General features: G+C 41.4%; 107 protein-coding genes (2 of these 107 running past the window's edge). 47 read left to right on the forward strand and 60 right to left on the reverse strand.

Annotation, left to right across the window (positions count from 1 at the left end; translation table 11 throughout):
• The 3 genes from N6H18_RS05845 to uvrA all read right to left on the reverse strand — a co-directional run.
• On the reverse strand, positions 1-1,068 hold the 5' portion of the coding sequence (locus N6H18_RS05845) for an exo-beta-N-acetylmuramidase NamZ family protein (RefSeq protein ID WP_262310903.1). It extends 108 nt beyond the left edge of the window; the window shows 1,068 of its 1,176 coding nt (coding positions 1-1,068); the start codon lies at positions 1,066-1,068; the stop codon falls past the left edge of the window.
• Positions 1,069-1,115: 47 nt separating this feature from the next.
• Positions 1,116-1,502, reverse strand: a complete 387-nt coding sequence (locus tag N6H18_RS05850; RefSeq protein WP_262310904.1) for an HU family DNA-binding protein — start codon at positions 1,500-1,502, stop codon at positions 1,116-1,118.
• Between the two features lie 266 nt (positions 1,503-1,768).
• Positions 1,769-4,585: an excinuclease ABC subunit UvrA gene (gene uvrA, locus N6H18_RS05855; protein WP_262310905.1), complete on the reverse strand. Its 2,817-nt coding sequence runs from the start codon at positions 4,583-4,585 to the stop codon at positions 1,769-1,771.
• Between the two features lie 144 nt (positions 4,586-4,729).
• Here uvrA and N6H18_RS05860 point away from each other — a divergent pair, with 144 nt between their 5' ends.
• Entirely contained in the window at positions 4,730-5,500 is a 771-nt protein-coding gene (locus tag N6H18_RS05860) for an acyl-CoA desaturase (RefSeq protein WP_262310906.1), read from the forward strand.
• Between the two features lie 296 nt (positions 5,501-5,796).
• A complete protein-coding gene (locus N6H18_RS05865; RefSeq protein WP_262310907.1) occupies positions 5,797-7,260 on the forward strand; it encodes an aminopeptidase P family protein in 1,464 nt (487 codons plus the stop codon).
• Here the strand turns inward: N6H18_RS05865 and N6H18_RS05870 are convergent.
• Positions 7,257-7,577: a Rieske (2Fe-2S) protein gene (locus N6H18_RS05870; protein WP_262310908.1), complete on the reverse strand. Its 321-nt coding sequence runs from the start codon at positions 7,575-7,577 to the stop codon at positions 7,257-7,259. The two genes, N6H18_RS05865 and N6H18_RS05870, sit on opposite strands and share 4 nt — an antisense overlap.
• A gap of 111 nt (positions 7,578-7,688) precedes the next feature.
• Here N6H18_RS05870 and N6H18_RS05875 point away from each other — a divergent pair, with 111 nt between their 5' ends.
• Entirely contained in the window at positions 7,689-8,849 is a 1,161-nt protein-coding gene (locus N6H18_RS05875) for an aminotransferase class V-fold PLP-dependent enzyme (protein ID WP_262310909.1), read from the forward strand.
• An 84-nt stretch (positions 8,850-8,933) separates the two neighbouring features.
• Here N6H18_RS05875 and N6H18_RS05880 read toward each other — a convergent pair whose 3' ends face one another.
• Positions 8,934-9,215, reverse strand: coding sequence for a DUF427 domain-containing protein (locus N6H18_RS05880; RefSeq protein ID WP_262310910.1), 282 nt, complete (start codon positions 9,213-9,215; stop codon positions 8,934-8,936).
• A gap of 252 nt (positions 9,216-9,467) precedes the next feature.
• On the opposite strand from N6H18_RS05880, the gene N6H18_RS05885 reads away from it, so the two are divergent.
• The 10 genes from N6H18_RS05885 to N6H18_RS05925 all read left to right on the forward strand — a co-directional run bounded on the left by N6H18_RS05885 (position 9,468) and on the right by N6H18_RS05925 (position 17,566).
• Positions 9,468-10,067: an RNA polymerase sigma factor gene (locus N6H18_RS05885; protein ID WP_262311588.1), complete on the forward strand. Its 600-nt coding sequence runs from the start codon at positions 9,468-9,470 to the stop codon at positions 10,065-10,067.
• Entirely contained in the window at positions 10,042-10,278 is a 237-nt protein-coding gene (locus N6H18_RS05890; RefSeq protein ID WP_262310911.1) for a hypothetical protein, read from the forward strand. Before N6H18_RS05885 ends, N6H18_RS05890 begins: the two co-directional genes overlap by 26 nt.
• A 153-nt stretch (positions 10,279-10,431) precedes the next feature.
• Complete coding sequence (gene nth / locus N6H18_RS05895; RefSeq protein ID WP_262310912.1) at positions 10,432-11,082, forward strand: endonuclease III; 651 nt, start codon at positions 10,432-10,434, stop codon at positions 11,080-11,082.
• Positions 11,083-11,156: 74 nt separating this feature from the next.
• Positions 11,157-11,435 (forward strand): hypothetical protein, encoded by a 279-nt coding sequence (locus N6H18_RS05900; protein WP_262310913.1) that lies wholly within the window; start codon positions 11,157-11,159, stop codon positions 11,433-11,435.
• 85 nt (positions 11,436-11,520) lie between these two features.
• On the forward strand, positions 11,521-13,059 hold the full coding sequence (locus N6H18_RS05905) for a YifB family Mg chelatase-like AAA ATPase (RefSeq protein ID WP_262310914.1): 1,539 nt from the start codon (positions 11,521-11,523) through the stop codon (positions 13,057-13,059).
• Between the two features lie 223 nt (positions 13,060-13,282).
• The gene (locus tag N6H18_RS18790; RefSeq protein WP_407692836.1) at positions 13,283-13,567 is read left to right on the forward strand and encodes an IS3 family transposase; all 285 of its coding nucleotides are present in this window, start codon (positions 13,283-13,285) and stop codon (positions 13,565-13,567) included.
• A 657-nt stretch (positions 13,568-14,224) separates the two neighbouring features.
• On the forward strand, positions 14,225-15,142 hold the full coding sequence (locus tag N6H18_RS05910; RefSeq protein ID WP_262310915.1) for a hypothetical protein: 918 nt from the start codon (positions 14,225-14,227) through the stop codon (positions 15,140-15,142).
• Positions 15,143-15,730: 588 nt separating this feature from the next.
• A complete protein-coding gene (locus N6H18_RS05915) occupies positions 15,731-16,117 on the forward strand; it encodes a TraR/DksA family transcriptional regulator (RefSeq protein ID WP_262310916.1) in 387 nt (128 codons plus the stop codon).
• A 1-nt stretch (position 16,118) separates the two neighbouring features.
• Entirely contained in the window at positions 16,119-16,679 is a 561-nt protein-coding gene (gene scpB, locus N6H18_RS05920) for an SMC-Scp complex subunit ScpB (RefSeq protein ID WP_262310917.1), read from the forward strand.
• 122 nt (positions 16,680-16,801) lie between these two features.
• Positions 16,802-17,566: a pseudouridine synthase gene (locus N6H18_RS05925; RefSeq protein ID WP_262310918.1), complete on the forward strand. Its 765-nt coding sequence runs from the start codon at positions 16,802-16,804 to the stop codon at positions 17,564-17,566.
• Between the two features lie 70 nt (positions 17,567-17,636).
• Here N6H18_RS05925 and N6H18_RS05930 read toward each other — a convergent pair whose 3' ends face one another.
• From N6H18_RS05930 to N6H18_RS05950, 5 genes are all read right to left on the reverse strand, one after another.
• On the reverse strand, positions 17,637-18,296 hold the full coding sequence (locus N6H18_RS05930; protein WP_262310919.1) for a phosphatidylserine decarboxylase family protein: 660 nt from the start codon (positions 18,294-18,296) through the stop codon (positions 17,637-17,639).
• Between the two features lie 25 nt (positions 18,297-18,321).
• Entirely contained in the window at positions 18,322-19,596 is a 1,275-nt protein-coding gene (locus N6H18_RS05935) for a Glu/Leu/Phe/Val family dehydrogenase (RefSeq protein ID WP_262310920.1), read from the reverse strand.
• 76 nt (positions 19,597-19,672) lie between these two features.
• On the reverse strand, positions 19,673-20,515 hold the full coding sequence (locus N6H18_RS05940; protein WP_262310921.1) for a phosphatidate cytidylyltransferase: 843 nt from the start codon (positions 20,513-20,515) through the stop codon (positions 19,673-19,675).
• Entirely contained in the window at positions 20,496-20,702 is a 207-nt protein-coding gene (locus N6H18_RS05945) for a putative signal transducing protein (protein WP_262310922.1), read from the reverse strand. Before N6H18_RS05945 ends, N6H18_RS05940 begins: the two co-directional genes overlap by 20 nt.
• Positions 20,695-21,612 (reverse strand): CPBP family intramembrane glutamic endopeptidase, encoded by a 918-nt coding sequence (locus N6H18_RS05950; RefSeq protein ID WP_262310923.1) that lies wholly within the window; start codon positions 21,610-21,612, stop codon positions 20,695-20,697. The genes N6H18_RS05945 and N6H18_RS05950 overlap by 8 nt, the downstream gene beginning before the upstream one ends.
• Before the next feature lie 169 nt (positions 21,613-21,781).
• Here N6H18_RS05950 and dusB point away from each other — a divergent pair, with 169 nt between their 5' ends.
• The 4 genes from dusB to N6H18_RS05970 all read left to right on the forward strand — a co-directional run bounded on the left by dusB (position 21,782) and on the right by N6H18_RS05970 (position 24,835).
• On the forward strand, positions 21,782-22,780 hold the full coding sequence (gene dusB / locus N6H18_RS05955; RefSeq protein WP_262310924.1) for a tRNA dihydrouridine synthase DusB: 999 nt from the start codon (positions 21,782-21,784) through the stop codon (positions 22,778-22,780).
• Positions 22,781-22,925: 145 nt separating this feature from the next.
• Positions 22,926-23,069 carry a hypothetical protein gene (locus tag N6H18_RS05960; protein ID WP_262310925.1) on the forward strand — a complete coding sequence of 48 codons (144 nt, stop codon included), beginning with the start codon at positions 22,926-22,928 and terminating at the stop codon, positions 23,067-23,069.
• Between the two features lie 50 nt (positions 23,070-23,119).
• Entirely contained in the window at positions 23,120-23,995 is an 876-nt protein-coding gene (locus tag N6H18_RS05965) for a DMT family transporter (protein ID WP_262310926.1), read from the forward strand.
• A 3-nt stretch (positions 23,996-23,998) separates the two neighbouring features.
• Positions 23,999-24,835 carry an alpha/beta hydrolase gene (locus tag N6H18_RS05970; protein ID WP_262310927.1) on the forward strand — a complete coding sequence of 279 codons (837 nt, stop codon included), beginning with the start codon at positions 23,999-24,001 and terminating at the stop codon, positions 24,833-24,835.
• Between the two features lie 3 nt (positions 24,836-24,838).
• On the opposite strand, the gene N6H18_RS05975 is transcribed toward N6H18_RS05970, so the two are convergent.
• From N6H18_RS05975 to N6H18_RS06010, 8 genes are all read right to left on the reverse strand, one after another.
• Positions 24,839-25,165, reverse strand: coding sequence for a nucleotide pyrophosphohydrolase (locus N6H18_RS05975; protein WP_262310928.1), 327 nt, complete (start codon positions 25,163-25,165; stop codon positions 24,839-24,841).
• Positions 25,165-25,617, reverse strand: coding sequence for a D-aminoacyl-tRNA deacylase (gene dtd, locus N6H18_RS05980; protein ID WP_262310929.1), 453 nt, complete (start codon positions 25,615-25,617; stop codon positions 25,165-25,167). The genes N6H18_RS05975 and dtd overlap by 1 nt, the downstream gene beginning before the upstream one ends.
• Positions 25,589-26,296: an NAD-dependent epimerase/dehydratase family protein gene (locus tag N6H18_RS05985; protein ID WP_262310930.1), complete on the reverse strand. Its 708-nt coding sequence runs from the start codon at positions 26,294-26,296 to the stop codon at positions 25,589-25,591. The genes dtd and N6H18_RS05985 overlap by 29 nt, the downstream gene beginning before the upstream one ends.
• Before the next feature lie 227 nt (positions 26,297-26,523).
• Positions 26,524-27,135, reverse strand: a complete 612-nt coding sequence (gene nqrE, locus N6H18_RS05990; protein WP_262310931.1) for an NADH:ubiquinone reductase (Na(+)-transporting) subunit E — start codon at positions 27,133-27,135, stop codon at positions 26,524-26,526.
• Between the two features lie 5 nt (positions 27,136-27,140).
• Positions 27,141-27,818 (reverse strand): NADH:ubiquinone reductase (Na(+)-transporting) subunit D, encoded by a 678-nt coding sequence (locus N6H18_RS05995; protein WP_262310932.1) that lies wholly within the window; start codon positions 27,816-27,818, stop codon positions 27,141-27,143.
• A gap of 42 nt (positions 27,819-27,860) precedes the next feature.
• Positions 27,861-28,655: an NADH:ubiquinone reductase (Na(+)-transporting) subunit C gene (gene nqrC, locus N6H18_RS06000; RefSeq protein WP_262310933.1), complete on the reverse strand. Its 795-nt coding sequence runs from the start codon at positions 28,653-28,655 to the stop codon at positions 27,861-27,863.
• The gene (locus N6H18_RS06005) at positions 28,642-29,832 is read right to left on the reverse strand and encodes an NADH:ubiquinone reductase (Na(+)-transporting) subunit B (protein WP_262310934.1); all 1,191 of its coding nucleotides are present in this window, start codon (positions 29,830-29,832) and stop codon (positions 28,642-28,644) included. Before N6H18_RS06005 ends, nqrC begins: the two co-directional genes overlap by 14 nt.
• A gap of 8 nt (positions 29,833-29,840) precedes the next feature.
• Entirely contained in the window at positions 29,841-31,193 is a 1,353-nt protein-coding gene (locus N6H18_RS06010; RefSeq protein WP_262310935.1) for a Na(+)-translocating NADH-quinone reductase subunit A, read from the reverse strand.
• A gap of 183 nt (positions 31,194-31,376) precedes the next feature.
• Between N6H18_RS06010 and N6H18_RS06015 the strand changes: the two genes are divergently transcribed.
• On the forward strand, positions 31,377-32,036 hold the full coding sequence (locus N6H18_RS06015) for a hypothetical protein (protein ID WP_262310936.1): 660 nt from the start codon (positions 31,377-31,379) through the stop codon (positions 32,034-32,036).
• A gap of 2 nt (positions 32,037-32,038) precedes the next feature.
• Here the strand turns inward: N6H18_RS06015 and N6H18_RS06020 are convergent, their stop codons facing one another.
• Both N6H18_RS06020 and cmk read right to left on the reverse strand, forming a co-directional pair.
• Entirely contained in the window at positions 32,039-32,932 is an 894-nt protein-coding gene (locus tag N6H18_RS06020) for a 4-hydroxy-3-methylbut-2-enyl diphosphate reductase (RefSeq protein WP_262310937.1), read from the reverse strand.
• A 146-nt stretch (positions 32,933-33,078) separates the two neighbouring features.
• On the reverse strand, positions 33,079-33,762 hold the full coding sequence (gene cmk, locus N6H18_RS06025; RefSeq protein WP_262310938.1) for a (d)CMP kinase: 684 nt from the start codon (positions 33,760-33,762) through the stop codon (positions 33,079-33,081).
• A gap of 458 nt (positions 33,763-34,220) precedes the next feature.
• On the opposite strand from cmk, the gene N6H18_RS06030 reads away from it, so the two are divergent.
• The 4 genes from N6H18_RS06030 to N6H18_RS06045 all read left to right on the forward strand — a co-directional run bounded on the left by N6H18_RS06030 (position 34,221) and on the right by N6H18_RS06045 (position 46,455).
• A complete protein-coding gene (locus tag N6H18_RS06030) occupies positions 34,221-35,312 on the forward strand; it encodes a hypothetical protein (protein ID WP_262310939.1) in 1,092 nt (363 codons plus the stop codon).
• Between the two features lie 133 nt (positions 35,313-35,445).
• On the forward strand, positions 35,446-40,962 hold the full coding sequence (locus N6H18_RS06035) for an alpha-2-macroglobulin family protein (RefSeq protein ID WP_262310940.1): 5,517 nt from the start codon (positions 35,446-35,448) through the stop codon (positions 40,960-40,962).
• Positions 40,955-43,333 carry a penicillin-binding protein 1C gene (gene pbpC, locus N6H18_RS06040; RefSeq protein WP_262310941.1) on the forward strand — a complete coding sequence of 793 codons (2,379 nt, stop codon included), beginning with the start codon at positions 40,955-40,957 and terminating at the stop codon, positions 43,331-43,333. The genes N6H18_RS06035 and pbpC overlap by 8 nt, the downstream gene beginning before the upstream one ends.
• Positions 43,334-43,371: 38 nt before the next feature.
• Positions 43,372-46,455, forward strand: coding sequence for a YdbH domain-containing protein (locus N6H18_RS06045; RefSeq protein ID WP_262310942.1), 3,084 nt, complete (start codon positions 43,372-43,374; stop codon positions 46,453-46,455).
• Between the two features lie 39 nt (positions 46,456-46,494).
• Here N6H18_RS06045 and N6H18_RS06050 read toward each other — a convergent pair whose 3' ends face one another.
• Together N6H18_RS06050 and N6H18_RS06055 are read right to left on the reverse strand one after the other, a co-directional pair.
• Positions 46,495-47,418 carry a DUF4249 domain-containing protein gene (locus tag N6H18_RS06050; RefSeq protein ID WP_262310943.1) on the reverse strand — a complete coding sequence of 308 codons (924 nt, stop codon included), beginning with the start codon at positions 47,416-47,418 and terminating at the stop codon, positions 46,495-46,497.
• A 4-nt stretch (positions 47,419-47,422) separates the two neighbouring features.
• Positions 47,423-49,795, reverse strand: a complete 2,373-nt coding sequence (locus tag N6H18_RS06055; RefSeq protein WP_262310944.1) for a TonB-dependent receptor — start codon at positions 49,793-49,795, stop codon at positions 47,423-47,425.
• Positions 49,796-50,253: 458 nt separating this feature from the next.
• On the opposite strand from N6H18_RS06055, the gene N6H18_RS06060 reads away from it, so the two are divergent.
• From N6H18_RS06060 to N6H18_RS06075, 4 genes are all read left to right on the forward strand, one after another.
• On the forward strand, positions 50,254-50,931 hold the full coding sequence (locus N6H18_RS06060) for a hypothetical protein (RefSeq protein WP_262310945.1): 678 nt from the start codon (positions 50,254-50,256) through the stop codon (positions 50,929-50,931).
• Entirely contained in the window at positions 50,931-51,176 is a 246-nt protein-coding gene (locus N6H18_RS06065) for a hypothetical protein (protein ID WP_262310946.1), read from the forward strand. Before N6H18_RS06060 ends, N6H18_RS06065 begins: the two co-directional genes overlap by 1 nt.
• Before the next feature lie 92 nt (positions 51,177-51,268).
• Entirely contained in the window at positions 51,269-51,811 is a 543-nt protein-coding gene (locus N6H18_RS06070; RefSeq protein ID WP_262310947.1) for a hypothetical protein, read from the forward strand.
• Positions 51,812-52,051: 240 nt separating this feature from the next.
• A complete protein-coding gene (locus tag N6H18_RS06075) occupies positions 52,052-53,167 on the forward strand; it encodes a DEAD/DEAH box helicase (RefSeq protein WP_262310948.1) in 1,116 nt (371 codons plus the stop codon).
• Between the two features lie 164 nt (positions 53,168-53,331).
• On the opposite strand, the gene N6H18_RS06080 is transcribed toward N6H18_RS06075, so the two are convergent.
• The gene (locus tag N6H18_RS06080; RefSeq protein ID WP_262310949.1) at positions 53,332-54,018 is read right to left on the reverse strand and encodes a DUF2461 domain-containing protein; all 687 of its coding nucleotides are present in this window, start codon (positions 54,016-54,018) and stop codon (positions 53,332-53,334) included.
• Between the two features lie 179 nt (positions 54,019-54,197).
• Between N6H18_RS06080 and N6H18_RS06085 the strand changes: the two genes are divergently transcribed.
• The 8 genes from N6H18_RS06085 (at position 54,198) to N6H18_RS06120 (ending at position 59,931) form a co-directional block, all read left to right on the forward strand.
• A complete protein-coding gene (locus tag N6H18_RS06085; RefSeq protein ID WP_262310950.1) occupies positions 54,198-54,644 on the forward strand; it encodes a MarR family winged helix-turn-helix transcriptional regulator in 447 nt (148 codons plus the stop codon).
• Positions 54,645-54,781: 137 nt separating this feature from the next.
• Positions 54,782-54,982, forward strand: coding sequence for a hypothetical protein (locus tag N6H18_RS06090; RefSeq protein ID WP_262310951.1), 201 nt, complete (start codon positions 54,782-54,784; stop codon positions 54,980-54,982).
• Entirely contained in the window at positions 54,983-55,717 is a 735-nt protein-coding gene (locus N6H18_RS06095; protein WP_262310952.1) for an MFS transporter, read from the forward strand.
• Positions 55,641-56,144, forward strand: coding sequence for an MFS transporter (locus N6H18_RS06100; protein WP_262310953.1), 504 nt, complete (start codon positions 55,641-55,643; stop codon positions 56,142-56,144). Before N6H18_RS06095 ends, N6H18_RS06100 begins: the two co-directional genes overlap by 77 nt.
• Positions 56,145-56,565: 421 nt before the next feature.
• The gene (locus tag N6H18_RS06105) at positions 56,566-57,171 is read left to right on the forward strand and encodes a response regulator transcription factor (RefSeq protein WP_262310954.1); all 606 of its coding nucleotides are present in this window, start codon (positions 56,566-56,568) and stop codon (positions 57,169-57,171) included.
• Positions 57,168-58,976, forward strand: a complete 1,809-nt coding sequence (locus tag N6H18_RS06110) for a sensor histidine kinase (protein ID WP_262310955.1) — start codon at positions 57,168-57,170, stop codon at positions 58,974-58,976. The genes N6H18_RS06105 and N6H18_RS06110 overlap by 4 nt, the downstream gene beginning before the upstream one ends.
• Before the next feature lie 102 nt (positions 58,977-59,078).
• Positions 59,079-59,216, forward strand: coding sequence for a hypothetical protein (locus tag N6H18_RS06115; protein ID WP_262310956.1), 138 nt, complete (start codon positions 59,079-59,081; stop codon positions 59,214-59,216).
• Positions 59,217-59,247: 31 nt separating this feature from the next.
• Entirely contained in the window at positions 59,248-59,931 is a 684-nt protein-coding gene (locus N6H18_RS06120) for a DUF1571 domain-containing protein (protein WP_262310957.1), read from the forward strand.
• Here the strand turns inward: N6H18_RS06120 and N6H18_RS06125 are convergent.
• The 4 genes from N6H18_RS06125 to rnr are packed head-to-tail and all read right to left on the reverse strand — an operon-like array spanning position 59,924 to position 64,012.
• Positions 59,924-60,547 (reverse strand): rhomboid family intramembrane serine protease, encoded by a 624-nt coding sequence (locus N6H18_RS06125; RefSeq protein ID WP_262310958.1) that lies wholly within the window; start codon positions 60,545-60,547, stop codon positions 59,924-59,926. The genes N6H18_RS06120 and N6H18_RS06125 overlap by 8 nt on opposite strands.
• A 10-nt stretch (positions 60,548-60,557) precedes the next feature.
• Positions 60,558-60,860, reverse strand: coding sequence for a DUF1330 domain-containing protein (locus tag N6H18_RS06130; RefSeq protein ID WP_262310959.1), 303 nt, complete (start codon positions 60,858-60,860; stop codon positions 60,558-60,560).
• Position 60,861: 1 nt separating this feature from the next.
• The gene (locus N6H18_RS06135; RefSeq protein WP_262310960.1) at positions 60,862-61,839 is read right to left on the reverse strand and encodes a polyprenyl synthetase family protein; all 978 of its coding nucleotides are present in this window, start codon (positions 61,837-61,839) and stop codon (positions 60,862-60,864) included.
• On the reverse strand, positions 61,832-64,012 hold the full coding sequence (rnr, locus tag N6H18_RS06140; RefSeq protein WP_262310961.1) for a ribonuclease R: 2,181 nt from the start codon (positions 64,010-64,012) through the stop codon (positions 61,832-61,834). The genes N6H18_RS06135 and rnr overlap by 8 nt, the downstream gene beginning before the upstream one ends.
• Before the next feature lie 125 nt (positions 64,013-64,137).
• Here rnr and N6H18_RS06145 point away from each other — a divergent pair, with 125 nt between their 5' ends.
• Positions 64,138-64,578, forward strand: a complete 441-nt coding sequence (locus N6H18_RS06145) for a hypothetical protein (RefSeq protein WP_262310962.1) — start codon at positions 64,138-64,140, stop codon at positions 64,576-64,578.
• Here N6H18_RS06145 and N6H18_RS06150 read toward each other — a convergent pair.
• Together N6H18_RS06150 and N6H18_RS06155 are read right to left on the reverse strand one after the other, a co-directional pair.
• Positions 64,575-65,300, reverse strand: a complete 726-nt coding sequence (locus N6H18_RS06150) for a 3'-5' exonuclease (protein WP_262310963.1) — start codon at positions 65,298-65,300, stop codon at positions 64,575-64,577. The two genes, N6H18_RS06145 and N6H18_RS06150, sit on opposite strands and share 4 nt — an antisense overlap.
• Position 65,301: 1 nt before the next feature.
• Positions 65,302-66,195: an MBL fold metallo-hydrolase gene (locus N6H18_RS06155; protein WP_262310964.1), complete on the reverse strand. Its 894-nt coding sequence runs from the start codon at positions 66,193-66,195 to the stop codon at positions 65,302-65,304.
• 77 nt (positions 66,196-66,272) lie between these two features.
• On the opposite strand from N6H18_RS06155, the gene N6H18_RS06160 reads away from it, so the two are divergent.
• Together N6H18_RS06160 and N6H18_RS06165 are read left to right on the forward strand one after the other, a co-directional pair.
• Positions 66,273-67,109 carry an alpha/beta hydrolase gene (locus tag N6H18_RS06160; protein WP_262310965.1) on the forward strand — a complete coding sequence of 279 codons (837 nt, stop codon included), beginning with the start codon at positions 66,273-66,275 and terminating at the stop codon, positions 67,107-67,109.
• 151 nt (positions 67,110-67,260) lie between these two features.
• Entirely contained in the window at positions 67,261-67,524 is a 264-nt protein-coding gene (locus tag N6H18_RS06165; RefSeq protein ID WP_262310966.1) for a hypothetical protein, read from the forward strand.
• Here N6H18_RS06165 and N6H18_RS06170 read toward each other — a convergent pair.
• Genes N6H18_RS06170 through dxs form a run of 4 tightly spaced genes read right to left on the reverse strand, consistent with a single transcriptional unit; the run spans position 67,507 to position 72,214 of the window.
• On the reverse strand, positions 67,507-67,950 hold the full coding sequence (locus N6H18_RS06170) for a hypothetical protein (protein ID WP_262310967.1): 444 nt from the start codon (positions 67,948-67,950) through the stop codon (positions 67,507-67,509). The genes N6H18_RS06165 and N6H18_RS06170 overlap by 18 nt on opposite strands.
• Positions 67,951-68,005: 55 nt before the next feature.
• Positions 68,006-69,478: an MltF family protein gene (locus tag N6H18_RS06175; protein WP_262310968.1), complete on the reverse strand. Its 1,473-nt coding sequence runs from the start codon at positions 69,476-69,478 to the stop codon at positions 68,006-68,008.
• Positions 69,479-69,528: 50 nt separating this feature from the next.
• The gene (locus N6H18_RS06180) at positions 69,529-70,293 is read right to left on the reverse strand and encodes an alpha/beta fold hydrolase (protein ID WP_262310969.1); all 765 of its coding nucleotides are present in this window, start codon (positions 70,291-70,293) and stop codon (positions 69,529-69,531) included.
• 4 nt (positions 70,294-70,297) lie between these two features.
• On the reverse strand, positions 70,298-72,214 hold the full coding sequence (dxs, locus tag N6H18_RS06185; protein WP_262310970.1) for a 1-deoxy-D-xylulose-5-phosphate synthase: 1,917 nt from the start codon (positions 72,212-72,214) through the stop codon (positions 70,298-70,300).
• 122 nt (positions 72,215-72,336) lie between these two features.
• Here dxs and N6H18_RS06190 point away from each other — a divergent pair, with 122 nt between their 5' ends.
• Both N6H18_RS06190 and N6H18_RS06195 read left to right on the forward strand, forming a co-directional pair.
• Positions 72,337-73,455 carry a glycoside hydrolase family 3 protein gene (locus N6H18_RS06190; RefSeq protein ID WP_262310971.1) on the forward strand — a complete coding sequence of 373 codons (1,119 nt, stop codon included), beginning with the start codon at positions 72,337-72,339 and terminating at the stop codon, positions 73,453-73,455.
• Positions 73,456-73,495: 40 nt separating this feature from the next.
• Complete coding sequence (locus tag N6H18_RS06195; protein ID WP_262310972.1) at positions 73,496-73,921, forward strand: hypothetical protein; 426 nt, start codon at positions 73,496-73,498, stop codon at positions 73,919-73,921.
• A 12-nt stretch (positions 73,922-73,933) separates the two neighbouring features.
• Here N6H18_RS06195 and pheS read toward each other — a convergent pair whose 3' ends face one another.
• Positions 73,934-74,959: a phenylalanine--tRNA ligase subunit alpha gene (gene pheS / locus N6H18_RS06200; protein WP_262310973.1), complete on the reverse strand. Its 1,026-nt coding sequence runs from the start codon at positions 74,957-74,959 to the stop codon at positions 73,934-73,936.
• Positions 74,960-75,197: 238 nt separating this feature from the next.
• On the opposite strand from pheS, the gene dinB reads away from it, so the two are divergent.
• Together dinB and N6H18_RS06210 are read left to right on the forward strand one after the other, a co-directional pair.
• Positions 75,198-76,415, forward strand: coding sequence for a DNA polymerase IV (gene dinB / locus N6H18_RS06205; RefSeq protein ID WP_262310974.1), 1,218 nt, complete (start codon positions 75,198-75,200; stop codon positions 76,413-76,415).
• A 23-nt stretch (positions 76,416-76,438) separates the two neighbouring features.
• Positions 76,439-79,420, forward strand: coding sequence for a DNA polymerase III subunit alpha (locus tag N6H18_RS06210; RefSeq protein ID WP_262310975.1), 2,982 nt, complete (start codon positions 76,439-76,441; stop codon positions 79,418-79,420).
• Positions 79,421-79,427: 7 nt separating this feature from the next.
• Here N6H18_RS06210 and N6H18_RS06215 read toward each other — a convergent pair whose 3' ends face one another.
• The 21 genes from N6H18_RS06215 to N6H18_RS06315 all read right to left on the reverse strand — a co-directional run bounded on the left by N6H18_RS06215 (position 79,428) and on the right by N6H18_RS06315 (position 104,036).
• A complete protein-coding gene (locus N6H18_RS06215; RefSeq protein ID WP_262310976.1) occupies positions 79,428-80,807 on the reverse strand; it encodes an undecaprenyl-phosphate glucose phosphotransferase in 1,380 nt (459 codons plus the stop codon).
• 44 nt (positions 80,808-80,851) lie between these two features.
• A complete protein-coding gene (locus N6H18_RS06220) occupies positions 80,852-81,982 on the reverse strand; it encodes a glycosyltransferase (protein ID WP_262310977.1) in 1,131 nt (376 codons plus the stop codon).
• Positions 81,979-83,007, reverse strand: coding sequence for an acyltransferase family protein (locus N6H18_RS06225; protein ID WP_262310978.1), 1,029 nt, complete (start codon positions 83,005-83,007; stop codon positions 81,979-81,981). Before N6H18_RS06225 ends, N6H18_RS06220 begins: the two co-directional genes overlap by 4 nt.
• On the reverse strand, positions 82,997-84,061 hold the full coding sequence (locus N6H18_RS06230) for a glycosyltransferase family 4 protein (RefSeq protein ID WP_262310979.1): 1,065 nt from the start codon (positions 84,059-84,061) through the stop codon (positions 82,997-82,999). Before N6H18_RS06230 ends, N6H18_RS06225 begins: the two co-directional genes overlap by 11 nt.
• Positions 84,058-85,341 (reverse strand): hypothetical protein, encoded by a 1,284-nt coding sequence (locus tag N6H18_RS06235; protein ID WP_262310980.1) that lies wholly within the window; start codon positions 85,339-85,341, stop codon positions 84,058-84,060. Before N6H18_RS06235 ends, N6H18_RS06230 begins: the two co-directional genes overlap by 4 nt.
• An 80-nt stretch (positions 85,342-85,421) precedes the next feature.
• On the reverse strand, positions 85,422-86,561 hold the full coding sequence (locus N6H18_RS06240) for a glycosyltransferase family 4 protein (RefSeq protein ID WP_262310981.1): 1,140 nt from the start codon (positions 86,559-86,561) through the stop codon (positions 85,422-85,424).
• Positions 86,554-87,675 carry a glycosyltransferase family 4 protein gene (locus N6H18_RS06245; RefSeq protein ID WP_262310982.1) on the reverse strand — a complete coding sequence of 374 codons (1,122 nt, stop codon included), beginning with the start codon at positions 87,673-87,675 and terminating at the stop codon, positions 86,554-86,556. Before N6H18_RS06245 ends, N6H18_RS06240 begins: the two co-directional genes overlap by 8 nt.
• A 10-nt stretch (positions 87,676-87,685) precedes the next feature.
• Complete coding sequence (locus tag N6H18_RS06250; RefSeq protein WP_262310983.1) at positions 87,686-88,534, reverse strand: glycosyltransferase family 2 protein; 849 nt, start codon at positions 88,532-88,534, stop codon at positions 87,686-87,688.
• A gap of 19 nt (positions 88,535-88,553) precedes the next feature.
• Positions 88,554-89,498 carry a glycosyltransferase family 2 protein gene (locus tag N6H18_RS06255; RefSeq protein WP_262310984.1) on the reverse strand — a complete coding sequence of 315 codons (945 nt, stop codon included), beginning with the start codon at positions 89,496-89,498 and terminating at the stop codon, positions 88,554-88,556.
• A 131-nt stretch (positions 89,499-89,629) separates the two neighbouring features.
• Complete coding sequence (locus N6H18_RS06260; protein ID WP_262310985.1) at positions 89,630-90,928, reverse strand: flippase; 1,299 nt, start codon at positions 90,926-90,928, stop codon at positions 89,630-89,632.
• A gap of 686 nt (positions 90,929-91,614) precedes the next feature.
• A complete protein-coding gene (locus N6H18_RS06265) occupies positions 91,615-92,715 on the reverse strand; it encodes a Wzz/FepE/Etk N-terminal domain-containing protein (protein WP_262310986.1) in 1,101 nt (366 codons plus the stop codon).
• A gap of 1 nt (position 92,716) precedes the next feature.
• Positions 92,717-95,248: an SLBB domain-containing protein gene (locus N6H18_RS06270; protein WP_262310987.1), complete on the reverse strand. Its 2,532-nt coding sequence runs from the start codon at positions 95,246-95,248 to the stop codon at positions 92,717-92,719.
• Between the two features lie 34 nt (positions 95,249-95,282).
• Positions 95,283-96,056, reverse strand: a complete 774-nt coding sequence (gene cysQ, locus N6H18_RS06275; RefSeq protein ID WP_262310988.1) for a 3'(2'),5'-bisphosphate nucleotidase CysQ — start codon at positions 96,054-96,056, stop codon at positions 95,283-95,285.
• 9 nt (positions 96,057-96,065) lie between these two features.
• Positions 96,066-97,361: a sulfate adenylyltransferase subunit CysN gene (gene cysN, locus N6H18_RS06280; protein WP_262310989.1), complete on the reverse strand. Its 1,296-nt coding sequence runs from the start codon at positions 97,359-97,361 to the stop codon at positions 96,066-96,068.
• 103 nt (positions 97,362-97,464) lie between these two features.
• Positions 97,465-98,370, reverse strand: a complete 906-nt coding sequence (gene cysD / locus N6H18_RS06285) for a sulfate adenylyltransferase subunit CysD (protein WP_262310990.1) — start codon at positions 98,368-98,370, stop codon at positions 97,465-97,467.
• A 159-nt stretch (positions 98,371-98,529) separates the two neighbouring features.
• Positions 98,530-99,132, reverse strand: a complete 603-nt coding sequence (gene cysC / locus N6H18_RS06290; RefSeq protein ID WP_262310991.1) for an adenylyl-sulfate kinase — start codon at positions 99,130-99,132, stop codon at positions 98,530-98,532.
• Between the two features lie 273 nt (positions 99,133-99,405).
• Positions 99,406-100,653 (reverse strand): nucleotide sugar dehydrogenase, encoded by a 1,248-nt coding sequence (locus tag N6H18_RS06295; RefSeq protein ID WP_262310992.1) that lies wholly within the window; start codon positions 100,651-100,653, stop codon positions 99,406-99,408.
• 2 nt (positions 100,654-100,655) lie between these two features.
• Entirely contained in the window at positions 100,656-101,597 is a 942-nt protein-coding gene (locus N6H18_RS06300) for a UDP-glucuronic acid decarboxylase family protein (protein ID WP_262310993.1), read from the reverse strand.
• A complete protein-coding gene (gene rfbC, locus N6H18_RS06305; protein WP_262310994.1) occupies positions 101,590-102,153 on the reverse strand; it encodes a dTDP-4-dehydrorhamnose 3,5-epimerase in 564 nt (187 codons plus the stop codon). Before rfbC ends, N6H18_RS06300 begins: the two co-directional genes overlap by 8 nt.
• A 1-nt stretch (position 102,154) precedes the next feature.
• Complete coding sequence (gene rfbA, locus N6H18_RS06310; RefSeq protein WP_262310995.1) at positions 102,155-103,018, reverse strand: glucose-1-phosphate thymidylyltransferase RfbA; 864 nt, start codon at positions 103,016-103,018, stop codon at positions 102,155-102,157.
• Positions 103,019-103,028: 10 nt separating this feature from the next.
• Positions 103,029-104,036: an NAD-dependent epimerase/dehydratase family protein gene (locus tag N6H18_RS06315; RefSeq protein WP_262310996.1), complete on the reverse strand. Its 1,008-nt coding sequence runs from the start codon at positions 104,034-104,036 to the stop codon at positions 103,029-103,031.
• A 116-nt stretch (positions 104,037-104,152) separates the two neighbouring features.
• Between N6H18_RS06315 and N6H18_RS06320 the strand changes: the two genes are divergently transcribed.
• Genes N6H18_RS06320 through ccsA form a run of 5 tightly spaced genes read left to right on the forward strand, consistent with a single transcriptional unit; the run spans position 104,153 to position 108,700 of the window.
• Complete coding sequence (locus N6H18_RS06320; RefSeq protein ID WP_262310997.1) at positions 104,153-104,818, forward strand: heme exporter protein CcmB; 666 nt, start codon at positions 104,153-104,155, stop codon at positions 104,816-104,818.
• 10 nt (positions 104,819-104,828) lie between these two features.
• The gene (locus tag N6H18_RS06325; protein ID WP_262311589.1) at positions 104,829-105,488 is read left to right on the forward strand and encodes a cytochrome c biogenesis protein; all 660 of its coding nucleotides are present in this window, start codon (positions 104,829-104,831) and stop codon (positions 105,486-105,488) included.
• A gap of 7 nt (positions 105,489-105,495) precedes the next feature.
• Positions 105,496-105,750, forward strand: a complete 255-nt coding sequence (locus tag N6H18_RS06330) for a CcmD family protein (RefSeq protein ID WP_262310998.1) — start codon at positions 105,496-105,498, stop codon at positions 105,748-105,750.
• Between the two features lies 1 nt (position 105,751).
• The gene (locus tag N6H18_RS06335; RefSeq protein ID WP_262310999.1) at positions 105,752-106,165 is read left to right on the forward strand and encodes a cytochrome c maturation protein CcmE; all 414 of its coding nucleotides are present in this window, start codon (positions 105,752-105,754) and stop codon (positions 106,163-106,165) included.
• A gap of 9 nt (positions 106,166-106,174) precedes the next feature.
• On the forward strand, positions 106,175-108,700 hold the full coding sequence (ccsA, locus tag N6H18_RS06340; protein WP_262311000.1) for a cytochrome c biogenesis protein CcsA: 2,526 nt from the start codon (positions 106,175-106,177) through the stop codon (positions 108,698-108,700).
• Between the two features lie 31 nt (positions 108,701-108,731).
• Here ccsA and sdaAA read toward each other — a convergent pair whose 3' ends face one another.
• Both sdaAA and N6H18_RS06350 read right to left on the reverse strand, forming a co-directional pair.
• A complete protein-coding gene (sdaAA, locus tag N6H18_RS06345; RefSeq protein WP_262311001.1) occupies positions 108,732-109,646 on the reverse strand; it encodes an L-serine ammonia-lyase, iron-sulfur-dependent, subunit alpha in 915 nt (304 codons plus the stop codon).
• A 239-nt stretch (positions 109,647-109,885) separates the two neighbouring features.
• Positions 109,886-110,539, reverse strand: a complete 654-nt coding sequence (locus N6H18_RS06350) for a porin family protein (protein WP_262311002.1) — start codon at positions 110,537-110,539, stop codon at positions 109,886-109,888.
• 78 nt (positions 110,540-110,617) lie between these two features.
• On the opposite strand from N6H18_RS06350, the gene gldB reads away from it, so the two are divergent.
• On the forward strand, positions 110,618-111,649 hold the full coding sequence (gene gldB, locus N6H18_RS06355; protein ID WP_262311003.1) for a gliding motility lipoprotein GldB: 1,032 nt from the start codon (positions 110,618-110,620) through the stop codon (positions 111,647-111,649).
• On the opposite strand, the gene N6H18_RS06360 is transcribed toward gldB, so the two are convergent.
• The 3 genes from N6H18_RS06360 to rho all read right to left on the reverse strand — a co-directional run.
• Entirely contained in the window at positions 111,642-112,796 is a 1,155-nt protein-coding gene (locus N6H18_RS06360) for a glycosyltransferase family 4 protein (RefSeq protein WP_262311004.1), read from the reverse strand. The genes gldB and N6H18_RS06360 overlap by 8 nt on opposite strands.
• A 272-nt stretch (positions 112,797-113,068) precedes the next feature.
• Positions 113,069-113,806, reverse strand: coding sequence for a hypothetical protein (locus N6H18_RS06365; RefSeq protein ID WP_262311005.1), 738 nt, complete (start codon positions 113,804-113,806; stop codon positions 113,069-113,071).
• A gap of 239 nt (positions 113,807-114,045) precedes the next feature.
• Positions 114,046-115,343, reverse strand: the 3' portion of a protein-coding gene (gene rho, locus N6H18_RS06370) for a transcription termination factor Rho (protein ID WP_262311006.1). The gene runs 412 nt beyond the window's last position; 1,298 of the gene's 1,710 nt are visible here — the last part of the coding sequence; the start codon falls outside the window, past its right edge; it ends in the stop codon at positions 114,046-114,048.

Genomic DNA, 115,343 nt, shown 5'->3' on the forward strand with positions numbered 1-115,343 from the left:
TAGATCAGTACCATTGAGGATGTCGATCGGCAGCAACTTGGCTTCATACTCATAGGGAGGTTGTTTCCACGCAAAGTTCTCTCCCAGATGATGATAAAACTCTCTGTTGAGCATTTGTCCTACTCGCCACGGCTTGAACTGCACATAATCGGTCACATGGATTTGATAGCCATGACAGACCTTGCCCGTATGCTTTTGAAAGGTCGGCACAAAGGAAACAGGCCTCAGCACAAATCCCGTCAAACCTGCCTTTTGGAACTCCCTGTTGAGGCGATCTAGCAATTCATAATTCTTGATCGATGGATGCCCTACTGTCTCCAAACTCTTGGTGGTCCCTCTGCCCTCAGAGATATTCGTCCCCTCAAAAATCACCGTAGCAGTGAAAGTAAAGGCGGTTTCTATCGCAGCTAGATTGGGTGAGGGCAGTACCCAAGGCAATTGGGTCTCCCAAAAGAACATGTCTCTCGTCCAACCAGTCATAGTGATCACACGCAAGGCACAATCCAGCCCCCAGTATTTTTTGCCCATCATCGCCACCTCACCCATGGTCATGCCATGGCGCATTGGGATCGGGTAGCGACCTACAAAGGATCGAAAATCCATGTCCAAAACATTGCCCTCTACAGCGACTCCCCCGATAGGGTTGGGTCGGTCGAGTACAATCACCTCGATACCTAACTCGGCGCAGGCTTCCATCATGTAAGTCAGCGTGTAGATATAGGTATAAACTCTCGTCCCCACATCCTGCAGATCCACAATCACATGATCGATGCCTTCCAGCATCTCAGGCGTTGGTTTTCGGGTTTCGGAATAAAGACTATATACGGGGAGTTGAAAATGCTCGTGAAAGAAGTGATCCGTCTCCACCATGTTGTCCTGCACGTCAGCAAAAATGCCATGCTGCGGAGAAAATAACTTCTTCAGCCGATCACCAAATAGGTTTTTGACGGTCAGGATTCCATGCTGGTAATGCTCATCGACAGAGGCCGCATGACAGAGGTAGGCAACATTGCCTTTGATGGACGAAACGTGATCTTTGAGTTGAGAGAGACCGGTTTGTGTTTTCATGGATCAAATATAATGAGCAATTAGGAGCTGATACCGATTACTATGCCTTAGCTCACCTTTTTAAATTCTGCCTTGATCAACTCATTTTTGATCTTCTTGCTTGGAAGAAAGGCCAACTTCAACTTGCTGATGTCACGAGCCGACACCTCCTCAGGAGTCTGTTTACCAACCGCAGATGCATGGACGCTAAAAATCCCCAATCCATCCAACTTGACATTGCGACCGTCCATCACCAACTCAGGAATCAAGTCAATTAGCGAATGGATCACTCCGATCACATCAGCCTCATTGAAAGTCGATCGCTTACTGATCATACGGCAGACGTCATCCAAATCCGAGACCTTTCTGTTGGTAAGTATAGGATAGTATCGAGGGTCGTTGACACCTGCGATGCCCGCAGGTCGTTTGCTTACTACTTTGTATTTGATAGACATATACTGATAATTTGATAGAAAGATAGGTGTTTTAATTCAAAATGATACGTATCCAAATACAAAATGATAGGTATTATAATAATTTTAGATGGGTATCTAAATTAGTAAAGATACGTATCATTTATACAATCGGTAACTACTATTTAAGAGACTTGTGCCTAGCGTTGATAAAACCGATAAGCAAAACCTGAGACAGAGATGCTTTCTCTGTCTTTTGATCTCCGTAATAATCGAAATTGCTGTGCTTGATGTGACTCAGGTGCTGCTTAGAGTAGCTTTTCTTTGAGGTAGTCCGCTGTATAATTACCCTCCAACTTGATCATCTCCTCTGGTGTGCCTTCGAAACAAATCGTGCCTCCACCGTCACCGCCCTCTGGCCCTAGATCTATAATCCAATCCGAGGATTTGATGATCTCCATGTTGTGCTCGATGATCACCGCCGTGCTGCCCTGATCGACAAGTGCGTTGATAGATGCCAATAACTTTTCGATGTCTTTGAAATGCAGGCCTGTGGTAGGTTCGTCAAAGATGAACAGGATCTTTTCCTTCTGCGCTGCTTGTCCCCTGCCGAGGAAAGACGCCAACTTGACACGCTGCGCCTCTCCACCACTGAGTGAGTTGGAACTTTGTCCCAGTTTGACATAACCCAAGCCTACGTCACTGAGTGGTTTCAACTTGGCGTAAATCGGTTTTTGATCCTCGAAGAACTCCAAGCTCTCCTCGATACTTAGGTCAAGGATGTCCGCTATATTTTTGTCTTTGTACTCGATCGCCAGTACCTCCTCTTTGAATCGCTTGCCTTTGCATTCGTCACAGGTTAGGTGCAGATCTGCCATGAATTGCATTTCGATCTTCACCTCGCCCTCTCCCTGACAGGTCTCACAGCGACCTCCCTCAACGTTGAATGAAAAGTGTGCAGGCTTTAAGCCTCGCTGTTTGGCCAATGGTAGCTCTGCAAACAAAGTACGGATCGCGTCATAAGCTTTGACATAGGTCACTGGATTGGATCGTGAACTTCTGCCCAAGGGGTTTTGATCGATCATCTCTAGCTTTTGGATCAGGTTGTAGTCACCATCGAGTCCTGAGAACTTACCTGTCTCTTCACCTGTCACACCAAACATTTTGCCCAAAGCGGGATACAATATTTTTCGAATCAAAGTAGACTTGCCAGACCCACTCACTCCAGTCACAACCGTCAGCACCCCTAGAGGTATCTTGACATCCAAGTTTTGAAGATTGTTTTCTCTCGCTCCGAATATATCAATGCTGTGCGTCCATGGCCTTCGCGAACTAGGCACTGGTATTTTTTCTTTGCCATTGAGGAAACGTGCTGTGATGGACTTTTCTTCTTTCATGATGTCTTCCCAGTTGCCCTGGAATACCAATTCGCCTCCATGGATACCTGCTGCTGGACCAATGTCTATGATCTGATCCGCTCTGCGCATGACTTCCTCTTCATGCTCCACTACTACAACAGTATTACCGAGATTTTTCAGTGTCGATAGGACATTGCCCAATCTCGCTGTGTCCCGTGGGTGCAACCCGATACTTGGCTCGTCCAATATGTACATAGATCCTACTAGTGCACTACCTAGAGAAGTAGCCAATTTGATCCGCTGGTATTCTCCACCAGAGAGTGTGGAGGTCAGTCGGTTCAAGGTCAGATAACCCAAACCTACCTCCATCATATACCCCAATCTATTTTTGATCTCTAGCAAAATACGTTTGGAGACTTCCGTTTCATAGGCTGACAATTCTAGGTTTTCAAAAAAGGTGTACGAACTGCCTAAAGGCATCAACACCAATTCCGAAATAGATTTTCCTCCTATCTTCACATAGTTAGCATCCTTTCTCAATCGAGTGCCCTTACAATCTGGACAGGTCGTTTTACCTCTGTATCTGGAGAGCATCACTCTGTACTGAATTTTGTGCAGTTGTGATTCTATGAACGAAAAGAACGCATTGATTCCCTCAAAATCGCCTTTTCCTTCCCATAACATCTCGTATTGCTCCTCGCTCAAATCCTTGACAGGTCTATGGATAGGAAAGTCAATCTTATGCGCCATGTCTAGCAATGGTTTCAACCATTTCTTCATAGCCTCACTTCTCCACGGTACAATGGCATTGTCAAATACTGATAGGTTCCTATCCGAGATGACCAAATCTGGATCTATCCCCAGTACTTTACCAAAACCTTCACACCTCCTACAAGCACCATAGGGATTGTTGAAACTAAACAAATTGATCGACGGCTCTTCAAAAGTGATACCGTCCAATTCAAACTTATCAGAATACTTGATGACTTCCTGATCTCTAAAATGAATGTGGCAATACCCATTGCCTTCAAAGAAAGCCGTCTGTACAGAATCCGCCAATCGAAAATTGGCATCCTCATCATCTTTTTTCACCGACAGACGATCGATGAGAATTTCGATTTCCTCCAGTTTGGTCTTTTTAGTATCTAAGTCCTCAATCGCCTCTACTTCTCCTTTGACCAGAACCCGGGTAAAACCCTTGCTCAAGAGGATATTTAGCTCGTCCTCCAGATTCCTGCCATCATGCAAAGTCAGAGGGGTGGCAATCATAAACTTGAGGTCTTCTGACTGCCCATTGATGGCATTGACCACACTTGTCACTGTGTCACGCCTCACTGGTTCTCCACTAATGGGAGAGATCGTTTGACCAATTCTGGCAAAAAGCAATTTGATATAATCGTAGATTTCGGTACTAGTACCAACTGTCGAGCGTGGATTGCGTGTGTTGACCTTTTGCTCTATCGCTACCGCAGGAGAGATTCCTTTGATATAATCTACTTCGGGTTTTTCCATCCTGCCCAGAAACTGACGCGCATAAGAGCTCAAACTCTCAACATACTTTCTTTGCCCTTCGGCAAACAAAGTGTCAAAGGCCAAAGAAGATTTGCCCGACCCGGACAAACCTGTAATCACGACGAGCTTGTTTCTCGGAATCGCCACACTCAGATTTTTGAGGTTATTGACTCGGGCACCTTTCACTAAAATGAATTGTTTGGGATCTAGTTGGTCAACATCGTACTTTGCCACTTGATTTTCTTTTTTGGCCATTTTGGGATAGGTATTTTGCAAAGCGCAAAAATAGACATACGAGTATGATTTTCATCAGAAAGCTAATAATTGAAATTTATTTTCTGCTTTTTGTCACAAAATGGTCACAGCTTTGTCTTAAGAGAAACCGAAAAAGAACAAAAAATGGAAATATTAATTTTTATGTTGGTTATGTGGTACGGAGGACTGTTCTTTCAGACTTTCTTTTTACATCGCTATTCCGCTCACCAGTCTTTTACTATGTCAAAGCTGGGAGAGAAAATCACTTACATTTTGACTTGGGTATTTCAGGGTTCAAACTACCTGAGTGCCTACGGCTATGGCGTCATGCACAGGATGCACCATGCCTATGCTGATACTGAAAAAGATCCTCACTCTCCAAAATACGATGACAATGTGTTCTCGATGATGTGGAGAACAAAGAACACTTACTCAGCGATCACTAACAAAGAAATCGAGGTAGAGTCTAGATTCACTGACAATGTACCAGAGTGGCCAGCTTTTGACAAGTTTGCTAGGTCTTGGGTATCAAGACTATTTTGGGCTACCGCTTATACGATGTTTTTCTACACATTCGCTACCGCATGGTGGCAGTGGTTGTTCTTGCCAGTTGCATTTTTGATGGCACCTATCCATGGCGCAATCATCAACTGGTTTGCACACATCTATGGCTATGTCAACTTCAAAGTCGGCGATACCTCTAAGAACCTGCTACCAGTAGACGTTTTGATGATGGGAGAAGGCTACCACAACAATCACCACAAGCATGGCAACAGAGCCAACTTTGGTGGTGTGAGATGGCACGAAGTGGACCCAACCTATGTAATCATGTGGATAATGGATAAATTGGGCATGATTCACATCAAACATTTGGAAGTCTCAGTAAAAAAGGAGAACTTCAAGAAAGCAGCTTAAGCACTGTATTATGAACTTTTTGTGAAGCCCTGATTCGTCTAGAGTCAGGGCTTTCTTTTTGTCTGCTTTAGAATTGTGCAGGGTGGTTTGAATGCCACAGACCACGGATGGTGTTTGTTACTTAGTTTATGGATATACAAAGAGTCTCCTGGGTTTGTGACGCACAAACCAAATGCACGAAACAGTTCTGCTGGGTGAGTAGTCTTTATGCAACAAATCAACCATTTTTAGGTATGCAATTCACCGTTCATATATTTATATTTGATTGAACACAGAGTACTGCTTATCTTTCTATCATGAAACAATTAGCCCTCATTCCCCTTATATTTTTTGCTTTGGTATCCCTAGCTCAGCCAAGTGACAAATCCTCAGATTACCTCCAATCAGAATTTCATGCTGCCAGACGAGAAGCTCTTCGTGCCAAACTACCAGCGAACTCTGTTGCTGTGTTTTTCTCCAACCCTGTCCGCAACCGATCCAATGATGTAAGCTATGTCTATCACCAAGACCCAGAGTTTTATTACCTGACAGGACACAAAGAACCTCATTCAGTTTTGTTGGTATTCAAGGAAGATCAAAAAGTGAAGGGCAAGAAGTTCAACGAAATCATTTTTGTCCGAGAACATGACGCACTCATGGAGCTCTACGAAGGTGCCCGAATCGGCCCAGAGGGAGCCAAGGAAAAATTAAACATAGCTATGGCTTTCGAAGGTTCAAGTTTTGGGAGTTTCAACCTTGATTTCTCTAAGTTTGATAAAGTGCTGTTCTACGATTTTCAAAACGATGTAAGAGATACAGACGAGGAAGGTGACCTTTTCGATCTGATCAGCCAATTCAAAGAAAAAATCGGATACAATCAAACTGACCTCAACATCGAGCCTCAGGCCAACAATCTGGATGTCTCGCTCCTTGATCTATACATGACCGAACTTCGTGAGATCAAGACTGAAGAAGAATTGGATTTGCTCAAAAAGGCGATCAACATATCAGCAATCGGTCAGGTGGAAGTCATGAAAGCCATGAAACCTGGAATGTCCGAAACCGAAGTGCAGGGCATGCATGAATTCATCTTCAAAAAATACAGAGCGGAGTATGAAGGCTACCCAAGTATCGTGGGAGCTGGACACAATGGATGCGTCTTGCATTACATCGACAATTACAAACCAGCCATCGAAGACGGAGAGCTGATTCTTATGGATTTGGGAGCGGAATACCATGGCTATACCGCGGATGTGACCCGCACCATTCCCGTCAACGGTAAATTCACCAAGGAGCAAAAGCTAGTTTATGACATAGTGTACGAAGCGCAACAAGCTGCTGCTGACACTTGCAAAGCAGGATTGCCCTTTTATACCTTATATGATGCCACAGCAGAAGTGGTCAATGAAGGTCTAGTCGAATTGGGTTTGTACAAGAGCACTGACAAGAAAGACATCGTCAATCCAGAAACGGGACGCAACCGATACTATCCACACGGCTGCTGCCATCACATTGGGCTGGATGTACATGACAAAGGCATCTATGACAAACTAGAAGAAAACATGGTGATCACCATTGAGCCAGGAATTTACATACCCGAAGGGAGTCCGAGTGATCAAAAATGGTGGAATATCCCTGTCAGAATCGAGGATGATTATTTGGTAACCAAAGACGGATGTGTTTTGCTATCTAATCTGGCGCCTCGTACTTCTGAGGAAATCGAAAAAACCATGGCTCAGCCTAGTGTCTTCTCAGATTATACTTTGCCTAGCCTGGACTAAATGTGGACAAACAATTGATCATTGTCCCAAGAGAGTTCATAGCGTTTCAAATCCCTGCATCTGCTTTGAGCCTCTTCTCCTGAGCGGAGATTGAATCGGTAATCGTGCCACGGACAGACGACCTCTTGGTCGGGGTTGATTCGGCCTTTGACTAGATCGTCGCTCATGTGAGGGCAGGACGATTCGAATCCGAAATAGTCTGTGCGCGTTCTGGTCAGGCAGATTTCAAGATTATCAATCCTGACCTTGATGATTTTGTTCAAACCAATCGTCTTTTCTGCTAGGTCTTTGCTATCGAAAATGAGTACTTTCGTCATCGTATTTTCTGTTTAAACTTGACTTTGTAAGTTAAGGGTGGAAAGTATGAAGTTAAAAGGCTGGATTTTACTTATCTACCGTATTTACTCCCAATTAGCATTTACCCAAAGATGAACTGTCAAAAAAACAAATTCCTCCTCAACAAGAAATATGCCTACCTCAACTGTGCATACATGGCACCTCAATTAAAAAAAGTAGAAAAAGCTGGGAGAAAAGGATTGACCAAAAAACGTCAACCTAATTTAATCACACCAGACGACTTTTTTCATGATCTGAATACAATCAAAATGTTGTTTTCGGAACTAACCAATGCTGGTGACAAAAACCGAATCACTTTGATTCCATCTGCATCCTATGGCATAGCAAATGTCGTCAACAACATTTCCTTGACCAAAGGAGACAATGTAGTAGTTGCTGGAGATCAATTTCCCAGTAACGTTTACCCTTGGATGAATGCATGTCAAGCGCAACAAGCTGAACTCAAGATCGTCACAGCACCAGAAAGCACAGAAAACAGAGGCAAAATCTGGAATGAAAAAATATTGAACAGCATTGATTCAAAGACCAAAGCCGTAGCTCTAGGACATGTCCACTGGGCAGATGGTACTTTGTTTGAGCTAATTGCTATTCGTAAAAAATGCGACGAAGTAGGAGCAGCTCTAGTGATCGATGGCACCCAATCAGTCGGTGCGCTGCCTTTTGATATCCAAGAAATAAAACCAGATGCACTGATCGTGGCAGCTTACAAATGGCTATTAGGCCCTTATAGCGTGGGCGTAGCTTATTATGGAGAGCGATTTGATCAAGGCAAACCGATTGAACAAAACTGGATCAACAGATTGAATAGTGAGAACTTTGCGGAGCTGGTCAACTACCGCAACGAATACCAGTCTGGTGCGGATAGATATGGTGTAGGCGAGCGCAGCAATTTTATCCTCAACCCCATGCTCATCGAATCCTTCAAGCAAATACTACAATGGCAGCCAGCCAACATTCAGGAATATTGCAAAAATCTCATGGCTCCCGCTATTGAGGAGATAAGATCAAAGGGCTACTATATCGAAGACGAATCACAACGAGCTTCACATCTCTTTGGCATCAAAATTCCAACGGACAAAATGGATGCTTTGGCAAAAGCGCTGAAGAACCACAAAGTCAGCGCATCCATCCGTGGATCATTTCTACGTGTGTCTCCTCATGTGTACAATGATCAACGTGATGTGAACAAACTGCTACGAGCTTTCCGATCCATTGGAAGAGCCGATAGTTAATGAAAGATGACTTTAGACTCACGTTAGTTGGCTCGTCATTCTATTTTGTCTAAAATCTAGTATCCAAGGTCTAAATACTAAGATCTAGTCCACCACTTTGACTCCCTTCCAAAAGGCAACATATCCTTCGATCGGTTTAGCAAGGTCTGATATGGACGGATAGTACCACGCTGCATCCTTATTGCTTTCTCCATTCACCTCTAAGGTGTAATAACTAGCGACACCTTTCCACGGACAGGTAGTGTGTGTATTACTTTCTTCAAAATATTCTTTGTGAATAGAGTCTGCCGGGAAGTAGTGATTATTTTCAATTACAATGGTCTCATTGCTCTCGGCGAGTATGGTGTCATTCCAAATGGCTTTCATTTCTCTTCTTGTTTTTTTACTCAACTCTACTTGAGGGACTTAAGTTCCAATATTGTCTATTGATCGAACGAACATAATCACTAATCGAATTTATTAGCAGTACTCCTAGTGAGAAGATAATTTAACCTCACGATAATTTAGGAATGAACAACTGCTATGAATAAACTAGACAAAAAAGAAGCCTGTAATCTTAATATTCTGAACCATACCAAACAATATGAATTAGAACGTTACGTTAAAAGCACAGGTAAAATGAAAAAAGTTGGTGTTAGTGATAGCTTATTGGTATCACATTACAAAAACGGAAGCGAAGCGGCTTTTGAAGAGTTGGTGTCTCGTCATAAGTCCCGCGTTTTCACCACGATATACTTGATCGTCAAAGACAAGTACGTCGCAGAGGATTTACTTCAGGATACATTTATCAAAGTCGTCCATACGGTCAAGTCTGGTAAATACAACGAAGAAGGTAAGTTCCTCCCTTGGGTATTGAGAATAGCTCACAATTTGGCTATTGACTTTTTCCGAAAGGACAAAAGGTACCCAACGATTGTAATGGAAGATGGAAGTGGTGTGTTCAACACACTTGCATTTGCCGAAGATTCTGTTGAATCTCAGCAAATCAAATGCGATACCAATGCCCTGTTGAAAAATCTGGTGCAAGAACTACCAGAAACGCAAAAAGAGGTGCTAATAATGAGACACTACATGCAAATGAGTTTTCAAGACATTGCAGATACCACCAACGTCAGTATCAATACGGCACTCGGTAGAATGCGCTATGCTTTGATTAATTTGCGCAAGAAAATGGAGAAAATGAATGTCGCTTATGACCAAACTATTTACCGAAGTTGACCTAATCAGGTACATCTACGGAGAAACAAGCCAAACCGAGGACGATGAAATTCAAAATGCAATAGTCTGTAATTTGGAGTTGGGAGAAATGCTGTCTCAACTGGAGTTAGACACACAAGTTTTAGACAGACTTTTACTCAACCCTTCACCCCTGAGTCTCAAGCATATTTTTGAGTACTCAGCCAATTATTCTTTGAATCAAAAAGTCTAATCATCCGTCACCAAAACGATGACATTTACGATTGATTCTGAAGTGTGGCATCCAAAGAAATTCATCATCAGACAACGAGTAGACGATATATTTTCATTTTCAACCCAACGCTCTGGCACTTTCCATCCATATTTGTCTTGATAACTTCGACAAATGAATAAAAAAGAGAGATACCAATTCTTCATCGAATACTTCAGTCAGCACAGTCCAGAAGCCGAGACAGAACTTCACTACGAAAATCCCTACCAGCTCATGGTAGCAGTGGCACTCAGCGCACAGTGTACAGACAAACGAGTCAATATGGTGACCCCCGCCATTTTCGAGACTTTTCCCACTGCTGCAGATCTTGCCCAATCCAATTTTGAAGAATTGTTCCCTTATATCCGATCCATTTCCTATCCCAACAACAAGACAAAGCACCTATTAGGAATGGCCAAAATGTTAGTTGAAGATTTTGATTCGGAAGTCCCAGCCGATATCAACGAACTGCAAAAGCTACCGGGTGTAGGTAGAAAAACCGCCAATGTCATCGCTTCGGTCATTTTCAATCAACCTACCATGGCTGTAGACACGCATGTGTTTAGAGTTTCTAAAAGACTGGGATTGGTCACTCAAAATGCCAAAACACCCCTCGAAGTAGAAAAACAATTGGTCAAACACATCCCAAAAGAACACATCCCCAAGGCACATCATTGGTTGATTCTGCATGGACGATATATATGTCTAGCAAGGAAACCCAAATGTGAGGACTGCAGCATCACCCTGATGTGCAGGTATTTTGAAAAACAACAGATTAAAAAATAACATTTTAATGATGCCCTTGGCTCTTTATCTACTGTAGCTTAACTTAGATTGCACAGCCTGACAAGTGAAAAGACATGAAAAAACTGAAACCTATATTTTATGCATTGTACATCACCTACTTTCTTGTCTGTGTCTTTGTCGCTGTTACACATGACTATTTAGTCCTCTACTGGAAATGGGACTTTATAGATACGTGGGTCGGTCTGATGCGTCTCGTTCTGAGACTAGGAGGAATCGGGACCTTGTTATTTGCATCCGCATTGATCATCGAAAGACTTCACATCAATGAACTCAAGAAAAAAATCGCTCAACTAGAAAAAGATTTGACTCGGACTAAGTCAAAATCTAATTGATAACTAGCGATAATCTGCTATAATTGTAAAGTTGAGAATCTCTTCAGCAGCATCTTGAGCATCTCAAATACTGAAGATTAAAACCATGCTAGCAAAAACCTTTGGCAGTGCAGTCTATGGAGTAGATGCACACATCATTACCATTGAAGTCAACGTCAGTACAGGCACCAAGTTCTTTATGGTAGGCCTACCAGACTCTGCAGTCAAAGAAAGTGAACACAGAGTAGAATCTGCGCTCAAACACAACGGCTACCATATGCCGAGACAAAAAGTCATCATCAACCTCGCACCAGCAGACATCAAAAAAGAAGGCTCCGCCTACGACCTACCCATTGCCATAGGTATCCTAGCAGCATCTGGTCAAATGGATGTCCCAACCCTAGATCAATACCTCATCATGGGCGAACTTGCTCTCGATGGCTCACTCAGACCGATCAAAGGGGCACTACCCATAGCTATCGAAGGCAGGAACAAGGGTTTCAAAGGAATCATCTTGCCCAAAGAAAACGCCTCCGAAGCTGCAATAGTCGATAGATTAGAGGTGTTTGGAGTTTCTAGCCTTCAAGAAGCCGTCAATCATTTGATTGGGAAAACCACCATCATTCCACTAGAATACGATACCCGTGATATGTTTCAAACACATATCAATGAATACGAAGCAGATTTTGCCAATGTACAAGGTCAGGAAAACATCAAGCGCTCACTGGAAATCGCAGCAGCAGGTGGACACAACGTAATCATGATTGGCCCTCCGGGCGCTGGCAAAACCATGCTTGCCAAAAGACTGCCATCGATTCTCCCTCCACTCACACTCCAAGAATCATTGGAAACCACCAAAATTCATTCAGTAGCAGGCAATCTCAACTCCAACTCTTCTTTGATTGCCACGCGACCATTCAGGTCTCCGCATCACACAATTAGTGATGTGGCCCTGGTAGGTGGAGGAGGTATTCCACAACCAGGTGAAATCTCGCTCGCCAACAATGGTGTGCTTTTCTTGGATGAACTTCCTGAGTTCAAACGAACCGTTTTGGAGGTAATGAGACAACCATTGGAAGAAAGAAAGGTTACTATCTCAAGAGCAAAAATATCAATAGAGTTTCCAGCAAACTTCATGTTGATCGCCAGCATGAACCCATGTCCCTGTGGCTACTACAATCACCCCGAAAAAGAATGTGTTTGTGCGCCAGGAGTCGTTCAAAAATACTTGAACAAAGTCAGTGGACCCCTTCTTGATCGCATAGATTTGCATGTAGAAGTCACGCCTGTGTCTTTTGATCAACTGACCGAAGATAGAAAAACAGAAAGCTCTGATCAAATAAGAGAACGAGTAATCCAGGCAAGGAAAATTCAATCCGAAAGGTTCAAAAACCATCCTGAGATTTTCAACAACGCCATGATGAATTCGCAAATGGTCAAGTCCATCTGCCAAATCAACCAAGCTGGCAAAGCCCTACTCAAGACCGCCATGGAAAAACTAGGCCTCTCTGCCAGAGCCTACGACCGCATCCTCAAAGTCTCCAGAACCATCGCCGATCTGGCTGGCAAAGAAGACATCCAAATCGAACACCTCGCAGAGGCCATCCAATACCGCAGCCTAGACAGAGACGGCTGGGCTAATTAATCCTCCAATAGTAACCAACCTTAAAAAGCACAAGTTTTGATTCGTCACACTCTATTTTCCCCCAACCATGACACCCAAAGGCAGTTTCGTGAGTCGGTCGGGTGACTATGTTTATAGTAGCGCAAGACACTATGGAGGTAATGGAAGTGGAGCTACTATGAAGGCATTGCAAATGCCATAAAGATGTGGTCGCATTCGGAAATGCGACCGAGCGGATCGAGGCGTGCAATATGCTGCGTATGCTTTTTCTGATCATCTCAAGCGACAAGGAGTCAAGCAGAGCATGAGCAGAAAAGGGAACTGTTGGGACAATGCTGTTGCTGAAGGCTTTTTCAAAATACTCAAGTCTGAAATGGTTAGGCATGTCAATTACCACAGCATACTTCAAGCTAAAACTCAAATATTTGAATTCATTGAAGTTTGGTACAATAGAAAAAGGAAACATGCCTATCTAGGCTATAAAACACCCGATGAATTTGGGAAAGATAATTATTCAAAATGCGCTTAACTATTTGTCCACTTTTTTGTTGCAAGTCCAAGTATCTAAGGCCTAAACACTAAGATCTAACTCATCACTTTGACTCCCTAGCCACATGCTCCTCAAAGTCTGCGCAGACTTGGCCTCAAATCCGTGCAGACTTTACTTCAAATCTGCGCAGACTTTACCTCAAATCCGCGCAGACTTTCTCCCAAACCCGCGCAGATTTTTTCTAGAACCGCGCAGACTTTGTCCCAAACCCGCGCAGACTTTCTCTCAAACCTAGGCAGACTTTCGAACAAACAACAGCAGACTTTCACACAAACGACACTACGTTTTGGAGTAAATCTGCGCGGGTTTTTGGAGACAAGTAAAATGGCCTTTGAAATGGGTATAGGGGTAGTTTGGGATAGTTACTATTCACCACAAGAATGAACCTACTTTTTGGTTCCGTTAGCCTAGATCGCTTGTCACGCTGAGGTTCTCTCCTTGTCACTCTGAGGTTCTCGAAGAGTAGACAAGCAGTACCGAAGCATCAGCACTACCTGCCTATGGTTCGAGTTTATCCACCAAGGCGTGTACCTCACTATGACAGGGGGAGACTAGAGGAAGAGGGTACACAACTGCAGCCCCTATCTTACTTTCCTCTACCCTTTAGTATTTGCTCAGAACTGCGTAATATTAAGCATGCGAAAAATCATCTACCAGCTCGTCTTCATGGCAATCGTGTTTCAGACGCAGGCACAGTCGATTACCAAGTCCCTAGATCAATACATGGCCCAGGTCAAAGGTGGCTCCTACGACCCCATCCCCAGCAAAATATTGAATACCAAAGATGTTGCTTCCTTGCTGACCGAACTGAACCAATACCAGCAGGATACCATCCCGAAGATCAGAGCTAAGGCCTATGCGATTGCCAAGTCTGTTGGTCAACAGAGTAATCAGGCATCCATACGATCGCAAGCAGTGAGTGTGTTGACCCAAGGATTGCAGGACAAAGACAGCGGAATCATCGATGCAGTGATGGAGGGCTTGTCTGGATTTTTGCTAGAGGATTTTGCAGCACGAGACAAAGAGAGGATTGGGCAGTACATAGATACGGCTGCCATTCATCTCGATATGGCACTGAAGCTGGCAGGATGGCTTCAGCTGACCCAATTCAGAATCCCGATCGATCAAATCATCCAATCCGATGCTTCATTTACCGACAAATGGGCGGCTAGACTGGCACTGTGCAGGATGGGTGATCAAGCATCTACGGGCTATTTGTTGCTCAAACTGAGTCGTGCACCTATCGATGATGATTTCGTCTATGATTTTGTGCCAGGCTTGGTGTACACACGCAATCCAGAGATTTTTGCGTATTTGGAAACAATCATTCAAAGCGACCAAGCAAATTGTATGTCTGCCGACCCAGACTCTAGCCAGAAGATACTCTGCGGCTATCGGGTAATGGAGTATATCGCGCCTGTGATTGTAGATTTTCCATTGCCCGTAGATGAATTTGGGGAGTTGATGGTCGCAGATTATGAGCAAGCGCTGCAGGAGGTTCGAGTTTGGCTGGATCAGCATGAAACCTATGAGATCCAAAAGGAAGGATTTTAGCATCGTCCAAATAGTCACATGTTGCGTCGAACCACCCTCTGGTCTTTGCAGAGGTACGACCGGAGAGATTGTGTCTATAGCAGTGCCAAGAATTATTGTGGGAAATGAGTGTAATGAATGTGGATTTACAGTAGTATTACTGGCATTACAAATGGCCAAAAGATTAAGTCGCAATGCAATTGCGACCTAGCGGAATCATTGACCTCACCAACTTGTCTTTGAATGCTGGGTTTGTAGTCACTACTCGAAGCATAAAATTTAATCCTAAAAATAATACCCAAATTGATCTAGGATCAAAAGGGTCTCTGATCAAAAAGGCCATGAAATCTAGTCTAAAGAAAATCAACAAATATGCTGTCAACCCATAGAAGGTAATGTTGGTATAGGATAAAATCAATTGTCAGAGAAACAAAGAAAATCACTCATACTTTTTTATTTCCATTCTCGTTAATAAAACATGCTAAACGAAAATCAAGATTTGCGCGTAAAACTTGTGGATAATTTATCAATTAGGTGATGTCATTCATTTTACTTTTTAAATCCCTTGAAGTAGATTAGCGAAACTGTTATAGAAATAATACCAATACTATGAGCAACGGAGAGAAAACCAGGTATTCGGCTAGCGAATTGCAAGAATTTGAAGAGCTGATCAATGGAAAATTAGAGAAGGCTTGGAACGAGTTGAATTACATCAAACAATCCTTGACCAAAAGCAAAGACTCAGGAACAGACAGTACGTTTGGCAATGTGAAAACACTAGAAGATGGTGCCGATACAGCCGAAAAAGAAAGCTTGAACCAATTGGCAGCTAGACAGCAAAAGTTTATCACCAATTTGGAAAATGCCTTGATTAGAATCAAAAATGGTACATATGGTATCTGCAAAGAAAGTGGCAAACTGATCAGCAAAGAAAGACTCAGAGCTGTGCCGCACACTACATTATCTATTGATTCTAAGCTGAAGCAAAACAGCTAATTTGGACTTTTTGTCAAACCATATTGAGGCGCTGATATTTTGTGCACCAAAGCCTATCGCAGAAAGAGAACTACAGGAGTGTCTTTCTGAGATGTTTGAGGCAGAAATACCCCTCAAGGATATAGAAGAGGCTATCGCCTCCTTGCAGCAAAAGTATGCCTCAGAGCAATACTCCTTTGAGCCTGTAAATAGCGGAGGAGGTTACCAATTCTTGACCAAACCAGCTTACCAAGTCAGCATAGGGATACTACTCAAGCAACAATCCAAAAAGCGTCTGTCCAATTCTGCCCTTGAGACACTTGCCATCATCGCTTACAAACAACCTGTCACCAAAGGCGAACTCGAACAAATCCGTGGAGTCAACTGTGACTACTCTGTGCAAAAACTCTTGGAGAAGGAGTTGATAGAAATCAAAGGAAAATCTGAGGCCGTCGGTCGCCCTATCATCTATGGCACGAGTCAAAACTTCACAGACTACTTCGGTATCAACAGCATCAGCGAACTCCCAACCCTCAAAGATTTCGAACAACGAGACAACGAAATCGGAGATACGCAGGAATAGTGTTGAGAAGCTGGCATTGTGATGCTCCATCCTCACTTTGGTCTATCATGACTAAAAACCTGTTGACTGTTGACTGTCAACCGTGAACTATATTGTCTAGCTTTGTAGGATAAATTCTGATCATGGAAAGAAAACAGCGACTTCAAAAAACTACTACTCCCAAAAAGCTTTCGATTGATTTTCCCGTAAGGATCAACAAATACATCTCCAATGCAGGTATTTGCTCACGCCGTGATGCAGACAAGCTTATTCAGGAGGGAAAGATTCAGATCAACGGCAAAGTAGCAACCGAACTAGGTCAGAAAGTCGAACAAAACGATGAAGTCAGATACAATGGCAAGGTCATCAGTCCTCAGAACTACGTCTATGTATTGCTCAACAAACCAAAGGATTTCATTAGTACGATGGAAGATCCTGAGGATAGAAAAACCGTCATGGACATTGTGAAAGGTGCTTGTGATGAGAGAATTTACCCTGTTGGCAGATTGGATAGAAATACCACAGGTTTGCTGCTATTGACCAATGATGGCCAGCTGTCTCAAAAACTGACTCATCCATCCTATAAAATCAAGAAAATCTACCACGTTGAGTTAGACAAACCACTGACTGCTAATCACTTAGAAGATATTGCTGCAGGATTCAGTTTGGATGATGGTCCTGTCACGGTAAGCGAAATAGCCATCCTAGATGAGACCAAAAAGAATATAGGCATTCAAATCCACATCGGTAGAAACAGAATCGTAAGACGCATCTTCGAAAACTTTGGCTATGAGGTCGTCAAACTAGACCGCACCATGTATGGCTCCTTGACCAAAAAAGATTTGCCAAGAGGCAAATGGAGATTTTTGACGGACAAGGAACTCAACTTGCTCAAAAACATGAGTTGATTGAGCGCCAAACGCTTTAAGTGAAGTACTATGTGTATTGTTTAAAGCGCTTGGCATAAAGTGCATTGCCTTATTTCAAGACGGCAAGAATCGTTTTACCACCCTTGGTTTTCTGCTCTAGCTCCACCTTGATCTCTGCGTCCAATGGCAAGAAGACATCTAATCTTGAGCCAAACTTGATGAAACCGTATTCCTGTCCTTGAGTCAATTGATCATTTTCTTTGTGGTACCACTTGATACGACGGGCTACTGCACCAGCAATCTGACGCACGAGGACTTCCACCCCAGCAGGGTTTTGGACGACCATCGTGGTTCGTTCGTTTTCTGTGCTGGACTTAGGATGCCATGCGACCAAATATTTACCTGCATGGTATTTAAAATACTTGACCAATCCGCCGACTGGGGTTCTGCACACGTGGACATTGAGTGGCGACATAAATATCGAAATCTGCTTGCGCTCAGCATGGAAGTATTCATCTTCCATTGTATTCTCGATCACGACTACTTTGCCTTCGGCAGGTGCCAAGACGACCTTGTCATCGATCTCGATTGAGATGCTTGGACTCCTAAAAAACTGAAGTATCAATAAGTAAATAACCAAACTGGCAATGAGTACCAGTTGTTGGACGATTGCGAGTCCTGGCAAAAAATAGCTCACCATATAATTGATGGCAAATAGTACTGCGAGAAGTACAAATAGTAATTTTCTTCCTTCTTTGTGTATAGTCATCTCCTTGTCGTAAAAAAGGGTTCTTTTAGAACCCTCCTCTGTATTTATATGTGTTTGAAACCTTGTCTATAGCTACGATATATGCAGCAATTCTCAAAGATACATCGTATTGCTGAGACACTTCATATACGTGATTGAATGATGTTTTCATGATCCTGTCAGATCTTCTGTTCACCCTTTCTCTCGTCCATTTGTATCCCAAACGATTTTGTACCCATTCGAAATAGGATACAGTCACTCCACCCGCATTGGCCAAAATGTCTGGTACAGCCCACACATCGTTTTCTTTCAATATGGCATCTGCCTTGGCAGAGGTTGGACCATTCGCTCCTTCCACGATCAGTTTGGCTTTGATCTTGCCAGCATTGTCTTTGGTGATTACATCTTCCATCGCCGCTGGAATCAAAACATCGACATCCAAGAACAACAACTCATCTCCTGGGATTTTCTCCGCTCCTTTGTATCCTTCGAGGCTATTCTTATTCGCATCACGATAAGCAATCGCCTCGTTGATGTCGATACCATTGTCATTGAAGTATGCTCCCGAAATATCACTGATGGCGACAACTTTGACTCCTCGCTCATTGAGAAGTTTTGCAGCCCAAGAGCCCACATTACCAAATCCTTGAATGGCACATTTGGCATTGAACGGATTAATTTTTCTCTTTTCCATGGCTGACAAAGCAGCAATCATCACGCCTCGACCTGTCGCCTCTGTACGACCTAGCGAACCTCCCAAAACAAGAGGTTTACCAGTCACCACTGCATTGACGGTCATGCCTTGAGACTTAGAATATTCGTCCATCATCCAAGCCATCTCTCTCGGTCCTGTTCCCATATCTGGTGCAGGAATATCCCTATCTGGCCCGAAGATTTCGATCAAAGTCTGTGTGTAGGTACGGGTCAATCGTTCGATTTCTCCTGCCGACATTTCACGAGGATTACATTTGATACCGCCTTTGGCTCCTCCGTAAGGGATATCTACTACGGCGCATTTCCATGTCATCCAAGCAGCCAGTGCTTTGACTTCATCCAGATTCACGCCCATATCGAACCTCACACCGCCCTTGGATGGCCCTAGTATGTTGGAGTGAATCACTCGGTAGCCTTCGAAGACTCGGATTGATCCATCATCCATCGTGACAGGGAGAGAAACAATGACTTGTTTGTAAGGTGATTTTAAAACATTGTAGATTTCGTCTTCTAGGCCGAGGGCTTGGGCAGCCACATTAAACCTAGACATCATAGACTCAAATGGATTTTCTTTATCCTTGATAGGAGCAGGCTCTATATATCCCATTTTTGTGTGTTGTTTGTTGTGAAACAAATGTAATCATTCACCGAATATTCTAGCTCTTTCCGATCCAATATTCAGATCAGTATTTGAGACAGAATTTAAGAAAAATAACAATAAAAGGTACCGACAGCAATAGTCCATCAAATCGATCTAAAAATCCACCGTGACCAGGCAGTTTGCTACCAGAGTCCTTGATCTGCATGCTGCGTTTGAAGAGTGATTCGATCAAATCACCATAGGTGCCGCATACGATCACAATCAATGAAATCACTATCCATTGCCATCTGGCCAAATCGTGGAAATAATGACCGACTCCCACCGCAAATGCCAATGACAAAATCGCTCCTCCTACACTCCCTTCCCAAGATTTTTTGGGTGAGACACGCTCAAATAGTTTTCGTCTCCCAAATTGAATCCCTGCAAAATAGGCTCCTGTATCGCTCGCCCACAAAATAAGGAACAAGCCTATGATGATTTCATAACTGTAGCGACCCAAACTAAATGCAGCCACACTCAACAGCGAAATGGGTAAGGCAACATAAAATATACCGAGAAATGTAAAGGCAATATTGGTAAAAGGCTTTTTCTCATCCTTCTTGTAGAGTTTGATGAAGTAAACTCCAGATGTCAATGGCAAAATGATATAAAACCAATCCAAATCTGCCATGTATCCAGCAGAGGCCAGATAAAACAAAGAGTACACCAAGATACCCATCAGCGTACCATAAGTCCGCAGTGGAATGATGCCATTGGCTTTGATGAGTTTGTAAAACTCCCACTGTGTCATCACACAAGTAAACAGAAACACACCAAAAAAACCCCAACGACTGTAAGCGATCGCAAAGATGACGAAGAATGCTCCGAGTATGCCTGTCACAAGGCGTTTGGCTAAATCAGCGTACTTAATTGAAGTTGATGTCATCTTTTATAATCTTAATTGCTCTGATCACATGATCAGGAGCCACGTGCACTTCAAAATTCCCCAGTTGGTATGCAGTGTCCTTCTTGTTGACCAACACAGGCTGAAGCCCAAAATCTTCTAATACAGCCACTACGATATTGGCGCGGTATTCATTTCTGTCAGAATATACCTTTTGCCAATCACTCATAAGCCAGCCGGTTTTTAAACTGTTTTGCATAAAGCACAAAAAGTCCGATGCCTATAATAGCGAATATGACCACCGTTTCCAAAGGAATCGAATCGGTATTTTCAATATCATAGGATACCCAATTGTTTTGATACAAATATAACATCAGAACCGTCAATCCATTGTTGACAAAATGACCCAGCATAGCATAAATCAAATTCCCAGAAAAGTAGTATAAATACCCAAAAAATGCCCCCAACAACATCCTAGGCACGAATCCAAAAAACTGAATATGAAAAGCACTGAAAAATATAGCTGTCAGCCAAATCGCTACATGAGGGTTTTTGGTGATGAACCAAAGATATTTTTGAATCAACCCTCTGAACAACAGTTCCTCTCCAATAGCTGGAACAATCGCAATCGTCACAAATGCTGCTAAAAAATACATAGGGCTGCTAAAGTCCGTGAGGTACTCCGTCAATACCTTCATCGCTTCTTCTTTGTCACTGGCCCATGTATGAAAAGGCTCTGGAAACTGAATATTCATGTTCCACTCAATCACAACACTGTCTACAATGATCAAGCAGATGGTCAACCCTACCGCAATAAAAACGGATGGTATATTGAGTTCATTGAACTTCAAATCGGAGAAAACAGGGCGACCTTCATTTTTATAGATAAATAACAATGGGATGACAATAAAGCTAACCAAGGAGGGCAAAAACTGCACAAACAGCATGTAATTCTTAAATTCCGGTTGGCCTATTGGATTGGACATGTCTGTCATAAACTGCTCAAACTCTAATCCAGAGATCGCAAAAACAATGGCTAAACTGAAAAATTGAAAGATGAACAGTCCTGCGGCGGCATAAGCCACTACCAACAACAATTGCACAAAAGGACTTTTCCCCACAGGGAGTGATTGAGACATAGGGATAAATTACAAATGGTAAGTAAACTAGCTGATCCATAAGATTCTACAAACAGATGCAAAACTAATCTCACAGATTCGAATTAACTTTGTAGCAAAAATGTTCTGATAATTCGAATAATCAAAAAGTATTATTCCGAGGTTCGGTAGATAACAACAAGAAGTCAAAATGGTCAAAATCGCGGATATAGAGGTAGGAGAGTTTCCATTGTTGCTGGCACCTATGGAGGACGTGAGTGATCCGCCCTTTCGTGCGGTGTGCAAAGAAAATGGTGCTGATTTGATGTACACAGAGTTCATCTCATCGGAGGGACTCATCAGAGATGCAGCCAAGAGTTTGCAAAAACTGGATATATACGACTATGAGCGACCTATAGGGATTCAGATATTTGGAGACAAAATCGAGTCTATGCGAGAGGCGGCTGCCATAGCAGAGGAGGCCAATCCAGAGTTGATCGACATCAACTACGGCTGCCCAGTCAAAAAAGTCGCTTGCAAAGGAGCAGGAGCCGGTATTCTTTTGGACATCCCAAAAATGGAAAGAATGACCGCTGAGATCGTGAAGCGCGTCAACAAACCCGTCACGGTCAAAACTCGTCTGGGTTGGGATCACGATACGATCAAAATCCTAGAAGTCGCCAAAAGATTGCAAGATGTAGGCATCCAAGCATTGACCATCCACGGACGCACTCGCCAGCAGATGTACAAGGGTGAAGCAGATTGGTCATACATCGAGGAGGTAAAAAACCATCCAGACATTCATATTCCGATCTTTGGCAATGGAGACATAGACTCTCCCGAAAAAGCCAAAGAATACAAGGATACCTATGGTGTAGATGGCATCATGATAGGGAGAGCGGCGATAGGCTATCCTTGGATATTCAACGAGATCAAACACTATTTGGCAACTGGAGAGAAACTAGCTCCTCCTACATTCCAACAGCGCTTAGCAGCAGTCAGGTCTCACCTGAAATTCTCAGTGGAATGGAAAGAAGGAAACAAAGGAATCTTCGAAATGCGCCGACACTACACCAACTACTTCCGTGGGATACCAGGAATCAAGCCTTACAGAGCTCGTTTAGTCGAAACACCCACCTATGAAGAAACGCTGGCTGTACTAGACGAGTTGGAAAACGTGTTCGGTGACATGGAAATGGCTGAGCATTGAAACTGCATGCAGCTATAGTTTTGTCATGGCTTTTGTGAAAAAGGACAAAAAAAGCGCCAAAATGGGGTGATTAGATCTTCATAGCCACCATTATTGTATAAAACTAGCAGCGAGAAAATATCATCTGATCAAACAATTGATGCACGTGAGTGAAAAGAATATATTGGAGTCATTCTTAAAATCAGAGGCTGTTCTTTCTGTTTCGCTCGATCGGACACTCCAGCAAGAAGAAAATGGAAAAACCAGCCCTCACACAGAGGTCAAGAAAAAGTATGAAAAATGGATTTGATGGTTCGTTCGAAACAAGCAATAAATAATAACTTCCTATAGCACTAACGCATGCGCAACAAAAACACCCTTCCTTGGGTATTGCTCGGGCTGATTTCTCTCATCTGGGGCAGTTCATTTATTCTTATCAAGAAGGGCTTACTGGTTTTTAATGCCCCTGAGTTAGGGACACTGCGTATTTTTATGGCCTCTTTGGTTCTATTGCCTTTTGGCATTCAAGCAATTAAAAGAATCCCAAGAGGAAAAATCCCATACATCTTCATCGTCGGTTTTGTGGGGAGTTACATTCCAGCGATGCTTTTCGCCTATGCGCAAACCAGGGTGGGTAGCGCCATCACTGGGGTCATCAATTCTTTTACTCCGATTTTTGTCTCCCTTTTTGGCGCACTTTTTTTTAATCTACGGATGACAAGAATGTCTGCATTTGGAATCATCATTGGATTTCTCGGCTGCATCTTCATCATGCTGGGTGGCGCCCATTTCGATATCAGCGGAATCAACCTATATGGTTTTTTCATTTTAGCGGCTACCATCATGTACGGTATCAATGCCAACATCATCAAAAGCTTTTTGCCTGAAATCAAAGCATTGGATATTACAGCGGTTTCTTTCTCTCTCATTTTTCCAATTTGCGCCACTTATTTATTCTTGGGTACAGCTTTTACAGACAAGATCAGCAGTGAACCAGATTTTCTAATGGGTTTTGGATACATTGCCATTCTAGGAATAATCGGTACAGCACTAGCCATGTTCATATTCAACAACCTTGTCAAAATGGCTTCTCCAGTATTTGCAGCCTCTTGTACCTATATCATTCCATTGGTTGCGATCATCTGGGGATTGTTAGATGGAGAAACATTGAATATTTACCAGTACTCTGGCGTTGTGATTGTTTTGGTAGGTGTCTATCTTGCCAATCGTAAATAAATCATGGTAGACAGAGAAGAATTTTCCATCGTCAGCAGAGACGGTACCCAATTGGCAGGATATGAATATCTCGTACCACAGCCCAAGGCGATGGTATGTATGATCCATGGGTTGGGTGAACATGCCGGTCGCTACGAGCACGTCGCACAGTTTTTTTGTGAGCACAATATCTCGTTTTATATCATCGACATGAGAGGACACGGTCTCTCTGAGGGTAAGAGGGGACATGCACCCACTTATGAAGCACTGCTCGATGATGTAGAAGAACTCATGATGTATGCTCGATCTGAATACAACGATCTACCGATGTTTCTCTACGGTCACAGTATGGGAGGGAATATTGTGGCTAACTATTGCCTGTTGCGTACCACTGGGGAATTGAAAGGAGTGGTACTTTCATCACCTTGGTTCAGGTTAGTTGCAGAACCACCCACATGGAAAGTCAACCTGGCGAAAAGAATAGCTACGGTTTTGCCATCCTTGACTCAACCCAATAATTTGAATCACCAAGATTTGACCCATGATAAGGCTGTCAACCAATCCTATGCGGATGATCCCATGGTACATTCCAAGATATCGGTCAAGCTGTTCAGCCAATGTTATCAACATAGCAAATGGGCACTTGAAAACTCTGATCGGTTAAAAACCCCAATCTTTTCCTTTCATGGAGCAGATGACCCAATCGTGAATCCATTGGGAACAGAAGCATTTGCGGAGAGCAGACCAGATTTAGTACGCTTTGTATCATTGGCCGAAACCAAACACGAGCCACATAACGATTTGAAACAGAAAGAAGTGTTGGACTTAATAATCGGATGGATTGAAACAAGGGTTTCTTAATCCTCACTTCAACTTCTCATTCTCTTTGTGCCTCATCGCATCACGTTGGGTTTTCTTCTCGATGTTTTTTTCCAGTGCCTTGGTGAGGTCTACCCCTGTTTGATTGGCCAAGCAAATCAATACCCATAGTACATCGGCCATCTCATCTCCAAGATCCTTGCCCATATCGGACTTTTTGAACGATTGGTCACCATAGGTTCTTGCCATGATGCGTGCCAATTCACCTACTTCCTCGGTCAGAATAGTCATGTTGGTCAGCTCATTAAAATAACGAACGCCATATTCTTTGATCCATTGATCTACTTTGGCTTGTGCTTGTTCAATCGTCATTATTGTTTGTTTTTTGAATCGATGATGATCGTGACTGGGCCGTCATTGACCAAAGCTACTTTCATGTCTGCACCAAATTCTCCTGTCTGAATGGGTTTTCCTAAATCACTTTCTAATTGCGCAATGAATTTTTCGTAGAGCGGAATGGCAATTTCTGGTCTGGCAGCTTTGATGTAAGAAGGTCGGTTGCCTTTCTTGGTACTGGCATGCAGTGTGAACTGACTGATCAGGAGAATATCGCCTTCCACATCGATCAAACTCAAATTCATGACGCCAGCCTCGTCTTCAAACAATCTTAGATTCACAATTTTGCGACTGAGCCAGTCAATGTCGTCTTGCGAGTCTTCTGCTTCAATTCCCACCAATATGACAAACCCCACTCCAATACTGCCCTTGACAGACCCGTCAATGGTTACGGATGCTTCAAGCGACTTTTGAACGACTACTATCAAATGTATATTCCTTTTTTCGCGCGATTCTTTGCATCTCTAGCGGTTTGTGAATGTGTATTCCTTTCTCATCGCTGCTTGCGACATAAAACATGGCTTCCGCCACCTGACTTCCTTTGATTGCCCAAAATCTCAATCTCGAACCAATGATGAAAAACGAAAATATTGAAGAAGCCAACTTGGCCATTTCCTCCCAAATCCTAAAATGTGGTCTATAACCCAGCAGAAGTGAAGGCTGATATATATGCAATGCTGGCAAGCCCATTTCCTTTAAAGCTTCTTCCAACTGACCCTTGACGGAATTGTAAAACAAACCAGATTGTGCATTGGCTCCATAGGCTGAGACCAGGTTGAAGGTTTCGAATTGTGGATCAGCTTGAGCTATTTTGGCCAATTCCATGGGATAGGTAAAGTCTACTCTGTAAAATGCTTCTTTGGATTTGGCCTGCGCCATCGTCGTACCCAGACAACAATAATAATCGTGAGCAGATATTTGAGATTGATACTTTTCCAATTCATCAAAATTGACAATCAATTCTTCTATTCTGTTGTCTTTGATTTCAATTGATCTGCGGCCAACAATCAATATTTTAGCATAATGGTCTTTGCTCAATAGGGTATTGAGAAGCTCCCTACCTACTAGACCTGTAGCTCCCACGATCAATGCTGTTTTGCCTGCCATTTATGATTTAGATTGAATTGGACTAAAAAATTAGACACTTACTTGAGAAGAAACAAATAATTGCCCAAGTAATTGAAAAATAAGGAGATATGACTCGAGGTTACAAGATTCACTTTGCAAGACATACACACCCGCATGGATTTGAAATCTAATTTTTTTAGACTAAAAGCTATAAAAAAACCTCAGCCATACGACTGAGGTTCTGTAATCATGCTTATCTTCTAAAATTACAACACGATACCGATGAAGGATTTGAAGGCGATCCCCATCAATCCTGTCAGGATCATGGTGATACCTAGACCTTTCAATCCGTTAGGTACATTGCTGTATTTCAATTTTTCTCTGATGGCAGCTAGTGCGATGATGGCCAAGAACCATCCGAATCCTGAACCAGATCCGTAAGCCGTAGCTTCTACCAATGTATAATCTCTTTGTACCATGAAAAGTGATGCTCCCAAGATCGCACAGTTTACAGCGATCAATGGAAGGAAGATTCCTAGTGATCCGTACAGTGCTGGAGAGACTTTCTCTATGACCATCTCTACCAACTGCACCATGGCAGCAATGATGGCGATGAACATGATAAAGCTCAAGAAGCTCAAATCGATTGATTCAAAATCTGCCCCCATCCAAGTAAGAGCTCCTTCCTTCAAAACATATTCTTGCAACAACCAGTTGATCGGCACAGTGATCGTCAAGACGAAGATCACCGCAGCTCCCAGACCCACGGCCGTAGATACTTTCTTTGACACAGCTAGGAACGAACACATACCCAAGAAGTATGCGAAGATCATGTTGTCAATAAATGCGCTTTTTATAAAAATATTAAATGCTTCCATGTCTCTTAGTGTTCTACGTAACCGTTTTTAGTTCTTTGTATCCAAATGATGATACCCAATACCATAAATGCTCCGATCGAATCAACCATCAAACCATTGGTTGGGATGGCAAATCCAGTGAGGTTTTGAATCGTCCCATATACTGGGAAATCAAATACTGAACCTGATCCCAACAGTTCTCTAAAAAATGCGACTGTCAAGATAATCCAGGCATATCCAAACCCACTACCCAATCCATCAAGGACAGAGTCATAGGCTTTGTTGGCCATGGCAAATGCCTCTAGTCGTCCCATCACGATACAGTTGGTGATGATCAGTCCTACAAAGGCACCCAATACCTTGTACATATCAAACAGATAGGCTTTCAAAAATTCACTTACCAAGGTTACCAAAGTGGCAACAATCGCTAGTTGGACGATGATTCTGATACGTCCTGGGATGATGTTTCTCATCAATGAGATGATGAGATTCGAAAATACCACAACGAAAACTACTGCAATAGACATTACCAAAGTTGGCTGCATCTTGACAGTGACAGCCAGTGCCGAACATATACCCAATACCTGTATGGTAATCGGGTTATCGTCGTTCAGCGGATCAGTAATGAATTTCTTTCTTCTTTTGGAAAATAAAGGTTCCGAAGGCTCCTTGACGATTGCTTGCTCCAAAGTTTCTGTACTCATTTCTTTATCTATTTTTATGGGTTAGACCCAAGTAAATATCCATTAAATATTTTGCTCTTCAGTGACGACTTCTTCCACTTCTTCTACCTCTGGTTTTTTACCAGCTTCTTTGGTCTTTTCGATGAAAGTCTCATAGTACGTCAAGTATTCTTTGAGCATGGCATTGACACCTTTTCCTGTCAAGGTAGCACCAGACATACCATCTATGTGGTGAGAATCCAAAGACTCTCCATTTTCGCCTTTTACCATTGACACAGATTGTAAACTGCCTTGCTCGTCAAAGATTTTCTTGCCTATGTATCTCTGTTGTACTACTGGAGTGGTGATTCTGGCTCCAAGACCCGGAGTTTCTGACTTGTGGTCAAATGCCACTCCTCTGACAGTGTTGAGATCACTATCCAAGGCAACGAATCCTGAAATCCAATCCCAAAGACCTGCTCCAAACATAGGTAATACATAAGAATCAACTTCGTCAGAACCTTCTTTCATGATCATGAAAACAGGATAAGGTCTTGTTTGTACATCTTTCTTGTGATTCTTCTGGAAATCGATTTTTTCAGCGACCAATGGGTTGCCTTTTTCATCTTTCTCCATCAAATCTCCATTGATGTCTACTACGATTGATTTTACTCTTTGATCATATAGATCCAAAATCTCTTGAGGTTTCTTGATGTTGGAAATATCCATCACCGCACCTAAGATTTTCTTTTTTGTATCTAGTTCTACTTGCTTGTCTTGTAGTGGTTTCAATACTACAGATGTACCAGATAGCAATCCGCCCAGTATGATTGTCAATACTGCTGCGAAAACGATGATGTATAAATTAGACCGTTGCACGTTTCAACCTCCTTTTCTTGTTAGCGCCTACCACATAAAAATCGATTAGTGGAGCGAATACGTTCATTAATAATATTGCAAGCATGATTCCTTCTGGATATGCTGGATTAAATACTCGGATGATAATAGTCAGTACACCGATCAAGAAACCATATATCCACTTACCTGTTTCGGTTTGGGCAGCAGTGACAGGGTCAGAAGCCATAAAAACAGCTCCGAATGCCAATCCACCAATCACCAAGTGGTACTGAGCAGGTAGCAACATGTATTCGTTTGCTCCGAACATGTTACATACAGTACCCATCACAAAAGCACCTGCAAATACACTGAAGATGATTTTCCAGCTACCAACACCTGTGATGATCAATACAGCTGCACCGATCAAGCACATCAAAGTAGAGGTTTCACCAATTGATCCTGGCATGATACCGATAAACATGTTCCAGAAATCGTAGATTCCTGCCGTCCAACTGTCATTGAGCATGTCTACCATCGGGGTGGTTCCTTCTACTGCTGCAGCACCAATTGCAAGTGGTGTTGCTCCTGAGAATCCAGCTACTGCTTGTCCATCACCTATGTATGACCATACATCACCAGAAATCTGTGAAGGATAGGCAAAATATAAGAATGCTCTGGCTGTCAAGGCAACATTGAGAATGTTCATCCCTGTACCACCAAATACCTCTTTGCCGATGATCACCGCAAAAGCTGTAGCCAAACCTACTTGCCATAATGGAATAGAGGCAGGCATCACCAAAGGAATCAACATCCCTGTCACCAAGAATCCTTCGTTGACTTCATGCTTGCGGATGGTAGCAAACGTAAACTCGATACCCAATCCTACTGCGTATGAGACAATAACGATCGGAATCACCAAAATTCCTCCCATCAAAAGCTTGTCAGTCAAATCTGCGACTTCTCCAATGGCCAAAAAGTGTTGATGACCTGCGTTCCAAATACCAAAAAGCAAACATGGTATCATGGCGATGATCACGGTCATCATCATTCTCTTCATATCAACTGCATCACGTACTTGTACACCTCTGGCGCTAGTCGTGCTGTTGGGTGCTAGAAACAACGTCTCGTGTGCTTCATATACATAGTAAAACTTCTCCCACTTACCTCCTTTTTCGAAGTTTGGTCGAACTTTTGCAAAAATGTCTTCTATAAATTTCATCTATGCTATTAACTATTTTTTACTAATTCAATTCCCTCTCTCAAAATGGACTGGATCTCATTTTTAGATACATCGATGAATTCACAAAGAGCCAAATCCTCTTCAATCACTTCATAGATACCCAATCCTTCCATGTCATCATAATCTTCTGCCATGATGGCTTTGATCAAATGTGTAGGGAGGATGTCCATAGGCACTACCTTTTCGAAAGATCCTGTCTGCACAAATGCTCTGTGCTGACCTCTCGTGTTGGTATCTAATGTATATTCTTTGTTTTTCCCTCCAAGGAATGACAACAAGCCAAACGCTCTGTGGAAACTCAATTTTTTTGTCGTAGGAGTGATCCAACCAAAGAACTCATAGTAGTCTCCCTCTGGGATGACTGTGACTTGGTTGTGATAGAATCCAAGGTAGCCAGTAGAGTTGATCTGATTGCCAGTCAATACGTTACCAGAGATATATCTTACATGACCTTCTTTAATAGTGCCATCCACTAGTTTGTTGATGGCTGCTCCAGAGTATGTTTTGTAGTACTGAGGCGTTTTTACTTCTGATCCAGCCAATGCGATGATTTTAGAAGCATCGTACTTACCTTCCAAGAAAAGCTTGCCGATTTGTGCTACACCGTATGGGTGTACTGTCCAAGCCACTTCTCCTTTGTTGATGGGATCGATGTGGTGAATCTGTACACCGACATTACCTGCTGGGTGTGGGCCTTCTACTGTATTGATTTGAGCTTTGCTGCTTTTCAAAAAGTCAGCAGAGTCTTTGTTCACATTGATGTGAACTTTGCCAGAGGTCAATTTTGACAAAATCGCAACGCCTGCCTCAAAGTACTTTTCATTTCCCTGAAGGATGAAATTCGTATCAGGAGCCAAAGGGTGTGAATCAAAGGCAGAGATGAAAATTGCTTTTGGGGTGTCTTGTGGACTAGCTACCACACCAAATGGTCTTTGGATGATATTAGGCCAAACACCGCCTTTGGTCATTTGATCGATTACAGCTTCTTTAGATAGGCTGCTGACATCTGCGTGCTTTGAGAAAGATTCGAATTGGATTTCCTTGTCTGCAAGGATTCTGATTTCTAAAATCTTTCTTTTGGCTCCTCTTACCACTTCTGCAATCTCACCACTGACTGGAGCGCAATACATTACGTCTTCCACTTGTTTGTCGATCATGATTGGAGTACCTGCTTTTACAGTATCTCCTTCTTTGACGAGCAATTTGGCTCGACTCATTCCGACGAAATCAGAGGGTTTCAAAGCAAAAGTCTCAGGTAGAGAGAGCTCCGCAATTTTCTTTTCAGCTTTTCCAGCGAGGTTGATGTCAAAACCTTTCTTAAGCTTGATATTCTGAGACATATTCTAGTGCAATAAATCTTGTTTTTGGAAACTTGGCAAAAGTAATAAAAAATTGATCAAAAGGCGGATTACGTAGAATTATCGTCAAAGTAATTGGACACACTTGTTGACTGACAATTTTCATTTCGATTATCCTCTATAAATTGTGGGATGAATGTGCTGAAAATGAGAAAAATGTTGCCAATGCTTGTACTTACAGTTGTAGGTGTTTTGCCAGTTATGGGACAAGGTGTTTCTATGTCTTTCATCATCCCAAAGGATGGCTATTTCTCTGCGCCAGTCAGTCCTTTGTCAGTCAGAGGATTGGGATACAAATGGGGGATGATTGGTTTTGGGACGGGTGCATCGTTGTACAATATGCCTGGACTGCCGATGTCTGATCTACCCTTCGAGGCAGACAAACCTTTGGTTGGTCCGTTTTGGTCTGTGTTGGTGCCGTTGCAGTTAACTCTCGGAGTAGATGGCCAACGCATGTCAGCCAAACTATTGGCTGGAGGCTTTGGGATGTGGCACATCAGTCCTCGACTCAACTATGGCAACCTGGATCGTGCGATTGCGGACTATGAAGGTTGGGATGTCGCCAATGCCGATGTGGAATTGGAAAACAAATTGGGTGGAGGATGGATGACAGGGATGGAACTGGCCTTTCATGTCAACCGGCAATTTTCCATTACTACTGAGGTGGAGTATTTGTCAGGATCCTCAGCCATGCCACTTAGAGGAGATTACCAAGGAGGCACTGCTGGTGGGCAGATTGAGAACAAACCACTAGATTATGCAGATGCCCATGTGATGCTACAAGGGTGGGAGATTTCTATTGGAGTGGTGATCAATAACCGCTAGGACTAGACTGCTTGTCCGACCATTTTTTCTTGGATGTAATCTCGCACTCTCTCCATCAACCACATAGGAGTAGATGTCGCGCCACAGATTCCTATAGAATCACCTGCTTTGATCCAATCGAGATCGAGTTCCTCTTCGCTACCGATGAAGTAACTTCTTTCGTTGAAGTTTTTGCACACACCATATAATGCACGTCCATTGGAGCTTTTCTTTCCACTGACGAAGATGATGACGTTATGTTTCTGTGAGAACTTCTCCATGCTAGGTTCGCGGTTGGACACTTGACGACAAATGCTGTCGTTGGCTTTGAAGTCAGTCACATCAAAAGTCCCTTTGGCTTTTTCGATGCGCTCCTCGATCATGGCTTTGAGTCGGTAGAATCCTTTGGTGCTTTTAGTGGTTTGGCTGTAGAGTGTCACGGGACGAGAAAAGTCAATTTGCTCCAAATCTTCGTCTTCCATCACGATGATGGCTTTTTCTTGGGTTTGACCCGTAAGGCCAATTACCTCTGCATGGCCAGGTTTGCCATAGATCACAATTTGTCCATCTTGCTCTTCCATTTGGTCAAAGGAGCCTTTGACACGGTTTTGGAGTTTGAGGACTACTGGGCAAGAAGCATCTATGAGTTCGATGTTGTTTTCGACAGCCAGTTTGTAGGTTTCTGGAGGCTCTCCGTGTGCACGAATCAAGACTTTACAATCCCTGAGTTCTTTCATTTCCTCACGGTCGATGATCTTGAGACCTTTGGCAGCCAAGCGATCGACTTCCATGTGGTTGTGCACAATGTCACCTAAACAGTAGAGCGAACCACTGTCATTGAGCTCGTCCTCAGCCATCTCGATGGCGTACTCCACTCCAAAACAATATCCCGAATTGCTGTCTATTTCTATTTTCATGGCGCGATTCCTATGTCAAGTTGCAAAATTATAACAAATATCTCCTGATGATCTCTATCCCCAATGCAATTATTCAGCTAAGGTAGTGATTTGACGTGGCTTTACTTTTTTGATAGTATTCCCGTAAGCCGTGGTTTCAATTTCCCCTACATCCTCAGCATTCTGCTCCCAGCCAGTTGTACGATGTGCTCTACTTGCTCTTTGAAGAACATGTGGGTGGTGTCTACCACAATCGCGTCTTCTGGTTTGATCAGGGGGCTTTCGGCTCTGGTCGTGTCGATCAGATCTCGTTTTTTAAGGTTGGCTTTGACATCATCTAGATCGACCAGTTCGTTCTTGTCAAAAAGCTCCTTTTGCCTGCGCTCAGCACGCACATCGAAATCTGCCGTCATAAATATCTTGAGGTCTGCTGTAGGGAACACCACGCTACCAATGTCTCTTCCATCCATCACAATGCCTTTGCTCTTGCCCATCTTTTTTTGCAAGCTCACCATGGCTTCTCGTACAGCCTTGATGGTGCTGACCTGACTCACATTGTCTGAGATTCTCATTTCTCTGATTTCCTTCTCTACATTGAGGCCATTGAGGAAAGTCTCGTTTTGACCTGTGGTCTCATGGCGATGAAAGGTGATGTCAATCTCGGAAAGTGCTCTGGCTACCGACTTAGGGTTGTCCATATCCACATAGTGCTCAAGAAAGTAGAGGGTCACAGAGCGATACATCGCACCAGAGTCCACATACTTGTACTTGAGTAGTGCGGCTACTTGTTTGGCAGTCGAACTCTTGCCGCAGGCTGAGTATCCGTCGATGGCGATGACTATTTTTTTCATGGGCAACAGATGTTTATTGAGGACTTGATACGATCAGCAATCTTTGACTGGACATGGTATGGGTTTGCCAGGTTTGATTTTTCGTGCTTTCCGCTCCTGTGGATATTGAGACGATTTGCATGAACCAAAGCTCAAAAGAGCCATGAGTATAAATAGTGAGAAAAGACGACCTGTATATTTCAAATCAATAATTTTAGTGGGCAAAACAAATATACCTATTATATTGGTATGACAAACATAGGATTTGATCCTTGAATTGCATTCCCAATACAAGTCATTTCTAAGACAATCAATAACTCTCTGAGTGGCAAATACTTTTGATTCAGTCGTCTTTTTCAACCCTGTTTTTTTGTTCTGACATCACCTGATTGTATGAGGGTAAGAATTTATTCTACAAGAGAAAAATCTAGTAGAACACTGTAGGTCGTATATCACCCAAACAATAAACTAAAACTATTATGGAAAAGTCCAATCAAGTAAAATGGCCTGAAATCCTCAGTTTGGCAGCACTCAATGTCGCACTGGTGATCAGCTGGATTGCTTATCATGAATACCAACCCATCCTTTTAGAAAATTTTAGCTTTACGGATTTGTCTTCTTTTTTGGTAATATCCAAAGCAATTATTCTAGTGATTATCCCTCCTATGGCTGGCCTCACAGCGGATTATCTTTTGAGAAAAAACGGCAAATTTTTCGTCATCTTCACCGTAGGCATCGGAGCGACGGCCATGATTTTTATGGTGGTGGCGTCTATCATCGGTGCAGGCCCAGCCAATGACCTAAAAGTATTCTTGCCATACATGATTTTGCTATGGTTGATCTCTATGAATCTATTCGTGAGTCCGGCTTACTCTATGATTGAGGCCTTTGCTCCTGCCAAAAAGCTCCCTGTCGTCGTGGGATTCTTGTTTTTGGTGACCGAGCTGATTTATGCCTTAGAACCAGTGGTTGTTTCGTTAGTTCGATTTTTTGGTGATACCCTGACCTTTATTGTTGGGGGCGTGTTGATCTCTGTGAGTGGCTTCTTCTTTCACAAGATCTGTTCGGCCAATGTGATGTCATTTAGAAAAGACAATGCTAATGCGACCAAGAAAAAAACCAGTGTGTCTGCCTATGTTGCCATCATCGGAGTTGGGTTTTTCTTGGGAGCAGGCAAGGCAGTGCTTGTAGAATACTTCCCAGGATTCATAGCTATCAATTTCCCTAATCATGAACAATTGGCCGCTTACTTTTCATTGGGTCTGCTCGCCTTCTCCGCAATCTTTGCCTTCTTGATCAGTAACAAGGTTTCACAGATGGACATCAAAAAAGTAATCGTTATGAGCTTCTTGCTATTCGTAGTTGGGGCTCTGGGTATTCTCTTTTCACCAAGTCTATATTTCACCCTATTTGCAGGAGTGGTAGTAGCTGCTGGCTTTGGGTTGATCAACTTGGTGGGGATACCCTTTGCGATAGCCAACTTATCAGCCAGACACATCACCTATGGTATTGGGATTTTTATTGGAGCATCCGAACTACTAACAGGGATTTTTGAAATTGTATTGAACTAATCGAAATAGAGAACAATGATGTTGGAAGGTGAGGTGTAGTGACATCTCACCTTTTTTATCTACATGGGTTTATTATAGTTTCTATAAAGACGGATTTTGTTAACTTCGGGCGCAAAACAGCCAAGCTAATCTCATGATGCAAAAAATATTATTCCTCCTTGCCTTAGGGTTTATTCTCAGTACTTGTGGACAAGAAAAGACCACCAATTTTGATAGTCCCAAGAGTCTTTTTGTCGATTACATTTCTGGGTACACAACCGAAGTAATCAGCACTAGCTCGGATATCAAAGTCAAACTCTCTAAGAGTATTGAAGGAAAGGCAGCAGGAGCTGAAGAAGTAGGTGGTTTGTTCAAGTTCAAGCCCGAAATCCAAGGCAGTACCTCATGGGAAGACGACCGAACCATCGTATTTCATCCTGCCCAAAAACTAGCTCCTGGTACAGAGTACCAAGTAATCTTCAAAATCGGTGAGTTGGTAGAGACACCTGCTGACCAAAAAGTGTTCAAGTTTTCTTTCAAAACCTTGATCCAAAACTATCAAGTGGAGCTGAAAGGACTTTCTCTCTATGATGTCAAGGACTTGACGAAAGTTAAACTGACGGGTGTGTTGCAAACTGCGGATTTGGCAGACTATTCTGTCGTCGAAAAAATCATCACTGCAACACAGTCGGGCAAAGCCTTGGACATTCTTTGGACGCATGATGAAGTCAAAAAAACCCACAATTTCAGCATAGAAAAGGTAGCTCGTACCGAAAAGGAATCTGAAGTAAAGGTGAGTTGGACAGGAAAGCCCATAGAGGTGGATTACTCTGATGATGAGATTTATACGATCCCGTCACTGAATGATTACAAAATCACGAATGTTTATGTCAACCGTGGTTCGGACAATTTTATTTCAGTAGTTTTTTCTGATCCACTCAAAACCAAGCAAAACCTAAATGGATTCATCACCCTCAACGAAAATGAACCTCGATATGTCATTGATCAAAACGTATTGAAGGTTTATCCAACAGCAGAGTTGTCTGGTGAGGTCGAGTTGAAGATATTCAAAGAGATCAAAAACATGGCTGGTCATAGCCTGAAAGAGGACTATGTTACCACCTTTAGCATTACACAATCTAAACCTGATGTAAGGATTGTTGCCAATTCTGGAGTGATCATTCCTAATTCGGATGGGTTGATCATGCCTTTCGAAGCAGTAGGGCTAAAGGCCGTGGATGTGACCATCATCCGCATTTTCAATGACAATGTGTTTCAGTACCTGCAGGTCAATGATTTGGGCTACTCGGATGAATTGAGCAGAGTGGGTCGTCCAGTGATGAAAAAGACCATCAATCTGATGAGTGCTGGTGTCACGGATCTCAATACTTGGAATCGTTTTACTTTGGATTTGGCGGATGTATTCAAGATAGATCCAGGGGCAATCTATGAAGTGCAAATGGGCTTTCGTCCGCAGCATTCTATCTACTTCTGCGATAAAGGGGAGGCAAATCAAGATCTGTCTTTTGAAGACGAAAGTTGGGAGGACCTAGAAGAAGGTAGCAATTGGGATTATTATGACTACTACTATGACGACAGTTACGATTGGAGACAAAGAGAAAACCCATGTCATGCTTCTTACTACATGTACAGAGACAAGGTCAAAAAAATGCTCTTTGCATCCAATTTAGGATTGATGGCCAAAAGAGCCGACGAAGGAGATTTGCATATTTTTGTCAGTGATTTGTTGACCACCAAGGCTTTGGGAGATATCAGTTTTGCAGTCTATGATTACCAGCATCAAATCGTAGGGTCTGGAATCTCAAACAGCAAGGGAGAAGCAAAAGTCAAAATAGATGGCAAGCCCTTTGTGCTCATCGCCAAGCAAGGCAATCAATTTGCCTACCTCAAACTCAACGATGCTTCCTCACTTTCTCTCAGCAATTTCAATGTAGCAGGTCAGGAAGTCCAAAAGGGAATCAAAGGGTTCATCTATGGCGAACGTGGCGTGTGGAGACCTGGTGATGACATTCATTTGTCCTTTATTCTAGAGGACCAACAAAAACGTTTGCCAGCAGGCTACCCAGTGGTGATGGAATTGAAAAACCCAATGGGTCAAGTCGTGAAAAAAATGGTCAAAAAAGGATCTGCGGAGGGATTGTTCAACTTCACAGTCAGCACAGCGCCTGAAGATCCAACAGGACATTGGCAGGCGGTGATTTCTGCAGGTGGCGTGAAGTTCAGCAAAGACCTTCGCATAGAAACAGTCAAACCCAATCGACTGAAAATTGATTTAGATTTTCACAAAGATCGTCTCTCGGCAGAGGATGAAAACATGGTCGGTGACCTCAATGTGAAATGGCTCCATGGAGCAGTTGCCAAAGGACTGAAAGCGGAGTTTGACATGAGCTTGACTCCTATCAAAACGGTCTTTGACAAATATCCTAATTATAGCTTTGATGACAATTCAAAGTATTTTTATGCAGGTCAGGAGGAAGTGTTTTCTGGGACGCTGGATCAAAATGGCCATGCTTCTGTCAACGTGAACGTAGGCACCAATGAGAATGCCCCTGGGGCATTGCGTGCGGTGTTTACAGGCAAGGTATATGAAGAAGGAGGTAATTTTAGCATCGACAAAATTTCTATTCCCTACTATCCTTATATCTCATTTGTAGGAATTCAGATACCCGAGGGAGACAAACGTGGGATGCTGCTGACTGACAAGGATCAGCCTATTCAGATAGCTACCGTGGATGCCCAAGGCAATCCGATTTCACGAGACGGATTGGAACTTGAACTTTACAAACTAGAGTGGAAATGGTGGTGGGATCAAAGTTCCAACCAAGTAAGTAACTACATCAACCGAGATTACCAAAGTCCCATCCAGTCTGCAACACTGGATAGCAGAAGTGGCAAGGCATCTTGGGACTTGAGAATCAACTATCCAGAATGGGGGCGATATTTTATCCGTGTGACAGATCCGATTTCAGGGCATAGCTCAGGCAAAATTGTCTTCATCGACTGGCCAGGTTGGGCTGGTAAGGGCAAACGTGGTGACAGTGGTGGTGTCAGCATGCTGAACTTCGAGTTGGAGAAAGAAGAATACAAAGTCGGAGACAAAATCAAAATCAACATCCCAAGTAGCAAGGGATCGAAAATCATCACCAGTTTGGAAACAGGGGATAGAATCATCCAATCGTTTTGGATAGATACAGAGGATGAGTCTACGACAATTGAGTTTGAAGCGACGGCAGACATGGCGCCAAATGTCTATGCGAATATTTCGATGATTCAGCCGCATGGTCAGACAGTCAATGACCTGCCAATTCGTATGTATGGTGTACAATCCATCAAGGTAGTCGATCCAAATACGACACTGTATCCTGAGATCAAAATGCCACAGGAACTATCCCCCGAGCAGGAGTTCACCGTCACGGTCAAAGAAAAATCAGGCAGAAAAATGGCTTATACTTTGGCGATGGTAGAGGACGGCCTATTGGATCTGACGAAATACAAAACCCCATCTCCTTGGTCTAGCTTTTATGCCAAAGAATCTCTCGGGATCAAAACATGGGATGTTTATGACGATGTGATTGGTGCCTATGGTGGCAAGATTGAAAGACTCCTTGCGATCGGTGGAGATGCCGAATTAGAAGCAGACGGCAAGAAGAACCAAACTGCTAACCGTTTCAAACCTGTCGTGAAATACATGGGTCCGTTTGTCTTGGAGACTGGCAAGACTGCCACACATACGATCAAAATGCCACAATACGTCGGTAGTGTACGGACTATGGTCGTGGCTGCATACGAAGGGGCTTATGGTTCTGCGGAGGTTACCACGCCCGTAAGGCAACCCGTGATGGTCGTGGCGACTTTGCCTAGAGTCGTAGGGCCTGATGAGGAGATCAGTATTCCCGTGACGGTTTTTGTCAATGATGACAAAGTCAAATCGGTCAATGTCAGCGTCAGCAGTGAATCAGGATTGAAACTGGTAGGTAGTGCGACACAGACAGTCGCATTTGACAAGACGGGAGAGAAGGTGGTGTATTTCAAGGCAAAAGCTGGAAGACAATTGGGAATTGCCAAAGTCAAAGTAGAAGCCAAATCTGGTAAGCATGTAGCCCAGTACGATGTGGAGATGAACCTCAGAGCTCCCAATCCGATGATGACGGATGTCAGTGACAAATTTCTATCCGCAGGAGAAAATTGGCAAGCCAACTATGCTCCGCTAGGAATGATAGGCACCAACACTGCAAGTCTGGAAATATCAAGCCTGCCTCCGCTCAATCTAGAGCAGCGCATGCAGTATTTGATTCAGTATCCTCATGGCTGCATAGAGCAGACGGTTTCGTCAGTGTTTGCGCAGCTCTATTTGGGTGACTTGACTGCAGTGAGTTCGCAAGACAAAACCAGAATAGAAGGAAACATCACGGCGGCCATACAGAGACTGCGAACCTTCCAGACCAACAACGGAGGTTTTACTTACTGGCCAGGTCAAGTGGAGGAAAGTGACTGGGGTACCAACTATGCTGGACATTTCTTGGTGGAGGCCAAAAATGCTGGATACGCCGTGCCAGAGGGAATGTTGAGTGCCTGGATCAAATATCAGAAGCGCCAAGCCAATGATTGGTCTAAGGGCAACCGTCGCAGAAGTGATTTGGTGCAAGCCTACCGAGTGTATGGTTTGGCACTAGCTGGAGAGAAAAATGTTGGTGCCATGAATCGTCTCAAAGAAACTGAGCAGCTGTCTAGTACAGCCAAATGGAGACTCGCATTGGCGTATGCCATCGCAGGTTACCCAGATGTCGCCAATCAGTTGGTGACGGACTTGAGCACTACAGTCGAGGATTACAACGAACAATCCTATACATACGGGTCAGCCAGCAGAGACGAAGCGATGATTTTGGAGACTTTGTCTTATTTGGATCGCAAGGAAGATGCCTTCCCAGTCTTAGAAAGAATCGCCAAACGAATGGGAGACAAAAACTACTGGATGAGTACCCAGAGTACCGCTTTTTGTTTGATAGGAGTCAAAGCATATACGAAAGACATAGGTGTCAACAGTGTAAAGTTTGAAGTGAAGGAAGGAAGCTCCAATGTGGACATCAACACAGGTCGATACCTCACTACAGTTTCGCTCCAGTCCAAAGACAAGGCAGTTCCCCTGTCAGTGAGCAACAAGGGTAACTCACCGATTTACGTCCGATTGATTCGCAATGGCATTCCGCTGGAGGGAGCAGAAAAAGCAGCTGCTCGAAACATCGCTTTCACGGTGAGATATGTGGATGACAAGGGCAAGGAATTGACCACAGATCAGATCAAGCAAAACACGAACTTCTCAGCCATCATGACGGTACAAAATACTGGTGTCAATGGTGACTATGAGGAGTTGGCGTTGACACATATTTTCCCATCAGGCTGGGAGATTCTCAACGACAGATTGAATGGTGATTCTCCGACATCTTCTTATGATGTACCGGAATATGCAGATATACGAGATGACCGTGTCATGATCTATTTTGATCTCAAGGCCCATCAAAAGAAGTCCTTTGAGGTCAAATTGAACTCTGCCTACCGAGGCAACTATTACATGCCAGCGGTGATAGTGGAGGCGATGTACGATCATAATATCTATGCCAACACTGCAGGCAAATGGATCAAAGTTGAATAGCATAAAGCATTTCATATCAAAGAGATCAAGACGCCAAAGGATACTGATTGCAGTGCCTTTGGTGTCTTTGTTTTTATTCCTACTGATACCGCTGCCTGATCCGATATTTGATGTGGGTTATGCGACCACTTTGGAGACACGAGAGGGCAGGTTGCTAGGAGCTATGATTGCGGAGGATGGACAGTGGCGTTTCCCTGCCCAAGACAGTGTGCCGTACAAGTTTGAGGTGGGTATCAAGCTTTTCGAAGACGAGTATTTTGATCAGCACTTTGGTATCAATCCTGTTTCTACTGTCAAGGCTTTGTTGTCCAACATCCAAGCAGGCGAAATCAAAAGAGGAGGTAGTACACTCAGCATGCAAGTGATCCGCATGGCGAGAAACAACCCAAGCCGGACTATTTTAGAGAAATGCCTTGAGATGTTGATGGCACTGAAGCTGGAGTTGTTTTACTCCAAACAAGAAATCCTAGCACTCTATGCTTCGCATGCTCCATTTGGCGGCAATGTCGTAGGCTTGGATGCTGCGGCGTGGCGTTACTACGGTCGGTCGTCCAGTCAATTGTCTTGGGGCGAGGCGACAGCTTTGGCAGTATTGCCCAATAGTCCAGCATTGATTTTCCCTGGCAAGAATGAGAATTTCTTGGAGGAAAAAAGGAACAGATTGCTGCGCAAATTGCTAGACAGAGCAGTAATAGATTCGCTGACTTATCGACTGGCGATTGAGGAGGAATTGCCGGGACGACCCAAAGACCTTCCCCGATTGGCTCCCCACCTATTGACCCGAGCCAACAAGGATGGCAAAAGACAACAGAGAATAGTGACAACCTTAGACCCACGACTGCAAAGCTTGGTAAGTCAGCGAGCCAACGACCATATCCAAGAATGGAAACACAACCATATCCACAATGCGGCAGTACTGGTGGTCGAGATAGAGACGGGTGAGGTCAAAGCCTATATCGGCAATGTAGCATCTGGTGCACTGCACGGTGAGGAGGTCGATGTGATACCAGCTTTGCGAAGTACGGGCAGCTTGCTCAAACCATTTTTGTATGCGGCTGCCATTGACGAAGGGTTGATAGCTCCCCAGCAGTTGCTCAAGGATTTTCCTTTGATTCACAAAGGCTTTGCTCCCCAAAATTTTGACAGGAAATACAGAGGGGCTGTGGCTGCCGACGAAGCTTTGAGACGCTCGCTCAACTTGCCGTTTGTGAATTTGCTCATAGATTATGGATACGAGAGATTTCATCAACAGCTGCGAAACATGGGAATGAAAAACCTGAGGTATTCTGCTGATCACTACGGTCTTTCGATCATTTTGGGAGGCTCAGAGTCGTCATTGTGGGAAATGACCAATATGTACTCAAATATGTACAGAAGTTATAATAATGGAATAAAGCGCTCTATTACAGCATCTTACAACCCGTCTGATTATGCTCAGTTGGTTTATTCCATTGATCAAGTGCCTGCGGGAGATTTGGGAGTGATGGGTCAGCCGATGAGTATTGCGGCGAGTTGGGCTACCCTTAGTGCGATGACTGGACTGACCAGACCAGAGGAATATGAAGAATGGGAGCAGATCAGTGGCTCAGAAAATGTGGCATGGAAGACAGGTACGAGCTATGGGTTTCGGGATGCCTGGGCCATCGGGATCAATGGGAAGTATGCCGTCGGTGTGTGGGTGGGCAATGCGGATGGTGAAGGTCGTCCTGCCCTCGTCGGGGTACGTGCAGCTGCGCCCTTGATGTTCTCTGTCTTTTCGTTCCTAGATGGAAAATTGGATTTGCCTGTTCCTACCGCCGAAACCATTTCTGAAAGTATTTGTATCCAAAGTGGCCAAAGAGCCAATCCACATTGTGTGCAAGTGGAGGCTCGCACGGTACCAGCGACAGTTGCACGTGCCCCAGTCTGTGAATACCATCAGCTGTTGCACCTAGACAGTACAGAGAGATACCAAGTCAACAGTAGCTGCTATCCAGTACAGGCTATGAAGCACCAGAGTTGGTTTGTACTCCCTCCAGTACAGGCATGGTACTATCGTCAGTATCATTCGGATTATGACGAGGCACCTGAATTTTTGCAAGCCTGTGATGAACAAGATTCCAAAGAGGTGATGACCTTCATCTACCCCAAGAATCGGAGTAAGATTTTCATCCCAAATGAAGTCGAAGGCAAGCGTGGCAAAGCAATTTTTGAGCTGGCACATCGGGACAATCAGCAAAAGGTGTTTTGGCACTTGGATGGAGAATACCTGGGTCAGACCACTTCACCTCATCAGATGGGAATCACTACCGGAGCAGGTGAGCATCTTCTTTATCTCCTAGATGGAGAAGGACATTCGCAGGAATTAATATTTACGGTCGTCAACAATTAAATAGAAGAAAACAAAGATTGTTTTTACCTTAGGGTCTGATGAAGCGACCTGTCCGTATCTTATCCATTATTTTCTTTATCATAGTCATCTTTACCGTGTTGTTGGAGGTACTAGCCAAGATCGTATTTCATGATCGTATCTCTCATGAGATAGAGCGTATCATTGATGAGACTTTAGAGTCTGAACTGACTTTTTCGGATGTCAACATTTCCACGATTCGCAATTTCCCAACCGCAACTATTATTATTGATTCGGTACTTATACGAGAGCAAGGGTATGACATCTTGCGGGCTGACAAGATTCTTCTGCGTATGAACCCTTTTGATCTGCTCAAGGATGATTTTATTTTCAATACAGTAGAAATTATTGGGGCAAAGTTTCAGGCTCCCGTTGATTCAACAGGGCAAAAATTCATGATTAAGGGTAAAGCCAAACCAGACAAAGCCAGCAGAACTTTACATGTTCATGTCCCAAACATTTTGATTCGTGATGCTGAAATATCCATTTACAATGATTTCAAAAAAAACAGAATCAAAATATCTGTAAGTCGAGGTGTGTTCAAGATGATTTCATCCAACGATTTGATTTCTTTTGAAGGAAATGCCAAAGCGGTATTGGATACTATGATCAACAAGGGGAGTCTGGTAGCAACGGATGTGAAGATAGCTGCTCAAGACGCCTCTTTTAGGTTTGGGCAGGTGGATCAACGAAACCTATTTGATGGGATACTCAAAATAGAAGATGCGCATGTCAAGGTAACCGGTGTATTGAAACCCACAGGTAATGGCAACATCATGGATATCACGCTAGAGGGAGATGAGTCTGATTTAAACAACTACCTGACTATCTTACCTCAACTCAAGCAAGTTAAACTAGTACAAATTAATCCCGATGCACGGTTGAGTTTTAAAATGAAGGTAGCAGGATATGTGAATCCAATTAATTATCCATTTATTGATGTGAGTTTTGATCTATCCAATGCTGCTTTTGAGCGTGAAGGATCAAGGTACAAAGTGCATAATGTTAATCTTAAAGGGAGCTATTCCAATGGCTCAGATAAATCGCCAGAAAGTAGCTCACTAGTGATCGAATCAGGAACGGCACGTATCGATAGTAGTTTTGTAGTGTTGCATGGTAGCTATACTAATTTTGCAGACCCATACATTGATTTGGATTTGGAATCAAATCTAGATTTGACCGAGTTGGATGAACTCCTTGATTTGCCTTATTTTGAGCATCTAAAGGGTAAAGTGAAAGTGAAGTTAGCCTTGGAGGGCAAGCTATCGGATCATGCTAAGCTTGGTCAGATAGAGAACAGGAGATTTAATGGAAGAATTGAGTTTATGGGTGTGACAGGCACTTTAGACTCGCTAGGTATTAAACTATCGAATCTTAATGGCTGGATTGATATCAAAAATGAAAATATACAGTTTAGCAAGATCAGTGGAAATCTCAATCAGTCGCTGTTTACCTTCAGTGGATCGGTACTCAACTTTGTACCACTGATAGACTCATCTAGTAGTAAGAGAACAGTTGCTGAACTGAAGATAGATCTTCAAGAATTTTCGATCCCTAAGAGCACAAAGAAAAATGGGACACAGACCAGTCATGATTATACGTTTGATTATTCCTTTTTCCCCAAAAAGTTAGATTTGGTTTTAAACTTCAAATCTCACAAAATTGGGATTGGGGATATTCATATCGAAAAAGTAAAAATGGGTGCTCACTTGAATCGGGATTCTGTTTTGCTCAAGTCGATTGAGTTTTATTTTGAGAATGGGAAAATTATGGCAGAAGGAAAAAGTAGATTCAAAGAAGGGAAGGGCGTCGAAAATGTATTGGATTTGGACATAGATTTCAAATACATGAATGTCAATGACCTGATAAATAAATTGACAAAAAATTCGACTTCAAAAAACAGGATGAGTATGCCTGATAACTTGATCGTACATACAAAGATCAAAGTAGACCAATTGGATTTTGACCACAATACATTTACCAATGTTGATGTACTCGGTAGGTATGCATATGATACGATCCAGCTCAAAAGAGCAAATTTGGATTTTGCTCTCGGACAAATCAAATCTCATGCTCAGATAGTCGCAATCAACACGCTGCCCGATATAGTAGGAGATGTTGCAGTGACACTTGTGGATTGCGAGATAGATTCATTGAAGGCTTTCTACAGATCTTTTATCATGCACAGTGATAGTAGCAGGTCAAAAGGTAGAAAAAAAGAAAAGGCCTCTCCTTATTTCTTGCGAGACATCAATCTACACGTAAACTCACCGAGTATTAGTCATCATCAGCTCAAACTGGAAGACTTTGATGCGAGGCTGGTATTGAATGACAAAAACCTAGACTTGACAGAGGCCAGCTTCAAAATTTTTGATGGACAATTGAACCTTAGTGCCTTGATCGAGCGCAATGATAGCCTCAATGTAAATACGATTGTCTATCTGACCGCAAGAAATGTGAGCGCAGGAGATGTAGCAGATGCTCTGCCCGAAGAGAACCAAAAACTTCTCAATAGCAAAAATCTACAAGGTAGTGTCAATATTGATGGGATGCTACTACTCACCTATGATCAAAATCTGATTCATCAAGACAAAGACTTTTTGGGAAAGATCAAGATTGAATTTAATGAGGGCAAACTTATACAGTTCAAGCCTGTGACCGAGCCTCTCAAGTTTTTGAATGATAAGGTGACAGATACCATCTATGTCACCAACAAGGATTTCAGTATATTGTTTCATAATGATGAAGTCATTGTACCTAAGACCATTTTTTCATCAAATATTACAGATATTGAATTTTTGGGATATCATAACAAAGAGATCAGTTTTGGGTTTGATCTCAAAGTCAGTATTAGTGACTTTTTGTTTAAATCGCAGAAGAAAAAACGGGCAGCTGTAGATGATAAAAAGGCAACTGTAAGAGGGATCAATTACTATTTAAGTGCTCGGACGGTGAACGATGAGATGGAAATCAAATCGCTCAAACGCAAGGAATACGACTGGCAATACAAGCTACTGCATGAGCGCTATCGTCAAGTTAATTTTATGATGGATCAACGGCTAGACTCTGCAGGACATAGTTCTTCTGTCAATACAGCGCCATGACCATATTCAATAGGCTCTCAGGATTGTCAATGCACATGGTTATAAATCCCTAGGTACTTCGTCTTCTTTGAGCACCTTGCCATTGGACGTCACAGCTGATACACTAAAAAATCCCAACACCACGGTCTCGGAGTTTTCATTGGCAGGTTGGATATTGCCATAGACATTGCTCAACGGCCCTGCGAATAGGGCTCCAAATCCACCTGGTATATTGGTTTGGCTCAGTACCAAATTGAGGTATTCGAATGTCTCGTTGGTGATGGAGTGTATTTCAACATACAACGAGTCTCCATCACTGTATGGTGATTGAATATCATCATCTTCATTATCAAATGGATTGACAGCATCTCTGATGGGTTGAATGAAAATCAAGTCATCGATGGCACTGCCTGCACTAAATCCTGCATCATAGGCAATGTTGAGCTGTTCTGGTTTGCTTAGGTACTCCCCATTTTTGAAAGCTTTGATCCAATAAGTGTCCCCTACTCCTAGCAGATCTTTGGACCAAAACTCTCCTAGAAATAAAGTTTCATTCTGACCAAAGGCATCAAATTCTTCATATCTGAAGGTAACACTATCTACTGTAGGTACTCTGTTCATATGAGAGTAGGATACAAAAGTCTCACCATAAGCAGTGACGGTCAACGTGAAATCATCACCTACTGTCCCAAATCCAGTCGGGGTAGTATAGACCCCTTCACCCTGATGGGTAAATACGACTTGCGTATTGCCAGTACCATAGGTCACATTGACCGTGGCATCTGTCACTCCGACTATTCGAGTTTCATCAAAGTAAGGCTGGGTCTGAGAAATCACGATTTTCTGCTCAGATGCTTGATTGTTGATGAAGGCATCTACAACCAACAATGGCTCCTTGTCTTCCAACGTTGGGTAAATCTGGTCGTCACAAGAGATCAGACCCAAAGAGAAAATGAGGAGGCTATATATGATATTATTTTTCATGAATTTAGAATCTGAAGTTGTAGGAAATAGAAGGTATATAGTTGCCAATGATTGAGACCTGACGAGCCTCAGTCTGGGCAAGTTGTCCACTAGATGTTTCGGCATCCTCTTGCGTAAAGTAGATAGAGAATGGATTTCTACGAGAATAGACATTGTAGACAGAGATGACCAATTCGCTGTGATACCTTTTGTTTGGCACCAATTTGCCCAGCTCTATTGTAGTTGCTAGATCAAGACGGTGGTAGTTGGGGATTCGGATGTTGTTTCGTTCATTGTCATTGTTGTGAGGTACGACAAATGAATCTTGAATAACATACTTAGAGTTAGGATAGGTAGTTGGGGTTCCTGAGATGAAAGTGAAATTACCTGAGAAAGTAATTCTTTCGTTGAGGTCAAAGAATGCTGCTACCTTAAAATTGTGTCGCTGATCATATCTAGTAGGGTACCAATTGTCATTGTTGATACCATCGACTTGCAACTCTGTTTTGGCTAGGGTATAACTGACCCATCCTGAGACTCTGCCTGTGTTCTTTTTGACCATTAGTTCCAACCCATAGGCTCTTCCTTTTCCACTCAAGAGATCACCTTCGATGTATTCGTTGATCAAAAGGTCAGCGCCATCGATGTAATCTAGTTGGTTGAATGTCTTGCGGTAATAGGTTTCTGCCGAGACCTCTACATTGTTTTGTGGACCAAAATTCCTGAACCATCCAATTGCCACTTGATGACCGATTTGAGGTTTGATGTTGTTGCTACTAGGTGTCCAAACATCTAAGGGATTGGACGCAGTGGTATTGGATATTAAATGAACATATTGAGTGGTTTTGTTATAACTGGCCTTGATGCTATTTTTTTTATCAATCTCATATTTGGCCGATAGACGAGGCTCCCAGTTGTTGTAATTCTGGATCAGATCACCTTTTTCATGATAGGAGGTACTCAGTGTATCTCTGCGAGTACCTGGTTCGGCATCTGCATATTCATAGGATGTACCAGGGCCAATCAGCGAAAAGTTGGAAAATCTTACGCCATATTCGACTTGGAGGGCATTGCCAATCTTTTGGTTATTGGATAGATAAAGAGCAGATTCTATCGCAAATTTTTTGTCCAAACTGATATCAATTACTTCTCCATCACTGGAGACTTTGGCAGAGGCGGGTTTGAACTCCTGCAAAGCGACATCTCCCCCGAATGCCAATTCATTGTTAGGATTGATGAAGAAAGTAAACTCTGGCTTGAAGTCATAAGTCTTGATTCTTGAATTCCAGTCAAACTGATCATTTTCGTCTTCGCCAAACGCCAACACATAATCATAGTCACTAAAGAAAGTAGTGAAGTTAGAGAAGAGACGCTTACCAAAAATGTGATTCCATCGTACCGTTGCAGTCTTATTTCCCCAGCTGAAACCTTGCTGCTTGTCAAACATAAAATTGTCTCGACCTAGGTATCCAGAAGCAAAGACACGGTTGTTTTCGTTGATATTGTAGTTGGCTTTGGCCGTGATATCGTAGAAGTTGAGTGCGGCACCACCATCCAGCACATCTGTAAAAGGTCTCGCCAAAACATCAATGTAGGATCTTCTCGCCGCAACGATGAACGAAGCTTTGTCCTTCACAATCGGGCCTTCTAGAGCCAATCGGCTAAATATGGTACCTATTCCTCCCTGACCTTCAAATTTTTTGTTGTTTCCTTCTTTCATTCGGATATCCAGTACAGAAGAGATTCTGCCTCCATAGCGCGCAGGAATACCTCCTTTGATCAGGTTTACATCTTTGACAGCATCTGGATTGAATACGGAGAAAAAGCCCAGCAAATGAGAAGAATTGTAGACGGGTGCTTCGTCCAGCAGTACCATATTTTGTCCCACACTACCACCACGTACATTGAATCCTGAGGCTCCTTCTCCTACAGTCGACACACCGGGCACGAGTTGCAAACTACGGATCACGTCAGCCTCTCCCATGAACGAGGGGATTTTGGTGATCGTTTGTATATCCAACTTGTTGCTACTCATTTGCATGCCAGATACATTGGCATCTGCCTCTGCATTGATCACGACTTCTTCTAGCTGTTCGCCACCAGAGGTGAGCTCCACATCCACGCGCTGATCTCCTTGGGTCAGATCTACTTGCTGCGTAGTGACATCATAGCCGATGTAGCGCATTTCGATCTCATACTTTTGGGCTGGTAGCGTCAGGGAGTAAAAGCCGTACACATTGGTGACGACTCCTTTGGAGGTACCTTTGACCAACACTGTGGCACCAATCAGTGTTTCGCCGTTGCTGGCGTCACGCACATAGCCACTGATGGCATATTCTTGAGCATACGTGAGCAAAGACCATGCAGTGAGCAGGGGAATCAGTAATAGTTTTTTCATTCTATAGGTAGAATTAGATTGATAGTCTTGAGTTTTATTGAATAGTACTTTGGTCAGTTGTTCTTGACGAGGTAGATCAAGGGCTGTTTCATGATATGCTTTACTTCGCAAAGATGCATTTTGTTGCTCATTGGTTGCATTTTTTTTGTTAAAACCTGCGTTCAATTTATAAGCTAGGCTCCTGTGCTACCATTGGGCAAAATAAAATCACCTTTGATAAAAAACACAAAAAGGCCCTCGAAGGGGTGTTCAAAATCGAATTCAGGTTTACAGTCACTTTTTGACTGTATCGATAGGTTTCTGCTTAGAGCTCCCTTGGTATCCAATTTGCGGATGCTAAATTATGATAGGATGAATGAAATTGTAGGAAAATAACGTTAGATTAGAATGGTGTAGCACATAGTCACTTGACTTACTTTTGCAGCTTCAACCTGAATTTTGATTTTAGATCGAGAAGAATGACCCAACAATTAGAACATGCGGAGATGCTCTCCATGGAAGAATTTGGAATTTTGTGTTTTACCAATTCCTATTACCTAGATGATGAGCTGAACAACAAGATACAAGTGGTTCTGACATCTAAGCCAACCTATTTTTGGATCCCTGTGTTGTCTCACCTGATTCGATCTACGGATTTGACCAATGAGGATATCAAAGTATTCATCGAGCTGTCTCTCAACTCGCTGATGTCCAAAAACGAAGTGCGTTGGAACAATCGGGCATTAGGTATTGAAGGCATGCTGGCGACACTAGAGTCTGTGCTATTTTATACCTCCAGAATCAAATTTAACAATCCCGTATTGGAGCATCAGAGTTTGGTAGGCTCGTTCATCGATGAGATTTTAGAAAGATTGGAAAACCATGGTTTGATCGAAGATCACAACATCGAAATGCTCAATGGCTCTCCCAGCGTCATGATGGGTTTGATGCCACTGGGATTCACCAAAAGAACCCGTTTGGGAGAAGAGATTTACTTAAAATTTGTCAGCAAATTTAGGAAGATGGAATTGCAGAAGGAAATAAAGGGCTCACCCTCTGAGTACCACTATCGCCTCAACGACCTCTGGGAGATTTTCAAGAAAAGTCTCTTTACCATGGAAGAGACCTTTGGCCCCACCAAAAAGTCAAAAAAGTAATGGCAGGCTGTGTCACAGGCAAAAATTGCTACCACAGCTTGTATGAAGCAGAGCAGGCGTTGATTGAAAATCGCATCCGTTTTCATCACAGTGATAACTCGGGACCTCAAAATGTCTACCTCTGTGATGATTGCGGAACGTATCATTTTACCTCCCGTGGCCCTATGAATCAAACCTTGGCGGATAACTTGGACAGCATCAAAACCCAGCGCATCGCTAGAGACTGGGAACAAAAACTCAGGTAAATGCCTCCCTTAAAATAGTGATTTTGTGAAGATTAGGCAGCAAGATCGGTAAATCACTAGGGCAAATCACCAAAAATGAATAATTTGAAAAAATGAATGAGTTTTTGGACAAGCATGGCTACAGGATTTACCAAGGAGATTCATTTGTAATGATCCGCCACCATAGCCGAAATGTAGGTTGTGTTCATGCTATTTTCGTTTCTGTCATCCTGGCTTTGGTGTTGATTTCTTTCTTTTTATTCTTCTTTACAGGGTCATATACGATTGCCATCATTACGATACTCACCACTGTCACCTATTTGTTTGAATTGGATCGAAGAAGAAAACAAGTACCGATGCTATTCTTAGATTATCAACAACGAAAATTTGAAATCAAGAAGGGAAAAAAGCAAGAGAGCTATCTTTTTGACCAAGTACTGAATGTCGTAGCTACCTCAGAGCATATCGGAGGGTATGCGTCATCACACAGGAGCTCCACCGAAGAATACAAACGAGAAATCAATGTCCTATTCAAAGACGGATTTGTCTTGACCGCTTTTTCCTTCATCTCAGATTTTGAGAAACCTGAGCGCGAAGTAAATGCCTTGGTTAGTTGGTTGGAGCGAAGTACCAGAGTTTCTTTGGCAAGAGTTTAATATTTTGATAACACCACTATTCGCAACATTCGCTGAGTATTGCCGTATTTAGCATCAGAAAATAATGGTCATGCCATTATCAAAGTCACAGCGGCTGTGGCCAAGCATAGAGCAGACAGTCGCGAACGAGGTTTTACCAACAGGACACCTCAATGCAGCTGGATTTTATCCGGCTATTTTTTTTTCTGCCTTTCTAAGCTAGAATTAGCCTTATCTTTGCCGTTCACAAATCATTACAAGGTGACAACATTTTCAGAATTGGGTATCTCACATGCCCTGATCAAAGGACTCAAGGAATTAGGAATCATCACTCCCTCGGAGATTCAGGTGGCTACTATTCCTACATTGGTGTCTATGCAAACTGATTTCATAGGACAGGCACAGACAGGTACAGGTAAGACAGCAGCTTTTGGTTTGCCGATCTTGTCCAATATTGACGCGCAAGATCAACATGTGCAGGCACTGATTCTTTCGCCTACGAGGGAGCTGTGTCAGCAGATAGCCAAGCAGCTCTTCAAATTCACCAAATACTCCGACAAGGTGTTTGTAGAGGCAGTATTTGGAGGAGCCAAGATCGACGAACAAATCAGCCGTCTCAGACGTCCTACGCAAGTGATCGTTGCTACCCCAGGTCGGTTGGTTGATCTATTAGAAAAAGGAGCTGTCAACCTCAAACATGTCAAAACTGTCGTACTCGACGAGGCAGACGAGATGTTGAGCATGGGATTCAAAAAGGAACTGAACAAAATCTTGGACGAAACGGCTGGTGATCGCAATATCTGGCTTTTCTCAGCGACTATGTCTGCACCTGTGAAGCAAATCATCAATACCTATTTGTCTCAAAATGCAAAAAAGGTAGAGTTTAAAAAGAAGAGCTTGGTCAACGAGAGCATCGAACATCAATATGTCATCTGCGGTGCACAGCAGAAACTAGAGGTGTTGTTGGCGTTTCTCAAAGCACAAAGAAAGAATCGTGGGTTGATATTTTGCAATACCAAGGCTGCTGCACAAACACTCGCCAAGCAGCTGATAGCCAAGAATATTTCGTCCGCGGCACTTGAGGGAGACATGAAGCAGAAGGAGCGAGACAAAGTCCTCCGTGCGTTCCAAAATGAATCTGTTCAGATATTGGTGTCTACTGACGTAGCAGCCAGAGGAATAGACGTCAGAGATCTGACCTATGTCGTGCACTACCAGGTCTCTCAGGATTTGGAATATTACATCCATAGAGCTGGGCGTACGGGTCGTGCAGGACAAAAGGGACTCTCACTATGCCTGATCGAAGAACGTGAAGAGAAAACAATTCGATTCCTAGAGAAGGAATTGAAAATCAAAATGAAGGAGATCAAGGACTGATTGATTCACGCGGGTATTGATGTATAAACCCATGGTGTTTTGTGAGCCACAGACCACGGTGGCAGCTGAGACAGCTCAGTCTCCTTGGTCTGTGGCTCACAAACCAACTACCAAAGTGGAAAATTATACTATGAACAATTAGCATCTTGTACATTCAGCATGTCTTAGATTATAGACTCTCCATTGAGGTCTGTGGTCAGTATCTCGCTCATGTAATCCAAAAAGGGTCTCATGTTTTTGAATTGCTCTGCCATGATTTGAGCAAAGTTTTCACTCAAGGATTCTTTGTTGGCAAAGGTGTGCCGAACCAGAAATTGCTTGTATCTGAGCAGGTCTATGGCTGGATCCTCTGGATCAAATCCCCGAGGGTAAGTCTTGAGCTGTTCCCCTTCCAAACTACCAAAATTTGTCTTGAATGATTGGGAATTTAAAATGTCCCTGAGTACGTCTGGATCTTGCTGGATCTGCTTGCGGATGTGAAGTAAATCTTGCGTGCTGGGATTCCAAAAACCACCAATGATAGATGTATGATTGGGCTCCAGATGGTAATAATAGCCTCCTCTCAGTGCGGCAGTTGCCCTGCGAAACCCTCCACCAAAATATGTGCTGTAAGGTGTCTTGTCTTTAGAAAAGCGGACATCTCGATAGATACGATGCAGGCTTTTTTTGCCGTTTGGTGTTTCAATATGATCACTACTAGATAGGGCATGATGGAGCTGCTCGGCGAAAGCTATGACAATATGGTGGGCTGACTGGTAGGTCGTTTTATGCTCGTTGAACCACTCTCGGTTGTTGTTGTGTTGGAGTTGGGATAAAAATTCAAAAGGCTGCTGGAGTGACAAATGGCTCATATATAATATCGATCAATGCTGAAATCTACTGGTATGTATCATCTTGCAATGATACGTGAGAATGTGGCTTTGGGTGGTTGATTGTTGGCAAAGGGAAGAAGTTTTTTCCAGATGAATGAAGCAATCCGAAACTCTGAATCATCACAAGCGTATATTTGTTGCAACATGATTGAAGCAAAATGGAGATAAGCAAAGAAATCAAGACGAATTTTCTGAACAACAAAAATATGGCGATGGTCAATTTGATGTACACAGCCAATTGGTTCAGAGATCTCAACAAAAACATCCTCAAAAAATACAATCTCCTACCCCAACACTACAATGTGCTGAGAATTGTCAAAGGTAAATACCCAGATGCCAGCTGCCCTAGCGACATCAAAAGTGTGATGCTGGACAAAGGGCCGGACATCACCAGATTGATAGATAAGTTGGTCAGCATGGGTTACATCGAGAGATGTCTCAACCAAAGCAACCGCCGCAGCATGGACATTCGCATCAGCGACAAAGGAACACATGTACTCAAGGAAATGACCCAACTCATGGAGGCAGTACGAGATCAGCACTTTGGCCTGTCCGAAGAGGAGGCACTTACCTTGAGCCAGCTTCTTGACAAGGCGCGTCTATGATGCCCAATCACTAGGATTTTTGTCGATATAGGAATCTGGCTGTTTGGTTAAGTCTCCAAATCATGGTCAACCGTCTGCTTCCACTAATCTAGCTCAACCACCACATGAATCATGATATTTAGCATTACTTTAGAGCCATGTTACTAGATACAAGCAAATTGGGCAATTGGCCATTTCATCCTAAGAAATGGCCGTTTTTTTACGGCTGGATGATCATCATCAGTGGAACCATAGGTGTCACGATGAGTATTCCTGGTCAGACGATGGGTGTATCTACATTCACTGACAGCCTGCTGGATGTGATGGGCATGAGCAGGAATCAACTCAGCTTTGCCTAAATGTGTGGCACGATTTTGAGTGCCTCGATGCTGACATGGGTCGGAAGGCAGTATGATAGATATGGAGCGCGTCCAGTTGCTTTGTTGGCTACCATTGGATTGGGGATTGTGTTGATATATCTCAGTCAGGTGGACAGGATTCAGGCCGTGATTGGTGCAGATTCCACCTCTATGGTGGTCAATTTTCTGATCATGTTTTTTGGCTTTTTTACTTTGAGATTTTCTGGACAGGGGGCTTTGACGCTGGTGTCTAGAAATATGATGATGAAGTGGTTTGAGAAGCGTCGTGGTTTTGCGATGGGTTTTAGCAATGTGACTACCTCTTTGACATTTGCCTCAGCACCCGTTTTTTTTGAGTATTTGATTCAGCGCTATGATTGGAATGGTGCTTGGATGATTTTGGCGGTGATCACTGGCTTGGTTTTTCCCTTTTACATCCTGACTTTCTTTCGTGATGATCCAGAAAAAAGTGGAATCAGACCTGATGGCGACTTTGTGGAATCTGCACAGAGCAAAGCGAACCGTTTTCCAGTCGTAAAGGACTTTAGTCTGTCAGAAGCACAGAAAACCATAGGTTTTTGGGTGTTTTCTATGATGCTGGCAATGCAAGCTTTGTATTGGACAGGCTTGACTTTCAACATCGTTTCGTTGTTTGAGCATGCGGGATACGACAGAGAAACTGCCGTATCTGCCCTCATCCGTGATTGCCATCACCGTAACCTTGGCTGTGAGTAGTTGGAGTGATTATATCCGACTCAAATATTTGCTTTACATGATGGGAACAGGTTCATGTTTGGCTTTGATTGGGATGATCTATTTGGGTCAATTGTCTCTCGATGTGTGGCTGTTGGGTACGGTAGATATTCTGTTTTGCCTGATGATTTTGGGCAATGGCATCATGATGGGACTGTACAGTGTGATTCTTTCGGTCACATGGCCGAGATTTTTTGGCAAGACACATTTGGGTGCGATCTCAGGTCGTGCCATTACTTTTGTGGTGTTTGGTAGTGCGATTGGTCCGATTTTGTTTAGCGAATCGCTGTCTCTTTTTGGTGATTATTATTGGGCAGGATGGTGTTGTTTTGCGCTCTTTTTTGGGTTGACGATAGCTTCCATCTGGGCCAACAATCCTCAAGAGAAATTAAGAAAAACGAATTTATAAAGGCCTGTAGCATTTAGTTTGCCCTCACTACATGTGTTTTGGATTGAGGAGTATGATCGTACATTCGAAAACTTAAAAGGATAGAGACAAACAAAATCAAACTCAGTACGAATTTTATTGTTTTCTTCATTTGATAGTGATTCAAAAAAGATGCGCAAAGTTGATCTGTTTGTCAATCTGGGTCAATACTCATTAGTAGGTAATTTTAGGGAGATTTAATTGTCAGACTAGAGTAGGTTTGATATTTTTGGAATCACCTGTCTTTTAACCTGAATTATGCAATTCAGGATTTAATAGTTGTTGACAAATGGTCAGTTGTATTATTACCAAAGATTTGATCCTTGTCCATAAACTCCCAGACATGCCAATGCATGTTCTGGTTTTGAAGATGCCCCGAGAGAAAGTATAAACTAGGGTTAGAATGAAAATAATCATACTGGATGATCATGTGCTATTTGCGGCAGGCATGGTCAAAATTCTGAGTGAAAAAATTGACGACTGTGAAATTGTTTGCTATCAGACTGTGGCTGATTTGTATCAGGCAAAGCTAGATTTCACCATCTTTGATTTGTTCATCAGTGACATTGAGATTCCCCAAGAAAATGTATTCGAACTCTTCCAACACCTGAGACAGATAGTACCTTCTCTACCTGTTCTTGTCATCTCGATGCACAACAAACTGTCGGTACTACGCAAGTGTCAAGAGTTGGGCATAGAAGGTTATTTACTGAAAGAAGATCAGAACATCATAGAAGCTGTCCGTGCGGTCACCTATGGGCAATCCTATTACTCAATGAAGGCGATGCAGACCCTGTCTTCATTGAATGAAAAGGATAAGCTGTTGTCCCCTAGGGAAGAAGAAATTATAACCCAAGTCACAGAAGGGAAGAGCAATGAAGAGATAGCTAACCAACTCTTCGTCAGTGTCAACACCATCAAAACACATAGAAGAAACATCAATAGAAAATTGGGCGTCAACAATACTGGAGAGCTCATCAAGTATTATATGGAACACTACCTCAGATGATGAAGTTTTTGATCCCACTTTTTTTAATTTTTTCACTTCCTACTTTTGGTCAGACAGTGAGTGAGGTAATATCAAACAAAGGACAATTGAACCTCAATCCATATGGCTATCATATCAAAGATACCGACGGCAATCTCAAGTTTGAAGAGGTTGTCAAAGAGGATTGGCAAGAGCTAGAGGGAGCGGGCACTTTTTCTAGCAATCTGTCCATCCATTGGCTCAAATACGAGATTTACAATGATACTGAAGCAGATTTCTCGGGATATTATTACATTCCCTATCATCACATCCATCAATTGGATATTTATCAGACAACGACCGATGGTGTTGTTCTCTGGGAGACAGGTACGATGCGGTCGTTTCGTGACAAGTCGATTCACCATATGGGCTATCCGATGCCTGCTCATGTTTCAGCTCATGATACCCTAAAAATCTATGTAAGAGCAGATCACGTTTACAAACCTTTGCGTATTTCTTCCTTTTTGATGACAGTCAGCAAAATGAACCAAGTCACCACTAGTAGTCTTCAGTTTGTTTGGTTTTGGCGTGGGGTATTTGTCATTACCTCACTTATTTCGTTGATATTATATTTCTTCATCCGACAGAGACTATTTCTTTATTATTTCTTACTCAATGTCGGGCTGTCCTTATTTATAGGGTCACACATAGGAGACATTTTTCTTTTCATGGATAGAGATACGATTGGTTTGGGTACGCTGGTGGATTATACGGGAGCACTCATGATCAACACTATGCTACCTGTTTTTCTTAACACGCTGACACCAGTCAAAAGTCGCAACCCATGGATTTGGAAGGTCATAACTCTTATCATTATGGGGATGATCCTCTTGTGGATTGTCAACTGTTTTCCTGCCATACGTTTTTCTATTTTTACCTATTACACGCATTTTTATTTCATGATAGGTAGCATGATAGTTTTTATACTACAGCCTGTTATGTTGGTGCGATGTGTACGCTTTGGGGATGAAAATGCCAAGCCACTCATTTTCATCTATAGCCTATTCATTTTCTCTGCCTTTTTAGATGTAATCCTACCCAATCTGAATTTAGTACAGGATGACCCATTTGTATATCAGTCCGTCTTTGTTGGTTCATTTATAGAGATGTTCAGTTTTATGTTTATCATGGGCAGAGTGACGTTGCAGATATATGATGATAGATCACTGTTGCTACTGAGACAAAAAAATCACCAAAGAGAGATGATGCTATCTATTGTCAATAGCCAGGAAGAGGAACGGAATAAAGTGGGCAGAGAGCTCCATGACATGATAGGGGCTAATTTGGCCATGATCAAGCACAATTTAGAACCTGACAATACAGGACTTCAGAAACTCCTCCATGACAGTATCGAGTCGGTGCGTCATCTCAGTCATGGTCTGATGACCCCACGGATGAAGGAAAATGAGTTGATTGATGAAATCAAACAACTCATTCAGCTGGCAAGGAGTGAAAAACTAGACGCTCAAGTGCTTGTCTATCAGTTTCCTGATGTGAAGAGTGAAGAGCAAGCCACCCATATATATCGTATCTGTCAGGAGCTGATCCAAAATGGACTCAAGCATAGCCATGCGACTAGCATGTATTTGCAATTGGTCGGTTTGGAAGAAGGAGCCTTTAGTTTGATCTATGAAGACAATGGGGTTGGCTTTGATTACCAATCTGTCAGTAAAGATGGCAAAGGCCTCAGCAACATCAAACACCGCGTAGCACTCATACATGGCACGATGGAAGTAGAAGCTATGCAAGCTGGGACAACCATACTGATTGAAGCCCAAACCATTTGAATTTTTAGAATGAATCACTACCTTGGGGGTACACAAGGCATCCATTGTCTATCAGGTAAGTGACCAACCTTTTCTATTGAACAATAGACACTCCGATAAGTCATGAAAGCAGCACATATTTGGGTATTTGCGCTCATAATACTTCTTACTTCCTTTGACCATCCACGTAGAATCTCTGTGACCGAAAAAGTCAGAAGAGGTATTCAAATCTACACAGGATATACGGACGATGTCTTATGAGTTTGTCCGTCATGAGCGCATTAGAGGCAAAATGATGAAGAGCATTGCATTCATCAAAATGCAAAAGAAGCCACAACGCATTTATTTTCGTGAAAACTTCCCAAACAATGGACTGGAAGTGCTTTTTCCTCATCCTGAAGACGAAACCAAAGCCTTGGTCAATCCCAATGGTTTTCCCTATATGAATGTCAAGCTGGATCCTCGTGGAGACATCATGACCAAAAACCAACACTATACCCTGCTGGATGTGGGCTATGATGGTGTGGTGTCCGTGGTAGAATACTTATTCTATAAGTACAAAAATGACTTAGAAAAACTCGTGGAGTATCATGGTATCACCCTAGTGGACGGACATACCTGTGACCTAATCATCATGCAGAACCCCACCTTCCGCTATGTCAATTATCCTGTGGCTAAAGGAGAGACGATCTCTAGTATTGCCAAAAAATACCGTTTGAGTGAGTACATGATCAAAGAGAAAAACAGAGAGTTGTATTTGGACGATTTGACGCCAGGGACTTTTATCAAATTGCCCACGGCATACTCAGCTAAGATGGCACTTTATATAGACGTGGATAGAAGAATTCCACTACGCATTGACATCTATGATGACCAAGGCCTGTACGAAAAGTATGAGTTTAGAAATGTAGTGTTGAACCCCACTTTCTCAGACAAAGAATTCTTGGATACCTACAAGGATTATCATTTCAACTAAAAGGTCTCCAATTCGCTATCTCTGCCACAAAGCTCTGTAGTACACCTGGCTCCATGATCACACTAAACACCAGACCGAAGATAGCACCATAGATATGGGCGTCATGGTTGACATTGTCGGACATGTTTTTGCCTTTCATGTAGGAATAGATCAGGTAGAGCACCCCTAGGATAAATCCCGGAATACAAATAAAGCCATACAAACAGATGTCGTTGGTCGGGAAGAAGAGGATGCTGCTAAAGACCATCGCGGACACGCCACCAGAGGCACCTAGCGAGTTGTATCGTGGATTGCCTCGGTGCTTGAACAGGGACGGCAGATCCGAAAGAATGATTGCCAAGATATAAAACCCGATAAAGTAGAAAATCCCAGCCTCACCCTTGAGGGCGATGAAGATGCGCTCCACCAATCTCCCGAAAAAGAAGAAGGTAAACATGTTGAAACCCAGATGTGTCCAGTTGGAGTGGACAAATCCTGAGCTGATCAAGCGATACCATTGTTTGTCCTCAGTTATTCTGACGGGATTCATCATCAGCTTGTATTGCATCGAGGTATTTTGGAACGAATAGTAGCTGATAGCTACCGTGATGATGATGAGAACGAGGGTAATGGACATAGTTGTTTGCTTATATTTTTGTGCCTTGGAACATGAAAATGGATCGGACGGATTGTTCTTTGAGCGGGATCAGTTTTTTTCTATCCTCGTCCATTTTGAACTGGTCAAAGTCGGATTGAGAGTCAAATGACACGATGTGAATTTCGTAGGGTTTTTCCTCTTCGCCCGCAATGAAGGCTGTCTGGTCAGGACGGATTCTCTGGATCAGTTTGCCATTGTATTTTTCCATCAACGGAATGGCAAAGGATTCAAATTCATGAAAAACTTCTTCTTGCCCCTCTTGGATATAGATGAGTTGTGTGATGTATATCATGTCAATGGTCACGTTGGATCAAAGCGTGGGTAAAGGTCTTCAGAGGGTCCAAGTTGAATGCTGGCGTATCCAAGTCTTCTAGTTGTTTGAATCCTAGATCAAAATATTCATTCATTTTCGTCTCCGCGATGGATTTGATATTCAATTGCTCATAGATGTCTTTGATGGCTTCTACTTTTTGAGCTGGATCGAAATCCTCTTTGTTGATCCAACGCTGTAGTTTGTCGAATGTCTCTCCGTCTGCATGTGCGATTGCATTGAGCAGGAGGAAGGTCTTCTTGTTGGAGATGATGTCTCCACCGACCTGTTTGCCAAACTTGTCTGCATCGCCATAGACATCTAGGATGTCGTCTTTGAGCTGAAAACCAATGCCAATGTTGATGCCAAATTCCCTCAAATGTATGGCTTCTTCTTTGGTCATTCCGGCCAGCAAGCCTCCTAGTTCCAAAGAGTAGCCCAATAGAACCGCTGTTTTCAGCTTGATCATGTGGATGTATTCTTCTTCGGACACTGTGGGTAGGTTTTCAAAGTTCATGTCTAACTGCTGTCCTTCGCAAACTTCGATCGCACATTGATTGAAGAGTTTGATCAGATACTTGACGTCCTCATAATCGGCCTCTAGTAAGAGGTCATAGGACAAGATCATCAGCGCATCGCCAGATAGGATGGCGATGTCTTTGTTCCACTTTTTGTACACGGTCTCACGGCCTCTTCTCAGAGGAGCCTCGTCCATGATGTCGTCATGGATGAGCGTAAAATTGTGGAAAAGCTCTATGGATAGCGCTGGCAAGATTATTTTTTCCCAATCCTTTTTTTTGATCAAATAGGCCATGATGGCCAATATGGGTCGCATTCTTTTGCCTCCTAGGTCTAGGGTATAGGCCAGTGGTGCGTACAATTCGTTGGGGTGCCTATCAAAATCTATTTTTGATATAGCCTCGTTCAGCTTCTTTTGAAAAGCTTTTATTTCTTCAGTCATCTAAATCAACAAACTCTAAGTCAATGGTACGTCGATTGATATCGGTACCGACTACCCTCACAATCACACGATCGCCCAAAGTAAATACTCTTTTGTTGCGTTTGCCAATCATGCAATAGTTCTTTTCGTCAAATTCGTAGAAGTCGTCTGTCATTGAGGATGCCCTGACCATGCCCTCGCATTTGGTTTCGGTGATTTCTACAAATATGCCAAACTCAGTGACACCTGCTATCACCCCATCAAATGCTTTGTCCTCAACAGACTGCATGTACTCTACTTGTTTGAATTTGATCGATGCTCTTTCTGCATCTGCGGCACGTTTTTCTCGCTCCGAAGAGTGCTTACATAGCTCGACATATTCATCTTTTTTAGGCGATTTTTTGTTGAGGAGGTAGTGCTGCATGAGTCTGTGGACCATCACATCGGGATACCTCCTGATTGGGGAGGTAAAATGCGTGTAGTGGTCAAATGCCAAACCAAAGTGTCCTTTGGGATCAGTGACATAGGCGGCTTTGGACATAGAGCGAATCGCCAGTGATTCCAGGACGTTCTGCTCAGGCTTGCCTTGTATGTCTTCCATGAGTTGGTTTAGTGCCTTGGCTACATCGCTGTTGATGCCGGTGACGCGGTGTCCGAATTTTACGGCAAATTTGGTAAAGCTGTCGAGCCTTTCTGGATCCGGGCTGTCATGGACACGGTACACAAAGGTATCGTTGCCTTGATCCAATTTGTAGACATACTGTGCTACAGATTTGTTGGCGAGGAGCATGAATTCCTCCACCAGTTTGTGGGCGTCTTTTCTGACTTTTGGGATGATGCCCAATGGTTTTCCGTTTTCGTCCAACTTGAATTTTACCTCCACGGTTTCAAAGTTGATCGCTCCATTTTTGAAGCGTTTGACTTTCAATTTCTTGGCCAGACCATTGAGAATATTGATTTCCTCTTGGAAGTCTCCTTCTTTTGTTTCGATGCGCTCTTGTGCTTCTTCATAGGTAAATCGTCTGTCAGAGTAGATGATCGTACGACCAAACCAAGATTTCTTGACTTTGGCATCCTCATCAATCTCAAATACCGCTGAGAAGGTCAATTTTTCTTCATTGGGTCTCAGTGAGCAAACGCCATTGGAGAGTTTTTCTGGAAGCATGGGTATCGTCCGATCCACCAAATAGACAGAGGTTGCTCTGTTGATAGCTTCCTCGTCGAGAATGCTGCCTGGTTCCACGTAGTGAGAGACATCGGCGATGTGTACACCGATTTCGTAGTTGCCATTTTTTAGTTTTTGGATGGAAATCGCATCGTCAAAATCTTTGGCATCTTCTGGGTCAATGGTGAAAGTAGTGATCTCTCTGAAATCTTTTCTTTTCTTGATTTCCTCTTGGGTAATCGTAATATCAATTGCTTCAGCTGCTTGCTCGACATGCTTGGGAAACTCAAACGGCAAATCAAACTCAGCCATGATGGAGTGAATTTCAGCCTCATTTTCTCCTGCAGGCCCCAGTATTTTGGTTACTTGCCCGACTGGATTTTTTGCTTTGCCTCCGTGCCATTCTTTGATCTTGACGATGACTTTGTCATTGGTCTTGGCGTCTCCTATTTTTTCGGGATAGACAAAAATATCAACATGGATTTTTCGGTTGTCTGGTACGACGAAAGCGTATTTTGGGAAGATTTCTATTTTTCCTACAAATTCTTTTTTGCTACGCTCAACTAGGCGTACTACTTTTCCTTCGGGTTTGTTGCCCCGGGAGTTTTTTTTCAGTTTGACCTCTACGATATCACCGTCGATGGCGTTCATTAGGTCATCTGTTTTGACCCAGATGTCATTTTTTTCTTCATCAGAGTTGTCTTGCAAGATGACATAGGCAAAGCGCTGGTTGACGTGATCGACTTTGCCAATCAATCCAGATGTAGGCAAACTCGATTCGGCAGTCATGAAATGGCCATTTCTGAGTTGTCGGAGAATTCCCTCGTGCTCTAGTTCTAAGAGATAGCTGACCGTTTCTCTTTTGCTGTTTTTGTCACGGATGCCTGCTTTGGCGAATATTTGTTTGACCGAAAGACTTGCTCCAGCATTTTCCTGAAACAACTCCTGAATAGATCTTTTGAGGGTATTGAGGTTGGCCGGTTTAGCTGTGGATTCTTTTCTGCGACTGTTCTTCTTTTTTTGGGCCATAGGGACAATGGTGAGTGTAGATTTCTAGGTAAATCTAATCAGCTTGCCACACAATGCTTTAATTATTTGCAGGAATGTCATATTGAATATTTGTTTCTATTTTTGAATACTCAATAATACCGATCATGAAAAAAATCATCATTCTATGTTCTTTCATGCTACTGTGCATGCAGTTGCCCACATATAGCCAATACAAGGAGGTGACCATAGACCCCGCCAAACAATATGCCGCTAATAAAGTAGCACAGTTTGGCAAACTCAAGAGAACTGGATTTACGATGCTGGGAGTCGGAGGTGCAGTGACGATTGTCAGCATCGTCGTGATTGCTCGGGCGGATTGGTACGAAGATCCTTATACAGGAACTTATACAACGGATGATGTCAGCGCAGCTTATGCGATTTTGGGTACGGTATATGTCGGAGTACCTCTCATCATCGGAGGCACAGTGCTCTCCATCATCGGCAATTACAAGGAGAAATCGTATATGCGTAAATTCGAAAACCTAGATGTGTCTTACTTCAAGATGGAGGATGCTCATGGGTTGAGACTGGCTTATAGTTTCTAGCTGACAATACTAATATTATCTTCATCGACCATATCCAGTCCCTTCATTTTTAGAAATACCTGTATAGTGGCGATCACGTCTTGGTTGCAATAGTGGGCGATACGTGTTAGGTCTTGTTCTTCGTAGTACACACGGTTGACATCACTGCCATCTATGTCTCCTTTGGGTGAGGGAATGCCAAATACCTGTGTCAAGAGCTCAAGAGAGGTGTAGTTTTTCCAATCACCAAATTTCCACATCTGCATCGTATCTAAGTGCTGTACTTCCCAAGGTTTTTTGCCGGATAGCTCCAAGTAGGGAGGTAAAGTCAGTTGGTTGATGAGCATTCTTCTGGAAATGTAAGGGAAATCAAATTCTTTGCCGTTGTGAGCGCAGAGCTGGATTTTACTTTGATCTAGTTGTCTGAAAAGATCGATAAAGGATTGGAGGAGTTCTTTCTCATCGCCCGAAGCGAGTGCCTTTACTCTGAGTTGGAGTTGACGATCCATGTCATAGTGCAGCATCCCTACCGAGATGCAGATGATTTTGCCAAATTCAGCATAAATCCCCGCGCGCTCAAAGTAAAATTCTTGTGGATCGTATTCTTCTTCACGGTTCAGTTGATCAGCTTTCTTGATCCATAGTTCTTGGAATTTTTCATCCAAGTCACCAAAATCTTGAACCGCAGAGGCAGTTTCAATGTCTATAAAAATTAGGTGGTTGAGGTTGGTAAGTGTGTTCATATCAGCTTTGTGTTTTTTTAGTCCAGTACCTGACCAATCCTGCAACACTCATCCATGAGGGATTGGCAGCTTCATATTGCTCTATTTGGAGTGCATTTAGACCAGTATCTTTGAGTTGTGTACTGGTAAATGTTTGAAACATTGGGATTATTTCTTCATTACTCAACCCCTCTTGCCACTTATCATAGACAAAAATCGACCAAGTTTCTAACATCTGTGTCAATTGATCCAAATGCACATCAATGTCTTCTATGTAGCCAAAATGTGTGAGATACAGTCTTTTGGCTTTTTGTGCACGGATCAGAGCGATTGACTCTAGCCAATCCTCGATTTGGATATCAGGCGGAGGACAAGGTGGCTGTACAGGACCATTACCGATTTTGACTCCCGCTACATCTCCAGTGAATAGGTTGTCTTCAACTTGCCAGGCGATGTGGTGTTTTGCATGACCAGGTGTATGCAGACTCTTGATTTCTAACCCTCCGATTTTGAGGATTTCGTTGTGTCCTGTCTCTATGAGTTGCTCTCTGCGAATCGGTTTCATTTCTCCCCAAAGACTGTCCATTTGATCTTGATAAATCTGCCTGGCAGAAGCCATCAGTCGTGAGGGATCTTCCAGATTCCTAGCACCAAAGGGATGGACGTATATGTTGGCACCATGATCTGCAAAGGCCCAGGCAGCACCAGCATGATCCAGATGGATATGTGTGAGGAGTACATGCTGAATGTCTTCGATTTTGAAACCGTGATTTTCAATGGCCTGTTTGAGAACCGGGAAAGTAGAGTGAGGGCCAGTTTCGATGAGGATGGGTCCGTCAGTGCTTTCTATCAGGTAGGATGCGATGGCGTGTTGTAAGTTTTTGAACTCTAGATCGATGATGTTGATAAGGGACATACTGATTTTAGGTATTTGTACTTCAAGTTAGCTATTGTATGGAAATAATGGAGGGGAATTGACTATTTTAGAGTACGATGGAATCCTATATTTTGATCGGGTTGATTAGCTATGTACTGCTTTGTGTGGTGGTATATTTTGTGCAGGACTATTTCATGTTTCATCCCGAAAAGCTCCCTGAAAACTTCGAATTCAGCTATGAGGAGCCGTTCAAAGAATATTTTTTTGATATTGAAGAAGGAGTGAAAATCAATGGCCTGCGGTTCACTGTCAAAAGCCCTAAGGGTATAGTGCTTTACTTTCACGGCAATACCCGAAGTATCAAAGGATGGAGCAAATACGCGAAGGATTTTACTCGCAACGATTTTGAAGTGTTGATTATTGACTACCGTGGTTTTGGAAAGAGTACGGGCAAGCGTGCCGAAAAGTCAATCTACAAGGACAGTCAATACATCTACAACGAGGTGAGAGAGTGGTTTCCAGAGAAGCAGATCATCGTCTATGGTCGCTCGATGGGTTCAGGTTTTGCTACCAAGTTGGCCTCCAAGAATCAACCCAAAATGTTGATTTTAGATGCGCCATATTATAGTCTGTCGCAGCTTACTTCTCGTTGGTTTTTCTTTTTGCCACTGTCTATTTTGCTGAAGTATCACATACGCACCGATATTTGGATCAAATATGTCCGATGTCCGATTTATATCATTCATGGTACTAAAGACCGATTGATTCCCTATCGGTCCAGTGTGAGGTTGAGGTTGGAAGCGCCGCTCACTATCAGGCTGATCCCGATACATGGAGGACGACACAATGATTTGCCACGTTTTGCAGAATACCACAATCACCTCAACGAAATCTTACAAGAGCAGTATGACGTGATTTTCGATAGAAACCTGAAAGATTTTCTTGATTTTTAGTAACTTAATTTGCGTTGAGAAATTCAGATTAATAGATCAAAAGGTTAGAATGTATTTCGCAGAAATTGAGAACTAGCAGTTGTGTTCATATTCTTCAATACGAAGTATCTATAATCTAATGCCTAGTAATCTAGCATCTAATCATGGGGTTATGGCAAAACTGAAGTTTATGAATATGTCTTTAGAAGATAAAATTCAGCATCTATATGAGCATGCTAGTTTTGTGGCTGATATTCGCTACTATCAGTACAAGATCAACCTGTTCTTGTTGAATGGAAATTACTTTGAGGTTTTCATCAATCACAAGGACGTCCAGATCACCAAAATTGTTCCTTTGGATTATCAGTCCAGTAGGTTGAGGTTTTATCTGGATCAGATCAAGTTACCCCAAATGGGCTTAGATACGGATTTCTAATCGTCGAGCGAGACTCAATATCGCATCCTCCTCTTCGTCAGAGATACCTCCAGCAATATTAGCAAACAAGTACATGGTTTCTAGTACAAACTCCTGCTCCAATTCGTTGTCTTTGATGCTGTGATGCAGCGCATTGAGAAATTTCTTTTTCCACTTGTCCATGTTGTCGAGCAGATAGCGGATTTCCGTTCTGAAAGACAGCGCGATCATGTCCCTGTCATCTGAGGGCGACTTGACAAATTCTGCTGCCAGCCCTCTGGTGGCCATGATGATTCCATCCCACTCCTCCGTGTCCAGCACACCATCACTCATGCATACGAGTAGCGCAGGATACAATTTGGTGAGGTAGACAAACTGATCCTCGGGGATGATTATTTTCCTGCTTTTGATGTACTCTAGGTAGAGCTGATGTATTTGTTCGTCCATGGGGATCAATACTTTGGATTCAAATTAGTGAAAATAAGGAGCAATCCGACTACTATCACTCATTTATACTCAGAGAAATTGTACTATCCAGTGGCATCATTTGGAGGTACCTGTCAAACCGATACAAAATATCCGAGACATACTCCACAGGCTCAGTGCCACGACAATACCCAAAGGCAACAACTGGATCTTCGTAATATTTTCTTTTGGATTTGAGCACCAAATATTTGGCAACATTGTCGTCCCAGACGGATGTGTCGGCACCATATTTTTTTGCAAGCTTGACCGCATCACGGACGTGTCCATCTCCTACATTGTAAGAGCCCAGCGTGAATTTGACCTTTTCGGAATCAGGCAGATGTTGCCACTTTTTCTCCAACCAGAGTATATGATCGGTACCGACTTTGAGGTTTTGTTTGGGGTTATAAAGATTGGTCACATGGTATGAACCTGCCGTACGTGGCATGACTTGCATGAGTCCTCTAGCACCTACCCATGATTTGGCCATTGGATCAAAACGAGACTCTTTGGATATTTGTGCTGCCAGCAACCTCCAGTCCCAGTTGATCTTTTTTGCATATTTTTTGATCAGGCTGTCATAGGGGGATATTTTTTCCCCGTCCAGCGAAAAGTATTCGCTATGGATGATCTTTTTACTCACGTTGTAGTTGCGGAAATATTTGTCATAGATCGCATAATAATCATTGGTTTTTTTCATCCCCATGATCCATTCATTCACGGTTTTTAGCAATTTGGGTGCGTTTTTTCTCACTCCCCATGCGATGTCCTGAGGGAAACTGATAGCGGTTTCCACATCCAGTATGGAATGATATCGGGCATTGATCTGAGCAATATCCTCATCTGCCACTGTGTAATCTATGCTGCCATCTGCTACCATTTCAATAATGGCGTCTGTTTCCGTTTCTTCATCTTCTTGCTCTACGAGGATGGTGCCACCGATCTCATCTGACAGGTTTTTGAGTCTAGAGATATAGGAGGAATTGGATCGGACGATTATCTTTTTTTCTTTGAGGTCAGCTGGGTTTCGAATGAGTTGTGCTTCTATTTCATGAAGCTTCATGTCTCTCCAGTTGTCAGGCTTGCGTTGTACGAGCATTTGTCTGACTTGATGGTGCGGCTCTGAAAAGGCAATGTGTCTTTTGCGTCCTGAGGTGACGGTGAGATTTCGCGCAATGATGTCTCCCTCTCCGCTATTTAGTTTTTGGAAGCTTTCAGCTATGTTTTTGGTGATATTGAGACGGAGCTCTACCCCAATGGACTCGGCAAACAAAGAGATGAGTTCATACTCATAGCCCATGGGTTCTCCACGGTAGAGAAACATGCCTGTCGTGCTGTTGTCTATGATGGCAGTGAGATAGCCTCTTTCTTTGATTTCGTCCAAATCCAGTTCGATAGCCTCTTCCAGTTCCAATGTTTGGATTTCTAAGTCGACATCCTCATGATTGGGACTTTGACAAGTACATAGAAGTACTCCCAGAATAGAAATAAATAGAGAATAGGTTCTCATAAATCAGTCAGAAGTTTAGATAATTAGGGACTAATTAACTGGGTGGACTTCTAAATATACTGATTTAAAAATGATTTGATAAAACTGATGCTCTCATTTTTGCTTTCGAGGTAGCCATTGTGTGCAGCTCCTTTGAGTACGAGGGCCTCACCACGGCGGATCAAATCTATCATTTGCTGGGACGTTTCTAGTTTCACAGCCATGTCTCTTTCTCCCGCAATCACAAAAACAGGCTTTTCAGATTTGGCCAAAACTGCAGTTCGATCTGGTCTGTTTTTCATAGCCATGGCATAGCCAATTACACTGTCTGGAGGTGTTTTAGAAGCTGATATTCTCATTTCTTCTATCTCATCAGACAGACGTGATCTGTTTTCAGGAGCAAAGAGTCCAGAGATAAATGAGTCCATAAAACTGGCAACACCATGTTCTAAGATGTATGCCTTGACTTTGTCTCTTACCTTCTTTTTGTCCTCATCATCCGCAAATGTGGAGGATGAAAATAACCCGAGCCCTAACAAGCTCTCTGGATACAACTCAGCCAGTGCGAGTGAAATATAGCCACCTAAGGAATGTCCGATCACAAAATACTCACTGATACCATGATCCTTCAACTCTTGCTGAACTTGATCAGCTATATCATCTATGCTGAAATCCTTGGTTAGTAAAGGAGATTGTCCATGACCTGGCAAGTCGATGAGTACGATTTGATACTCTGTATGCAGCGTGGTGTCAAATGCCTTCCATATGTCCAGTGATTCACAGTAACCGTGAAGAAATACAATGGTTTTTCCTTTTCCAGAGATTTGAATGTTCATCAGACTAGGCAGGAGTAAGTTGCAATAATTTTTTGGCAGTGCGATACAAACCTTCTGGATCGAAACCACAGTCTCTCTGCAACTCTAGTTGTGTGCCATGCTCTATGATTTCGTCTGGGATACCAAGTCTCACGACTTTGGATTGATAGTCATTGTCCGCCATGAATTCCAAGATTGCTGAGCCAAAACCACCTTGAATCGAACCATCTTCTACTGTCACTATATACTTGTATTTTTGAAAGACCTCATGAAGCATTTTTTCATCCAGTGGTTTGACAAAGCGCATGTCATAGTGTCCTACAGATAAGCCTTCTTTTTCAAGTCGTGTGCTTGCTTCGGTGGCATAGTTACCCACAGGCCCTATCGTCAAATATGCCAGTTCTTCACCGTCTTTGATTTTACGTCCTTGGCCTATTTGTATTTTCTCAAAGTCCTTTTTCCAATCAGGCATGACGCCATTTCCTCGTGGGTAGCGGATCGAAAATGGTCCAGCGTTTTCGGGAAGTTGAGCCGTATACATCAGGTTTCTTAGTTCCTGCTCGTTCATCGGTGATGACACCACAAGATTAGGGATGCATCTAAAGAATGCAATGTCATAGCATCCATGGTGAGTAGGGCCATCCGCACCAGCAAATCCTGCCCGATCTAGACAGAAAACCACATGTAGGTTTTGGATGGCAACATCATGGATCACCTGATCATAGGCACGCTGCATGAAGGTCGAGTAGATGTTGCAAAACGGAACCAATCCTTGGGTAGCTAGTCCAGCTGAGAAAGTAACCGCGTGTTGCTCCGCGATCCCTACATCGTAGGATCGATCTGGCATGGCTTTCATCATGATGTTGAGTGAGGAGCCAGAAGGCATCGCTGGAGTGACACCCATAATTTTGTCATTCGCCTCGGCCAGTTCTACCAGTGTATGCCCAAATACATCTTGGTATTTGGGTGGTTGGGGAGTTTCGTAGACTTTTTTGTATATCTCACCTGTGAGCTTGTCAAAGGTGCCAGGTGCATGCCATTTGGTCTGATCCTCTTCTGCTAGAGAGAATCCTTTGCCCTTTTTGGTGAGCACATGCAATATTTTTGGTCCCTTGATGTCTTTCAAATCCTTGAGTACGCTGACCATATGATTCACATCATGGCCATCTATTGGACCAAAATATCTAAGATTGAGCGACTCAAAGAGATTGCTTTGCTTAAGGAGAAAGGATTTGATGCTGCTTTCGAAGTTTGAAACTATTTCTCTGGCATTTGGGCCAAACTTACTGATTTTTCCCAGCACTTTCCACGCCTCGTCACGTACCTTGTTGTAGGTGTGAGAGGTAGTGATATCTGTAAGGTAATCTCTCAATGCACCGACATTGGGATCAATCGACATGCAGTTGTCATTGAGGATGATGAGGAGGTTGGAGTTGGAAACACCCGCATGGTTCATCGCCTCGAAGGCCATCCCTCCTGTCAAGGCACCGTCACCGATGACTGCAATATGGTGTTTGTCTGTTTCTTGTTTGTATTTGGAGGCTTCAGCCATGCCTAGCGCAGCAGAGATAGAAGTAGATGAGTGACCTACGCCAAATGCATCGTATTCGCTTTCTTTTCTTTTCGGAAATCCCGACAAACCATCATAAACTCTGTTGGTATGAAAATTGTCTCTACGGCCAGTAAGTATTTTGTGGCCATACGCCTGATGCCCTACGTCCCAGATCAGCTGATCCGAAGGGGTATTAAAAACGTGGTGAAGGGCTACAGTGAGTTCTACTACACCCAGGCTCGCACCAAAATGCCCGCCATAAACTGAAACCACATCAATGATGTATTGTCTCAATTCGGAGGATAGTTGTACTAGTTGTAGGGCATCTAAGTTTTTCATGTCATCAGGAGAATTTACTCCTGCCAACAACTTACCCGGCTCTATCTGCATGGCATTAAATGTAAGGTTATAAAACTAAAGCTCCAAAATTGAGTCTCAAAATGCAGTCTTCGGTTTTGGGGTAGCAAAAATAAACAGAAATAGTTATTTAATTTACAACTTCAATTATTCTCATGTCTATGTATAAGGTATTGTCTTCTATTATGCTTATCTGCTTGTGCATCAATTTACAAGCTCACGCTTTTCAGCGTGCCACTCCTTTGACCAACGATGTGACGTTGGATGTGATGATTGGACAAATGATCATCACGGGTATTGGAGATCAATCCTATATGAGAGAAAGTGATCCGATCTTGGATGATATCAAGGCAGGTAGAGTAGGTGGTGTGATTTTCTTTGAAAAAAATATCAACAGAAATAGCCCTGCTGAACAAATGAAACGAAGCATCGAGATGATGAAAGGGGCTGCCAATATTCCACTTTTCGTTAGTATAGATGAAGAAGGAGGAAAAGTCAACCGATTGAAAACCAAATATGGCTTTCCAGCCACCAAGACTGCGGAGTACTTGGGAAAAGTGGATAAACTCGACACAACAGCCTACTATGCCAATCAAACGGCTTCTATCTTGCACGCGCTTGGGTTCAACTTGAATTATGCTCCTGATGTGGATGTAGCCATCTATGCTGATAATCCCGTGATCGCAAAAATTGGACGTAGTTATTCTGCAGATGCTTCACAAGTTGTCAAGCATGCCAGTGAGGTAGTCAGAGTCCATCGAGAGAATCAAGTCATGACAGTATTGAAGCATTTTCCTGGTCATGGCAGTTCGCATGCTGATTCACATCTTGGCGTTGCTGATGTGACCAATTATTGGCAGTTTAGTGAGCTTTTGCCCTACAAAGCCATGCTGGACTCTGGTATGGTAGATGCGATCATGACAGCACATATTGTCAACAAGCACATGGATGCCAATGGTTTGCCTGCGACTTTGTCTCCCTACATTGTGAATGATGTACTAAGAGGTTTTTTGGGATATAATGGGGTAGTTTTTTCTGATGATATGCAGATGCACGCGATTTCTAGTAACTATGGATTTGAAGAATCTATCAAACTGTCGATTTTGGCAGGTGTAGATGTCCTGATGTTTGCCAACAACGTACCTGGCAATGAGAAGAGAACAGCCAAGGAGATTCATGCAATCATCAAAGGATATGTAGAGGGGGGACAAATCTCCGAACAAAGAATTCGAGAATCCTATGACAGAATCATGCGGATGAAAAGCAAATTGTAATTTAACTTTGAAGCTTTCAAACCAACTAATTATTGAAAATATGAAGATCATAAAAAATTTATTGCTTGCATTCTTGATTCCTTTTGCTGTGGCTTGTGGGGACGACTCTGACAACCGTGCACAAATGGGTCGTTGGCGTGCTGTACAGGATGGGGTAGAAAGATCCAATTGTGATTTGGAAAGTAACAATGGTCCAGTCAACTGTCCTACTACTGCGACATCTTCATGTATTGAACTCAATTTGGAAGCCAACAATTTCTATGGACTCAATGTGGCCATTGGTAGCACGATAGATGGAGGTCAATCAGGCACCTATGAGCTAGAAAGTAACAAAATCATTCTTTGTCCAATAGGTGGAGAGTGCTATGACGTACCCGTGGTAGATTCAGGGTTCGATGATTTGACTATCGAGTTGAATAACGAAACCACAGGTTGCAGATTGAGAGTAGAAATGAAAAAACTCTAGGCTTCTTCTGTACTAAAAAGTCCCCTTGAACTGATTCAAGAATCTCACGTCATTTTCTGAGAATAGACGCAAGTCATTGATTTGATATTTCAACATCGTGATACGCTCGATTCCCATCCCAAAGGCAAAGCCAGTGTATTCTTCTGGATCGATTCCACAATTAGCCAAGACATTCGGGTCGACCATGCCTGATCCTCCGATCTCCACCCAATTGGTATGTTTACAGACATTGCATCCCTTGCCATGGCAGATGAAGCAGCTGATGTCTATCTCGGCACTTGGTTCTGTGAATGGGAAATAGGAAGGTCTGAATCTAATTTTGGTTTCAGGGCCAAACAGCTCCTTCACAAAATGATACACCGTATCCTTGAGGTCTTTGAATCCTACATTCTTATTGACATACAGTCCTTCCACTTGATGAAAAAAGCAATGTGCTCTCGCAGAAATTGCTTCGTTTCTAAACACACGACCAGGCATGATCGATCTGAATGGAGGCTTTTGACCTTCCATCAATCTAATCTGAACATTGGAGGTATGTGTTCTTAATACCTTGTCTGGATTTTTTTCGATAAAAAATGTATCCTGCATCTCTCTTGCAGGATGATTTTCAGGGAAGTTGAGCGCCGTAAAGTTGTAAAAGTCTTCTTCTATCTCAGGACCTCTTTCTACATTGAACCCCATTCGCTCGAAGATCTCGATGATCTTGTTGGTAGTGATAGTCAGTGGATGAATCGATCCTGTCTCTCCTGGCACGTTGGGCAAGGTCATGTCCAACCCGATATCTGCCGTAGTAGACGACTGGTCGCTGAGCGCATCAGCCAAAGCTTGGAATTTCTCCTGCGCCAAGTCTTTCAACTCATTCAAAGCCTGCCCAAAAGCCTTCTTTTGTTCGTTGGGAACATTTTTGAAATCATTGAAAAGCTCAGTGACGACACTCTTCTTACTGATGAATTTCATTCTAAACTGTTCCAATTCTTCCGCAGCTTTCACTTCTGCCGCTTGGATCATCGCTTTGTATTCCTCTACTTTCTCAAACATATCATTCGACTTGAATGTGCGAATTTACCATGAGCGACTTTAAAAAGGAACTTTTGTGGTATAAACCTCAAAGGCTTCATTCGGATAGGAAAACCAAGAACTCCATCTCACTAGCTGATACTTTCCTCTAGTCGGATTTGTCTTCTCGTGACAAAATCAAAAGTTCATCATTTCTTACAACTATTTATTTTAGTATTTGCTAAATATTATAGTATTTTTGTTCTCTCAATTTACTTTTATGGCATACCAAAAGTCCATCGTACACATGGATCTAGACACCTTTTTTGTCTCCTGTGAGCGGCTGCTAGATCGAAGGCTCAACAACAAACCTGTGCTGATTGGCGGCACCTCTGACAGAGGGGTCGTAGCAGCTTGCAGCTATGAGGCTAGGACATGTGGAGTACACTCTGCCATGCCTATGAAGCTTGCTAGACAGCTCTGTCCAGAAGCCGTGATCATCAAAGGCAACGCCAGCACCTATAGTCAAAAATCCAAGGATGTCACAGATATCATCAAGGAGTCTGTCCCCGTATTTGAGAAATCATCCATCGATGAGTTCTATATAGATTTGACTGGCATGGATCAATTTTTTGGCTGTATGAAATTGGCATCCGAACTGCGTCAACGGATCATCAAAGAAACCTGGCTGCCCATATCATTTGGTCTATCCGAAAACAAAACCGTATCTAAGATCGCTACTGGAGAAGCCAAACCCAACAACCAAATGAAAATAGACTATGGGATGGAAAAACCCTTTTTAGCACCGCTATCAATCAAGAAGATTCCGATGATCGGAGAAAAAACCTACCACTCTCTCCGTCAATTGGGCATTCGCTATGTCAAGCACCTACAAGATATGCCTCTTGAACTGGTAGAAAGTGCCTTTGGGCAAAACGGAACTAAGATGTGGCAAAAGGCACAGGGAATTGACAAGTCGCCTGTAATCCCCTATCAAGAACGGAAATCCATCTCCACAGAAAGGACTTTCGAAAAAGACACCACCGACATTCATAAGCTCAAAAACATTATCCTCGCCATGGCCGAGAACCTAGCTTTTCAATTGCGAAAGGGACAAAAGCTGACTTCTTGTATCAGTGTCAAGGTTCGCTATTCGGATTTCAACACCTATACACTGCAGTGCAAAATTTCACATACTTCTGCCGATCACATCTTAATTCCCAAAGTGATAGAATTGTTTGACAAACTGTACAACAAGAGGTTGTTGGTAAGGTTGATTGGCGTCCGCTTTAGCCAATTGGCAGAGGGAAATTATCAAATCAACTTATTTGAGGACACAGAAGAAATGATTCGCCTCTACCAAGCATTGGATGCGATTCGTGACAAGCATGGAGACAGAAAAGTCATGAGAGCAGCTGGAATCGATACCAAAACTATCAGCCGTTTCAATCCCTTCTCGGGCGAGCCACCACCACTTTTGCCCAATCGCAGAAATTAATAATATGTATTGAGTATTTAAAAATGTTCCTAAACACACATTCATTTTTCAGCTTTAGATATGGTGTGATGTCACCAAGAGCCTTGCTGCAAGAAGCTCAGCGTCTAGGTATTGCTACAGTCACCCTGACTGACATTAACGGTACCTCTGGCTGCTTGCAATTTGTCAAACTGGCCGCAGAGTACGGCATTAGACCTTTGATTGGTGTAGATTTTAGGAATGGTATCCAGCAGCAATTTGTGTCCATTGCTAAAAACAATGAAGGGTTTCAAGAAATTAACTCTTACCTCTCTCATTTTCTCCATCAGAAAAAGGAAATTCCAGAAACAGCCCCTGACTTCCAAAACATCTTTGTCATTTATCCCTTTTACACTCAAAAATCATACGTTCTAAAAGAAAACGAATACATTGGCATCTCGACGACTGACATTTTGAAAATCCCTTTTTCAAAATCAAAAGACCTGCAACACAAAATGGTAATCATGCAGACTGCGTCCTTTCGTCATCAACTAGACTTCAACATCCACCGACTACTTCGAGCCATTGACAACAACATGCTGCTGAGTAAGCTCCCAAAAACAGAAGAAGGAGATTTGCATCATCAATTGTGTAAGGAAGGTGAATTACTCCAAACATTCAAAGACTATCCTTCCATCATTGACAACACCATTGATCTCGTCAACCACTGCAACATCTCCTTTGAGTTTGGCAATGGTTATCCACACAAAAATATCCACGCATACAACCCTTCCACACAAGAAGACAGACAGCACCTCAGGCGATTATGTCTAGAAGGAATGCCCTATCGTTACCAATACCCTAATATTAAAATTTACAGAAGACTTGCGCTTGAGCTGGACATCATTAAGAAGAAAGATTTCGTCTCATACTTTCTCGTCAATTGGGATATTCTCAAGTATGCTCGGAGCAAAGGATACTTTTATGTGGGGCGAGGCAGTGGTGCCAATAGCATAGTCGCCTATCTACTCCGCATCACAGATGTAGATCCCATCGAATTGGATCTGTATTTTGAGCGTTTTATCAATCTATACAGAACTAACCCACCAGATTTTGACATTGATTTCTCTTGGAGAGACCGTAATGATATTACTCGATACATTTTTGAAAAATTTGGATATGAAAGAGTCTGTCTAGTTGCCACCTACCATACTTTCAAATTCAAGGCAGTCACACGTGAGCTGGGCAAAGTTTTCGGTTTGCCTACACATGAAATTGACAAAATCGCAGAGGGACATTACGACAGGAGTGAGCCTCTTACCAATCTGATTATAAAATATGCCACCAAAATGGATGAAATCCCGAGTCACCTCAGTGTACATGCCAGCGGGATCATCATCTCCGAAAAACCCATTCACTACTATACAGCCACTAGCTTGCCTCCCAAAGGTTTTCCAATTACACATTTTGACATGGTCGTAGCAGAAGATGCGGGCTTATACAAGTTTGATATACTGAGTCAGCGTGGACTGGAAAAAATCAAAGATGCCCTCAGTATCATTCAAGAAAATCACCCAGAGGACGATAGCATTGATATCCACGATACCAAACGGTTTTTTGAGGACGAAAAAGTAAAAGACTTGCTACGAAATGGTAATGCCATCGGGTGCTTTTATGTAGAGTCTCCCGCGATGCGGATGCTTCTCAAAAAACTAAAAGCCGACAATTATCTGGGCCTAGTAGCTGCTAGCTCAATCATACGTCCTGGGGTCGCCAAGTCAGGGATGATGCGACAATATATTCTCAGGTTTCGCCTCCCAGAAAAAAGAGCTGAAGCTCACCCTACATTGCTTAGCCTCATGCCTGAGACGTATGGGGTGATGGTGTATCAGGAAGATGTAATCAAAGTTGCACATTATTTTGCAGGTCTGAGTCTGGGAGAGGCAGACTTGCTACGTAGAGGAATGTCAGGCAAATTCCGCTCTCGTACAGAGTTCCAACAAGTAAAACAAAAGTTCTTTGTCAACTGTATACAAAAAGGACATGGTGAAGAATTGACTGCTGATGTATGGAGACAAGTGGAAAGTTTTGCAGGATACGCCTTTGCGAAAGGACACTCAGCATCCTATGCGATAGAAAGCTACCAAAGTCTTTATCTCAAGGCGCATTACCCACTGGAATACATGGTTGCTGTCATCAACAATGGTGGCGGCTTTTATAGCCGTCAACTCTACATCCACGAGGCTAGAATGCAGGGGGCTAATATAGAAGCTCCTTGCATCAATCGTTCTCAGATCTTCACAACTATCAGTGGCACACATATCTATTTGGGTTTCCACATCATCCATGAATTAGACCATCATTCTACCGAATTAATTTTACAAAAGAGAAAGACCCTGGCACGGTTCAACAGTCTGGAACAATTTATCAACGAAGTAGCTCTTGGAATTGAGCAAGTCAAAATATTGATTCGACTAGGCGTCTTTCGAGACATAGAGATCAACAAGAAAAAATTGCTTTGGAAGGCTCATTTTCTACTCAACAAACAACAAAAACCTGTTTACTCCCTTCCAGTTTTTCCTCCGTCCAACAAACCCATTCAGCTCCCTTCGTTAGATTATGATCAACGAGAAGACTCCTTTGACGAATTAGAAATACTTCACTTCACCCTAAAAAGCCCCTTTGAATTGATCAAAGCCAGGCCCGTTGATCCAATAATATATGCGGAAGAAATCGAAACTTACAAGGACAAGATTGTCACTATGCTTGGCTATCTCGTTACTGTCAAAAGGACTTCTACGAATAAAGGTGATCGCATGCATTTCGGGACTTTCCTAGATGAGAAAGGGCGTTTTATAGACACCGTGCATTTTCCTTCTGTAGCCAGAACCTACCCATTTAGAGGCCACGGACTCTATGAACTCACCGGAAAAGTGGTAGAAGAATTTGGATTCTACACTTTAGAGATCACACAAATGATCCGCAGCAATTATATCAATATGGAAGATGTAAAAGAAGAGGATGAAATACTCACTTTGCATGAGTAGGCTAGATTTAATATGCCTTGTCCGTCTCGAAAATAATAGAATAAACTGTCAAAACGATGATTTTCACATCAAACCAAAGACTCCAGTTTTTGACATAAAATCTATCCAATTTGACACGGCCATACATCTCGCTAAACCTAGCTGTCTCACCTCTGTAACCTTTGGCTTGTGCCAAGCCAGTCACTCCTGGCTTCACCGCATGGCGCTGGATGAAACGATCTATCTTTGGAGAAAACTCTTCATTCAATTTGATTGGGTGTGGTCTTGGACCCACCACAGACATATTGCCAAGAAACACATTGATGAACTGCGGAAGCTCGTCCAGACTTGTTTTCCGGAGAATTCCACCAATTCTGGTGATACGTGCATCATTCTTTGTAGCTTGCTTCAGATCCGAATCTTTGTTCACCACCATCGTTCTAAACTTCCAACAAGGAAAATACTTGTTGCCTCTACCATGGCGATTCTGAATAAAGAACACAGGCCCTGAAGACTCCCATTTGATCAGCAAACCAATAATAGGTACCAACCAAGAGAGTAGAAAAATCATCACTAGCGAAGAGAAGACAATATCAAATAGTCTTTTTAAGACTCTATTGTACATCCTATCCAATGGGATATGCCCTACATCTAACACAGGGATGTTACCATATCGTTGAATCTGAAGATCTCTGTTGGATACTTTGCTAAAATCAGAAAGCAGTTTGATCTTTATCAAATTATTTTCAGCAAAATCTACCAACCGTTTGACATCCTCATCATACAGTTTGGGAAGGCAGCAAAAAATCACATCAATATTGTTTGACACTGAAAACTCTTCTATGTCTTCTACAGCGCCCGTCACAGACGGATGGTCTGACTTGTGATCAAAGAAGCCTTTGAACACATACCCAATCTCAGGATGCTCTAAAAAATGACGCTTCAAACTCCTACCTATTGGACCATAACCAATAATTGCTACGTTGCGTACGTTGTATCCCTTCTTTCTGTAAAATCTAAGAATGTTGATAAAACCAACTCTCCAACCAATAACAAATACAGAAAAGATTAGATATGTATAAAATAGATGTTCTCTGGAATAGAAGTAGGCTCTTGTTGAAGCCCACATGGCAAAGACTACCGCCAAATTAATGGTAAGAGCTAAGAGAATCTGAGAAATATAATCTACAATACTCTTCTCACGGTCAACTTTGTCTAGCTTGGTTACAATAAAGATAACAACCCAAGCAACATTGAGAAATGCAAATAAAAAGGGATAACGATCACCTTGAAACCAAAAGGTGTCAAAGCGAACATAATTAGCCACTACAAACCCAATGTTCAAAAACATCAAGTCTATGAAAAGGAATATGGCTGGAAAAAACTTAGAGAACCTTTTCGATTGCATGTCTAAACAAGCTAGCTAGATTGCGAAGATAGGGAAATCTTTCGTCATACATCATTAACCCACGAAATAATAGAATTTGAAAAAGAATCGATAGAAAATTTAGAAGCATTGAGAACTAACACTTCCTCCTCAAAATGCTTCTCGTTATTTATAAAGTGCATAATAGCCTCAGTAAGACTTTTGGTATTTTGCTCATCAAAGAAAACAGCAGTTGCATTCCTATTCATTTCTTGCTGATTCAATGGGATCATGGTTTCTGTGACTCCACCTCTTCCATATGCGATCACTGGAGTACCTGAGGCATTTGCTTCTAATGGAGTAATACCAAAATCTTCTTCTTGAGGAAAAATAAGTGCTTTAGCTCTAGCATATTCTTCTAGCAGCTCCTCCTTCGAAAGATTATGCTTAAAAATAATGTTCTTATTCGCTCTTGCCATCAGCTCCGCTTTTAAAGTCCCATTGCCAATAATTACCAAAGGAAGATTCAAAGCATTAAATGTATCTATCACTAAATCTACCCTTTTGTAATACTCAAAGCGACTAACTACTAAGTAGTTATCGCTTTTAGCCCCTTTTTCAATAGGTATAAAGTTCTCCAAATTGACAGGTGGATTTACCACGGGTGCGTTAGTCAATCCATATATCTCTTCAATCCGTTTCTGAACTACTTTAGAATTGACTATTGTCAAATCACTTTTTCTAGAATATTTATAATCAATTGATCTCAATCTAGAAATCACGATATTGTACAATAGCTTTTTTATAAAAGATGCCTCCTTTACTTCTGGATAAGATTCTGGATACCAAACCAACCTGAAAGGATTATGGCAGTAGTTAATAATCTTGGTTCCCTCTTCAATATTGGCATATTTAGAAGCATATGTTGAAGACAAAATAACCTTATCATAGCCTCTAACTTTCAATAAACGCATCGCCCAAAAACCAAATGGATAAAAAAGCAATTTCATCCACTTTTCTGTCTTCACCATTTTTTGAAAAACAGAAGTCCGAATATCTGCAAGTTTAAATTCTGGATAGGTCAATTCTGGTTGATAACACAATGTATATATAGGTGCATCGGGAAAAGTCTTGTGCAACGCTAAAGCAACTTGCTCAGCTCCACCTCTCCGCATGAGATCATCGTGAACTATCGCGATTTTACTTACATCAATCATCTGCTCAATGTATTTACTACTGCTTTTCCTATTTTTATAAACGTCCTTTCAACCAACTCATATAGAACATGTGAAACAAAAATTGTTAGAATGATTGAAACAAAAATCTCAATAAGAATAGATTTAAAATTCATGCCTTCCACAAGTTCCCATATAATCGGATGAAACAAATAGAGAGAATAACTTATTCGTCCTAAATAAACAAAAAAAGCACCCCCTATTTTGACTCTATCTGACAAAACACAAAATGATAACACACCCAATGAATAAGTTAAAAAATACTTGACTGGGTTTTCGTTGTATCCAAAATCTAAACTATAACCAAAGTGACAAGTAAGAATAAGTGCCGGCACGAAAAACACAATATACTTTCGCACATATTTTTTTGCCAAAATACTTCTATCCAAAACATGTCGTTTCCAAATCGTTCCAAACAACATAATCGAAATTGCTAAGGGAGCTGCAATCGGAAGTTTCATTTCAAGCCAATACCTCAAAAAAGCAAACACAAGAGAAATCATCATAAAAAAAACTGCCGCATAAAATTGATTTCTCTCTTCTTTAAGACATTTAAAATAGAATCCAAAAGCTATCAAAAAATAAAAAATAAGCTCTATCTGCAAAGTCCAATATAAGCCTATAACGTTTTCAATTCCTATGAACTGCTGAAACATAGAAAGGTTAACTAAAATCACACTTATCTCTTTATGAAAAATCACTCCTCCAATCAATACTGAAATCCAGTAAACTGGGTACAGTCTAAAAAATCTACCTATTGAGAAAATTTTTATATCTAATAATGTATCCCCCTTAATACTATATGGTATAAGCATCCCACTCAACATGAAAAACATTATGACTCCCCACTTACCTAAATCAAAATAGTCGTCTAATAGCAGGTAATAATAGTGACCAAATAGACTAGATTCCACTTCAGATCTTACATTTAAAGTATAGTGAAAAAGCACAACTGATAATGCTGCTATCCCTCTTATTGCATCTAAATAGTTATATCTATCCTTCATTTATCCTGTATTGAGTATGTAAATGAGAGACTAACGAAAGAGCTGATTTTTGCCAACTATATTTTTTCAAAACTCTGTTATAGCTTTCTACCTGGTTACTAGGATTACTCATCACTTTATCAAAAAGAAATGTTATTTGTGGTATATCCAAGGGATCAACATAACAGCAAGCGTCCTCAAATATTTCTTTAAAAACAGCAATATTTGAAACAACACAGGGGATTTTAAAAGTCATCGCTTCCAATGGAGGAATTCCAAAACCTTCATAAAGTGATAAATAGAAAAAAGCAGATGCGTTTTTATAAAGGTTAATCAATTCAGTGTCTGAAACATACCCAGATAATACTATAGCATCATTCTCCTTGATCAACTCAGATATTTTTTGATCTTTGAACACATTGTTTGTTGATCCAACAATAACCAGTTTTGTGTTTTTGTTTTTCCTGCTATTAAATGCTTTAATTAGTGACAAAAGATTTTTTCTTGGATCTAAAGACCCGACTGTCAAAATATAATTTTCAGCAATTAGTCCCTTTTCTAATTTATGCTCCAATTCAAAATTGGTTGATACGGCGTTGGAAACAATAAATATTTTATCAGAAGGTGCTTTCAAGAATTTAATAATCTCTCTTTTTGAAAAATCACTAACTGTTCCTATTTTTTTAGAGGTTCTAGCAATTATTGGAATCATAAATCTATAAGCCAACACAAACTTCCAGCTAAACCAAGAAGCATTAGCAAAAACAGCCATATCATGAATGATTGATACTTTATTGCGGTAGAATATTGGTGCTAGATTACACAAATTTAATAGTAAAGGACCCTCATGCCTTTTCAAATATATAGGCAAGTCTATTTGTTCCCAGATGTATCCGGTGTTAGTACCGACCACCTCACATTTGAAGAAATCGAATAACTCTGAATGAATTATGTTTTTAGGAGAAACTAACTTGACCTCTACATTGATTTTAACAAGCTCCTTACAAATTTCTATGGCAAACCTCTGTACACCTGAAATTTTTTGGGTTAAAAATCGTGCGTTTATAACTATCATGTTTTGATAATTTTTGAGGAATCTGTGGTTTCTGAGTTAAATGGATAAGCCAGACCTAAAAAAAACCAAAGACTCAGATATGAAAACTCTGGTACTGATATCATTGAGACTATTAAAATTATAAGTAATGCCCTTTTCAGACCCAACTCTTCCAAGGATTTTCCTTTCATTCGAATTATTGGCACACTAAACAATAAAACAAACATAATCAGCCCCAAAAAACCAGTATTAACCAGTAAGGTAGATGTCATATCAGTTGTCCTTATTGTACCAAATCCTATTCCAAAACATTTACTAAAGAATGGTAGCTCATACCAGTAATTAATAGCATTTACAACTGAACTGAATCTGACGACACCAGAAACATGTTTCAATGTAATCTTATCGAAAACAAACCAATATAAAGTACCTAATACTTCCCAAGCTTTGTATCCCACATAAATAATGGCAACCAGAAAGAACATATATATTGCAATCTTCCTTATTGAAATTGTTCGCTTAAACTGGAATGAAAAATTTGAAATAAAAAATATTAAAAAGCCTAGAATGGAAGAAGTAGATGTCGATAACACCAAACAAGCTAAAGTTAAGTACATCATAAATGACTGTTTAGTCTTGGTGTAAAAAGCCCAAAAAGGAAGTAGAGTAAACGCAAACATTGATGGCTCTCCTGTGAGACTTTTCATTCTCAACACACTAACTCCCGAAAATGAAAGGGTCTGAAAAAAGGAACCAATAGAATCCTCATCTGAACCAAATAATCTATTAGAAAGAAAATCACCATTTTTGTGAAACAAAAAATAAAATACCCATTCATACATACCATAAAAGCATAATAATGCAATGCCTACATTTACATATTTGAAATATCGATCTTCCCAATAATACCTGATAAAGAGAAATAAAAAGAAACCTGGCAATAAATAAATACTTTGCGTCAAATGACTAGTTTCTAAGAATAGATTACTAGCGTTTGAATTAATTAGTGCTAGATTTCTAGGTGGTGCAACATCAAAAAGAATTACCCCTATTTGGCCAACTAAATAATAACTAAAAAATAAAAGAAATATCTTGGTAAAAGTTAAAAAATATTGTAGCCTATAAAACGAACTTAATGCAAATGGGAAGGATATAAACGAAAGTATATATGCCGGAGTTGTACCTTTTACTGAGGGGAATATTACAACACTAGAAATAAACAAAAAAGGAAACCAAATCCTTACTAGATTATATAACCTCTTTGAAGAACCTGGATGAAAATTTGATGTAAAATTACTCATAAAACGGCTCCCTTTAATTCACTTTATGGATCATAAGAAATTTTTAAAATGGTATAGCCGAAAACTAGTGATGACTGTTATCAACAATTATTAAAAACTCGAGCAAAAACCATATGCATTTGCTTATAAGAAAATTGATTTTCAAAGCAAGCGCGTGCATTCTGAGCAACTTGTACTGCATGCTCCTCATTTGCTAGTAATATATCGATATATTCCCTCAACTGTGAAATATTATATGCGCTATAAACATACCCCGTCACACCTTGTTCTATCATGTCAAATGCCGCCCCAACACAATCAGACGTAATTACAGGCGTATTCATCTGAAATGCCTCATTGACTGTTAGACCCCAAGGTTCCATATTATTATCAATAGGAATACTTGGTAAAACAAAGATATCAGCCATTTCGAAAAAACTACACCTATTTATGGGCATGACCTTACCTGCAAACTTAATATTTTCACTACTAGACGCTAATGCCTTACACTTTTCTATATATCTCAAATCTCCACCTCCTGCAACTACCAAAAAAGCGTTATTGACCACTGTGTTTAGAAAAGCTTCAATTAATATTGATAAGCCTTTTCTCTCAATTATTCTTCCTAAGTATAATATTACTTTAGCATTATTTGGTATTGACAAAGATTCCTTCAATTGTTGAACATCTATTCCACCATCCTCAGTTATTTCGCTCACATTTGGAGACATATATAACACGCTTTTATTTACTCCCAAGTTCAGTAAATGTTGAAAGGGCCTAGAACCGATAGCAATTATATGATTGATTTTCTGAAGAACTAAGCCAACGACTGCCTCCTTTATTTTTCTATAAACCTTCTTTACCAATGGAGTAAGTTCATTGTATTTCTCACTAAACCATTCTAGTGAGAAATAGACCTTCTTGAAATTGAAGAAAAATGATAATATCACAATAACTATATTGAAACCAATTATTCTAAAATTATCCATAGCTGGAAGTACAACAATATCGTACTTTCCATTTCTCAACTGTTTAACTAAAGACAAATAAGAAAAAGAGCCAGAAATAACGTTCAGCCTCTCATAATCATCATGTTCAGAAGAATCGATCTCATAAATACCTTCTACTTCACTCTTATTTAATAAGTAATAATCAATCTCGAAATCCTTCGCTAAAGTCATGAACAATGGCACTCTGAACCATGGAAGTGCAACTTGAATAAACAATATCTTAGACATGTAGTAGGTAATTATAATCTTCTACCATTTTTTCTCCATAAAATCTACTGGGGAGCTTCTTTTCAAGTATATCCCCATCTACATACTCCACTCTATTATTCGTAATCTCAAGTAATATACTGATCAATTCTTGCTTATTTTCAAAAAGAAACCCGTTAACCTTATCCTCTATTATTTCTGTACTGCCACCCACTTTGGATGCAATTAATATCTTATTATGCATTAGCCCTTCTATGAGAGTAGTTCCTAAAGGCTCTGATAATTCTTTAGAAGTTGCATTGATCACAACATCAATATTATTATAAAAATCAAACATCGTATCAATAAACCCTAAATACTCTACCTTTTCTCCTGCGTCCTCGAGTCTTGACAAAAACTCTTCTTTAAACTCCTCTTCAACCAATCCAGCAATTTTTAACTTTATTGACTTATCATGAAGTTCTTTCATGACGTCTAATAACAGTAGATGACCTTTTTCCTTTGAAATTTTACCTGCAATCCCTAGAATCAAATCATTAGTTTCATCACGTTTGATTAGTTTAGGAACCTCCATATAGTCAGATAGAAAAAAACCGTTATATAAGACAGTCACTTTAGATTGAAACCATTTTATTTGATTTTTTGTAGCCTGTGAGGGAACTATAATTATATTAAAAAAAGAACCAAAAATGAAATCAAGAAGGGGCCTGACTTTTTTAGGTATACCAATATAGGAGATGTCATGATTGTGGCGAACCCTAATCAAATTTCGTTTAAATAACGAAAAATACACAACTGAAAATAGGCAATAAAAAGAAACCTTATTGTTATTACAATGAATTGCTATTATCTCCTTTTGGCTTTGCACTAGTCTAATAACTTCTATACTCAAGCATATAGAGTTTCTAATGCCCATGAATAGTCTCCTAAACCCTTTAACTCTCATAAACTTAAAAGAGTCTAAATATTTGGTCTGAAAAAATTCGACTTTATTAGCCTTAGCTCTATCGATAACTTTACCTCTACCCGAAAGGATAATTGGAGCAACCTTTTCGTTATTTTCTAATAGGTTAAAGAGAACTATTTCTGCCCCACTGTAATAATCCGATGACATTACGTACAAAACCTTGTGCATGTCTGATCAATTATATTTTATGAAAATAGACAAAATAGACAAACAATGATTTTATGGACTCTTTGTATACAAACCTTCTCTTTGCCCTTTCTTTTACCAACACACTATTGGTAGCAGAATCCTCCTTGTGATACACTTTTAACTCGTGATCATAAATCATTTTTAAATTATGAGTAGCACATCTATGGTACAAGATGTCCTCTTCTACAAACATAAATGTCCTTTCAAAGAAGACGCTTTCAAATCGTTTAAAGTAAGATTCATGAAAAATTAATGCTGCACCATGCAATTTTTTACCCCCCGTTTTACTTTCATCAACTGCTCCTGCCCTTCTACTGTTTAGCAAAATACTTATATACTTATCCAAAAATAAAATATTCGATAGATATAGAAATATGTTTATCAGTCCCACTTTTAATATCTTTTTCCTAGAGTTTATTACCCCACCAACTGGACTCTGATGTTTTTCGTCAACTAAGGATATAATGTCGGGTCCAAGAATATTAAATTTTGTCGTCCTATATGTTTCTATTAGGAGATGAAAGAAATTATTTTGATTAATAACAATATCATTATTAGTCACTATTAAAAAATTAGGATTGAAATGATCCAAAGCATACTTGCATCCTAAATTATTACCTCTAGCAAAGCCCAAATTTGCGTTTGAAATTATAACATGAACTCTTTCACTCTGGTATCTCTCTTTCAGAGATAGCCCAGTTTTATTAGGAGAACAATTATCGACTACTACAATATTCCATTCAAGACCTGTGCTGTCAATTGAATGTAAAGAGTCTATACATTCAATTGTATCATCTATGGTTTGATAATGAAGGATTATAAACGTGATTTTTATCATATTCAAAACTAAGCCTGCTTCAACTAGAAAAATGCAAATATAATTTTCTCAGCACCTTCAATAGGTTTGGAGGCATTCTTGAAATCAAGCACGTTAAGTTATAATTAACTTGACCGTATTTCTTTAATAATTCTCCATACATTTTGATTTTCTCATAGTCTAGAAAGCCATTAATCCTTAAAAAAACCAAATAACCTATAGAAAAGAGATTACTATTTATAGTATGACTTTTTATTGCTTCATTCTTAACCGTCAATGCGTAATCTTCAGGTAATCCTAAAACTACATTACTCCAGTCTTTTAAAAAAACATCCATAACATCTTGTGACCAGTAGCTAGATTTCTTTTTACTGTTAACCTCTACCACTCTTTCCCCAAACCAGAACAACTTGTAATTATTCTTTATAAAATCTCTAAATATAATGGATATTTGAGGGAAATTTTTACACGATTTCAAATCAATCATATCAATGTTTTCCAAAGAATTTTTAGAATATATGGTAGATCCTGAAAAAGTCAAATGCCATCCAAGATTCTTTAATAGTAGATTGCCATCCTGGTAAATTGAAGAGTCTAAATGTAAATTTCTTGATAAGGTATTTACTGAGACAAAATCATAATTATTCTGAATAATGGATACCACCTGACTTAGATATCCTTTCCGTATTTTTACAGCGTCACCTAAAAACCACACATAATCCTCTTGTGCCAGTTTTAATGTGCGTATATAATTTTTATCATGACCTAGCGAAGGATCATTCTTAAAATAGAAAATGTTTTTATACAGTTTTCTCAAATCAGAAATTGCTATCAAAGTAGCGTCATTCTGACTATCATCAGATATATATATTGGTATATTATTATCTTTTACCTCATCAAGTATTGCTTCAATATTCTCTTTCAAAATTGAGGCTCTATCACATGTAGGAATTACCAAAGCTATTTTTTTCATTTCTCTACTCATTCTATAAGTTTTTATAAAAAATGACCCCTCCATTTAAGCCATTAAACTCGATGTTTGCTTAAATTGTAGTTTTAGTAATTGGTAAAAACTACAATCTATTGTGCCTTCTTTCACCTGCCATACTTTTACAATTAAAACACCTTTAATTCATTGTTATTGGTGTATAAAAAGATTCGCAATGTAATGTAGATTTCTGTAATCAAAACAGCAAATGAAGCTCCTATATGATTATACAATAATATTAAGACTGTTGACATAATCAAGTTAATCACCCCAGCAGACATAATTATTCTACTATACTCCTTCTTTTTGTTAAAAACAATCATTGTTAGCGTGCCTAGCATAGTATCTAGAGTAACTAAAAAAGGTACAATAGCCAGAATACGAACTACTTCAATAGACTTTGTTCCTTCCAATCCAAAAATAATCACTACAATCTCCTTAGAAAAAACGAAAACAATAGCCGAAAGAAGAAGCATGAGAAAACCCAAAGAAACAGTCAATTTCTTTAAGAATTTCAAGGTTGCTGCCTTTGATTGTTGCGCCTTCCTAGTCACAAAAGGAAACAAAGATTGTGAAATTGGTCCATTTAAACTTTTCATTGCTCCAATAAGTTTAAATCCAATTGCATAATAACCGACTATTTCATTAGTGGTAAGTATTCCTAAAATCATAACAACTGTTATCGTATAGATACTTACTGATACGTTAGTTATGAAAATATGCCATGCATCTTTTAACTGAAATATTATTAAATCCTTAGAAGGCAAACGAAGTGGAAAATCTAACCACTTTAAAGAAATGACCAATGCAATGATTCCACTCAATGCAGATCCCATCCCTGTAAATAATGGTACAAATAGATAATCATTGCTATTTCTTACAAAAACAAAAATTAGTATCGTAAATAGACCCTTCGATAAAAGATTAAGCAAAGCTATTACCTTCATACTTTCCATACCTTGAAACAACCAAGTTGGAAATATAACTTGACCTATTACTATCAAGAATGTAAGGAAATATACTTCCTTCTCTACTTGAAATTTTGAAAAAAGGCTTACCATGGCTACCAAGACAACAAAACACAGTAAAGTCAAAATGAATTTAGTTGTGATAATTGCACTAAAAATTTCCGATATTTTTCTTTTGTTATCTCTGTTAATTGTAATATCTCTTGTTGCAGTTAAATTAAAACCATAATCAATAACAATTTGAAAATAAGCAATTGTTGCCACAGCAAATGAAATTAATCCAAACCTATCAACTCCAAGTACTCTAACTAAGTATGGAATAGTGATGAGAGGCAATATATAATTTGCCCCTTGTAGTACACTTAGAGATAAAAAATTACTAACAAGCCTTTTATTATCCCTCGAACCAAATATTTTCCCAATAGTTGGAACTGATAAAAAAAAATTCAATCTAGACATTTTTTGTTTAGTTCATTTTTCAGCTTTGGGGGCACTCTCATCTTATATTTTGGATAAGCACCTAAAGGATTACACCTTCACCTTCAGAAATTGGTAGATTTCTTGATCCATCAAAAACAAAATCGGTAGACATATGAATTAGAGTAATGCCATTTTAATTACAGGCATGCACTATGTTTTCAATACATGATACATTGATTTTTTCTAAATCTAGTTCCTCTTTAGCTTTGTCTACTGCGGTATATACAGCACAATTAATGCAAATCAAATGAGTTGGAATTAAACATCCTTAGATATTATAATATCGTGTATTTCAATATCTACAAACGTAAACTTTAGGCCAATCAAAGTTGAAAGCAAATGAAATTCTTGTCCTACCTGCCCAACAGAATCAGTATAAAACTGAATTCTAAATACTTAAGTAAACGTATTTATTAAGCTTATATTGGAAAGTACCAATTGATACTAAACACTTTTAAATCAATATTGAGTAGACTCACAAGTAGTAGAATTAGACAGAATCACTCAATACTCTAACAAACTTTGCTTGAATGCAATCTCTTTTTGAAAATGCAGACTTTTTAAAACACCAAACAAGGATTTAGATTGATTTCATTATACAAAAAGTGATGATATTCCAATCAAATCATTAAGCTTTCTACTATTATAACTTTCATACTATCAAATTAAAATGATCTCCCCCTTTTTCCAACTAAAATAAATTTGCAAAACAAGATGATTGTTCCAATCATACATCCCATGACCATGAGAACAATTAAAATGACTGCTCTTTTGGGCTTGCTCTTATCTCCAGGTATCCTTACTGGTTCCAATACTGTAAACACCGGTGTTTCTTCCTTCAGCTTTATTTTGGCTTGCTCCACTTGTGATGATAGACCTTTGTAAACTTCATAGGCCAAATTAAACTCATACTCTAATTTTTTGAGCTCAATTTGTGCAGTAGCTGAATTCACATTTCTATTCCTATCTGTAGATCGTGCCAATTGGTATTGCACTGACTCATATTTTCTTTTTGATTCATCGTGTGCCTCCAAAATGAATTCAAGATTTTTTAGCGATTTTCCCGTCTTATACTCAACAACCGCTCCCGTGACCATCAGTTCAATTTTCTTCGCAATTTGTGCAGCTGCATATGGATCAGGCATTTCAACCATAACTTCAACTATCCCCGTCTCACTATCAATCTCCAAGATTATACGTTCTTTGAAACTTTCAATAAGTCTCCAATCTTCCTTAGAAATACGATAAAAAGACAAATCATCTTTGGTACTAATTATATCTTCAGGTTTATTACTAAATATTAACCCAGGCAATCCAATAGTATACTTCAAGATGTAGCCCATCACAGAGGGCTTTACTATGTTCTTAAAATAGTTGAATGAAGTTGCATGAATATCTTGTCTTTCAAAATAAATCGTATCATTCATTACCTCCAATATAAAAGGTAAACTATTGACAATCTCGGGATAAAGCTGTGGGGTCATTACGCCCGACGAGCCTCCCATACTGCTCAAATCTACTCCTGCCAAGCCCGCCAAGCCTGCTAAACCTCCCAAGCTGGGCATCTGTGCTTCTTGGCTTTCTGGCAGCAATTTACATGTAGCCTCATACTCTACGGGACTCGTAAAAGCAATAATCAGCCCTATAATGATAAATACGCTTGTAACCTTGGCGATGAACAGTCTACCTGCCCAAATACTTCGAGTTAATTCTATAAGATCGATTTCATCTTCACTACTCCTTCTTTTTTCTTGTTCTTCTACCATATCAATTGGATGTAATTTGGCTAATTACTAGTGCAATAGTGGCTATACCCGAAGCGATCCCAACCCAAGCTTGCGGGCTCATAGGCTGACGCTCTGGTTTTTGAGGAACAACAATCTCTGCCCCTGGCTCTATTCTTGGATAATCTCGAATCCACAAGAAGCTGTGGGTTTGTGCAGCAGAGCCATTGGCATAGATCACATATGACTTAGACTTTTTAGCTCTTTGATCGAATCCACCGGCACTTGAAACATAGTGTTTAAGTTTGGATCCCTTGTTGTGTTGTATATTGCTTGGGTAAAGGACCTCTCCTCTGACACGAACTGTTTGAAAGACCCTAGGGATACTCAAAATATCTCCCTTTTTTAAGATCAAATCATATTTTGATCCTGGGTTTTCTAATATCTTTTCTAGATCGATTCCTATAGATTCCTGTTGACGGAAAATCTCAAGACTATCACTGAATGAAAAGCCTTCCTTTCTAAACCTATAAGTCAAATCTTTGCGACGTATCTCTGAGGCATCATCATCAGTATGCACATCTGCGATAACCTTTCCTTCTGCATCTTTAGCATCCATTTTTTTTGGTGCTTTGTAATATTCGGTTCTCCTGATCAAAGTTGCCCCTTTGGGATAAGAATAATTAGTCAACCCACCTGCTCGACTCAATAGTGACGAAATCCGCTCATCCTTTCTTTTCATTGAATACTTACCTGGAAACTTTGCCTCTCCCTCCACTTCTACAATTTCTTGATCTTGAAAGAAGGGACTTTTGCGTATCACAATGAGATCAAAAGGCTCCAATTTAAAAGAAGAAGCCTCTTGAGATAAATTTAAATTCTTGCTGATAGGGAAGTTGAAAATTTCTGCGGATAGGTTGGTATCCCTTGTACTATCAGGATGAATCCGTCGTGCTACCTCTACAAATGAGCGGGCAGCTGATTCTTTAAAACCACCAGATAGGTATATCACATCTTCCACTGTCATGTTATCAACGTGCTCAAAAATTCCTGGATTTATTACTTCTCCTTCAATGGTCAGGGTATAAGACTCTCTCAGTGAGTAGATAGATTGGAATTTAACAATATCATTGTTTTGCAATACGATACTCTCTTCTCCACTTAAAACTTTCTTGGGATCAAAGGACAAATTGGATAGAGAGAAATTCTCATTTCTCCTTATAATAACTCCACGCTCCATAAATGTATCTCCACGCAATCCATCTGCAAGGTTGAGCAACTGGAGCAATGTCAACCCATCGGTCAATTCATACTCTCCAGGGTTAAGTACTGATCCTTCTATTGTAACTCTTCTTTTAAACTCATCTGAAATTTTCGGAACAAAAATTTCATCTCCATTCTTCATTGTGAATGTCCCACGACTCTCTTTTGCAATAGACTTGACGGTTTTATAATTCCCTTCTGTACGAATTACATTCATTGTACCATCGTAGGCGTTCTTAGATAATCCTCCTGCATAATAGAGCAAGTCTTCAAACGATTCCCCATCTATCAGCTCGTAGGCTGCTGCTCGTTTTACTTCCCCTTGAAGCCTCACTCGATTGATATATGGCTTCACAATAATTACGTCTTGATCCTTGAGGGTAATATTTTCTCCTAACCCCTTAATAAAAAAGGCATATGCATCAAACGAAGAAAGCAACTCCCTATCACGATAAATTTCTATCTGACGAAGAGATCCGTTAATTGTTGGCCCTCCAGCGCTATAAAGCGCATTAAAGACAGTACCAAATGAGCTCATAGTAAAGGTTCCCGGCTTATGCACCTGACCTATCACATGTACGCTGATGGTACGGATCTGCCCTAGCGAAACATCGGCAAAGGAACTCCTACCTATGGTACTGTATATTTTCTTGAGTCTAGCAATTACTTTTGACTTGGCTTCATCCATTTTTAGTCCGCTGACAAGTATTGGGCCAATACCAGGAACTCTAATTGAGCCCTCTGGCGAGATCGTCAATTGATAATTCTGCTCCGAAGCACCCCAAATATCTATATACAATTCGTCACCCGGGGCTAGCGTATAGTTGGCAGGCGTGGGCACATTCAGATTGGGTTCAAAAGTCAGCTCTGATTCACGAAAAAATTTCAAACCAAAAACCTCCAGCCCATCTTCGTGTATTTTCAAAGAATCTTCTATCTCCTTTTCAAGCATTTGTTCGAAAGGAAGCATTAATTCATCTACTACTGCTTCATCTATTGGATTTACTCTTAGCCTAGTACCACTCATAGCGGGACTAGTTGACTCTGTGGCTTGTGCTTGTAGTATTTTTCCACGCAGTTTTGTAATGTCTGACTCAGACATGCCGCGCATTTTAGCCATTTGCACCAGTTGCTCCTCAGACATACCGCTGGATTCCAGTCTCTTGACCAGTACGGCCATCTGTTCTGGCGTGAGCTCGTCGATATCAAGGTTCTGCAAATTCTGAAGATCTGATATATTCTGTGCCTGAGTACTTACCTCGTACCCAATAGAGAGAGCAAAGAATAGAATAATTATAGAAATACGCCTCATATTGTCTTTTAAATTCACCGCAAGTTAGAACATATTAATTTTTCAATTCACAAGACACGAAAAAATGTGGATTTAGCAAATTCTCTTTGTTGTAGACTACTGGTTTATTGGTTCCTTGAATTGTAACTGAACCGCCTGCTGCTTCTACTATTGCCTGGGCTGCTGCCGTATCCCACTCCATAGTAGGGGCAAAACGTGGATACAAATCAGCTGTCCCTTCTGCTACAGCCAGTAACTTCAACGAACTCCCCATACTGACAATTTCTGGTGAATTGAGACCATCCATGAAGCGCTGCGTTTCATCGGACAAATGTGAACGAGAAGCAACAACTCTCAAGCCAGAATCCGCCATGCTGATTTTATTTATTTTGAGTTCATTGATTTTTCCATTTGCTTCTTTGAAAGCACCTTCTCCCTGAATGGAAAAATACAACTCATCTCGGACTGGCACTTGTACCACGCCAAGTATTGACTTGCCACCATGTATCAGAGCAATGTTGATTGTAAACTCGCCGTTTCGTTTGATAAACTCCTTGGTGCCGTCCAAAGGATCAATCATCCAAAAGTATTCCCATTCTTTGCGTTCGCTAAACTCAATTTTGGCTCCTTCTTCACTCAAAATCGGAATCTGTGTTTTTTCCAACTCTGCCACAATCGCCAAATGTGATGCCTTATCAGCCAGAGTCAATGGAGAATCATCAGCCTTCGCTTCAATTGAAAAGTCTCCACTTTGGTATATCTCTAAAACAGAAACTGCAGCCTTTGTAGCTGCAGTCTTTGCTATTTCTAATAGTTGTTTTAATTCCATCTGTCTTGATTAAACAATCATTCCAGCAGCTACTGTTTCGTTGGTTCCTTCGTCTACCAAGATTAAGCTACCTGTATTTCTATTCTTTTTATATGAGTCCGCCAAAATTGGTTTAGTCGTTCTCAACATCACTTTACAGATGTCGTTCATTTTCACATCCTTGTCTTCTTCATTTCGATGCAGAGTGCTGATATCCAATTTGTAGCGAATCTCTTTGATCATCGTCTTTGCCTCAGAAGTTGTGTGACGCAAAATATACTTTCCCTTTGGTTTTGGACCCGTAGCGTTCAGCCAACATAGCATCGCCTCGATGTCTTGCGTAGGCTCGGGCATATTGTTGGTCCTGACGATCATGTCTCCTCGTCCGACGTCTATATTGTCCTCCAATTGAATCGCTACAGACATAGGTGCAAATGCCTCCGCAACTTCACCGTCAAATGTATCAATGGATTTGATTTTGGAACTAAAGCCCGATGGCAACACGGTTACTTCATCTCCTGGCTTGAATACACCACTTGCGATACGACCAGCATACCCTCTGTAGTCATGGTACTTGTCATTTTTTGGACGGATCACAGTTTGTACAGGGAATCGACAGTCTATGTGATTATGATCACTACCGATGTGTACATTTTCCAACGTGTACAACAAGGTAGATCCTTCGTACCAATCCATGTTTTCACTTCTGTTGACGACATTGTCTCCATTGAGAGCAGAGATTGGAATAAAACGAACATCTTTGACATCCAGCTTGGATGCAAATGCCTCATAATCTTCTTTGATTTTGGCAAATGCCTCTTCTTTGAAATCTACCAAATCCATCTTGTTGACACATACGATGACGTGAGGGATTTGCAACAAAGAAGCAATGATCGAATGTCTTCTTGTCTGCTCAATCACTCCATGTCTGGCATCTATCAAAATCAAAGCACAGTTGGCGGTCGAAGCACCCGTCACCATGTTTCTGGTGTACTGGATATGACCTGGAGTATCTGCGATGATGAATTTTCTCTTGGGTGTGGCAAAATATCTATAGGCTACATCGATCGTGATACCTTGTTCTCTCTCGTCCTTCAATCCATCTGTCAAAAGTGCCAGGTCCGTGTGTTCTAGTCCCTTTCTCTCACTTGATTTGGCAACTTGTTCGAGTTGGTCTTCGAATATTGATTTTGAATCATACAATAGTCTACCAATCAATGTACTCTTCCCATCATCTACACTACCTGCAGTGGTAAATCTCAAAAGCTCCATGTTGAGATAGCCCTTGTTATCGTGTGTTTCTATGATATTATCTTGCTGTGACATAACTTCTTTGCTGTGAGCCATTTGGGATGACCCAATGACTTAATTTACTGATTTTTTTATTCCAGCTTTAGGCGAAAATGTACCGAAAGCCAATGGTAAAATATTAAAAATACCCTTGCTTCTTTCTGTCCTCCATTGAGGTTTCAGAGCGCTTGTCATCCTCACGATTGCCTCGTTCGGTTTGTCTAGCTGAAGCTACCTCGTCAACAATTTTAGCCAAGGTATCAGCACTAGACTCATCTCCACCTGTGATGGTAATGTCTCCCAATGTTCTAAACCTGATTTGCTTGGTGACGATTTCTTCGTCATCAGCTATTTGGATAAACTCCGATACTGGCAACCAAGTATTGCTTCGTCTGATCACTTTTCTCTCATGTGCAAAATACAAAGAAGGAATCGCGATATTTTCTGACAATATATATTGCCACACGTCCATTTCTGTCCAATTGCTCAATGGAAATACTCTGAAATGCTCTCCCTGATGCTGTCTGCCATTGAAGATATTCCATAACTCTGGTCTCTGGTTTTTCGGATCCCACTGACCAAACTCATCTCTGTGAGAGAAGAACCTCTCTTTTGCTCTTGCCTTTTCTTCGTCTCTTCTGGCACCACCGATGCAAGCATCAAATTGATGCTCCTCGATTGTTCCTAGTAGGGTGACTGTTTGATTAGCATTCCTATTGGCACTTTTTCCTTTTTCTTCGATCGCTTCGCCATCATCAATTGACTTTTGCACAGATCCCACGATCAGTTTAGCGCCTAGCTCTGCCACTAGTTCGTCTCTAAACTTCATCGTCTCAGGGAAATTGTGCCCTGTATCAATATGAACCAATGGAAACGGTATTTTAGATGGAAAAAAGGCTTTTCTAGCCAAGTGAGTGACCACAATGGAATCTTTTCCTCCTGAAAACAAAATTGCAGGGTTTTCAAACTGTGCGAATACTTCGCGCAAAATGAAAATCGCCTCTGCTTCTAATTCTTTAATATGTGTGAGATTGTAATTTGACATTTTGTATCGTCAAGTGTTTATTCAAAAATCGTTTCTAGTCAAAAGACCGAAGTCTGAAGACACAAATTCTACTTAATATTATTTCTAAATGCCATCATATTCATTAAATCAAATGAAATATTAAACATTACCCTTTTAGGAAACTCATTCGTCTTCCAACTACATTCTTCCTACTTCAATCTTGGTTTTCACTAGATCATATATTCTTTGAACTCCCTCCTCAATACTCAATTGGTGAGAAGGGATGTTTAAATCTGCGTTTTTTGGTTCTTCAAAAGGTGAATCAATTCCTGTAAAGTTCTTGATTTCTCCTCTTCTTGCCTTGGCATAAAGCCCCTTGACATCTCTCTTTTCGCATTCTTCCAACGGACAATTCACGAAAATTTCGGTGTAATTTTCCACACCTATCAAGGCTTTTATCTTGTTTCGTTCGTCCTCGAAGGGCGTGATAAAAGCTGTCAACACGACAATTCCAGCATCCACAAACAACTTGGACACTTCTGCAATGCGCCGGATGTTTTCCTTTCTACTATCATCAGAGAAATCCAAATCCTTGTTCAATCCTGATCTGATATTATCTCCATCTAGTATGTAAGTATTGATCCCCTCTGCAAACAGTTTTTCCTCTAGGGCACTAGCCAATGTGGATTTGCCAGATCCAGACAGGCCTACAAACCAAATCAATTGGGGCTTGTACCCCAGTTTTTTGATTCGATCCTGCTGTGTGATCGCGTGACTATGAGGAATAATATTTTCAGTCATGATAAGAAACCGTGTTTTTATATAGTGTCAGCATTCAAAACTGAGAAACTCTCCTCAAAAAGATGTTTGGAATATCTAACCCTACCAATGTTTATTGTATGCTATTACTGAATAAATCTGAATGATAAGTATCACTCATGCATAGAGACAACAACAAGTCGTTGATTCATGATACTTATAAAGACATTTTTCATTCATGATACTTTTGTTTGCAGGGTTAAGTGCGGCGTAAAACTAGTAAGATTATTCAAAATGAAGAAATCGACTTGGTTTCTAAAGCGACCCTGAGACAAGTTCCTTGGGAAGAATCCCCTTTACATCATAAATAATGCTGCTTGCTGCTTGTGATTTCCAGTCAATTTTGTTGAATGCTGTATGGGCCACTGCCATGATCTGGGCACTGTACTTACCTCCTAGTCCTTCTATCAATTCAATACCATATTCCTCTTTGACTTCCTCTTTGTCTGCCAATGGATCATACACATCTACTACGATGTTGTACTCATTGAGTTCTTTGATGATGTCGATGACACGGGTGTTTCTGACATCAGGGCAGTTTTCTTTGAACGTAATACCGTATACCAAAACCCTAGCACCGACTAGTTCTACTTTGCGCTTGGTCATCAATTTGATCACAGACTGAGCTACATACTTGCCCATGTTGCTATTGATCCTACGTCCTGCCAAAATCACTTCTGGCAAATACCCAACGCTCTCTGCCTTGTGTGTCAAGTAATATGGATCTACGCCAATACAATGCCCTCCCACCAAGCCAGGTTTGAAAGGAAGAAAATTCCACTTAGTTCCTGCCGCTTCTAATACCTCGTGTGTATCAATGTTTAATCTATTGAATATCAAAGAAAGCTCATTCACAAATGCGATGTTGATGTCACGCTGTGCATTTTCTATCACTTTGGCCGCCTCTGCTACCTTGATAGATGAGGCTTTATGTGTCCCCGCAGTGATGAAAGAAGCATAAAAATCATTGATTTGATCAGCAATGGCTTCTGTACTACCACTTGTTACTTTCAATATTTCCTTGACACCACGGTCTTTGTCTCCTGGATTGATTCTTTCTGGGGAGTAGCCCAAAAAGAAATTTTCGTTGAATTTTAACCCAGATTGCTTTTCCAAAATTGGTACACAAATTTCTTCCGTACAACCAGGAAACACAGTTGACTCATACACAGCTATGTCTCCCTCTTTGAGGTATTTTCCTACCAGTGTAGATGCCTTTTCTATAAGTGAAAGGTCAGGATTATTGTTTTCATCAATCGGAGTGGGCACCGTGACAATATAGAAATTGACGGAGGCCAGATCGTCTGGATTGGACGAAAAACTAACTTGAGAAGATGAAAGCAATTCTGCGGTCACTTCACCCGTCCTATCATGCCCCTTCTTCAATTCATCAATGCGTTTGATATTGATATCAAAACCTACCACTGGATATTTTTCAGCAGCTGCCACTGCGAGTGGCAATCCTACATATCCTAGACCAATAATCCCAACCTTCAAGCTCATGCTCACTTAACTTTATCTTTAAAATACTCCAATGTAGGCTTTAAACCTTCACTTCTCGAAAATTTGGGAGACCATCCCAGCACCTCTTTGGCCTTCGTAATGTTAGGCTGACGTTGTTTTGGATCATCTGTAGGGAGAGGCTTATAGATTATCTTAGATTTACTTCCCGTCAATTTTAGAATCTCCTCCGCAAATTGATTGATCGTGATTTCATCTGGGTTACCAATGTTGACTGGATCTGCACAATCGCTCAACAATAGACGATATATCCCTTCTACCAAATCATCGACATAGCAAAACGATCTCGTTTGAGACCCATCGCCAAAGGCCGTTAGATCTTCCCCTCTCAATGCTTGACCAATGAATGCTGGCAGCACACGTCCATCATCCAATCGCATCCTTGGGCCGTAGGTATTAAATATTCTAACAATACGAGTTTCTACTCCATGAAAAGTATGGTAAGCCATCGTCATTGCTTCTTGAAATCTTTTGGCTTCATCATATACACCTCTAGGCCCAACAGGATTGACGTTACCCCAATAGTCCTCAGTCTGAGGGTGTACCAGAGGATCCCCATATACTTCAGAGGTGGAAGCGATTAGCATCCTTGCGCCTTTGGCCTTGGCTAAGCCCAAAAGGTTGTGTGTTCCCAAAGAACCTACCTTCAGGGTCTGAATAGGCATCTTCAAATAATCTATTGGACTAGCTGGTGATGCAAAATGCATGATGTAATCCAAATCTCCAGGTACATGAACAAATTTCGATACATCATGATTGTAATACTCGAAATCTTCTCTGTGAAACAGGTGCTGAATATTTTCCAAAGAACCTGTTATCAAATTGTCCATGGCAATTACATGACATCCTTCCTTCAAAAATCTATCACAAAGGTGTGATCCAAGGAAACCTGCTCCTCCCGTAATGAGTACTCTTTTCTTAGCCATTGTATTGAAAATTAAAAGTTCTGTTAGTAAGTAGTTCGTATTTTGTATCCTTGTCAGATAGGACAATATCTTTCTCTTCCATTTCCCATTGGATTCCGAGGCTTGGGTCATTGTACATCACACCACCTTCATGCTCTGGGGAATAGTAATCATCGATAGCATAAAAAATCTCTGCTGTCTCTGACAATACCAAAAAACCATGTCCGAAACCCTTGGGTACAAACAATTGATTTTTACTCTGCTCTGTAAGAATTTCTGAATGATGCATTCCAAAAGTAGGGGATCCAACTCTCAAGTCTACTATGACATCTTGAATAGTACCTTGAGTAACCCCAACCAGCTTGGCTTGGCTTGTGGGATTTTCTTGATAATGTAAACCACGCAAAACTCCTTTAGTGGATTTGGAACTATTGAATTGGATCGGTGTAAATTTGATACCTGTTTCCTGCTCAAACTTCTTGGCACTAAACCATTCAAAAAAATAGCCTCTATTATCTCGAAATAGCTTGGGCTGAACGGAATATGCTCCTATCAGTTTTGTTTCTTTTATTTCCATTCTATCTTTTCAGCAAATTCATCAAATACTCTCCATAACCACTTTTGATCAAAGGAATTGCCAGATTCTCTAGCTGATTGGCATCAATAAATCCCATTTTATAAGCAACCTCCTCGATGCATCCAATCTTCAATCCTTGTCTCTCTTCGATGACTTGTACAAAAGAACCCGCCTGCATGAGGGATGCAAAAGTACCCGTATCTAACCAAGCAGTCCCTCTATCTAGTATCTCTACGCTCAGCTGATTCTTTTTCAAATATTCATTGTTGACGGTCGTGATTTCCAACTCACCACGAGGGCTAGGCTTGATCGATTGGCTGATTTCAACTACTTGATTGTCATAAAAATAAAGCCCTGGCACTGCGTAATGTGATTTTGGTTTTTCTGGTTTTTCAACAATTGATATCGCCTTCTTATTTTGATCAAACTCAACTACGCCATAGCGCTCAGGATCGTTGACATGGTAGGCAAAAACAAGTCCTCCAGTGATGTCACTAGCTGCTTGTAATTTTTTAGATAAACCCGAAGCATAAAAAATATTGTCTCCCAAGACCAGCGCAACTTTATCATTTCCGATAAAGTCCTTGCCAATAATAAATGCTTGTGCCAAACCTTCGGGTTTCTCTTGAACTGCATATTCAAAATTACATCCTAGATTCTTGCCATCTCCCAATAAATCCCGAAACAAAGGAAGATCTCTTGGGGTAGATATGATAAGAATTTCTCTAATCCCAGCCAACATCAAAGTTGACAATGGATAATAAATCATGGGTTTGTCATAAACAGGTAGTATCTGTTTACTCACTGCGTAAGTCAACGGATGCAATCTGGTTCCAGATCCTCCGGCTAGTATAATTCCTTTCATGTATTTTTGGTTAGATTTTGTAATATTCTCTGTACCAGTCAATGAATGCATTGATCCCTTTTTCTATTGAAGTAGATGGTCTATAATCTATTTCATCCACTAAATCTTGCAAATGAGGTTTTGATTCTGAAATATCACCTGGCTGCATTGGCAAATAATTCATAATTGCCTTTTTATTGAGCCGGTTTTCGATAAGACCTATGTAATATACTAAATCTACAACCTGGTCATTTCCAACGTTAAACACTCTATAAGGAGCAAAACTGGAGGAAGGGTTCATATTAATACCATCCCAATTGTCATTGTTTCTTGGTATCTTATTGATTAATCTAAAAACACTTTCGCAAACATCATCTACAAAAGTAAATGATCGTTTCATTTTACCATGATTATAAACATCCATTGGTTTTTCTTCTAAAATCGCCTTGGTAAATTTAAACAATGCCATGTCTGGACGACCATATGGTCCATAAACAGAAAAAAACCTTAGCCCAGTGACTGGTAATCCAAATAATGCAGAATAAGAATGCGCTATTAACTCATTTGACTTTTTGGATGCTGCATATAGTGATATCGGGTGATCTGTCGAATCAGTGGTTTTGAATGGAATGGACTTATTCGCTCCATATACTGATGCAGAAGACGCATACATAAAGTGCCTAATTTTATACTGCTTGCTAAGCTCTATTAACTTAACAAAACCAGAAATATTAGAAGAAACATAATCATCAGGGCACTCAATAGAGTGTCGAACACCTGCTTGTGCTGCAAGATTGACTACTACATCAATTTTACAACTTTTGAAAACATCTCCGAGAGCTAATTCATTCAGGTCTACCTTATAAAATGTAAAAGATGACAGATCCTGAAGTATTTTAATTCTAGCTTTTTTGAGATCTACATCATAATATTCATTGAGATTATCTATTCCGATTACTTTATACCCTTCATCACACAGCTTTTTGCTGAGGTGAAAACCAATAAAACCAGCAGCACCAGTTACTAATACAGTCTCCATTTATTTCGATTTGACTAAATAAATACAATGCTAAGGGGATTGACCCGCAATCCAAAGCTTTAACATTATCAAAGTGAAAAGTTATAGTAAAACTTGCTCTAAATTTGCAATCTGTTATGTTCAAAGAGATAAAAGCCTTGCTGTGGAAAGATATGATTCTAGAATGGAGGCACAAATATGCCCTCAACGGCATTCTGCTTTATGTTTTTTCTACCATCTTTATTTGTTACCTATCCTTCGAGGTACTCCATGCTAGAGTTGATCAGTTCAGCTGGAATGCGCTCTACTGGATCATCATTCTGTTCACCTCCATCAGCACGGTCGCCAAGAGTTTCATACAAGAAAAGGAAGGTCGGCAACTCTACTACTTCAACCTAGTCCGCCCACAAAGCATCATCCTCTCCAAGATCATCTACAACTCTGGCTTGCTCGTGCTACTTGCTATTATGGCCTTCGGTGTATTTAGCCTCGTGCTCGGCAATCGTGTCCAAGATCCTGGTTTCTTTGTACTCATCATATTAGCGGGTACGGTTGGGTTCGCTACGACACTCTCGCTGATGTCTGGGATCGCCTCCAAGGCCGACAACAACGGCATGCTCATGGCCATTCTTTCCTTCCCTGTCATCATACCTATCCTGTTGATGATCATCAAGCTTTCGCGAAATGCAATAGATGGGATTGCACGCTCCGAAAGTCTCGATGAGTTACTAACTTTGCTCGCAATTGATATAATCGTAGGGACACTGGCCTATCTGCTGTTTCCCTACCTATGGAGAAGCTAATATGTTTTCAATTAAAAAATCTTGGTGGAAAATCTTGGGCGTCCTACTCACAGCCTATGCACTCTTGGGCGGGCTACTGATGGAGGTTCCCCGTCTCGCCATCCTCAACGAGACCATTCGAAACCTGTACTACCACGTCACCATGTGGTTTGGTATGATCATCCTGCTGACAGGGTCGCTGATCTACTCACTCAAATACCTGTCGAGCAAAAATGAGCACTTCGACATCCGGGCCGAAGCGTATGCCAAAGCAGGTTGTCTATTCGGTGTGCTCGGTATCGTGACTGGCATGGTATGGGCTCGATACACCTGGGGAGAGTTCTGGAGTGGAGACCCAAAGCAAAACGCTTCTGCGATTGCACTGCTGATCTACTTTGCCTACTTCATCCTCCGCAGTTCTTTCGAGGACGCCCAACAGCGCAGCAGAATCTCTGCGGTCTACAACATCTTCGCGTACTTCGCGATGATCCCGCTGCTGTTCATCCTACCGCGCCTGACCGACTCCATGCATCCAGGCAACGGTGGCAACCCAGGCTTCAACTATTTTGACCTAGACGGAAAACTAAGAATGATATTTTACCCAGCCATCGTCGGCTGGACACTCATGGGCGTATGGTTTGCCTCGATCAAGATTCGTATCCAAGACATTCGCCTCACACAAGACCTTTGATGATCACATGAAAAAATTACTTTTTGTACTCCTCCTCACACTGAGCCTGCAGGCTGCAGCCCAAGATGAAAAATACCAAGTCACCGAAGGCGACTACACCAATGAGCGTGTTGAAATGGCAGATGCCATGCGACAAAGCGGCAAGATTTACGTAGTAGTTGCGGTAGTAATGACCATCTTTGCAGCCATGGTGATTTACCTCGTCCGTCTGGACAAAAAGGTAGGAAAACTGGAAAAGGAATTGACAGCAAAGCAGGATTGATATGAAGAAGTCTCATATTTTTGGAATCGTAGTGATCGCAGCGGCCATTATGGTGATCATCTCTACCGCTGGAGATGCCAGCATTTATGTAGGGTTTGCAGAAGCCAAAGAAATGGCGCACGAGGGTGACAGCAAAAAAATACACGTAGTGGGTCAACTCAAAAAAGATGCGCAAGGAGAGATCGTCGGTATCCAAGATTCTCCCAACAAACTGGCCTTCTCTTTTATCCTCGTGGACAACAACAACGAAGAGCAACGCGTGTATTTCAATGAACCCATGCCAGCGGACTTTCTACGTTCTGAACAAGTGGTTGTTGTGGGCAACTTCCAAAACGACCATTTTCTCGCATCCAAAATATTGATGAAGTGCCCTTCCAAATACCAGGAAGAAACCATCGAAGTGAACGACGTTTAATTTTCCCCTATGCATTATTTCATTGGCTCTCTGGGTCACTTTTTGATCATCGCTGCATTCGTCAGTGCTTTGGTGTCTGCCTACGGCTATTTTCGTTCTGTACAATCTACTGAGATTACAGACAAAGACTCTTGGATGCGTTTCGCCCGGATAGCTTTTTGGGTACATGGCGGCTCGGCTATTGGGGTCGTCGCGACGCTCTTCACGATCATCAATAGGGGTTACTTTGAGTACCACTATGCTTACAGCCACAGTTCGACTGTCCTACCAGTCTACTACCAAATCTCCGCCTTTTGGGAAGGGCAGGAGGGGTCTTTCCTTCTTTGGATCTTCTGGAATGTCATCCTAGGGTTCGTCCTCATCCGTACCAACAAATTTTGGGAAGCCCCCGTAATGGCCATCTTCGCTATCGTACAGGGATTTTTGCTATCGATGATCCTCGGTGTGGTTCTTTTCAATCTCAAAATCGGCAGTTCTCCATTCATCCTCCTACGTGACGCGATGGATGCACCGATATTCAAAACCAGCCCGGATTTCATCCCCGAAGACGGCTCTGGACTAAACCCGCTACTCCAAAACTACTGGATGGTCATTCATCCACCGACCTTGTTCTTGGGTTTTGCGACAACCCTGATTCCCTTTGCGTACTGTATCGCTGGGTTATGGTTGGGCAAATTCAAAGAATGGATCAGACCCGCCTTGCCTTGGTCGCTATTCTCAGCAGTCGTCCTAGGCGTGGGAATCTTGATGGGCGGCTACTGGGCTTACGAAACGCTCAACTTCGGCGGCTACTGGAACTGGGATCCTGTAGAAAATGCAGTCTACGTACCTTGGCTCGTTCTCATCGCAGCGATCCACACCATGATCGCCTTCAAGAAAAGTACCACTGCACTCAAATCAGCCATCATCCTTGCGGTATCGGCTTTCTTGCTGATCGTCTATTCTACATTCTTAACCCGAAGCGGCATCTTGGGTGATTCGTCTGTTCACTCCTTTACAGACTTGGGGCTCTCCGGTCAATTGCTCATTTATCTTCTGGCCTTTGTCCTTGGAACACTCTTTTTGATCATCAGATCATGGAAAAAACTCGAAAGCGATGAGCAGGAAGTATCTACCTACTCCCGAGAGTTTTGGATATTCATGGGTGCAACTGTGCTCTGTCTGATGGGCTTTCAGGTAATTATTCCTACGTCCATCCCAGTTTGGAATGCGATCCTCGAACTCGTCGGTGTTGACTCCAACATGGCCCCACCCGTGGATCAAGTAGGGTATTACACGCAGTATCAGCTTTGGGGTGGCGTATTGATCGCACTACTGTCAGGTACGGGGCAGTTTTTTTGGTGGAACAAAATGGACAAAACCAAACTCAAGGATGCACTACTGCTACCTGTTGTGCTTACATTGGCCATCACTGCAGCGGTCATCATCCTTTTCAAAGTCCAGAACATCAACTACATCCTCGTACTGACAGCAGGAACTTACTCCATCATCGCCAATGCCAAGATTTTATTGGATCGATGGAAAACCAATATCAATTTGTCAGGTGGTGCCATCAGTCACATCGGTATCGCCATGATGCTCTTAGGAGTATTGTTCTCCTCAGGCTACTCCAAGATCGTATCTCTCAATCAAACAGGACTGGTATGGAGCAAAGAATTTCCTGACGAAGTGAATCAAAAGAATTTGCTACTGTTCCAGAACGAAGACCGCCAGATGGGGGAATATTCGCTCAATTACAAAGGCACACGCAAACGTGTCGAAGGATTCCCTGGGTATGTCAACATCCATGACCTAAGGCAAGTAAGCGAAACAGAAGCTGTTGCACTTTCGAATCTGAAAACTAAGGGTAATGTGGTCTATAGCCGAGGAGATACCATGACTTTAATTACCCCAGAAACAAGCTATTTCGAAATCGAATACACCAAAGGTTCAAGTAAATTTAGTCTCTACCCGACTGTACAAATCAACGAAAAGATGAACATGACGGTCTTTTCTCCTGACATCAAACGCAAATTGGGCTTTGATCTTTACACACATGTGCGAACCTTCCCAGACCCAGATCAAGAAACTGAATGGAGTGAGGTAGAAGAAATAATTACTCAGCTCAACGAGCCTTTCTTCGTCAACGACTTTGTGGCCACACTCGAAAAGGTACAGAGGGTAAATGACGTAGAAGGCCTCAAGTTGAATGAAAGTGATGTTGCCATCAAAGCGACCATCAAGGTCAAAGGAGCTGAACAAGATTTCATGGCAGAGCCCTACTACATCATCCAAAACAACCAGGCGGGTCTCAAGTCAGCCATTGTACACGACCTAGGTGTCAAATTGACCCTCATGGCTATCGATCCAAAAAACAATGCCTTTAGCATCGGAACGAGTCGAACCCAAAAAGATTGGGTGATATTGGAGGCAGTTGAAAAACCTTTGATCAATGTATTATGGATAGGTACATTGATCATGGTCATAGGTTTCGTAATCGCCATCTTCAGGAGATATACGGAATTCACCAAAATGAAAAGTAAAGGGCTCGAATAAAGCTAGAAGCTTATCGTTTACTCAACCTACCTTAATTGTCTTCGGTAGATTCGGATTGATCCATGATTTCTATATCCTGAATTAGAATTCGCTTGGCTAAGGCCTGTCCTGTTTTAGTAGCGGCTAGCCCACCGAGGGCAGTTTCTTTGTAGCGGGCTTCCATACTTTCGCCTACCTCTCCCATCGCTTCGGCACATTCGTCTACTGGGATTACACTGCTGACGTGTGAGAGGGCTATTTGTGCTGATGAGTTTGCGATGGCTGCAGCGCTGGCATTTCTCACGACACAGGGAATCTCTACCAGCCCTGCTACTGGATCGCACACCAGACCTAGCATACATTGGAGGGTGATAGCTACTGCATTGAATATTTGATCTATGGAGCCACCTAGACAGTAGACAATACCTGCTGAAGCCATCGCTGCAGCACTACCTGTTTCGGCCTGGCAGCCACCTACTGCACCAGCGAGAGAGGCTTTTTGTTCCAAAATCAATGCGACACCTGCACCTAGCAAAAGTGCCTCGTAAATCTTTTGATCCTCTAGCTGATGGATAGATTGGAGAGTAGTGAATACGCCTGGCAAGATGCCCGAAGCACCAGCTGTCGGTGCGGCTACTACTCTGCCCATGCAAGAGTTAACTTCCTTCGCTCCTAGGGCACTAGCTATCAATTGTTTGAATTCGGGTGAGAGGACAGTGATGTCTGAGTTGGCAACTTTCTTGGCACCATTGTCTATCATGCCTGAGCGAGACTTCATGTCCTCGGTGAGTCCTGTATGGACGGCATCTTTCATCACTTGGTAGGCTTGGCTCAGACCAGACCATATATCGGATTCGGAAGCTCCTTTTTGCGTGATCTCATATTCCAATACTGCCTGATACAGTGGGATTTGATGAGTTTGGCTATAGGTCTTCCATCCTTCGAAACTATCGAATAGAAAACACATCTTTTTGGGGTTTGTTGTAGTGTAAAGGTAATGAGGATTAATTGGATTCCCAGTTTGGGATAAAGTAGTCTGAGCAAGTACATTTAAACGATCTTGAACGTTTGCAAAGCTAAGTCTACCAAAATGGGGTCTATTAGACTACCAATTTTAGATGCATTTGCCCTGATATTCAAAATTGAACTCAGATTACATTCATTCTAAAGAACTCCCAAGGCTTCTTTAGAATGATTTGTGCATTATTAAAATTTGATACCCAGTTTCAAATGAAGCATATGCATGCGGATAGAGAGATCAGCAGACAAATCATTGTTTTGATCATTGACTACATTGACCAGGCCATGATCATAGAAAACACCTCCATAAAGAAGGGAGTTGATCCCAGCTCCGTACTCGACACCTACTCCACCTGTGAATGAAACGTCAAAGAATCTAAATTTGTCGATCAAGACATTATCCTTGTCAAGGGGTTCGCTGTAGAGCAAAATCTCCCCCATGAAACCTAACTGGAAGAATAGCTTCATATCAGGTTGGATCTCATTGGTGTAGAGTTTGAGAGTTACTGGGATTTGAAGATATTGGATTTTGTATTGTTCTGTTTGGTTGAAGATTGAAGTCCGTATTTCATCAAAATTTGAAGCCTTGACAGAGAGTTTTTTAGGAGCAAATATTAACCCCGTCACAAAGGAATAATTAGGAGCAAGAGGAAACTCAAACTCTAGGCCGAATTTGGCTCTAAGAGCAGTTCCATCCTTAGACACCTGCGTATCATCATTTGGGTCATATTTCACATCCGTAAAGGAAAAACCTGGAGAGACAGTGAGGCCTATTCTAGGTTGAGCATAACTCACTAGAGATAAAAAAAGCAGGAGTAATGGTAGGAGGGTCTTTTTCATGAGTATAAAATAAATACTTTTGTTGTCAGATGGATTCTTGAACTCCATCGTGTAATTACAAATCTAAAGCTCATCCCATTGAAGATAGAAAATTATTCTCGATTTATTCAAAAAACTGTTTTACTGATTGTTGTGCTAGTGAGTTTCGCGGCTTGCGAGCAGAATAATTGTGACAATCTGAGCCAATATGAAAGCATAGAGGTGGACATTGAAGTAGATCACCTTGAGCGATCTTTGCGATCCTTGCAAAGTTGGCAGGAGACAGTTGCTTTTTTCGAAGCACACAGAGAGGTGGCCGATTATTTCCTAGATGCCAATCAATATCCGAATGATACGATTCTCGCCAAGCGTCTGTTCCGATTGATGCAAGATCCAAATATTGATTCTCTGTTTATGGAAGTGGAGGAGTATTTCAAAGATTTTGATTCCAAGAATGTAGCTGAGCTTCAATCTGCATACCGATTCATCAAATACCAATACCCAGAAACAAAAATTCCAAAAGTACAGACCATCATCACTGGACAGTACAATGACTTGTATGTTTCTGATTCTCTTATTGTGATTGGATTGGATTTCTTCATGGGGGATCATGCAAAATATCCACCCAATGACGTGCCTGCATATATAGTCAAGCGATACATGCGGGAAAGTGTGGCACCTATTGTATTGAGTTTTATTTCCAATGAGTTTAATCACATTGATAGTTCGCACGGAACTTTGCTGGCAGACATGGTTAATATAGGCAAATCGTATTATTTTGTTTCTTCTGCTTTGCCTTGCAAGCCTGATTCACTGATCATGGGCTATACTTCAGATGAGATGCGTCTCGTCAAAGGAAACCAAGAAATCATCTGGGCCAACCTGATAGAGAATGAGCTGCTCTATGAGACCAATCATTCTATTAAGAATAAATTTGTAGGGGAGAGTCCCAATATCTACGAAATCAGTGAAAAATGCCCTGGTAGAGTAGGTGGATGGGTTGGTTGGCAAATCGTAAAGAAATACATGGATAACAATCCAGAAGTCAGTTTGCAAGATTTGATGAAGGAAACCGATGCTCACAAGATTTTTCAGCTATCTGGGTACAAACCCAAAAATGTAGTTAACTAGTCTGCTGATCGAGGAAGTCTAGGAGCTTCTTACTTTGAATTTTTAGATCAAACCTCGTTTCGGCGAGGCGTCTGGCATTTTGCTGGTATTCGTTTAAAAGAAGTGCTTTGTCTAAAAACGGCTGGATATTTTCTACCAAGCTTTGACTTTGGTTGTGAATGAAGTGAAAGCCACACTTTTCTGTAGTGATGAGTTCTCCAATCCAACCCTCAAAATTGGTGATGATCAATTTGCCAGCAGCCAACGCATCATAGAGCTTGTTGGGACTACCTGTAAACAGGCTGTCATAGTTGGCAAATGAAATGAACATGGCATCTGCTTGATTGAGTACTTTGGCCACTCCATTTTTGTCTTCAAAATCCCTGATCTCAACATTGCTTAACCCAAGATCAGTTACTTGTCCCTCTATCTTTGGCTTGTCTGCCCCTGCGCCTATCAAGATGAATCTGATCGGGAGATGTTGAATCTCTGATGCAATCTGGATGATTCTGGAGAGATCATTGGCCAATCCAAACGTACCTGTATAGCAGATTACAAATTCCTTTGAATCTGGCTCAGAAATACTGGGTTGGAAAAACTCACAATCACTGATGTTGTAGATTGTTTCGGCAGGCACAGTGGGGGCTACTTGAGTAATGTACTTGGTGATGGGAGGTGACATACCGATGTTGCCAATAGAATTTTGATAGAACAATTTCTCTAGCCAAAAGGTGAATTTTTTGAGTAGGCGTGCATTAATAAATTTCATTTCGACAGGGACAAGTGGCCACAAGTCCCCTACTTCGAAAAAATACGGTCGTTTGTAAAAATATTTGTTGAATAGACCAATCAAACCTGTCGTCAATGGAGTAGTCATGACATAGCAGTAATCTATTTTGTCTACTTTGGTAGATTCGATGCATGCCAGTATCGAATATTGCAAAAAAGAGGTTACCCTACGCCAAAATTTATAGGTGTTGTCATATGAAACATGCAGGTAGACAGTTTCAATACCATTAATATTCTTAGTTATCTTTTGGCCATTGTGAGCTGTGATCATGGTGACCTGATGCCCCTTTTTCACCATTTCTAGTGCTAAAAGATAGGATCTAATGCTGCCACCATCTGATGGTGTTTTAAAATGTTGGTGAAAATAGAGTATCTTCAAAGTGTCGGCATTTCACATTTAAAATTGATAGTTCGAATTTAGTGCCATACGACTAATCCTACCAATAAAATATATAATCTATCATGTCTCTCATAATGCTTGGCTTAAAAATGAGTTGAATGGTAATGGTCTGTTCATAGTAGGTTTTCAAATTTGCCAAGGCTAAATGCGAAGAGGCCAATTGTTTTCGAGGGAATTGAATTCTTCAGAATGAGGCATAAAAAAGCCCTGACGAGATGTCAAGGCTTCAATATCTTATAGACGTATTCTTCTTATGAAGCAACCTCTTGGGTTTCTTTCAATTTAGCAATGCTAAATGATTTCTTCTCTTTGTGTCCACAATATCCACAAGTGAAATATTTGATCAATTCTCCTTCGTCTACAGTAGTAGGTGATTGTACGATTTCTTCCTTGTTTACTTTCAATGTTTGATAATTACATTCAGAGCATTTCAAAGCATGTAATCTACCGTTGTATTTTTCGATCTTGGTATATCCTGACTCTTCGTCAATCCATACGTCATAATCCACAGAAAAAGCGTCCTCTTCAGCCTGCATCCCTTCATCTAGGTAAACATCTTCTTCCTCTTCACTCAATAATTTCATTTTTCTACCATCAGGAGAAATTCTAGGCGTAAACCTGAGTACTTTCAATCTCTTTTCAATGTAGAATGGGTAGTAAAACTTCAAGATGTTTTGAACGATTACACCTGCTATAATTGCAAACATGGTACTCACAAAAAGTCTCACTAAAAACCACAACATTCCTGATTCAGAAACGAGCGTATTTGCATAGACCGCCCCAGCAATAATAACTAGTAGAGCACTGTACCAAAGCAAATTGATTTCATACATGTTGATGTAATCATATCTTGACTTAAAATCCTTGGTAATCAGCAATTTGAAATAATGACTGGCAAGGATTAGCAAGCCTACCCCGGCAATCGCATATGAAACGTAGTGACCATACATATTCCAAGTTTCCAGTAGGCTTTGATCGATTTTATTCATTGCGTTAAGCTTTAATTAGTGGTATTAGTTGTTAAGGTTTCTTATTTGATAAACTGTCCAATCACGGAAATTATCCAAATATATATAAAATGAGTAATTCTCTTACTCACGCATTGTTAAAATTACGTAAAAAAACTTTAGCCCTTATCCTTCCTATCTCTCTTTAAGTGTACAGAAATTTGGATTTAAAGTCAAAGAAAGAAAAAAACCACTCTGAAAAAGAGTGGTTTGTATTTTTTTTAACCGTTCATTGAGATTAAAAACTCCTCATTGTTTCTGGTTCCTTTCATCTTGCCTAGTAAGAATTCCATGGCTTCTGCTGAGTTCATATCGTCCATGAATTTCCTTAAGATCCATACTTTGGACAATTCGTCTTTGTCCATCAACAGATCTTCTCTTCTTGTCCCTGATGCTGGGATGTCGATTGCTGGATACACTCTCTTGTTAGATAGTTTACGATCCAGTTGAAGTTCCATGTTACCCGTTCCTTTGAATTCTTCGAAGATTACTTCGTCCATTTTCGAACCTGTTTCTATCAATGCAGTAGCTAGAATAGTCAAAGAACCACCGTTTTCTACATTTCTTGCAGCACCAAAGAATCTCTTTGGTTTGTGCAGGGCATTGGCATCCACACCACCCGAAAGGATCTTGCCACTAGAAGGTACTACCGTATTGTGTGCACGAGCGAGTCTTGTAATTGAGTCCAACAGGATCACTACGTCATGACCGCATTCAACCATTCTCTTGGCTTTTTCCAACACTATATTGGCAACTTTCACATGTCTCTCTGCTTGTTCGTCAAACGTAGAAGCAATCACTTCTGCCTTTACACTACGAGCCATGTCTGTTACTTCCTCTGGTCGTTCATCGATCAACAAGATCATTAGGTAGACTTCAGGGTGATTTTGTGCGATAGCGTTTGCTACATTTTTCAACAAGACTGTTTTACCTGTCTTTGGTTGTGCTACGATCATGCCTCTTTGTCCCTTACCAATCGGTGAGAACAAATCCATGATTCTAGTAGAGTAGTCTGTAGCCTTATAGCTCAAGTTCAATTTTTCCTCTGGGAACAAAGGAGTCAAGTACTCAAATGGCACTCTGTCTCTGATTTCTTCTGTCGTCTTACCGTTGACAGTTGTCACTTTCAATAGTGCAAAATATTTTTCACCGTCTTTTGGAGGTCTAATTTGGCCAATCACCGAGTCACCAGTTTTCAATCCAAACAACTTGATTTGCGATGGAGAAACATAAATATCGTCTGGACTAGCCAAATAGTTGTAATCTCCTGATCTCAAGAAACCATATCCATCTTGCATGATTTCTAGTACACCACCGTTTTCGATCACACCATCAAAATCCTTGACACTGTTGTTGTACTCGGCTTTTTTAGAATTTTTCTCAGGGCGTTTTTCTCTGTCCTGACGTTCTCTATTTTCTTGGCGTTCTGCCTTTTCAACATCACTAGAGTCAGCCTCACTCTTGGGCTGTCCTTGTTCGCTTGGTTGCTTCTGTTCTTTTGGCTCCCTTTGCTCTCTTG

Source organism: Reichenbachiella agarivorans (assembly GCF_025502585.1).
GTDB lineage: Bacteria > Bacteroidota > Bacteroidia > Cytophagales > Cyclobacteriaceae > Reichenbachiella > Reichenbachiella agarivorans.

Coding starts and splice junctions, on each gene's coding strand:
- N6H18_RS05875 (WP_262310909.1), top strand. CDS start 7,689: ATGAACTGTCAAAAAAACAAATTCCTCCTCAACAAGAAATATGCCTAC.
- N6H18_RS05870 (WP_262310908.1), bottom strand. CDS start 7,577: ATGACGAAAGTACTCATTTTCGATAGCAAAGACCTAGCAGAAAAGACG.
- N6H18_RS05865 (WP_262310907.1), top strand. CDS start 5,797: ATGAAACAATTAGCCCTCATTCCCCTTATATTTTTTGCTTTGGTATCC.
- N6H18_RS05965 (WP_262310926.1), top strand. CDS start 23,120: ATGCGCAACAAAAACACCCTTCCTTGGGTATTGCTCGGGCTGATTTCT.
- N6H18_RS06015 (WP_262310936.1), top strand. CDS start 31,377: ATGCTTGTACTTACAGTTGTAGGTGTTTTGCCAGTTATGGGACAAGGT.
- N6H18_RS06250 (WP_262310983.1), bottom strand. CDS start 88,534: ATGATAAAAATCACGTTTATAATCCTTCATTATCAAACCATAGATGAT.
- N6H18_RS06085 (WP_262310950.1), top strand. CDS start 54,198: ATGGAGATAAGCAAAGAAATCAAGACGAATTTTCTGAACAACAAAAAT.
- N6H18_RS06240 (WP_262310981.1), bottom strand. CDS start 86,561: ATGTCTAAGATATTGTTTATTCAAGTTGCACTTCCATGGTTCAGAGTG.
- N6H18_RS06130 (WP_262310959.1), bottom strand. CDS start 60,860: ATGATATACATCACACAACTCATCTATATCCAAGAGGGGCAAGAAGAA.
- N6H18_RS05985 (WP_262310930.1), bottom strand. CDS start 26,296: ATGGCAGGCAAAACAGCATTGATCGTGGGAGCTACAGGTCTAGTAGGT.
- N6H18_RS05900 (WP_262310913.1), top strand. CDS start 11,157: ATGAAAAAACTGAAACCTATATTTTATGCATTGTACATCACCTACTTT.
- N6H18_RS06230 (WP_262310979.1), bottom strand. CDS start 84,061: ATGATAGTTATAAACGCACGATTTTTAACCCAAAAAATTTCAGGTGTA.
- N6H18_RS05950 (WP_262310923.1), bottom strand. CDS start 21,612: ATGTCTCAATCACTCCCTGTGGGGAAAAGTCCTTTTGTGCAATTGTTG.
- N6H18_RS06145 (WP_262310962.1), top strand. CDS start 64,138: ATGAAAAAAATCATCATTCTATGTTCTTTCATGCTACTGTGCATGCAG.
- nth (WP_262310912.1), top strand. CDS start 10,432: ATGAATAAAAAAGAGAGATACCAATTCTTCATCGAATACTTCAGTCAG.
- N6H18_RS06070 (WP_262310947.1), top strand. CDS start 51,269: ATGAATGAGTTTTTGGACAAGCATGGCTACAGGATTTACCAAGGAGAT.
- N6H18_RS06120 (WP_262310957.1), top strand. CDS start 59,248: ATGATGAAGAGCATTGCATTCATCAAAATGCAAAAGAAGCCACAACGC.
- cmk (WP_262310938.1), bottom strand. CDS start 33,762: ATGAAAAAAATAGTCATCGCCATCGACGGATACTCAGCCTGCGGCAAG.
- N6H18_RS06170 (WP_262310967.1), bottom strand. CDS start 67,950: ATGGACGAACAAATACATCAGCTCTACCTAGAGTACATCAAAAGCAGG.
- N6H18_RS05860 (WP_262310906.1), top strand. CDS start 4,730: ATGGAAATATTAATTTTTATGTTGGTTATGTGGTACGGAGGACTGTTC.
- N6H18_RS06095 (WP_262310952.1), top strand. CDS start 54,983: ATGTGTGGCACGATTTTGAGTGCCTCGATGCTGACATGGGTCGGAAGG.
- N6H18_RS05880 (WP_262310910.1), bottom strand. CDS start 9,215: ATGAAAGCCATTTGGAATGACACCATACTCGCCGAGAGCAATGAGACC.
- N6H18_RS06260 (WP_262310985.1), bottom strand. CDS start 90,928: ATGTCTAGATTGAATTTTTTTTTATCAGTTCCAACTATTGGGAAAATA.
- N6H18_RS06030 (WP_262310939.1), top strand. CDS start 34,221: ATGGAAAAGTCCAATCAAGTAAAATGGCCTGAAATCCTCAGTTTGGCA.
- N6H18_RS06010 (WP_262310935.1), bottom strand. CDS start 31,193: ATGTCTCAGAATATCAAGCTTAAGAAAGGTTTTGACATCAACCTCGCT.
- N6H18_RS06055 (WP_262310944.1), bottom strand. CDS start 49,795: ATGAAAAAACTATTACTGATTCCCCTGCTCACTGCATGGTCTTTGCTC.
- N6H18_RS05940 (WP_262310921.1), bottom strand. CDS start 20,515: ATGACATCAACTTCAATTAAGTACGCTGATTTAGCCAAACGCCTTGTG.
- N6H18_RS06125 (WP_262310958.1), bottom strand. CDS start 60,547: ATGTCCATTACCCTCGTTCTCATCATCATCACGGTAGCTATCAGCTAC.
- N6H18_RS06165 (WP_262310966.1), top strand. CDS start 67,261: ATGGCAAAACTGAAGTTTATGAATATGTCTTTAGAAGATAAAATTCAG.
- N6H18_RS06245 (WP_262310982.1), bottom strand. CDS start 87,675: ATGCACAAGGTTTTGTACGTAATGTCATCGGATTATTACAGTGGGGCA.
- N6H18_RS06060 (WP_262310945.1), top strand. CDS start 50,254: ATGACCCAACAATTAGAACATGCGGAGATGCTCTCCATGGAAGAATTT.
- cysC (WP_262310991.1), bottom strand. CDS start 99,132: ATGACTGAAAATATTATTCCTCATAGTCACGCGATCACACAGCAGGAT.
- N6H18_RS06265 (WP_262310986.1), bottom strand. CDS start 92,715: ATGGTAGAAGAACAAGAAAAAAGAAGGAGTAGTGAAGATGAAATCGAT.
- N6H18_RS06135 (WP_262310960.1), bottom strand. CDS start 61,839: ATGACTGAAGAAATAAAAGCTTTTCAAAAGAAGCTGAACGAGGCTATA.
- N6H18_RS06225 (WP_262310978.1), bottom strand. CDS start 83,007: ATGAAGGATAGATATAACTATTTAGATGCAATAAGAGGGATAGCAGCA.
- N6H18_RS06320 (WP_262310997.1), top strand. CDS start 104,153: ATGTTCAAAGAGATAAAAGCCTTGCTGTGGAAAGATATGATTCTAGAA.
- N6H18_RS06110 (WP_262310955.1), top strand. CDS start 57,168: ATGATGAAGTTTTTGATCCCACTTTTTTTAATTTTTTCACTTCCTACT.
- N6H18_RS05930 (WP_262310919.1), bottom strand. CDS start 18,296: ATGACTATACACAAAGAAGGAAGAAAATTACTATTTGTACTTCTCGCA.
- N6H18_RS06035 (WP_262310940.1), top strand. CDS start 35,446: ATGATGCAAAAAATATTATTCCTCCTTGCCTTAGGGTTTATTCTCAGT.
- N6H18_RS05850 (WP_262310904.1), bottom strand. CDS start 1,502: ATGTCTATCAAATACAAAGTAGTAAGCAAACGACCTGCGGGCATCGCA.
- N6H18_RS05995 (WP_262310932.1), bottom strand. CDS start 27,818: ATGAGTACAGAAACTTTGGAGCAAGCAATCGTCAAGGAGCCTTCGGAA.
- rnr (WP_262310961.1), bottom strand. CDS start 64,012: ATGGCCCAAAAAAAGAAGAACAGTCGCAGAAAAGAATCCACAGCTAAA.
- dusB (WP_262310924.1), top strand. CDS start 21,782: ATGGTCAAAATCGCGGATATAGAGGTAGGAGAGTTTCCATTGTTGCTG.
- dxs (WP_262310970.1), bottom strand. CDS start 72,214: ATGCAGATAGAGCCGGGTAAGTTGTTGGCAGGAGTAAATTCTCCTGAT.
- N6H18_RS06045 (WP_262310942.1), top strand. CDS start 43,372: ATGAAGCGACCTGTCCGTATCTTATCCATTATTTTCTTTATCATAGTC.
- N6H18_RS05910 (WP_262310915.1), top strand. CDS start 14,225: ATGCGAAAAATCATCTACCAGCTCGTCTTCATGGCAATCGTGTTTCAG.
- pheS (WP_262310973.1), bottom strand. CDS start 74,959: ATGTTTGAGAAAGTAGAGGAATACAAAGCGATGATCCAAGCGGCAGAA.
- N6H18_RS06080 (WP_262310949.1), bottom strand. CDS start 54,018: ATGAGCCATTTGTCACTCCAGCAGCCTTTTGAATTTTTATCCCAACTC.
- N6H18_RS06050 (WP_262310943.1), bottom strand. CDS start 47,418: ATGAAAAATAATATCATATATAGCCTCCTCATTTTCTCTTTGGGTCTG.
- N6H18_RS06005 (WP_262310934.1), bottom strand. CDS start 29,832: ATGAAATTTATAGAAGACATTTTTGCAAAAGTTCGACCAAACTTCGAA.
- N6H18_RS05890 (WP_262310911.1), top strand. CDS start 10,042: ATGACCAAACTATTTACCGAAGTTGACCTAATCAGGTACATCTACGGA.
- N6H18_RS06155 (WP_262310964.1), bottom strand. CDS start 66,195: ATGTCCCTTATCAACATCATCGATCTAGAGTTCAAAAACTTACAACAC.
- N6H18_RS06150 (WP_262310963.1), bottom strand. CDS start 65,300: ATGAACACACTTACCAACCTCAACCACCTAATTTTTATAGACATTGAA.
- N6H18_RS06180 (WP_262310969.1), bottom strand. CDS start 70,293: ATGAACATTCAAATCTCTGGAAAAGGAAAAACCATTGTATTTCTTCAC.
- N6H18_RS05905 (WP_262310914.1), top strand. CDS start 11,521: ATGCTAGCAAAAACCTTTGGCAGTGCAGTCTATGGAGTAGATGCACAC.
- N6H18_RS05915 (WP_262310916.1), top strand. CDS start 15,731: ATGAGCAACGGAGAGAAAACCAGGTATTCGGCTAGCGAATTGCAAGAA.
- rfbA (WP_262310995.1), bottom strand. CDS start 103,018: ATGAAAGGAATTATACTAGCCGGAGGATCTGGAACCAGATTGCATCCG.
- sdaAA (WP_262311001.1), bottom strand. CDS start 109,646: ATGTGTTTTCTATTCGATAGTTTCGAAGGATGGAAGACCTATAGCCAA.
- N6H18_RS06220 (WP_262310977.1), bottom strand. CDS start 81,982: ATGATTGATGTAAGTAAAATCGCGATAGTTCACGATGATCTCATGCGG.
- N6H18_RS06065 (WP_262310946.1), top strand. CDS start 50,931: ATGGCAGGCTGTGTCACAGGCAAAAATTGCTACCACAGCTTGTATGAA.
- N6H18_RS06020 (WP_262310937.1), bottom strand. CDS start 32,932: ATGAAAATAGAAATAGACAGCAATTCGGGATATTGTTTTGGAGTGGAG.
- ccsA (WP_262311000.1), top strand. CDS start 106,175: ATGCATTATTTCATTGGCTCTCTGGGTCACTTTTTGATCATCGCTGCA.
- N6H18_RS06210 (WP_262310975.1), top strand. CDS start 76,439: ATGTTCCTAAACACACATTCATTTTTCAGCTTTAGATATGGTGTGATG.
- N6H18_RS05975 (WP_262310928.1), bottom strand. CDS start 25,165: ATGACGATTGAACAAGCACAAGCCAAAGTAGATCAATGGATCAAAGAA.
- uvrA (WP_262310905.1), bottom strand. CDS start 4,585: ATGGCCAAAAAAGAAAATCAAGTGGCAAAGTACGATGTTGACCAACTA.
- N6H18_RS06335 (WP_262310999.1), top strand. CDS start 105,752: ATGAAGAAGTCTCATATTTTTGGAATCGTAGTGATCGCAGCGGCCATT.
- N6H18_RS05885 (WP_262311588.1), top strand. CDS start 9,468: ATGAAAAAAGTTGGTGTTAGTGATAGCTTATTGGTATCACATTACAAA.
- N6H18_RS05925 (WP_262310918.1), top strand. CDS start 16,802: ATGGAAAGAAAACAGCGACTTCAAAAAACTACTACTCCCAAAAAGCTT.
- N6H18_RS06270 (WP_262310987.1), bottom strand. CDS start 95,248: ATGAGGCGTATTTCTATAATTATTCTATTCTTTGCTCTCTCTATTGGG.
- N6H18_RS06090 (WP_262310951.1), top strand. CDS start 54,782: ATGTTACTAGATACAAGCAAATTGGGCAATTGGCCATTTCATCCTAAG.
- cysN (WP_262310989.1), bottom strand. CDS start 97,361: ATGTCACAGCAAGATAATATCATAGAAACACACGATAACAAGGGCTAT.
- N6H18_RS06300 (WP_262310993.1), bottom strand. CDS start 101,597: ATGGCTAAGAAAAGAGTACTCATTACGGGAGGAGCAGGTTTCCTTGGA.
- N6H18_RS06115 (WP_262310956.1), top strand. CDS start 59,079: ATGAAAGCAGCACATATTTGGGTATTTGCGCTCATAATACTTCTTACT.
- cysD (WP_262310990.1), bottom strand. CDS start 98,370: ATGTCAAATTACAATCTCACACATATTAAAGAATTAGAAGCAGAGGCG.
- N6H18_RS06235 (WP_262310980.1), bottom strand. CDS start 85,341: ATGAGTAATTTTACATCAAATTTTCATCCAGGTTCTTCAAAGAGGTTA.
- N6H18_RS05935 (WP_262310920.1), bottom strand. CDS start 19,596: ATGGGATATATAGAGCCTGCTCCTATCAAGGATAAAGAAAATCCATTT.
- N6H18_RS06195 (WP_262310972.1), top strand. CDS start 73,496: ATGAAGATCATAAAAAATTTATTGCTTGCATTCTTGATTCCTTTTGCT.
- nqrE (WP_262310931.1), bottom strand. CDS start 27,135: ATGGAAGCATTTAATATTTTTATAAAAAGCGCATTTATTGACAACATG.
- N6H18_RS06315 (WP_262310996.1), bottom strand. CDS start 104,036: ATGGAGACTGTATTAGTAACTGGTGCTGCTGGTTTTATTGGTTTTCAC.
- N6H18_RS06190 (WP_262310971.1), top strand. CDS start 72,337: ATGTCTATGTATAAGGTATTGTCTTCTATTATGCTTATCTGCTTGTGC.
- N6H18_RS06215 (WP_262310976.1), bottom strand. CDS start 80,807: ATGCAATCGAAAAGGTTCTCTAAGTTTTTTCCAGCCATATTCCTTTTC.
- N6H18_RS06350 (WP_262311002.1), bottom strand. CDS start 110,539: ATGAAAAAGACCCTCCTACCATTACTCCTGCTTTTTTTATCTCTAGTG.
- N6H18_RS06160 (WP_262310965.1), top strand. CDS start 66,273: ATGGAATCCTATATTTTGATCGGGTTGATTAGCTATGTACTGCTTTGT.
- N6H18_RS06365 (WP_262311005.1), bottom strand. CDS start 113,806: ATGAATAAAATCGATCAAAGCCTACTGGAAACTTGGAATATGTATGGT.
- N6H18_RS06295 (WP_262310992.1), bottom strand. CDS start 100,653: ATGAGCTTGAAGGTTGGGATTATTGGTCTAGGATATGTAGGATTGCCA.
- rfbC (WP_262310994.1), bottom strand. CDS start 102,153: ATGGAAATAAAAGAAACAAAACTGATAGGAGCATATTCCGTTCAGCCC.
- cysQ (WP_262310988.1), bottom strand. CDS start 96,056: ATGGAATTAAAACAACTATTAGAAATAGCAAAGACTGCAGCTACAAAG.
- N6H18_RS06255 (WP_262310984.1), bottom strand. CDS start 89,498: ATGAGTAGAGAAATGAAAAAAATAGCTTTGGTAATTCCTACATGTGAT.
- N6H18_RS06100 (WP_262310953.1), top strand. CDS start 55,641: ATGCGGGATACGACAGAGAAACTGCCGTATCTGCCCTCATCCGTGATT.
- dinB (WP_262310974.1), top strand. CDS start 75,198: ATGGCATACCAAAAGTCCATCGTACACATGGATCTAGACACCTTTTTT.
- N6H18_RS05945 (WP_262310922.1), bottom strand. CDS start 20,702: ATGAGTGATTGGCAAAAGGTATATTCTGACAGAAATGAATACCGCGCC.
- N6H18_RS06330 (WP_262310998.1), top strand. CDS start 105,496: ATGAAAAAATTACTTTTTGTACTCCTCCTCACACTGAGCCTGCAGGCT.
- N6H18_RS05970 (WP_262310927.1), top strand. CDS start 23,999: ATGGTAGACAGAGAAGAATTTTCCATCGTCAGCAGAGACGGTACCCAA.
- N6H18_RS06175 (WP_262310968.1), bottom strand. CDS start 69,478: ATGAGAACCTATTCTCTATTTATTTCTATTCTGGGAGTACTTCTATGT.
- N6H18_RS06105 (WP_262310954.1), top strand. CDS start 56,566: ATGAAAATAATCATACTGGATGATCATGTGCTATTTGCGGCAGGCATG.